Raw genomic sequence first — 115,343 nt, forward strand, 5'->3', positions numbered from 1 at the left:
GCCGGGCCGTTGCCTTGCGATCCTGGCGACATGACGCACTCCTTTGCCGGCGCAGGGCCTAGCGCGACCTGCGTGGGTGACCATGAGTGTAGACGCGGCCGGTCGAGACTGCTGGCGTCACGCCATTCCATTGTGGGAGCGGGCTTGCTCGCGAAAGCGTCAGGTCAGGCGATCAAGACCTTGAATGTACCGCCGCCTTCGTGAGCAAGCCCACTCCCACCTGGGGCTGCGTCGGTTTCAGGAGAGGATCAACGCGGTGGATAGTTGGCCAGGATCCGCGCGACGGTCTCGCGAATGGCATTGCTGCGGTCGGCCGGATTCGGGCGGTTGCTGAGGATTTGCTCATCGCTGCCGCGCCAGACCAGTTTGCCGTCCTTGCCATCAAGCAGGTCGATTTGAAGCGTTGCGACCTTGTAGGTGACGTTGCGCGTTTCGTTGTACATCGGCGCGCCCCAGTAGCCGTTCCAAGGGCCGCCCCAACCGCCGCCGTAATTAGTCGTAACTTGCTGCTGGCGATCCTCGACGATCAGGTAGGTCTGCACGTTCAGATCACCCTTGCCGCCACCAGCGACCGGGCGCAAACCGCGCTGATCGAGTTGATCGGACACCGCTTGGCGGATGCGCTGTTCGGTCAGGTCACTTTTGATGCGCGGGTCATCGGGGCGATATTGCAGGGCCGGGTCTTTCCAGCTCCAACTGCGATAGGCGGCAAAGTCACGGCTGGCGTCGAAGTCGTGATTGATCTCGTTGGCAGCGCAGGCACTGAGCAGCGCGGTAAAAGCGAGTAGAGCAAGACGGCGGAACATGATTTTTCTCCGGGTGAAGGCATGAACCTGCTGACACGACGTCAGCTGGGAGGATACGCCGCCATGGCTTTTTCCACAGCCTCGCGAATCGCATCGGCGCGTTCGATCTGATTGCCCTGGGTGCCGGTCTCAGCGCTGGCGCTCCACACCGGCTGACCGTTGCCGGCATCGAACAGATCGACCCGCACCACCACGACCTGTTCTTGATAGGTGCGCACGATCGGCACGGTGTTGTACATGCCGTAGCCGCGGCCATAACGATCATAGCCGCCGTATCCACCGTAGTAGCCGTAATCGTCGCGAACCTGGCGCAAACGGGTTTCCAGACGCAGGTCGGCGCTGACCAGCAGGTCGGCCGGGCGGTTGTCACGCATCGGCCGCAGGCCGCGCTGGTCAAGGGCATTGCTGACCGCCTCGGCCACCTGCGCCGAGTCGGCCCACGCCGTGCCCGGCGGTAATTGCCCGTTGCGCCAGGCCCAATTGCGGTAGCGTCCGTAATCACGCGGCGGTGCCGGGTAGGCGCTGCGGTCGAAGGTGGTGGCGGCTTGCGGCGGTGCCGGCGGCAACGGCCGTGACTGCGCCACGTAGGGGTTGTTGCCCTGGCAGGCGGCCAACCCCAGACACATCAGCAATAACCCGCATTGAGCTTTCATGGCGCGCTCCGCTCAGATTGGCCGGCAGATCCAGTGCAAATAGCGCCCAAGCCCGGCGAAGCCTGGGTGACGACGGTGCGCGAGTTCCATTTCCAGCAAGTCCGCCAGTTCGGCGCGGGCCTGGAATTCCACCGGCATGTAATCGTGAAATACCCGTACGCCGCTCTGACTTTCGACCTGCCACATACCGGCGAGTTGCGTCGCCAATTCCCGTGGGTCGAGAGGCTGCTGCGGGGTCAGGCTCTGCTTTTCGCCGGCCATGACATTCTTGCGCATCTTCTTGAAATGGCCCTTGAGCAGATTGCGGTAAATCAGCGCATCACGGTTGTAGAACGCCAGCGACAGCCAGCCGCCGGGGTTGGTCAACTGATGCAACACCGGCAGGATCGCGTGCGGCTCGGCGAGCCATTCCAGCACGGCGTGGCAGATCACCAGATCGTAGGGCTCGGTGAGCTGACCGGGCAGTTCCTGCCACGGCGCTTGAATGAACGTCGCAGTTTGCCCGGCGTCGGCAAAACGCTGGCGCGCACCTTCGAGCATCGGCTCGGCCGGCTCGGTGAAGGTAACGTCATGGCCGCGCTCGGCCAGCCATAGCGACATGTGCCCAAGGCCTCCGCCGATATCCAGCACGCGCAGCGGACGATCCGGCAAGGCCTCGCTCAGGTCAGCCTGCAACACCGCAAGGCGAATCGCGCCTTTGGCGCCACCGTAGATTTTTTCTGCGAAGCGCGTAGCCAACTGATCGAAATGACGGTCGCTCATCAGCTGAACCGCCGTTCGCTGTCGGCGAGCTTGGCGCGCACCACTTCATTCATGTCCAGGCCCAGCTCACTGCACAGCAGCAACAGATACAGGACGATATCGCCGACTTCCTGCCCGGCGTGGGCCAGTTTGTCCGCCGGCAACTGGCGCGACTGGTCTTCTGTCAGCCATTGGAAGATCTCCACCAGCTCGGCCATTTCCACGCTGGCGGCCATGGCGAGGTTTTTCGGGCTGTGAAATTGCCGCCAGTCATTGCGGTCGCGAATGGCGTGCAGGCGTTCGGTCAGTTCAACAAGGTTCATCGGGCTCTCCTGAAGGCGCATAGCTTCAGGGGGATGCGCGCTGATGGCAAGCAGCGCAGACGGTCTATTGTGCAAGCAAGTTCGCTGCCACAGGGACTGAGTAAACCTTCTATCATGCAGGGAACTCGGCCGCCCTCGGCGTGGCCCAAGGCTCAGCTCTTTCATCAGGGATGCACACATGCGTGTAGAAAGCTTTTTCGAATGGCTCGGCCAGGCACTCGGTTCGGTGATCCGCTTTATCGTCGACGGCCTCAGCGGTCTGTTCAATATGCTCAGCAACGCTGGCGGCAACTTTGTCGACGGCCTGGCGCAGACGTTGGGGATGGACACTTCGATCATCAGCATCATCGCGTTGATCGTAGGCCTGATGCTGTTGTGGTCGGCGATCCGGGCGTTCATGAACGCGTCGATCATTGCCGGGATCATCTGGTTGCTGCTGGGGTTGTGGTTGTTGAGCTGGATCATCCATTAACCCCCCCGCCACCCTGCTCGCGAATGGCCGGCACAGCCGAAATCTTCACGGCCGGTCAGTCTTCGCGAGCAGGCTCGCTCCCACATTGAAGGGCATGACTCGCTACAATCCCCGCTCCCCCAAGGAGCCTGCATGTCCTCTCTGATTACCGACTGGCGCGATCGCCCGACTCACCGCAAGGTCTGGGCACTTGCCGCGCCGATGATTCTTTCCAATATTTCCGTGCCGCTGGTGGCGCTGGTCGACAGCACGGTCATCGGTCACCTGCCGCATGCCCATCAACTCGGCGCGGTAGCGGTTGGCGCCAGTCTGTACACGTTTCTGGCCTGGGCGATGGGTTTTCTGCGCATGGGCACCACCGGCTTCGCCGCGCAGGCTGCCGGGCGCAGTGATGGTGCAGCATTGCGGCAGATTCTCTTGCAGGGCTTGCTGCTGGCGATGGGGGTGGGCGTCGTGCTCGGCTGGCTGGGCGTGCCGCTCAGCGGCGTTGCGCTGCATTTAATGCAGCCGTCAGCGGAACTGGATCAACTGACCCGGGAGTTTTTCCACACGCGTCTGTTCGGCCTGCCCGCAGCGCTGGCGACATATGCGCTGGTCGGCTGGTTCCTCGGCACGCAGAACGCGCGGGCGCCGCTGGCGATCCTGCTGAGCACCAATCTGATCAACATCGTCCTTAATCTGTGGTTTGTGATTGGCCTGGACTGGGGCGTGGTCGGCTCCGCGCGAGCTTCGGTGATCGCCGAATGGAGTGGCGCTCTGCTCGGCCTGTGGCTGACGCGCACGGCGTTGCGCGCCTATACGGGGCAGATCATTTGGTCCGCGCTGAGAGTCTGGCAGAGCTGGCGCCCGTTGCTGGCGGTCAACCGCGACATCTTCATCCGCAGCCTCGCTCTGCAATCGGTGTTCTTCCTGATCACCGTGCAAGGCGCGCGGCTCGGCGACGCAACTGTGGCGGCCAATGCGCTATTGCTCAACGGCCTCCTGCTGACGGCTCATGCACTCGATGGACTGGCCCACGCCGTTGAAGCCCTGTGCGGGCATGCCATCGGCGCGCGGGATCGCTTGGCGTTGCGTCGATCATTGGTGGTGGCCGGCGGCTGGTCGCTGATTGCCAGCCTCGGTTTCGTCGTGCTGTTTCTGCTGGCCGGGCATTTGTTCATCGAGATGCAGACCGACATCCAGAGCGTGCGCGATACGGCGTTCGTCTACCTGCCCTACCTCGCCGTGCTGCCACTGATTGCGGTGTGGAGTTATCTGCTCGACGGTCTGTTCATCGGCGCCACCCGCGCGCGGGAAATGCGCAACGGCATGCTGCTGACAGTGCTGTTGTTGCTGCCGTTCGCCTGGATGCTGCAGGATCTGGGCAACCACGGCCTGTGGATATCTTTCCTGCTGTTCATGGTCTTGCGCAGCGTGACCCTTGGCGCGCAAGCCCTGTGGCTGAAACGCAACGATGGCTGGTTCAACGGCAAGGCTCACTGACGAACACATTCAGCCCGCCGCGCCCCACTGCCGACGCAGATGGTCGAGCCGCTCTTGCTGGGTCAGACCGGCCGGCGGCAAAACCAGCACCGCGCGCGGATGCAGCAGGCGCAGCCACAGCCAGCCATCGAGCACAGCGCGATCACTGAAACCCAGCGCCAGACCTTTTTGCGCATGCACGGCGATGGTCTGGTAATCAACCCTCATGGATTGGCACCAGCGCCAGATGTGTTGCTCCAGCAGACAGGTTTGCAGGCGTTCGCGCTGGCGCCGGGTCAGGCTTTCCTCGAGGCCCAGCGGCTCGACGGGCAGCCCGGGGTTGCGCAGTTGCTGCCAGCCCTGACTGCCAATGGCGCGGTCGGCCCAGGTGCCGCCAAACCAGCGCAACTGGCGAATCGGTCCGAGCCAGCGACTCAGCTGCGCGGCGTCACAGGCATCGAAGAAATAGCTGGCGGTCTGGCGGTTGTAATAGCTGAGCAAGGCTCGATGATTCAAACCGAACGAGACGGTAAGCATGCGCTGCAAATGACCAATCAACTGCTGAGCGGTTATTTCGCAACTCAGCAACAGGCCGCGCCAGGTGTCCGGGTCGCGCAGACACAAGGCGGTCAATGCCGGACTCTCGCGCAAGTCGACGAGGACCGGGCCGTGCTCACTGACCGGCTGGAATTCGGTGCCGTCGAACAACCGGTGACGCGGCACGTCGGCAAACCCCTGGCGCAACGTCAGCAAGGCGCGTGACGCGTCCGGTGTATCGAGCAACAGCCATTGCGCCATCGGCTCTAGCGCCGCGCCGCTCATTTTGCGCTGCTCTGATCGAGCGCGGTCAGCAGCCGGCAACTGCACACGGACTCGGCGCAGTGGTTGAAGCTGCCCCCTCCCGGCATCAGGCACAGCAGCACTAACGGCTCGCCAGACTGCAACAGTTGCTGCAGCCCATCACTCACCAGCAACTCCGGCAGCGCTGACGGCTCATCATCTTCAACCGTACGCTCTGGCAACACTGCGCACTGGAGAACGCCGCTGACCACCGGCTGATCGGGATCGCCTTCAAGGAAACTCACCACGACCTCGACACCATCGGCCAGCACCGCCGCTGGCAAATCGCTCAGAGTTGGCGCGAGCGGCAGCCAGCAATGGCTTGGCGCTGCGCCCTCGCCCTGATAGAGCCAGTCGAATTGCACCGCTACTGGCCGCGAGCAATCAGGTTGCGTTTCATCGACGCAGACCACCCAGGCACGCTGCAGGCTGTGCATGCGCTGCTTGAGTGGCATCGCGGCGGGCGCACAGGCCGGCAGCCGCGCGGCCGCGAACAACCGGTTGCCATAGGGCGGCTCGAGAGACTGATCGGCTCGGTGCTCAATGCGGGTCAGCAACCAGGGGCGGTTGCATTCGATGAAAGGATGGCCCTCAAACGGCAACCACTGACCACTGCGCAGGGCGGGCAGATCGCTGCGCCCTTCGGCATTCGGCCCTTGCTGGTTGGCCATTGCGTCTTCGTGCAGTTGCCACTGACGTACGGCTGGCGTGACGTAACGATCATCGTGCTCGCCCTGATATAGCGCGACGTCTGCCTGCGGCAACCGCGTCGGATCATCGCCGAACACCACACAATGCCGGTCACAGTGATGCTCGAAGTGGTAGTGGATGTGCGCCTGTGCGCAAAGGCGCTGGAGCAATTGCAGATCGGACTCGCGGTACTGGGTGCAGAAGGTACGGGCCGGGTAGTCGCTGTGCAGGGCGAAACGTCGTTGCAGGCCGACGATGCCATGTTCGCGCAGAACCTGGTCGATGATCTGCGGCACCGAACGGCCGCTGAAAATGCGCTGGCTCAAACGCAGGTCGAGGCAGTCGAGCCTGGGCCCGAGACGCACCCGACTCAAGCGCAAGCCATGGCTGTACTCATGCTGGACCAGGCTGTGCAATTGCCCGTGCACACCCTGGCCGGGCGGGCCGAAGCACAGGAACGCAGAACGGTGCAGCAGGCCGGCGAGATCCAGATGCGGATCGTCGATCAACACATCGATCTCGAAGGCAAAGGGTTCGCTGAGCGCTTCCCTACCGGTAAAGGCGAGGACTTCGAAGGGGTCGGACAGGCCCGCTACATCGAGACGAAACGACGGCTCGTTGACTGGATCGAACATGGGCGGATCTCTACAGGAGGGGCGGCCGGGGATTCTCGCCGAGAGGCATGGCCGAGTAGAGAGGCGAAGTACAACTTAGGAAATGACCTACGCGAAAAGCAGACCAGATGAGTTTGCTGACTGTGATAGCACAGGTTTTCGGGAAAAAATCAGGAGACATCCCACCGGGTTGTCCGAATTTTCCACAGCTTGCGGAAAAAAATCGGACAACCCGGCCGGAACGCTATCGGGCCTCAGGAAGACAGATAGGAGGAACGGGTCAGGCCCAGACGCAAGGCATCGAGGAACTGCGTGCGCTCACTGGCGCTGATGCGCGCACTGGCGCACTTGTCGCGGTAGTGAGTCATCAGTTCTTCGGGCGAAAGATGCACATAACGCAGCATGTCTTCGATGGTGTCGTGGGTCTCGATACCGGCGTGGTACACGCTGCCATCGGCGTTCTGATAGATGTTCACCGAATCGGTGTCACCGAACAGGTTGTGCATGTCGCCGAGGATTTCCTGATAGGCGCCAACCAGGAACACGCCCAGCAAGTAATCTTCGCCTTCGTTCAAAGCGTGCACCGGCAGACTGGTTTCGATGCTCTGCTCGTCGACGTACTGATTGATCTTGCCGTCGGAATCGCAGGTCAGATCCTGCAGCACCGCGCGGCGCAGCGGTTCTTCATCGAGACGGTGCAGCGGGATGATCGGCAATACCTGATCGATCGCCCAGGTGTCCGGCAGGCTCTGGAATACCGAGAAGTTGCAAATGTACTTGTCGGCCAGCTTGTCGTTGAGTTCGTCGAGCACCTGGCGGTGCGAACGCTGACGCGCTTTCAAAGAGTTGTGCAGGCGACGGCACACGGCAAAGTAGCACTGCTCGGCCAGGGCTTTTTCCGCCAGGGTCAGCTTGCCATCGGCGTACTGGGCGGCCACGTCGCTCATGTAGTGCGTGGCGCGCCAGTAGGTTTCGGTGACCATTTCAATGTCGGTCGGGCCGAGCAGATCGACCAGCCACTGCACGGTTTCCGGCAGGCTTTCCTTGTTCTCGATCAGCGGGATCTCGTCGTTGTGTTTCTCGACGTCGGTGACCTGCACCACCAGCATGGCGTGGTGCGCGGTCAGCGAACGGCCGCTTTCGGAAAAGATGTGCGGATGCGGCAGGCTCTGCGCGTCGCAGAATTCCTTGAGCATGCCGACCACAACGCCGGCGTAATCGTCCATGTCGTAGTTGATCGAACTGGCGTTGCGCGAGTGGGTGCCGTCGTAGTCGACACCGAGGCCACCGCCGACGTCGATGTGATCGACCGGCAGACCGAGGTTGCGCAATTCGCCGTAGTAACGGATCGCTTCCTTGAAGCCGTGCTGGTAATCAGCGAGGTTGGCGATCTGCGAACCCATGTGGAAGTGCAGCAGGCGAATACCTTGGTCCAGCCCGGCGCCACGGAAGCGCTCGACCACCGACAGCAGTTGCGCCGCCGACAGGCCAAACTTGGACTTCTCGCCACCGGTATCCGCCCATTTCGACGAGGCCAGCGACGACAGGCGTACGCGCAGACCCACCTGCGGCTTGACCTTCAGTGAGGCGGCTTCTTCGATCACCAGGCCGACTTCGGACTCTTTCTCGATGACGATGAACACGTTGTGGCCGAGCTTCTGGCCCATCAGCGCGAGGCGGATGAACTCGCGATCCTTGTAACCGTTGCAGACGATGGTGCCGCCCTTCGGCGCCAGCGCCAGCACCGCGAGCAGCTCAGGCTTGGAGCCGGCTTCCAGACCGATGGAGACGTTCTGGGTGGCGATGATGTTCTCGATCACCGCCTCCTGCTGGTTGACCTTGATCGGGTACAGCGCGGTGTACTTGCTCTGGTATTCCAGGCGTTCGATGTTGGAATCGAAAGCGCCGGTCAACTGACGGACACGGTCTTGCAGGATGTCGGGGAACCGCACCAGCAACGGCAAGGACAAACCGCTCTTGCGCAATTGGTCGACTTGTTCGAACAGATCGATAGGCGAGCTGCTCGGGCCGTTCGGACGTACTTCGACGCGACCGGCTTCATTGATCGCGAAATACCCGGCCCCCCAATGGCGAATCCCGTAAACGCTGCGGCTGTCCGCAACTGTCCATTGGCTGCCATCGTCTTTACGTGTGCGTCGTACGGACATCGAAGTCCCCTATAAAGAAGTCAGAGTGCGTCGCCTGACGTTCAGGCCGGCGCAGTCTAAAGAATGAAAATGACGGTTCGTCAGTGCGGCGGTAGACCGCACTGACTGCGTGGAGTTTAGAAACCGGTCATGAACAGGCTCTGTGAAAACCATGGCGACGACGCCGGATCCGAGAACACTCGAAGCCGGATCAAGCCGCCGGAGGGTTTCACAGAGGCTGCTAGCCGCCGGACTTCTTCGCTTTGAAACCGTGCTTGATCAGCTCTGCCAAGAGTAGCTCGACGTGATCGCCCTGGATTTCGATGATGCCGTCCTTCAGCGCCCCGCCGGTGCCACAACGTTTCTTCAACGTCGTGGCCAGCTCCTTGAGCGCGTCTTCGGCCAGGGGCACGCCGGTGATGGTGGTCACCGTCTTGCCGCCACGGCCCTTGCTTTCGCGACGCACGCGGGCTATGCCGTCACCGGCCGGGATCACGGTTTGTTTGCAGATACAGGCGTCCACCGGCTTGCTGCATTCCGGGCAATGACGACCTGCGTCGGTGGAAAATACCAGGCCGCCCAGGGCGGCGAAGGATGCGGCTTTCTTGGCCACCGGCAATCCTCTCGGGAGGACAAAGACTGATCGCAACCTTGGGCAAGGTCAGCGACCGCGAAGCCCCACTCAGGCAGGGGCAGCGCTACTGCATCGGAAAACTTTGAACGCTGGACTGAATCCGTAGGAGCTGACGAGTGCAACGAGGCTGCGATCTTTTGATCTTGTTTTTTAAAAGATCAGGATCAAGAGATCGCAGCCTCGTTGCACTCGTCAGCTCCTACAAAATCTGCAGGCCAACCTCAAGCTATCCGGTGCAGCTTGAAAAGGTCGCGCAGTGTAACGACAAAAATCGCGATTGCTAAGTGCCAATCGGCGCCAATTCATGTGTTCTTGGCGACGTCGGTTTGTTGTGCCTTGAGATAGCGCTGCAACGCAGCCAGAGAGTCCGGGCAATAAGGCTTTTCGCTGATTTCCCGCATGACCTGTTCGATGGGGATGAATCGCGCTTCGAGGACTTCTTCCGGCTGCAATTTCAGCGGCCCGTCCCACACGGCGGAAAACGCCGAACACCACAGACGGTTGCCGGTGTCTTCGAAGTAGAAGTGATCGTGAGCGGTGAGTTCGACGCCGCTGACGCCCAGCTCTTCCGCAAGCTCGCGCGCCGCCGACTCGGCGTAGCTTTCATCAGCCTGAACCATGCCGCCTGCGGCAACATCCCAGTAACCGGGGTAAATCGCCTTGCTCAACGTGCGTCGGTGCACGCACAGCTCACCGGCGGAATTGAACAGCATGATGTAGGTGCCACGGCCGATCAGCCCGCGCTCACGCAAATCGGAACGCACCAGAGCACCGAGCAGGTTGTCCTGCTCGTCGACCCAGGCAATCTGTTCGGCGTCCGAGGCGGCGCGATGGGCCGCCTCTCTGGTTGATTGGCTCACGTATCAGCCCTGATTGAGCAGTTGACGCAAGTCGATCACGGCAGCGTTGGCCCGGGAAATGTAGTTGGCCATGACCAGCGAGTGATTGGCCAACACGCCGAAGCCGCTGCCATTGAGGATCATCGGGCTCCACACCGGCTCTTGCGAAGCCTCCAGTTCACGGATGATCTGACGCACGCTAACGGTGGCGTTCTTCTTCGCCAGCACATCGGCGAAGTCGACTTCGATGGCACGCAGCAGATGCGACAGTGCCCAGGCCTGACCGCGTGCTTCGTAGAACACGTTATCGATCTGCATCCATGGGGTTTCCACGACTTCTTCGTCAACCTGCGGTACTTCACCAACGGCCGGGACTTCGGTTTTCAGCGCAGTGTTGAGCTTGACCCGACCGACACTGGCCGACAGGCGTTGCGACAGGGAACCGAGACGGGTACCGACATCACCCAGCCAGTTGTTGAGGTTGTCGGCGCGGGCATAGAACAGCGCGTTTTTCTGGTTCGGATCAGACAAGCGCGACTGATAGCGGCTCAGAGAGTTGATCCCTTCCTGATATTCCGACTCGCTGGACGGCAGCACCCAGCTCTTGTTGTCGAAGTTGAAGCGCGGTTCGGCTTTGGCCAGATCGGCGTCTTCGGCCGATTGCGATTGCGAACGGGCAAAATCCTTGCGCAGGGCACGGGTCAGATCGCGCACCTGCACCAGCACGCCGTATTCCCAGCTCGGCGTGTTGTCCATCCACAGGCCCGGCGGGAAACGATCGTTGGAAATATAACCGCCCGGCTTGTTGAGCAATGTGCCGGCAACGGTCTTCAGGGTTTCAACCGTGGTGTAGCCGACCACCATTTGCTTGCCTTCTCTTTCGGCAGCGACCTGAGCGTTTTGTGCCACTGGAAACAGTTCCGGTTCCTGGCTCCAGTACCAGCCCAGCGCAATGGTGACCAGTAGATACAGACCGATCACTGTGGCCAGCGCCCGGCTGAACAGCAGCCCGCCGACATAGCTGCGGGTGGCCGACTTGGGCTCGGCGGCACGTTCAGGCGCGCTGCCCGCGCGGTTTTTCCAGTCCAGCATGGCGATATCCTTTCAATCACTTGGGTTCATCGGTTCGACCACAACCATACAACAACGTGCCAACGCCTAGCACCCGCCGCTAACGATAAGCCGCAAATCGTGCGGGCCAATGCCGCTTCGCGACACGCTAGGGGATTCCCTGATATCAGTGGCACGGGCAGCGCAGTGAAACCCAGCTGAGCGCGTTTCGGTCAGCCTTCGACAACCGCCGAAGGATCCGGACCTGCTCTGCAAGGCAATCGCCCGGATTATGGGCGCTACACCGACCCGCCAATGCCAGACAAAACCACCCGGTCAGAAACTGAATCGTGTCGTCCAGCAGATTATTGACGTACGACACTCGTCTAAGGGAAAAGAGGTGCTAGCATAGAGCCACCAGTCGATCTCAGCATGCACCCTCACTAGTAGTCAGGATATGACCGAGCCAGAAGACCCCAGCCGTGAGCGTCTCAAGCACCACTTTGCCCAGCGGGTAATTCATCAGGCACGTCAGATTCTTGAGATATGGCAGCGCCTGCAACGCAGTGAGTGGTCCACCGTCGATCTCGCCGAACTGAGCGAGGCAAATCTGCGCCTGCTGCGTTTTGCCGAGCGCTTCGAACAGCCGGAACACACCCAGCTGGCGCACCACATCAGCCAGTCTCTGCAAGCAGTGGACGCCAACCGTGGCCGTCTCAGCAGCGGCCTGATCACTGACCTCAATCGCTTGATGCAACGCCTGTCGCGCACCGGTCTGCGTCACGGCGATCAGCTCGACCAGACCTTCCTGCCACCGTTGCGCAAGCCGATCTATGTGATGTTGCAGGATCACGACCGCGCCGAACGGCTGGCCAAGCAGCTGGAATTTTTCGGTTTGAGCGCGCAGGCACTGGACAGCGTGGCGGCGTTTCGCTCCTCGATGGTCGAGCGTTTGCCAGCGGCGATTGTCATGGACGTGGATTTCAGTGGCCCCGGTATCGGCCTGAAGCTCGCCGCCGAAGCTCAGGTCGGGCTCGAAGAACCGCTGCCATTGCTGTTTTTCAGCCTGCACGAAACCGATACCCCGACCCGTCTCGCCGCCGTGCGCGCCGGCGGCCAGGAATTTCTCACCGGCACCCTCGAAGCTTCGAGTCTGCTGGAAAAAATCGAAGTGCTGACCTGTGTCGCCCAGTACGAGCCTTATAAAGTGCTGATCATCGACGACTCACGCGCCCAGGCCTTGCACACCGAGCGCCTGCTCAACAGCGCCGGCATTGTCACCCGCACCTTGATCGAGCCGATCCAGGCGATGGCCGAACTGGCGGACTTCCAGCCGGACCTGATCATCCTCGATATGTATATGCCGGCCTGCACCGGCACCGAACTGGCCAAGGTCATTCGCCACAACGACCGCTACGTCAGCGTACCGATCATTTACCTGTCGGCCGAAGACGACCTGGACAAGCAGCTCGACGCCATGAGTGAAGGCGGCGATGACTTCCTGACCAAGCCGATCAAGCCACGTCATCTGATCACCACCGTGCGCAACCGCGCCGCACGGGCGCGCAATCTGAAGGCGCGAATGGTCCGTGACAGCCTTACCGGCCTGTACAACCACACGCACATTCTGCAGCTGCTCGAAGACTGCTCGTTCCGCGCCCGGCGCGAAAACAAGCCGCTGAGCTTTGCCATGCTCGACATCGATCACTTCAAACGGGTCAACGACAGCCACGGCCACCCGATGGGCGACCGGGTGATCAAGAGCCTGGCGCTCTTTCTCAAGCAGCGTTTGCGCAAGACCGATTTCATCGGCCGTTACGGCGGCGAAGAGTTCGCCATCGTCATGCCCGACACCGATATCGACGCGGCGCATAAAGTCCTCGACGAAATTCGTCAGCGTTTTGCCGAGATTCACTATCCGGCGCAGCCGCAGGACCTGTGGTGCACGTTCAGCGCCGGCGTGGTGGAAATGTGCGATGACTCCGACAGCCTGATGATGGCCAGCCAGGCCGATGAGGCGCTGTACCGTGCCAAGGGTGCCGGACGCAATCGGGTGCAGACCGCAAGGCACTCAAAGCAAAGTGCCACTTTTTCATCGGAATCCACCGATTCGGTCATAACCCTGTAATGGAACCGCAATAAATTCAGGCGCTTACCATTTCTGCCGTTGGTAGCCGTCATGCGCCTGAAGTTGCTCACCAATCTCAACACTCTGCTGCTGGTCGCCGTCTGCGTGGCCCTTGGCGCCACGCTATGGTGGTCGCAAAAAGCTCTCGAACGCCCCTATCTTTTGATGGAGCGTTATCTGGGGCTGTCGCAACAATTTCAGAATGAAGTGGCGCGCAACGTCGAGGATTACCTTGCCAGCGGTGACGCGCTGCGCCTGAGCAACGCCACTCAGGCAATCGAAAGCGTGCACAAGCAACTCAGTGAATTGCCTGCGACGCTGGCCGACACCGCGCGGCCAAGCCTGTCGAGCCTCGATGAGTTCAGCAAAACCGACCTGCTCGCCGCCGGCAAACTGGCTGGCGATCCGCAAGCTCTGCTGTTGCAGGCCGAACGCGAACTCAGCGCCAGCCTTGATCAGCTCAGCACCTACGCGAACGGCAACCCGGCGTATCTGGTGCCACTGCTCGCCGCGTCGCAGCATCTGGGGAAATTGTCGCTGGCACGCGACAAACTGGTCAGCAGCGGGCGCAGCGAACTGGCCGCCGATGTCGAGCGAGAAGTGAGCAACATGCGCGCTCAGGCCGAGGCCATCGATGCCCTGCCTTTGCTCGGCGTGGTCGCGAGCAATGAATCGAGCAGCGACGATTTCGCCGCGCTGATGGGCATCGAAACCACCGACAAAGCCGCCGCCGAGGATGCCGGTGTCGGCCTCAAACGCGAACTCAACAGCTTGCTCGGCCGCTATCCCGCAGAACTGGCGCGCACTCGCGAACAGATCCGCAAACGCGCCGATCTCAGCGCCGCCACGCACGAAAAAATCGCCAGCGTGCAACACGCCATCGCCAGCCTCGAACCCGTGGTGCGCGCGCAACACGGGCAGATTCAAAGCGAGGTGCGCCTGATGCAAGGCGTGATGATCGGCCTGATCCTGCTGATCGCCCTGCTGATCGACACCTTGCAGCGGCGCCTGGCCCGCACGCTGACCAACCTCGCCCCGGCGCTGTCGACCTGGGCCGAGGGGGATTTCAGTCGCGATATCCAACTGGGCAAGACCAACCGCGAACTGCACGACATCGAAGCCTCGCTCAATCGCTTGCGCGCCTATCTGGTGGCTCTGGTGGGCACGATTCGCGGCAACGCCGAGCAAGTCGCGGGGAGCAGCCGCACCCTCGCTGAACTGAGCAATGACCTGCACAGCGGTGCCGAACATCAGGCCGGCGATACCGCGCTGATCCGTGACTCGCTGGGCGAACTGGAGGCGACCATCCAGCAAGTGGCCGGCGATGCCCGCCAGGCTGCCGACGCCAGCCGTCATGCCGGCCTGGCCGTCGAGCACGGCCAGACGGTGATCGGACAGAGCCTGACGGGACTGCATGCGTTGGTCGGCGAAGTTCAGGGCAACGCGCAGATGATCGAGCATCTCGCTGAGGAGTCGGCCACCATCGGCGGCGTGCTGACGGTGATTCGCTCGATCGCCGACCAGACCAACCTGCTCGCCCTGAACGCGGCAATTGAAGCGGCGCGCGCCGGGGAAATGGGTCGCGGGTTTGCTGTGGTCGCCGAGGAAGTGCGCTCGCTGGCACAGCGCACAGCCGGGGCCACGGCGGAAATCCAGACGCTGATCGCCGGTCTGCAGAGCGCCGCGCGGCAATCGGTCGAAGGCATGCGCGCGCAGGTCGAACACGCCGAAGCCACGGCCGATCAGGCGCAAGCGGCCGACGGTGCATTGGACAAAATCGTTGGCGCAATTCAGACCATCGCCGACACCGCCGTGCGCATCGCCGATGTCACCGCGCAGCAAAGTGACGCGGTCAGCGAGATCCGCGATCACAGCGAGCGTATTCATCAATTGGGTGGGGATAACCTGCTGCGCATCGGCCAAGGGCGTGAACAGGGCGAGAACTTGCTGGTATTGGGCGGACAACTGCATACAGCCGTTCAGGCCTTTCGCGTCTGATAAACCGCCTTCGCGAGCGAGCTCGCTCCCACGGGGCACGCATTCCAAGGTGGGAGCGAGCTTGCTCGCGAAGGCGCCAGCCCAGGCGCCACAAATGACCAGATCAAAGCGCTTGGTCACATATTTCGCGCAAACATCGGCCATCGTGCTGGCTATTGCATGGAACTGGACAGTCACAAAGGCTTTGCGGCATAGTCGCCGGGTTCTGACGACTGCTCATTGATAACAAGGACAATGCAGATGGCAACGCTACTGGTGCTGCACGGCCCCAATCTGAACCTGCTCGGCACCCGGGAACCGGGGACCTACGGGTCGACGACCCTGGCGCAGATCAATCAGGATCTGGAGCGGCGCGCCCGCGAAGCCGGCCATCATCTGCTGCATCTGCAAAGCAACGCCGAGTACGAATTGATCGATCGCATCCACGCTGCGCGCGGTGAAGGGGTGGATTTCATTCTGATCAATCCGGCGGCTTTTACGCACACAAGTGTCGCATTACGTGACGCGCTGCTGGGAGTGAGCATCCCATTCATCGAAGTGCACTTGTCCAACGTGCACAAGCGCGAACCTTTCCGCCATCACTCCTACTTCTCCGATGTAGCGGTAGGAGTGATCTGCGGCCTTGGCGCCAGCGGTTACCGACTGGCCCTGGAGGCCGCACTAGAGCAGCTTGAACACCAAGCTATACGCCCCTGACCGACCCTTGGGAGTTGATGATTCATGGATATCCGTAAAGTTAAGAAACTGATCGAATTGCTGGAAGAATCCGGCATCGACGAGCTCGAGATCAAGGAAGGCGAAGAGTCCGTACGCATCAGCCGCCACAGCAAGACCCCGGCGCAGCAGTATTACGCGCCAGCCCCGATGCAGGCTCCGGCCGCTGCCCCTGCTGCCGCGCCAGTCGCTGCCGCTGCGCCGGCTGCCGCTGCTGCACCTGCGCTGAACGGCACCGTTGCCCGTTCGCCGATGGTCGGCACTTTCTACCGTAAATCTTCGCCAACTTCGCCGGCCTTCGTTGAAGTCGGCCAGACCGTGAAGAAAGGCGACACCCTGTGCATCGTCGAAGCCATGAAGATGATGAACCACATCGAAGCTGAAACCAGCGGTGTGATCGAATCCATCCTCGTCGAAGACGGCCAGCCGGTTGAGTACGACCAACCGCTGTTCACCATCGTTTGAACCGCGGAGAGCCTTTGATGACTGCGAAGTTGGAAAAAGTTCTGATCGCTAACCGCGGTGAGATCGCCCTGCGGATTCTGCGTGCCTGCAAAGAGATGGGCATCAAGACCGTCGCCGTTTACTCCAAGGCCGACAAAGAGCTGATGCACCTGGGTCTGGCAGACGAATCCGTCTGCATTGGCCCGGCGTCCGCCTCTCAGTCTTACCTGCACATCCCGGCCATCATCGCTGCCGCTGAAGTGACCGGCGCTACCGCCATTCACCCAGGCTACGGTTTCCTCGCGGAAAACGCAGATTTTGCCGAGCAGGTCGAGAACTCCGGCTTCGCCTTCATCGGCCCGAAAGCCGACACCATTCGCCTGATGGGCGACAAGGTATCGGCCAAGCACGCGATGATCGAAGCAGGTGTACCGACCGTTCCAGGTTCCGACGGCCCACTGCCGGAAGACGAAGAAACGGCGCTGCGCATCGGTCGCGAAGTCGGCTACCCGGTGATCATCAAGGCCGCCGGTGGCGGTGGTGGTCGCGGCATGCGTGTGGTGCACAAGGAAGAAGACCTGATCGCCTCGGCGAAACTGACCCGCTCCGAAGCAGGCGCGGCGTTCGGCAACCCGATGGTGTATCTGGAAAAATTCCTCACCAACCCGCGCCACGTCGAAGTGCAGGTACTGTCCGACGGCCAGGGCCAGGCGATCCACTTGGGCGACCGCGACTGCTCGCTGCAGCGTCGTCACCAGAAGGTTCTCGAAGAAGCACCGGCACCGGGCATCGACGAGAAGGCGCGCCAGGAGGTATTGGCTCGCTGCGTCAAGGCCTGCATCGACATCGGCTACCGTGGCGCCGGTACTTTCGAGTTCCTCTACGAGAACGGCCGTTTCTACTTCATCGAAATGAACACCCGTGTTCAGGTGGAGCACCCGGTTTCGGAGATGGTCACCGGTATCGACATCGTCAAGGAGATGCTCAGCATCGCCGCTGGCAACAAGCTGTCGTTCACTCAGGATGACGTAGTTATCCGCGGTCACTCGCTGGAATGCCGGATCAACGCTGAAGATCCGAAGACCTTCATGCCGAGCCCGGGCACCGTCAAGCATTTCCACGCCCCAGGCGGCAACGGCGTTCGCGTCGATTCGCACCTGTACAGCGGTTATGCCGTGCCACCGAACTACGACTCGCTGATCGGCAAGCTGATCACCTACGGCGCAACCCGCGACGAAGCCATGGCCCGCATGCGCAATGCCCTGGACGAAATCGTGGTCGACGGGATCAAGACCAACATCCCGCTGCACCGTGATCTGGTTCGTGACGAAGGCTTCTGCAAAGGGGGCGTGAACATTCACTACCTCGAGCACAAGCTGGCCAAACAGTCGTAAGACTGAAGCGGCGCAAAAAACCCGATCCTCGCGATCGGGTTTTTTTATGCCCGGAACAAACCCGTCAATTCAGTGCCACCAACGATAAAGCCTGCCCTTGAATCAATTCAGGGGTGGCCAGGCGCCCGCCCTGATCGACTACAGCGCCAGAGGCATCTTGCTGCAGCGGCTTTTGACGAAACCGGTCCATGAATACCTTCGCGCGTTTCGATACCGGATCGGTGGCATACCCCGCTCGCTGCAAAACCGGCGTATACAAACGCTCAACCTGACTGGCGGAGGTCTTGAACACGGTCGAAACACCGCTGTTCAGATTCAATGAAACAGCATAGTTGTTACCCAGACAGGAAGAGTAAGACCAGTAATCCCAGGTCGGCCGCAACCCCTGCTGGCGCAACACGTCCCTCACTGATCCGCCGATATCTGCTCCCGTCAGCCAGTCACCACCGACCAGAGTGGCACGAATATCCTTGGCCGAGCCCCCCAGGCGTGTCATCACGTCCTTGACGCTCCGTTCAATCAAGGCGCGAATGTTGTGATCGAAGTGAATAACCGCACCGACCTTCGTCGCCGGGTTGTACATCGAGGCGATGACACAGGTCTGCGCGTTCAATGAGAACAGATAATTGTCCCTCGACCCGGCGACGAACCTCGCGATGACGGCCTCCCCTTGCATTGCGCCCCGATTGAGTGCTGGCTCGACACGTCCGGGAAACGCGCTACGCAGATTGTCCACATGGCCAAGGTTGCGCACCTGATCGTTGCCGCCGCGCAGGCCGACCCGGTCATGCGTCCACCTACCGCTCTCGGTCAGACGTACGGGGCGCTGATAAATAGCTGCAGGACGCCGAGCATCGATAAGGCTGAGTCCGCCGAAATGTGGGTTTTCCCTGACCTGGAAATACTTGCCTCTGCTACGGATGTAGTAGGTCGGTTGAGGCTGCGCAGCATTGGGCGGACTGCGCCATGTGCCGAAAAAGACGCCTTCTTCAGTGACCCGTTGCAAATTATCCGGCGTGTGGCTGACGGCCTGCCGGGCATGAAAACGCACCTCGCGAACGGCCGGCAGCGCTTCCTTGCGAACCGCAGCCACGGTATTCAAGCGCTCGGTGAGCAATGAGACCGGCCGCGTTGTGTACTTCAGATTTCTGACCGTACGCCCGAGCCACTTGACCGTACTACCCGCGCCAACCGTGGCAAACAGCGCGCCCCACGAAGCCTCAAGCCAGTGGCCGAGCGCGCCCTCGACATCGCCTTCCAGATGCGCCGCGACGGCTTGCCCGGCACTGACGGCAATGAACACGACGTCCAGCAGCAGGGCAAAGGGTGGAAACACCATGCAAAACGGCGCGGCTGCGAACATCAGGCCTTTGACCACTTGCCGCTCGATCATCTCTGCGCGACTGGTGGTGATGTCCTCCACGTCCGTGACGGTGCGCTCGATGTAAGCGTTGAACTCGCTGCGGGCATCGCTGACTCGCTGCGCTTCGTACAGCGAATCGACCCGTTGTTTTTTTGCCGCGATCGCATATAGCGCACGCGACACCGTGTTGCGCGCAATAACCGGCGTGCGCGCCAGCAAATAATCATGCAACGCGCCGGCAATGTCGCCATACAGGGACTGATAGGGGCGCAGTATCAGATCATCGGGAGCATCTGGCGTGTACAGCCACCAGGACGGTTCGGGATCGAAACAGGTGAAAACGTAGACCCCGAGCACAACGTGGTTGCGCACGGTAAATTGGAAAACGCCATCACGGCTGACCACGCTGGCGCCCGGCAAATGCGTACCAGGCACTGGCGGCTGACTCAACAGCGAGACCTGACGGAGCAGCGCCGAATACACCGCGTCGCTCAACCGCGCCTGACTTCTGGCCACCCGCAAATCACGATCCATTTTCGACAACAGCACGTTGCGGTAGGCGAACCGACGCGACTCGCAGATTTCATCGCGCGAGTCCAGATATTTGCCACGGATCTCTTTCGCATACTTTTCACCCAGCCAGGCCCCGCGCATGTATCGCGCCAGATCCGCACTGCGGACCCGACCCAAATCCTGGCCGACTGAGGAGCGCACACCTCTTTTAGGATGCTCGATGCCAGCGTTGTCATCGTAGCCGTAGATCGCCAGGTCGAGCAGACTGGCTGTCTGCTGATTCCTGCGATCGGCAACACCGGGGCTGTAATCGATCAACACGGTTGCCGGGTCGACCGGCTCGAAGACATTCTTGCTGCGCAGGTACGGCGCAATCGCTGCGGCAACCGTGCGCCTGGCGAAGTCGACAAACACTTCAAAACCGCCGAGCAACTCGTTGAAGACCTGCTGATGGACAGCCAGCTCCTGATTCAGGCCGCTGAGGCGTTGGCGCGCTTGCGAGGTCTGCGTTGAGTACCAGCGCAGTGAGTTGTCCTCTTGGATTTGCTGCAGGTTTTTTGCCAGGCCCATTTTTACGGCCGCTTCGACGCATTCAGCGAACAACATGGACGCACGCCGGATATCACTGCTCATGCCCCAAAGCCCAGGGTCAGCAGCCACCGCAACAAGATACTCACGAGCTTGACGATAGGCCGCCGGGGAAAGCTGCTGCAAAAGATATTCGCGACCGGACTCGCTCTGCGTCCAGCCCCAGACCTCTCCGGCCAATGCTGCCAGTGAAGGCAGGCGCACCCACTCCTGGCCGTCTGGCTTGTTTGGCGCGTACAGCAGCAGATCGCTCACCACTGGCGCATTCCCTTCCCGGTAAAACACCAAAAAGTCGGCACACTGCATGCCGTTGGGTAGCGCCAGTGCGGCGACTCGCAAGGAGCGCTCCAGGGCCTCCCCCGCCCACATCGATTCGAGACGATCATGGTCGTCCACCATCAGATGCCCTGCGCAGCGCGCAATAAAGGCACTTTGCTTGAGCCGCGCGACAAACCAGTCGAAAGAGGCTTTCTGTACGTCATCGCGCTCGTATTGTCTGGCGAGGTCTCGCAGGTAATCCGCCGGATAGTCCTGCTCTGCCAGCATACTGGCAACGAACGTCGGCTGCAGTGGCTGGTTGCGTTTCGCAGGGCCACTGGTCACGTCCAGCACCGTAGCAAAATCCTGCCCGATCGGCCCCGCCGCGAGCGATTCGCTCAGGCTACGGCTCTGCGTCGACTCGCCAACAGCCGAGCGCCATTTCAAGCGCACATCGATACGGTCCGGTTCTACCTCCATGTCGAGCTTGAGCTGGATGTAGTCAATGGCCTGTTGCCGGGCATACGCACGCAGCGATCCGTAGCCTTCCAGCAGATCATAAAGCGCCGCCTGCGCCAGTGATGTTTGTTGCTGATACCCGCGCAGCCTGGCACGGTCCGGCTCGCTCAGCACCCTGAGCCAATGCGGCAATTGCGCGTAGGACTGCGCTTGGAGCCTTTTTTTTTCCGCGCCCGTTGCCAGCGCGGTCAACCGATAGCGTCGAGCGCCGCGTTTCTGAAGCTTTTCGATCTGCCTGCGCAATCGATCCGGCGTCAGTCCCGCGAGACGGTCAGGGTGGAACAGCGCGTCGATGTCGCTGATGTAGCGCTGCAATTTGCGCAAGACCAACTGATCGAACGCGACCTCTTCCCCTTTGGTTTCCCAATGTTTTCGCAGGTAGTTTTTGTATTGATCAACGAAGTGCCGGGAAACGCTATCCACGGTCTGGATAACCGCTTCACGGTGGCTGGCAGGCAGTCCGCGATCGGCACCACCCGGCCAGCGATACGGAGCGTCACGGATCACCAGGTACATCAACGGCTTGCCGTCGATGATTTTTTGCACAATCGCATCAAGCAGAGCTTGCACAAATCCCGGGTCGATATTGCCGTGCGGGCAATGATCGCGCAGCTCGGTCAAGGCGAAATCTTCCATGGCCTCCAGCAAGGTCAGCTGACTGCTCAGACGCTTGTCGATCAGCACCTGCCAACGTGTGATCCGCAGCAGAATCTCCTGGGCCGTTCCTGTGGACGCAGCAGCTTCCAGTGGTTTTTCTTCTACAATCCCTTGTTCACCCACCATATCGCCCAGCCCGTTAATGCGTATAAATGAGCTTTCACTCTAGGGGTCGCCAACCGCACCCAGGCGATACATATGTATATCGCGCCAGCGAATGTGTAACAGCAAAGCGTCGTGTCCACTTTGCCCGCGACCTGGCGTAAACTGCGCGCTTTTGCAGCTTCGGGCTGCCCCACAGATTTACAAAGGTGCCCGCCATGCCTTGGCTGCAAGTCCGTCTCGCCATCACCCCGGAACAAGCCGAAACCTACGAGGACGCATTCCTCGAAGTCGGCGCCGTGTCGGTGACTTTCATGGACGCCGAAGACCAGCCGATCTTCGAACCGGAACTCAACACCACGCCCCTGTGGTCGCACACCCACTTGCTGGCCTTGTTTGAGGGCGGTACGCAACCGGAACCGGTCCTGGCCCATCTGGAATTGCTGACCGGCAGTCCGTTGCCGGAACACCACAGCGAAGTCATCGAAGACCAGGACTGGGAACGCAGCTGGATGGACGGTTTCGAGCCGATGCGTTTCGGCCAGCGCCTGTGGATCGTGCCGAGCTGGCACGCCGCTCCCGAGCCTGACGCGGTGAACCTGCTTTTGGATCCGGGTCTGGCATTCGGTACCGGCACCCACCCGACCACCGCACTGTGCCTGGAGTGGCTCGACGGACAGGATCTGAAGGAATGTCACGTGCTCGATTTCGGCTGCGGCTCGGGGATTCTGGCCATTGCCGCCCTGCTGCTCGGCGCTAAAGAAGCCGTGGGCACCGACATCGACGTGCAGGCGCTGGAAGCCTCGCGCGACAATGCCGGGCGCAACAGCATTGCCGACGAGTTGTTCCCACTGTATCTGCCCGAGGATCTGCCGCAGGTTCAGGCCGACGTGCTGGTTGCCAATATTCTCGCCGGCCCGCTGGTGTCGCTGGCGCCGCAATTGTCCAGCCTGGTCAAGTCCGGTGGACGTCTGGCGCTGTCGGGCATCCTCGCCGAGCAGGGCGAAGAAGTCGCCGCCGCTTATGCGCAGGACTTCGACCTCGACCCGATTGCCAATCGCGATGGCTGGGTGCGCATCACCGGGCGTCGGCGCTAAAATGACCGCTTGCCTGAACCGGATCGCCGCATGACTGACAGTTTCGTCACCCAGTGCCCGCATTGCCAGACCAGTTTCCGCGTCAACCATGCGCAATTGAGCGTGGCGCGCGGGGTTGTTCGTTGCGGCTCCTGCCTGCAAGTGTTCAATGCGGCCAAACAGCTGCTCGAGCAACATGCCGGCAAGGACGCGGTGACTCCGCTCGCGGCTGCGCCTGAAGAGCCATTGCCTGTCATCAGCCATGCGCCAGCCCTTGATGCAACGCCCGGCCCGCGTGCCATCAGCCAAAAGCAGTGGAATGCGTCGGAGCTGGATCTGGACAGCCTCGATCTGGACGAAGAACTCGCCCGCCTCGAACAACGGGAAATCCAGCCGGTCGCCGACTTCGGGCGGGCTCGCGAAGAATCCTTGAGCGCTCGGCGCGACAGCGCCGAAGCCGACGAAGCCGACGAAGCGACATGGCCCGACAGCCTGTTCAGCGAGCCTGCCGATGAACGCAGCGCCGCGCCGGATGCCGAGCCGGATATCGAGGGCGTCGAAACCCTCGAACCCGAGCGCACCGAACCTTCGTTGTCGCTGGAACCGGTGGATCTGGACGACGAGCCGCCGATCCCGCAACTGCGTCTGCACGATCCGATCGACCCCACCGCCCGCCGTGAACGGCTGTCGGCCAGCGACGTTGGCGATGACGACGATCTGCCGTTGATCACCTCGCCACGCAAGAAACGCGAGCGGGCCGAGCCCGGCGTGCGCGCCGAGGTCCTGCAGGATCTGACCGACGACCCGCTGCAACTGGACTGGCAGCAACGGCGCTCGCCGTGGGGTCGGCGCCTGCTCTGGCTGCTGCTGGTGGTGTTGGCCGCCGCCGGCCTTGCCGCTCAGTACGTCGCCTATCACTTCGAGGAACTGGCGCGACAGGATCAATACCGGCCGTGGTTCCAGCAGATCTGCCCGCAGATTGGCTGCACCGTGCCGTCCAAAGTCGATATCGGCAAAATCAAGAGCAGCAACCTGGTGGTGCGCAGCCATCCTGAATTCAGCGGGGCGCTGGTGGTCGATGCGATCATTTACAACCGCGCGACCTTTTCCCAGCCGTTTCCGTTGCTGGAGCTGCGTTTTGCCGACCTCAACGGTCATCTGATCGCCAGTCGTCGCTTCAAGCCCGGCGAGTACCTGAGCGGCGATCTTGAGGGGCTGGTGGAAATGCCGCCGCAGACCCCGATCCACATCGCCCTGGATATTCTCGATCCGGGGCCGAAAGCGGTGAATTACAGCCTGAACTTCCATTCGCCGGAATGAACCGCTTCAGCGTTTCCTGATTGACGGCATTTTTCTGACTGATCTCGGCCAACCAAACCGTTGGCGATAACAGAATAACTGTTCAGATTTTGTTCAATTCAGCCTTTAACCAGTCATCGAGAGCGGGTATCATGCCCACCCTTTTTCGAACTCTCATGATCCGGCCCCACTTCAGGGAAGTCCTATGTCGGCGGTACGCATCGGCCCATATACATTGCAGAACGGTTTGATTCTCGCCCCGATGGCGGGCGTCACCGACCAGCCCTTTCGTCAGTTGTGCAAGCGTCTGGGCGCAGGGCTTGTAGTCTCTGAAATGGTCACCAGCGACATGAGCCTGTGGAATACCCGCAAGTCGCGCATGCGCATGATCCACGAAGGCGATCCCGAGCCGCGCTCGGTGCAGATCGCCGGTGGCGACGCGCAGATGCTGGCCGATGCGGCACGGGCCAACGTCGAACTGGGCGCACAGATTATCGATATCAACATGGGCTGTCCGGCGAAGAAGGTCTGCAACAAGGCCGCCGGCTCCGCGTTGCTGAAAGACGAAACACTGGTGACCGAGATCCTGCAGGCCGTAGTGGCCGCAGTTGATGTGCCGGTCACCCTGAAGATCCGCACCGGTTGGGATCGCGAGAACAAGAATGGCCTGAACGTGGCGAAGATCGCCGAACAGGCCGGGATTACCGCGCTGGCCGTACATGGCCGCACGCGTGCCGATCTGTACACAGGCGAAGCCGAGTACGACACGATTGCCGCGATCAAGCAGGCCGTGTCGATTCCGGTGTTTGCCAATGGCGATATCGATTCGCCGGAAAAGGCCCGATACGTGCTTGACGCGACCGGTGCCGATGGCCTGCTGATTGGCCGTGCCGCTCAAGGGCGGCCATGGATTTTTCGCGAGATCGAACATTTCCTGCGCACCGGCGAGAAATTGCCTGCGCCGGAACTGAGCGAAGTGGAACGCATCCTGCTGGAGCATCTGGCTGCCCTTCACGCCTTCTATGGCGACGTGATGGGCGTGCGCATTGCCCGCAAGCATGTGGGCTGGTATCTCGCAACCTTGCCGGGCGCCAGGGAGTTTCGCGCCCGTTTCAATCGTTTGGATGGTACGGAAACACAATGCGCCGACGTTCGGGAGTTCTTCGCCGAGCGTTACAAGAGCCTGACAGGGGACGAAAAAGGGGTGGCCGCATGACGATGATGACCGAGACTTTAGTGAGTGGAACAACACCCGTGAGCGACAACGTGAATTTGAAACAGCACCTCAACACGCCGAGCGAAGAAGGCCAGACCCTTCGCGGGAGTGTCGAGAAGGCGCTGCACAATTATTTCGCCCACCTTGAGGGCGCGTCCGTCACGGATGTGTACAACCTGGTGCTGTCCGAAGTCGAGGCGCCCCTGCTCGAAAGCGTGATGAATTACGTCAAGGGCAACCAGACCAAGGCCAGTGAGCTGCTGGGACTGAACCGCGGCACGCTGCGCAAGAAACTCAAGCAGTACGATCTGCTGTAAGCATTCAATCAAACCAGAAAGGCGCCCGCGTAAAAAACGGTCGCCTTTTTTGCTGACTTCCTTTGCTTTTGATGGAAACTGAGATGACCGACCAGACTACCCGCCTGCCGATCCGCCGCGCCTTGATCAGCGTTTCCGACAAGACCGGGATCCTCGAATTCGCCAAAGAGCTTGAAGCTCTGGGCGTCGAGATCCTCTCCACCGGCGGAACGTTCAAGCTGCTGCGTGACAACGGCGTTGCCGCAGTGGAAGTCGCGGATTACACCGGTTTCGCCGAGATGATGGACGGTCGGGTAAAAACCCTGCACCCGAAAATCCACGGTGGCATCCTCGGTCGTCGCGGTACTGACGATGCAATCATGAACGAGCATGGCATCAAGCCGATCGATCTGGTGGCAGTCAACCTCTACCCGTTCGAAGCGACCATCAACAAGCCAGGCTGCGACTTGCCGACCGCTATCGAGAACATCGACATCGGTGGGCCGACCATGGTCCGTTCGGCAGCGAAAAACCATAAAGACGTAGCGATCGTGGTGAATGCCAGCGATTACGCCAACGTCCTGGAAAACCTCAAGGCCGGCGGCCTGACCTACGCTCAGCGTTTCGACCTGATGCTCAAGGCCTTCGAACACACCGCCGCCTACGACGGCATGATCGCCAACTACATGGGCACCGTTAACCAGGCCGCTGAGACCCTCTCGACTTCCGGCCGCAGCGAATTCCCGCGCACCTTCAACAGCCAGTTCATCAAGGCCCAGGAAATGCGCTACGGCGAGAACCCGCACCAGAGCGCGGCTTTTTACGTTGAAGCCAAGCCTGCCGAAGTCGGCATCGCCACCGCGACCCAGCTGCAAGGCAAAGAACTGTCGTACAACAACGTTGCCGACACCGATGCTGCGCTGGAATGCGTGAAAAGCTTCGTCAAGCCAGCCTGTGTGATCGTCAAGCATGCCAACCCGTGCGGCGTCGCCGTCAGCCCGGACGCTGAAGGCGGTATTCACCAGGCCTACGAACTGGCCTATGCCACCGACACTGAATCGGCGTTCGGCGGCATCATTGCCTTCAACCGCGAGCTGGATGCCGAGACCGCCAAGGCGATCGTCGAGCGTCAGTTCGTTGAAGTGATCATCGCCCCATCGGTCAGCGAAGAAGCCCGCGCCATCGTCGCGGCCAAAGCCAACGTACGCCTGCTGGCCTGCGGCGAGTGGTCGGCTGACCGCGCTGCTGCCTGGGATTACAAGCGCGTGAACGGCGGTTTGCTGGTGCAGAGCCGCGATATCGGCATGATCAGCGCCGATGACCTGAAAGTGGTGACCAAACGCGCACCGACCGAACAGGAAATCCACGACCTGATCTTCGCCTGGAAAGTCGCCAAATACGTCAAATCCAACGCCATCGTCTACGCCAAAAACCGTCAGACCATCGGTGTCGGCGCCGGCCAGATGAGCCGCGTCAACTCGGCACGCATCGCCGCGATCAAGGCTGAGCAGGCGGGCTTGCAGGTGGCCGGTTCGGTCATGGCCTCCGATGCATTTTTCCCGTTCCGCGACGGCCTGGACAATGCGGCCAAGGTCGGCATCACTGCGGTGATCCAGCCAGGCGGTTCGATGCGTGATGCTGAAGTGATTGCTGCTGCCGATGAGGCCGGTATCGCGATGGTGTTCACAGGAATGCGCCACTTCCGTCACTGATCCCGCGCCCCCGGATGCAGGCTCTGTGTAGGAGCTGACGAGTGAAACGAGGCTGCGATCTTTTGATCTTGTGTTTAAAAGGCAAGATCAAAAGATCGCCGCCTTCGGCAGCTCCTACAGGGTCCGAGCACAGAGGTTTGTTAGCGTCCCACAGAATTTTGAGGTTTTTGAAATGAATGTTTTGATCATTGGCAGCGGTGGCCGTGAACACGCCCTGGCCTGGAAAGTGGCTCAGGATCCGCGTGTGCAGAAGGTTTTCGTCGCGCCGGGCAACGCCGGTACGGCAATTGAAGCCAAGTGCGAGAACGTCGCCATCGACGTACTGGCCCTAGAGCAACTGGCCGACTTCGCCGAGAAAAACGTTTCCCTGACCATCGTCGGCCCGGAAGTGCCACTGGTTGCGGGCGTGGTCGATCTGTTCCGCGCCCGTGGCCTGGACTGCTTCGGCCCGACCGCCGGTGCTGCGCAGCTCGAAGGCTCAAAAGCGTTCACCAAGGATTTCCTCGCCCGCCACAAGATTCCGACCGCCGACTACCAGAACTTCACCGAGATCGAGCCGGCTCTGGCTTATCTGCGTGAAAAAGGCGCGCCGATCGTGATCAAGGCCGATGGCCTGGCTGCCGGTAAAGGTGTGATCGTCGCCATGACCCTGGCCGAAGCCGAAGACGCCGTGCGCGACATGCTCGCCGGCAATTCGTTTGGCGACGCCGGTTCGCGCGTGGTTATCGAGGAATTCCTCGACGGTGAAGAAGCTTCGTTCATCGTCATGGTCGACGGCAAGAACGTCCTGCCGATGGCCACCAGCCAGGACCACAAACGCGTCGGCGACGGCGACAGCGGCCCGAACACCGGCGGCATGGGGGCTTACTCTCCTGCCCCGGTGGTCACCGCCGACGTGCACCAGCGCGTGATGGATCAGGTGATCTGGCCGACCGTGCGTGGCATGGCCGATGAAGGCAACGTCTACACCGGGTTCCTCTATGCCGGTCTGATGATCGACAAGGCCGGTAACCCGAAGGTCATCGAGTTCAACTGCCGCTTCGGCGACCCGGAAACCCAACCGGTGATGCTGCGTCTGCAATCGAGCCTGGTGTTGCTGGTCGAAGCCGCACTGGCGCAAGCGCTGGACAAGGTTGAAGCGCAGTGGGACTCGCGTCCGAGCGTTGGCATCGTTCTGGCCGCTGGCGGCTACCCGGGCGACTACGCTAAAGGCGCAGCGATCAATGGCCTGGACGCAGCAGCAGGTCTGGAAGGCAAAGTCTTCCACGCCGGCACCGCATTGAAGGACGGTCAGGTGGTCACTGCCGGTGGTCGCGTGCTTTGCGCCACAGCCATGGGCGCCACCGTCGGTGAAGCCCAGCAGCAAGCCTACAAACTTGCCGCTGCCATCGACTGGGATGGCTGCTTCTACCGCAAGGACATTGGCTACCGCGCCATTGCCCGTGAGCGCGGCGAAACCCAGGAATAAGCGATCCATCAAGCCCGGCGCGGATGCCATCCTCGCCGGGCTGTTCGGTCGCCGCGCATCGTTATATTCTGGCATCAACCTACGAAGGGATTTCGCCGTGCGCTGGCTCAGGATCGCCATAAGCTTCACCGTCACGCTGATGACCTTGCTCTGCATGCTCCCGGCCCAGGCCGCGCAAGGCAGTGGCTGGTCGGTATTGCTTGACGATCAGGGCATCCTGCAACTGAGCGACATCCGCTCCCCTCGCTACACCAATCAATTCAGCCCCACCGAGCTTGACCGCCTGACGGCAGCCGAACCCGAGGGTGCCCTGTGGCTGCGCTTCAAACTGGCGCCGGGCAAGCACGAACAAGTGCTGCGCATCTTTGCCCCCGATCTGTCACAGCTCAATCTTTACGTGCTCGACGGCGACCGGCTGATCGAGCAACGCAACACCGGCAACGACCGGCCCCAGGCAGAACATCCCTTGCCGAGCAGCGATTTCATGCTGCCCCTGCCCCAGGCCGACAAGCCGCTGGACGTCTACGTGCGCATGGTCTCCGACCATCAGCTGCGCCCGCACATCACTCTGCAAGCAGCCGTGGAAGGCGCAGCCGATCAGAAGCAGACGCTGATCTTCGGCCTGCTGTTCGGCTGTCTCGCCATGCTCCTGCTGCACAATCTGGTGCGCTACGCCTACTCGCGCTCGCGCAGCAGCCTTTGGCTGGCGATCTGTGAGGGCCTGCTCGGGCTGAGCCTGTTCCTGCTGCTCAACCTCGCCGGTCCCTGGCTGCCGAACTGGCATGCGGTGCAGACGCCGGGCGCCTATCTGGCGTTGCTGATGACCGCCCCCGCCGGACTGATGTACGCCCTGCGCTTTTTCGCGCCACTCGGCCAGCATCCACTGAACAAACTGCTGTGGGGCGACATCATATTGATCGTTACGTGCAGCCTCCTGCTGCTGTTCGTCAACACTTTGCCGCTGAACATCATCACTTATGCACTGGTGGCGCTGGCCGGCCTGAGCATGTTGCTGGTGGGCTTCTATCACTGGCAGAAGGGCTATCGCCCGGCGCGGCTGTTCGTCGCCGCCATGGTGATATTCAACATCGGCACGCTGGTCATCCTGCCGGCGCTGCTGGGTCTTACACTGGTCACACCGCAAGGCCTGATCATCACGCTGATGGTGTTCATCTGCATCAGCGGCCTGCTGATGAGCATCGCCCTGGGCGAGCGACAGCGAAGCATCACCGAAAGCCGCTTCAGCATCAGCCGCGACCTGGCGGCAAGCAATGCCGAGATCAACGCCAAAGCCGAATTCCTCGCCAAGATCAGCCACGAAATCCGCACCCCCATGAACGGCGTACTGGGCATGACCGAGCTGCTGCTGGGCACGCCGCTGTCGGTCAAGCAGCGTGATTACGTGCAGACCATCCACAGCGCCGGCAACGAACTGCTGACGCTGATCAACGAGATCCTCGATATCTCCAAGCTCGAATCCGGGCAGATCGAACTCGATGACGTGCAGTTCGACCTCAACGCGCTGATCGACGATTGCCTGAGCATCTACCGGGCCAAGGCCGAGCAACAGAACGTCGAGCTGATCAGTTTCATCCAGCCACAAGTGCCACGGGTGATCAGCGGCGATCCGACGCGCCTGCGCCAGACCTTGCTGAGTCTGTTGGAAAACGCCCTGAAGAAAACCGAGGAAGGCGAAGTGTTGATTGTCGTCGCCCTCGACGAGCGCAGCAGCAAACCGCGCCTGCGCATCGCCGTGCAGGACAGCGGCGTGCCGATGGAGGCGGAAGAACGCGAGGCGCTGATGCACGCGGAATTGCACAGCAAGCACTTCCTCTCGGCCAATCGCCTCGGCGGTAATCTCGGTCTGGTGATTGCGCGGCAACTGATCCGTCTGATGCAGGGCGAATTCGGCATCAAGAGCGGCGCCACTCAGGGCAGCACCTTGTGGCTGACCCTGCCGCTGGACCCGGACCGCCTCGAGCATCCGACGTCCGACCTCGACAGCCCGCTGCAAGGCGCGCGGGTACTGGTGGTCGATGACAATGACACGTGTCGCAAAGTGCTGGTGCAGCAGTGCAGCGCCTGGGGCCTGAATGTCAGCGCCGTGCCGTCGGGCAAGGAAGCGCTGGCGCTGCTGCGCACCAAGGCGCACCTGCGAGATTACTTCGACGTGGTGCTGCTCGACCAGAACATGCCCGGCATGACCGGCATGCAACTGGCAGCCAAGATCAAGGAAGACCCGAGCCTCAATCACGACATTCTGCTGATCATGCTCACCGGCATCAGCAACGCGCCAAGCAAGATCATTGCGCGTAACTCGGGGATCAAACGGATCCTGGCCAAACCCGTTGCCGGTTATACGCTCAAGACTACCCTCGCCGACGAACTCAATCAGCGCAACAAGGGCCAGGTGGTGTACCAGCCGCAAGTGCTCACGGCGGCTACGGCAGCCAAAGTGCCGAGCGACTTCCGCATCCTCGTCGCCGAAGACAACACGATCTCGACCAAAGTCATCCGCGGCATGCTCGGCAAGCTCAACTTGCAGCCGGACACCGCGAGCAACGGCGAAGAAGCGCTGCAAGCGATGAAAGCCCAGCGTTACGACCTGGTGCTGATGGACTGCGAAATGCCGATCCTCGATGGCTTCTCCGCGACGCAACAACTACGCGCCTGGGAAGTCAGCAACCAGCGCATCCGTACGCCGATCGTGGCGCTCACCGCCCACATCCTTGCCGAACACAAGGAACGCGCCCGCCAGGCGGGGATGGATGGGCACATGTCCAAACCGGTCGAGCTGTCGCAGTTGCGCGAGTTGATCGAGCACTGGGTCGCGCAGCGCGATCAGCAGAACCGGGCGACGACCCAGCCGTCGTAAACCGACAGAGGCGGCAGTGCCTGATAGACTCCCCCCGACTCCATCGCCAGTGAGCTTGCATCATGCTCCATGTGTTATTCAGCGTTTACCTGAAGATGCTGGTGCTCTACAGCCCGTTCTTCGTGTTGTCCTGCTTTATCAGCCTGACCCGTGGCTATTCGCGCAAGGAGCGGCAACGCCTGGCGTGGAAGGTCGCTCTCGCGACGCTGATTTCCAGTGTTTTGCTCTATTTGTTCGGGCGGGTGATTTTCGATGTGTTCGGCATCACTGTGGATGCGTTCCGCATCGGCGCCGGCAGCGTGCTGTTCATCTCGGCGCTGGGCATGGCCCAGGGTAAACCGGCAGTGCAGGCCGACAATGTGCAGCAGGACGTGACCATCGTCCCGCTGACAGTCGGCCCCGGCACCATCGGTGCCTTGCTGGTAATGGGCGTCAGCCAACCGCACTGGGACGACAAGCTCACCGCGATCATGAGTATCGCACTGGCCAGTTTCACCGTCGGCGTGGTGCTTTATCTATCGAACCGCATCGAGCGGATTCTCGGCGATCAGGGCTTGCAGATCGTCAGCCGCTTGATGGGGCTGTTTGTTTGCGCGCTGGCGGCGCAGATCATCTTTACCGGCGTGAAAGGTTATCTGGTGTCTTGAGCGCTTGCAGCCGTCCGCACAAGACTCAATAAAACGCCGCGAACGGCAACGTTCGCGGCGTTTTGGTGCAGGCTCAACCCGTCAAGGCAATTGTTCAGCCACGGCCGCCAGCGTGGCGATGGCGTCGCTGTCCTGTGCAACATCAAACCCCAGCAACCATTGCTCCAGCGCCACCACATACTGGCGACCCGACACGCTGATCGCCAGCTCGCAGGCGCTCTGCTCCCGGACGTTGCGCACGATCAGACTGCGACCGCTGTCCGGATCGGTGAGCACCAGCTCGTCATCGACCCGCGACATCAACCAATGCCCACACTCCCCCACATCGAGCACGAGCAAGCCTGGCTCCGCGGTTTCGCTGACTGTCGGACGCCGCACATCGACGACAATGCAATCCAGACGCTGCCAGCTAGCGGCCGAAATCCGATAGCCCTCCGTGTGCGAACCAAAGCTGAGGATCAACGTGTCCACGCCGTCGACTATCAACGGCAGGACCTCGGTGAGGTCATCGCTCACCCGCAGCGTCATGACCTGCGCATCGCGCTGGGCATGGCTGCCCGGCAACCAGACGCCATCAGTCGTTCCGGCACTGAAGAGCAATACGTCAATTGGGTCGAGCAGTAGCGGATTGTCTGCGTCACGCGTTCCGAGGAGCGTCGCCCACTGGCCATCGTCCCGCGCAGACACATCGAACAGCCGATTCAGCGCCGGCACGTAATATTGGTAACGCTTGCCGGTATTTTCGACGGGCAGGAAGGCGGCATGGGCTTGTCCGTCCAGCAGTTGCTTCAAACGCTCGCACAATTGTGCGGGCGTTTCGCCGAGGCGCCAGGACCAGCGATTCTCCGTGCCGACGATCCGCGCCGGCTGTTGATCCTGCAGTAGCAGCGTCACGCCTTCGCGGGTGCGCCCGAGCAGGCCGTCGCCCTGCGGCAGAACTTCGCCGAATGTCCACGATGACCAGACCGGCTCGGCCTGTGGCAAAGCCTGGCGATGCTGTACGACGTCGCTGTTGCCGAACGCTGCGCGAACCTCGTCGAAGGGCACCAGCGCTTGCCGCCAGATTGTTCCGACGTCGGTATTCAGCAGCCAGACGGCTTGCCGATCCGGCGTCAGACCCAGGAATGCCAGCTCGCGGTTGCCAGGCGTTTGCGCCAGTACCAGCTTTTCGTCCACGCACCACGCGGCCAGAAAGGGCTGGCGTGCCTGGGCGCGCAAGCCGATGATCGCAAATGCTGCGCTGTTGTATTGCCTGGCCAGCGCAGGCAGTGCGGCCAGCCAGTCGGGGTGTTGTTGCAGCCAGCGCTGGCTGAGGCCGACGAACTGCAGCACGTCCCTGTCTATCTCGGACAACCCGTTATCCTCACGGGCACCCAGGTCGATCTCGAACAGTCGACCATCGCTCAACGTGGCGAGATAGCTGTCACCGATGCGTCTGACGTCAACCACATCGCGCGCCAGCGCTTGCTGCATGAAAACATTGTCACGCAGTTCGATGCCATGGCTGAGCATCTGGCTTTGCTTGCTGTAGAACAACAGCGCTATGGCCGGATCAGCGGATCGTGGCATGAGCAACACTCGGTCCACGTCACTGTGCGGGTCGGCGCGCAAATAGCGGCCGTTTTCCGTCCCTATCCAGGCTCGCTCCAGCAGTTGATCGAAAGAGTAAGCCTGGGCATGAATATACGGTGCGTAGCGCCAGGTGCTGATGGTCGGGGTCATGCCGGGGGTTTCGTCGGCATAGGCGCGAAGCGGTTTCTGGCGATGACGGAAAAACGCGATCCGGCTGCCCTTTTCAGGTTTGAGGGGAGAGTTTTCCAACCCGTGCGACCAGAGTGTGATGTCAGTCAGCGTCACATCCTTGTCAGACAGGTGAAATTCCAGCGTGGTCCGCACGTTGAGGTTTTTTCGCTCAATCAACTGCTGCGAGACGCGCAGAGTGCCGTCTGCGAGTTGCGCAAAAGCGCTGATTTTCGTGCCGGGTTCCAGACTCAGCAAACGATAGCGCTGCACGACCAGCCCGCTGAGCACATTGACGCGCCAGACGGTGGCGTGATCGGGATGATAGAACCACGCTTCATCTGCAGTGGCGGCGCCCAGCAACAAGCCGTCGTTGACCTCGCCCGGCAGGTTGCGCGCGTATAACAGGCGTCTGCGCGGGCCATCATAAAAAGCCGTGGTCCTCAGCGGGCGGCTGGCCGGACTGAACGGCACGTTGAATCGCTCAAGCCTCAGATAGCCGACGGCAAGACGCTGGTCCTCACCGAGTTTGCGCAGTCGCGCAAGAACATCGCGCCAATGGTGGGTATCGCCAAGCGTGACGGACACCAGACGCAATGCGTTGTGCTGCCAGTCCAGCTCGTACACTTCTCCCCCGGCCAGTTCGATCAGCCCCTCGAAAGCCGACAGCACGATGCCGTCAATCGTCAATTGGCGCCCCGCCAGATGTATCCGTGGGCCGTCGTCATCCGCAATCACTGCATCAGCAAAGCTGACCTGCTCGAGATTGACCCAGGGCGCATGCACCAGCCATTTGCCAAAGCCGTTGAATGTCAACTTGCGCAAACCGGGTGTCAGGCGCAACTGACAGTGTCCGGGGGTGGCGGTGATTTCATAGGACAGTTTTTGCTGCCATTCCACCGGCAACCTCGGCACCGCCAGCTGACGAACCTGCTCATTGAGTTGTACGCGGATCGTGGTCGGTTTATAGACCGGGTGCAGCTTGTAGAGAATGTGTTTGAGCGACGGCGTGCTGTGCAGATAAAAACGCCGGTTGCCTTGCTCGTCATATTCGAGCTTGTCCGCCAGGCTGTTGCGCAATTGCGGATAACGGGTATGGATGCGCTTATCCAGTTGCGTCGCCAGCGTATCGCCCAGGGCGGTGAAGGGATGAAACGCTGCGTACCAGTGCGGGTCGGCATGTTCACTGGAACTGCGCGGCTCAACTTGCTCGCCCGCTAACGGCTCATAGACATAGCCGGCGCCCCCCAGTTGATATTCGTAACCGTAATAGCAAAGCGGCGTGCAGGGCAGCACCACGGTATGCAGCGCAGCATCGTCGCGGATATCCAGCGTTGCGCTCTCGGCCAGACCGAAGGCCTGGCGAATGTTCAGCGCACGATGGATCTGCTTTGGATCATCGTTGTATTGCGGCAGCTCCAGCGGGCCGCCGCCCCACGGGTAAAACCGCTGGCTGTCGAAAATAACCTGCCGGTCTTGCAGATCAAGCTGTGTAATGACGGCTTCGGGTGGAAACTGCAGCGTCCCGTCGGCAAAGGTAAAAGCGCCTGGCCGGTAAGCGTTGTGAATGGCCCGCAAATGATTGCCGACCGCCGTAGCCTTGTCGGCGATCTGCCCCAGATTGCTGGCAATGGCGGTGGCACCGATGCCGATACCGAGCAACGGCACGGACAGAATGGCCGCCGCCGCGCCGACCGTTCCACCGACGGCCAGCGCGGCGATGTCCAGCCCCAACGCCGCCACATTGAACGCCAGCGATGTGGAAAAACGTGAGCGCTGCTCGTGGTTCTGCGCCAGTGAAAGGTTATAGATGTCGAAGCCGATGTTGACCAGCGAGAACGCAAAGCCGACACCGACGGCTGCCGGCCCGAGCGCGCGACCAGCCAGTGACGGCTGACGCAACAGCAACGCTTGCTCACTGGCGGCCACCTGCCGCACCAGGTTGATCACCTGAGCGGTATCGCTGACCACGCCGAAACCCAGTTGGGCATAACTGACGTAGACCTGCACTTGCAGAGCGATCGACAGAGCCGGCAACTGATCCCCCGCCTGGTAATCGCGCTGACGCATCTCAGTGACCAGAGTCTGGATCGCAAAAGCAAAACTCAAGCGACTGCCGCCGTCAGACTCGGCCGAGACTGCGGGTTTTGCCGCTTTGACCAACTGCTGCACATGCTCTTTGAGCTTGTTGAATCGCGGGTCGATTGTGCTGACCGTTCGCGCCTCACGCGGGTTTTGCGCATCGACCAGAGTCAGCGAAAAAGCGCCGTCCGCCTGCGGCTTGAGGGTGTCGAGCAACGGCAGATATTCGCGCCCGAGCGAGTGTTCACTGCGCAATTGCTGCGTGGCCTCGCCAAATGCCTGCGCCCAGTACCGAGCATCCATTTGCGCCAGGCTTGTGCCCATGCGCGCGTTTTCGCTGAGCGAGCGCTGGCGCGCCAGCGCTTGTCTGGCCCAGACCGAGGCACGGCGCGAATCGCTCGAAGGCGAGTGTAAAAAGCTGTCCACGCGCAACCCCGCCGACAGTTTGCGCGCGGCGATCGCATCAGTGTTCAGTTCGATGACGTTAAATTGCGCACCCGCCATATCGCCCAGACCGTAAAGCCTGGCCAGTGCGCTATCGCCTGCGCTTAGATAACGCTCTACGCCGAGCTTGACCAGGGCGGCTTCGGCGAACCCATAGATGGCAAAGTTCGGATCGTAGAAACGGTAGACGAACCGGCCGTCCACCTGCACCTTGGCCATCAGCAACGCGTGATCGCCGGTGTCGAGCAACAGGACGGTAGAGGCCGTTTTCATCTCCAGCGTCTGCATCAGCGTGTCCAGACTCTGCAAACCCAGAGGCTTGCCGATGGAGCTGGTCGGCACAGCCCGCAATTCGTCCAGCGCACTGAGCAACGCCCGTGAACTGGTGTGTTCGGAATTGATGTTCGCCATAGCGACATGCCCGACCAGCGTGCGCTCGGCCGACTCGCCGGCGACCACCGCAGCGCCCATCAACAGCGCCAGCGGATAACACCGTCGCCCTGGGTCGCTGTTCGTCTGCATCAGCAAATCCTGCGAAAGCTGCCGGGCCGAGGTCGCGCCCGCGCTGATGAACATCTCCCGCACCTGCGCACTGCGCTGAATGATCCGAGTGCGGTATTCGCGCTGCGCGGTGCGCTTGATCAGCCCGATGCGTTCCCGCCACTGTCGCACCGTCAGCGCTTCGAAGAGCGCCTGGACCTTGAGTTCACGCGCCGTCAGCACAGGATGCGCCTCACCCCGCGCCAGCGCCGTCTCGGATTCGGGGCGCTGGTGAATGGCTTTTTCGACAGCGTCAAACCGCGCGAAAGTGCCGTCGCCATCGGTTGCCACGGCAAGCTCACGTACGGTTTGCCAGACACCCGCAAAGCCCACATCGTCGAGACTGCCTGCACCGAAAATCCCACCGAGCATGACCCGCTGCAGCGGGCTGAGTTGCTGCAACGGCAGCGCGTCATGAGCAATACGAGTGAACAGTTCGTTGAGGTTGTCGGACGTCTCGGCGCCATGGGAAACGGGCAGGTCGCTCAGCGGTTGCGCAGCAATCAACTGCCGCGTGTCGAAGCCGATGGCAACAGCATCGGTGAAGGTGATTTCACCGCTGAGTTTTTCGCGCATGGCCCGGACAAAGGGCTCGCCCAGGTCATCTATCCATCGCTGCAGGACCGAAGTCAGTAAAACCGGTTTACCGCCCAACACCGGCCAGCCCTGCTTGAATGTCAGCGTCTGTTGCGGTTTGAGCAGATCCGCCAGCTGACCGGTATAACGCGACTTGAGTTTGCCGCTGCGCCATTTTTCCTGCTCATTGGCCAGCCACTGCGCCTCATCGTCATTGACGGTCCAGCCGGAAATCATTTCCTCCTCAGTCTGGACGTTATAACCCTCGGCCAGTTTCAAGTGTTGCTGAACCTTGAACACGTCCTGCGCGAACAGGTGTGTCTCGACGTAATTTTTTACTCCGGTCACCGCCGCGCCGGGTCCGGTCAACGCAATGGTGCCGCGCGCTCCGACGCGAATGCCATCACGGTAATAATTCAAAATGGCCTCGCTCAAACTGCCGATAAAATCCTGCTGTGTTCGCGTCAGTTGCCCCCCTTCGATTTTCTCGTTCATCACGTTTTCGATGACATCGAGTAATCGCTCGGTCTGTGACCAATCCACCGACGAGGCCATTACCGAGTGTTCAACGGCTTGAAGGCAGTCGTAGTTGAACCGGATCAACTGCATGACCGCGAGCGTCATTTCACTGTGAGGCTGGGCCAGCATGTACGCGTTCATTTCCCGGTCCAGTTGCGTACCCATGCGCAGACCATGGGCCGGGCTGCGGTCTTCACGCGGTGCGACGAATATCTGCTTCACTCCGGGCTTGCTGCGGGCAAACGCCAGCAGCGCATCCAGATCGGCAGCGGGCAAGGTATCGGTGCGATCGGCGTAGCGCTGGCGATCGCGACCTGGCAGCAATGTTTCATCATGATTAAGCAAGAGTTGCAACAGGCCCAAGCGTTGCGCGTCATCAAAATTGCTTATATCGACGCCACCGGGTTTTTCAGCCAACGGTGGCAAGTAATCCATGTCGCTGTAACGCCCACCCTCCAGGTATTGCGCCTGCAAGCGCACAACATCACTGGCGGCGGCGAAGTTGCCACGCATCGCCACTTCCCGCTGATAGACATCGGCCAGAAAATGGCCGTGAAACTCTCGGCGAACATCGCGCAACTGCAAGTCGCTGCCAGCCATTTGTTGATGGGTCTGCAAACAATGTTGTCGAAAGTTTTCCAGTGTCGCCCGGTCTTTACCGTAAGCGCGCACCATCAATTCAATCCGGGCCTGATCGGCCTTGCCTTGCCATTGTGGTTGTTGCAGAAATTCGAACATCTCGCGCTTCAAGACTCGCGCACGATCTTCGATCATCTTTGCCAGCGCACCGGGACTGCTAATGGAGTCGCCGCCAGCCTCCATCGCATCCACTCGCGCGCTGTCAGTGATGACCCGATTCATTTCGAAAGCCAGCAAGGCATCGCTGTCATACCAGAGATTGAACTGGTAGCCCTCGGCGGCCAGGACCTGGCGCCAGACATTCATGTAATCACGCTGGATAGCGCCGACCTGGCTGCCGCCCACCCAGACAAAGTGCATTATTGCTGGCACTGGCGCAGCTACGTCACTGAACATGCTCACCGTTGCCGCCAGGCGTGCCGCGTAATCGCGCAGCCTGGTTTCGATTCGATCGATTGCTGCCGGCATGGGTGCAGTCTTGCGATTGGCCAAGCGCTCGAAGTTGTCCAGGAAAAGCGTTACGACTCGCAGCTTTTCAGTCAAATCCGATGCCGTGCCTGCACTCTCGTAAAGCGCGATCAACTCGGAATATTCGCCGGTAGTGGAAAACTCTTTCAAGGCGCGTTTCAGCGCTGAATAATCTTGCGCAGAAATAAAACTTGATTCGCCGACATACTGCTCCATGACACTCATAAAGACTTCATCCCTGATTCATCAAAGTAAACCTGGACGAAGTTATGCCGCCGATGCAGCGAGTTCAAAAAACACAAAACTCAAATAATTTCCCGGGAAACATTACATAACAGTCACATCGCTCATGCGCACGATCCGGCAACATATAAGTTGCTGACAAATGATCCGTGAAACAGCCAAAGCGGCGTTCCTGACGCAAGCATCGGCCGGTGACAAAGGGGAAAATCCGAGAGCGAACTTTATCGGGATGTCACGCCGAGGCGAGTTGCTTACAACTTGCCTCGGCGTGCAAATCAGGAAAGCGGCTTTTCGCCGTACCAACGCGGTGTGTAAACCCACTCACCACCGCTGGTGCGAGGGAACGTGCAAGTGGTAGAGGAGCCGATCAGCACCATCGTGCGCATGTCGACCTGATCCGCAGTCAACCCGCCGAGGGTGGTCGTGCGCAACGACTGGCCCGGACGCCCGATGTCGCGCCCCAGCACGACCGGTGTTTGCGGCGCGCGGTGCTGCGCAACGATCTCCAGCGCCCTGCCCAACTGCCACGGACGCGCACGGGAGATCGGGTTGTAGAACGCCAGGGCCAGATCCGCCTCGGCGGCCAGATCCAGACGTTTCTCGATGATCGCCCATGGCTTGAGGTTGTCCGAAAGCGACATCACGCAGAAGTCGTGGCCCAGCGGCGCACCGGCCTGAGCGGCGGTGGCCAGCGAGGCGGAGACGCCGGGCAGGATTTGCAGATCGACGCTGTGCCACGCCGGATCGTCCGATTCGTGCAAGGCTTCCAGCACCGCAGCGGCCATGGCGAACACGCCCGGATCACCAGATGAGACCACGATCACCGAACGCCCCTCGGCGGCGAGCCGGAAGGCGTGCCGGGCGCGCTGCATTTCTTCGCGGTTGTCGGTGCAGTGCTGCACCTGATCGTCGCGAAACGGACCGGCCATGCGCACGTACGTTTCGTAACCGAGCACATCGGTGGCGCGCGCCAGTTCGGCTTTCACCGCGGGCACCATCAGTTCGGCGGCACCGGGGCCGAGGCCGATAACCGCGAGACGACCGCGTGGCCGGCCGATCTGCGCGACCTCCAGCGGTTGCTCGGCAATCGCCACCGCAAGATTTTCAACGCTGACCACGTTCGCGCCTGGCACTGCAGCGCGGACCAATGCCTGCAGATCGCTTTGCCCCGCCACGAAGCGCAATGGCACGCCCAATTCAAGCGCAGCCTGGCGCAAATTCGTCGAGGCCATATCAGTGTCGGCGGCCACAAGGCAGGCCAGTGCCGGTACGGCGACGTTGGCCGCCTGCAACGCATGGCGAACGACGTCTGGCAGATCAGTCACATCAGCGCTCACCGCCACCGCCACACTGCGCGGGTAAATCAGCAATTCATCAGCGCTGGCCATACGCTGCGCACTGCTCACATGAATCGAACGCACAGCCTGCGGATCCTGCGGCAACTGCGCCTGCTCAAGCCACGGCGCCGCGCCTTCGATGCGCACGCTGTGCCCGGCGAGCAGATCAGAGACGAAGCGCTTGCCCGATTCCAGATCCGCCAGTGCATAGCCGCTCGGTGGGTTGAGCAGGCAGGTGCCAAAGCGCAATTCGCCGCTGGTGGTGATTGCCGGCACGACTTGCAGCGCCGCCGCGATCTCCCGGGCCATGACGTTGACTCCGCCGAGGCCGCCCAGCAGCGGCACCACCGCGCTGCCGTCTTCGGCCACTGCGAGCACGGCCGGTTCGGCGCCTTTCTCCAGCAACAGCGGTGCCAGGGTGCGAATGACAATCCCGGCCGCGCACAGGGCAATGATCGGCGTGTCCTGTTGATACAGGGCGCGCAGGGTCGCGCCGAATTCCTGATACAGGCAGTCGGCGCCTTCGACGCGTCCGGCAAGGCCATGGATCTGCGCCGTCGGATAGACCTGCTGAATGCGCCGCGCCGTGGCCAGGCTACCCTGGCCGAGGATGACGATGGCGGGAGTCGAATGCGTCATCAACCTTGCCACCGTTCGCCCGGGACGATGATCAGCGAGAAGTACGGCGAGGACATCGGTTCGACCTGATCCATCGGCACGATCTTCTGATTGGCCATGGTCGCCCGTTCGACGTACAGCGCGCGTTCGGCGAGGCCGAGCTCTTCCAGCACCTGACGCACCTTGGGAAAGTTGCGTCCCAGTTTCATGATCACCGCCGCGTCGGCATCGGCCAGACGCCGTTTCAGTTCTTCGTGGGGAAGCACGCCGGAAAGTACCGACAGGCTCTGATTGCGATACACCAGCGGCGCGCCAAGCACCGAGGCGCCGCCAAGCATCGAGCACACGCCGGGCACGACTTCGGCCTCGTATCGGCTGGCGAGTCGGTCATGCAGATACATGTAGGAGCCGTAGAAGAACGGGTCACCTTCGCAGATCACCGCCACGTCGCGGCCGGCGTCCAGATGCTCGGCGACCGCCACAGCGGCTTCGTCGTAGAAATCACTGATGACCTGTTCATACGACAGCGGCGCCGGCAACGCCTCGGTGGTCACCGGATAGACCAGCGGCAGCAGTTTCTGCGCCTCGACCAGATGCGCCTCGATGATGCCAAACGCATTGCCCTTCTTGCCCTTGGCCACGAAGTACGCGACCACCGGCGATTCGCGCAGCAGGCGCAAGGCTTTGACGGTGATCAGTTCCGGATCACCGGGGCCGACACCGAGGCCGATCAGACGTCCCTGGGCGTGCATCATTCGATCTCCGTGGCGAGGGCATTGACGGCGGCGGCGGCCATGGCGCTGCCGCCCAGGCGGCCCTGCATGATCACGAACGGCACGCCACGGCTGTCGGCAGCCAGCGCCGCTTTCGATTCTGCGGCGCCAACGAAGCCGACCGGGAAACCGAGGATCAACGCCGGTTTCGGCGCGCCGGCGTCGAGCATTTCCAGCAGATAAAACAGTGCGGTCGGCGCATTGCCAATCACTACGACACTGCCTTCAAGGTGCGGGCGCCACAGCTCCAGCGCGGCGGCCGAGCGGGTGTTGCCCAGCTCGCGTGCAAGCTCCGGCACGCTGTCGTCGCGCAAAGTGCAGATCACTTGATTGTTGGCCGGCAGACGGGTGCGGGTTACGCCTTCGGAGACCATGCGCGCGTCGCAGAGAATCGGCGCGCCAGCGGCCAGTGCATCGCGCCCGGCCTTGCCCGCGCCTTCGGAGAATTGCAGACCGTCGACAGCCTCGACCATGCCGCAGGCGTGGATCACCCGCACGGCGAGTTTTTCCAGGTCGGCGGGAATGCGCGCCAGATTGGCCTCGCGGCGAATGATCGCGAAGGAGTTGCGATAGATCTCCTGACCGTCGCGGATGTAATCAAGCATCAAGGGGGCTCCGGGAGCGGGCGTCGAGCAAAGTCGCGGCCGCTTCAATAGTAAGGTTGCAGGCGTGCAGCGTGCCGAAACCGGGTTGTGCTGCATCGCGAAAATAGAGGTCGTAATGACCTTGGGCAACGGCCAGCAGCGTCGCTGGCGCGCAGTGAGCGGCGGCGCACGAGCGCGAGCAACCCGACAGGTGCACGCTCTGTCCTGCCGACAGCAGAGGTGCCAGTTGCCGGGCATCCTGCTTGGTATCAGCCAGGCCTTTGCCACAGCCATCGGAGCCGGTGCAGGCGATCAGGCGTGCCAGCGGTTCGGCTTGGCTGGTCAACAGGCCCAACGCTCGCAACTGCTCAAGCACTGGGTCGGTATCAACGGCGTTCACGTTCGGCAGCAGCAGGCTTTGCCACGGGGTGAAGCGCAGGCTGCTGTCGCCAAACTGGCGCGCCAGTTGCGCTGCGCCGCGCAGCATTGACGGAGCGAGTCGCCCGAGTGGCGGCACCGCGCCCACGTAGCAGCGACCCGTCGTGTTTTGCCGGTGGACGCCGATGTGCAGCGCCTCAGCCTCAGGCGAACGCTGCCAGTCGCTGATTGCTCTGACCGACACGCGCTCGCGCAACTGTTCGAGGAATGCGAGCCTCGGCAATTCTCCGAGCAGGTGGCGCATGCGCGTCTGCTCTGGCCGGGCCATGTCGAGGAACAATTGGAGCACCGCCACCACCAGCGCGTGAGCGTTTTGCACGGTCACGGCACCGAGCGGCCGATCCGTCGGGCAACCGGCCAGACCGAATGCCCAGAGGGTTTGGCCATCACGCTCGCACGCCGCCAGCCACAGATCATGTGGATGCTCCAGCATCGCCAGCGCTTCACCGCCATCGAGCTGCACGGCGAATTTGGCGCTCAGCTCATGGAAGCGCGAATGGCTTTGCAAGGTGTCGAGGATTTGCTCGGCGAGGCCGCGCGTGTCGATGCGCATCTGCCGGTCAATGCCGGCGGCCGGGCTGAGCATCAGATTGCGCACATCGTCGCCAGCAGCGTTTTTAGGCCCAAGGCCAGCGGTGAGCAAGCGCTCGATCAGCGCCGCCGATTGCACACCGATTCCACGAATCTGCAGATTGCCGCGATTGGTCGCTTCGATCGCGCCACTGGCGAACTGCTCGGCGGCAGCGGCCACTGCATCGGCCTGATCAGCACTGATCGAACCGCCAGCGAGCTTGATCCGACAGATACCGCCGTCCAGCGCCTGGACGATACGCAGCAACCCCGGGCAGGCCGAGGGGCGTAAGGCGGTGGACATCGGGCGTTCGTTCAAGGGGCTGACCGGTTGCGTGGCAGAAGCGCTTCGCGGGCGAAGGCGCGGTATTATGCCTGCTTTGTCCGGCGGCATGAAAAGTCTGCCCGTCGGAACGGCACGTTTAGAGGAATATAGATGTCACCCTGGCTGACGATCGTGGGAATTGGTGAGGACGGCTTCAAGGGCCTGGGCAAGAACGCCCGGCGTGCTCTGATGGGCGCTTCGCGGATCGTCGGCGGCCAGCGGCAACTGGATTTGCTACCGCCGTGCATCAACGGCGAGCGGCAATTGTGGCCGAGTCCGTTTTCTCTCGCGCCCGTGCTGGCGTCGCCGGGCGTGCCGGTCTGCGTGCTGGCCAGCGGCGATCCGATGTTCTATGGCGTCGGTGCCAGTCTGGCGCGTCAAGTGCCGAGCGCCGAGATGTCGATCATTCCCGCGCCTTCGTCGTGCGCACTGGCGGCGGCGCGCTTGGGCTGGCCGTTGCAGGAGGTGACGATTGTGTCGCTGGTGGCGCGGCCGCTGGCGGCGCTCAATGCGCACCTGTTCAGCGGCATGCGGTTATTGCTGCTGAGCAATGACCGCAGCAGCCCGGCAGCCGTTGCGCAACTGCTGCGCGAACGTGGTTTCGGCGCCAGTCGCATGACTGTTCTCGAGCATCTGGGTGGCGACGCCGAACGGCGTATCGCCGGCCGCGCCAGTGAATGGGACGACACTGCGGTTGCCGACCTTAATGTCATCGCTATCGAGTGCCTGGCCGAATCCGGCGTTACCGGTCTGTCGCGTCTGGCCGGGCTGCCCGACTCGGCGTTCCGCCACGACGGCCAACTGACCAAACGCGACGTACGCGCAATCACCCTCGCCCGCCTCGCGCCGACGCCCGGCGAACTGCTCTGGGACGTCGGCGCCGGCAGCGGTTCGATCGGTATCGAGTGGATGCGCGCCCATCCGAGTTGCCGCGCCATCGCGGTTGAGGCTGACGAGGGTCGTCAGCGATTGATCGAACACAACCGCGATGCGCTGGGCGTGCCTGGCCTGCAACTTATCCGTGGCAGGGCACCGCAAGCGCTCGATAGCCTCGAACGCCCGGACGCGATTTTCATCGGCGGTGGCGTGACCCGAGAAGGCGTGTTCGAAACCTGCTGGCAACAGCTCAAACCCGGTGGCCGTCTGGTCGCCAACGCGGTGACGCTGCAAAGCGAACTGACGCTGATGAACTGGCGCGAGCGCTACGGCGGCGAGCTGACGCGTATCCACGTCGCCCAGGCGCAGCCGCTCGGCGAGTTCGACACTTGGCGTCAGGCCTTGCCGATCACCCTGCTCGATCTGGTCAAACCCCTCGATGCGTGACGAAACCGCCGAACAACCCGCGCCCCTGCGCAGCGGCCTGACGACCGGCAGCTGCGCCACCGCCACCAGCCTCGCCGCCGCGCGCCTGTTGCTCAGCGGCACGTCGGCCGATGCGGTGCAGATTGTCTTGCCCAAAGGCAAACAGGTGCAGATGCGTCTGGAGTTCTGCCGACTGAATGCGCACGGCGCCGAAGCCGGCACGATCAAGGACGCCGGCGACGATCCCGACGTGACCCACGGCGCTCTGCTTTATTCGCAGGTGCGGCTGCTGGCAGAGCCGGGCGTGCACTTCATGGCCGGTGCCGGCGTCGGCACCGTGACCCGCCCTGGGCTGGTGCTGCCGGTGGGCGAACCGGCGATCAACCCGGTGCCGCGCCAAATGATCAGCGATCACCTGAGCCTGCTCGCCGCGGAGACCGGCTATGGCGGCGGGTTTGAGGTCACGGTGAATGTCGAACGCGGCGCAGAACTGGCGCTGAAAACCATGAATCCACGCTTGGGCATTCTTGGCGGTTTGTCGATCCTCGGCACCAGCGGCATCGTCCGACCGTTTTCCTGCGCGGCCTACATCGCTTCGATTCATCAGGGCATCGACGTGGCGAAAACCAACGGTTACCTGCACATCGCCGCGTGCACTGGCAACGCCAGCGAAGACACCATGCGCCGGGTCTACAACCTGCCGGAGATCGCCCTGATCGAAATGGGCGACTTCGTCGGTGCGGTGCTCAAGCATCTGCGCAAAGTACCTGTGGATAAACTCAGCCTGTGCGGCGGTTTCGGCAAGATCAGCAAACTCGCCGCCGGCCACATGGACCTGCATTCGCGGCATTCGAGCATCGACTTGCCGCAACTGGCCGACTGGGCGGCGGCGATCGGCGCAGACACCACGTTGCAGCAAGGCATTCGTGCGGCCAACACCAGTCAACAGGCGCTGGCCATGGCGGCTGCGGCAGGGATTGCGCTCGGTGACGAAGTTTGCCGGCATGCGCTGAGTTTTGCGCGCAGCGTGGTTCCGGCGCAGGTGCAGGTCGAGGTGTTTGCGATCGATCGTCAAGGCGGCATTGTCGGACATGCCGGAGGTTTTGCATGAAGCGGATTCTGCTGCTCGGTGGCGTGACTGAAGCGCTGGCGATCGCCCGCACGCTGGGGCCGCAACATATTTACAGCCTCGCCGGGGTTGGCCGGGTGCCGACAGATCTGACCTGTCAGGTACGCGTCGGTGGTTACGGTGGCGCTGAAGGTCTGGCGCAATTCATTCATGACCAAGGCATCGATCTGCTGCTCGACGCTACGCATCCGTATGCCGCGCAAATCAGCCGGAACGCCGCGACTGCCGCGCAACTGACCGGTATTCCCTGCTGGGCCTTGCGCCGCCCGGCGTGGCAGCCACAGCCCGGCGATGACTGGCGCGAAGTGGGCGACTGGGCCACGCTGATCAGCGCGCTCAAACCCTTCCGCCGGCCGCTGTTCACGCTTGGCCGCGAACCGCTGCAGCATCTGCATGAAATTCCTGAGAACCAGTTCTGGACCCTGCGCGCCCTCGACATCTATCCCGGCAACGCGCGCTGCGAAGTGATCGGCGCACGCGGCCCCTTTCTGCTCGTGGATGAACGAGCGCTGTTCGAGCGCCGGCACATCGACGTGCTGATCAGCAAGAACAGCGGCAGCTCCGCCACCGAGCCGAAGCTGGAAGTGGCGCGTGAGCGCGGCGTACCGGTGCTGGTGTTGCAGCGACCGGAGTTGCCGGGGGTTGATCGGGAGTTTGGCTCGGTGTCTGAAGTCCTCTCTGCCCTCTCGAACCTCAGCCCAACCTGAAGCCAGGAAAATTCAGGAATACCTTCGCGGGCAAGCCCGCTCCCACAGGGAGGCGGGGTGTAGCTGATATCTGTACGCAGCCACAAACCTGTGGGAGCGGGCTTGCCCGCGAAGGCGTCAGATCTGGCGCTGCAAATCCTGTTGGCTACACTCTTTCCAACTGCGCACTGCGACACCAAACCGCACAACGCTTTTTTACTTATTGGCCCTGATCAGGCTAAATAGCCCGCGCCTGATCGCCCACTCCAACGGATCTGTCCCATGAACCTACACCGGCTAGCATTTGCCTGGATCGCCTGCTTTGCAGTGCTGTTCAACATGCTCGCCATGCCGATGAGCGGGGCGATGGCGCAAGCGGCCAGTTCGCCGGCCGAGCAATTGCTCTGGAGCAGTTTTTGCACCGGCAGCGGCATGAAGATGGTGGCGATCGACATTGGCGCCAGCGATCAAAAGGCCCCGCAAAACGACAGCCATTCGAACATGCAGCATTGCTGGTGTTGCTCGGGCTCGGCGCCGCTGGTGGCGCTGCCGGGGCATTCGCCGCAGTTGTATTTCGCGCGCTTTGAGAGCAATCGCAGCGTCGCGCCCGCCTCACTGCAAACACCAACACCGCGCCAGCAATGGCCAAGTCTCAATCCCCGTGCCTCGCCTCTGGTCTGATTTGTTCGCGCAATAACCCGCGTTTCAAATCGTTCTGGAGAACTGCCATGTTGAACAAACTCATCGTCGTCGCTGCGCTGCTGCTGCCGGCGTGCTTTGCCCATGCCCACGAATACAAGGCCGGTACGCTGGAAATCGCCCATCCGTGGTCACAGGAGCTACCGCCGAATGCGCCGACCGTCGCCGCTTATTTCATCATTCACAACACCGGCAAGACCGACGATCGCCTGCTCAGCGTCGACTCGCCCATCGCCTCTGAAGCGCAGCTGCACGAGCACGTGATGCAGGGCGATCTGATGAAGATGCAGCAAGTGCCGAGCGTGGCGATTCCGGCGGGTGGCAACGTGACCTTCGCGCCGATGGCCTACCACGTCATGTTGCTCAATCCGAACGATCGGAGCCTGCTCAGCGATGGCAAACGCTTCCCGATGACCCTGCACTTCGAAAAGGCTGGCGACGTCACCGTCGAAGTCGCCGTGCAGAAAAAACCGCCGGAAACCACGCAGACGCACGCTCACGCTCAGTAAGCCATCCGGCAGACCTCGCCCATGCGCTCGCCGAGCAGCAGGCCCTCCCGGCAACGCAGTCAGACTGAACACCTGACCTGCGGCAGCTGGATCGCCCTGTTCGCCATGTTGATGATCTTCATCGGCCCACTGATCTCTCAGTCGATGCCGATGGATCAGCACGCCTCGACGTCGATGCCGATGAGCATGGACATGTCGATGGGCATGCCTGGCATGGATCACGGCAGCCATGACGCCAAGCCGTCCGCCGAACACTGCCCACCGCAATCCTCGCACCATGCGCTGTGGGAAAAGTGCGGTTATTGCAACCTGCTGTTCAATTGCCCGGCGCTGACCGGCAGCGGCGATTTCGTCGCCTTCAACATCCCGCCACCCAACACCTTCACCCCGCTCTCCCCGCGTTTGGGCCATGCCCGCCGTCCATTCTTCCCCGGGGCCCGCACCCGCGCCCCGCCCATCGCCACGTAAACAAGCACCTCTGATTGCACACGGTTGAGAAGACAGCTCCAGGCTGCCGGCCGTGGTGTTTACGACTGTTCGATGGAAATTGTCATGTCCAGGTTTACTGCTGTCCCCTGCGCGGAATCTGCCCGCGCGCACTTTGCCCCGAATGAATCGCGGATTCGTTGCAGGCACGCTATTGCCATCTTTTGCGGCGTACTGCTGACACCGCTGGCGCTGGCCGACGAGCACGCAGGCCAAGAAAATCAACTGAGCCCGACGGTAATCACTGCCGTCGCTCCAATTTCGCCGCTGACTATCGTCACCAATCCTAAAGACCCGCGCCAGCCAGTGCCGGCCAGTGACGGTGGCGATTATCTGAAGACCATTCCCGGCTTCGCGCTGGTGCGCAATGGCGGCACCAACGGCGATCCGGTGCTGCGTGGGATGTTCGGCTCGCGCCTGAATATCCTCACCAACGGCAGCATGATGCTCGGCGCCTGCCCCGGGCGGATGGATGCGCCGACCTCGTACATTTCCCCGCAAACCTACGATCAGCTCACGGTGATCAAAGGCCCGCAAACCGTGCTCTGGGGCCCGGGTGCATCGGCGGGCACGGTGCTGTTCGACCGCGAGCCGGAAAGCTTCGGCGAACTCGGCACGCGTGTTAACGCGAGCATTCTGGCCGGCTCCCACGGCCGCTTCGACAAGGTGGTCGACGCCGCTGCCGGCGGTCCGTCGGGTTACGTGCGGGTGATCGGCAACACCGCGCATTCCGACGATTATCGCGACGGCAACAATGACATCGTCGCCTCGCGCTACGACAAGTGGAACGGTGACATCGCGCTGGGCTGGACGCCGGACGCCGACACCCTGATCGAACTCACCGCCGGCAAGGGTGATGGCGAGGCGCGTTATGCCGGGCGCGGCATGGACGGCTCGCAGTTTCTGCGTGAAAGCCTTGGCCTGCGCCTGGAAAAATCCAATATCAGCGAGGTGCTGGAAAAACTCGAGGCGCAGGTCTACTACAACTACGCCGACCATGTGATGGACAACTACACCCTGCGCACGCCATCCGGCACCGGCATGATGGCGGGGCCAATGGCGTCGAATGTCGACCGCCGCACCCTCGGCGCGCGGATCAAGGCGACCTGGCGTTGGGCCGAGATCCAGCTGATCACCGGCCTCGACGCGCAAACCGATGAGCACCGCCAGCGCAGTGCGATGGGTGTCGATACTTACAAGGATCTGCCGTACAGCAAGGATGCCGATTTCCACAATTACGGCGTGTTCAGCGAAATGACCTGGTACGCCGCCGAGCGTGATCGCTTGATCACTGGCGCACGGGTGGATCGCGCCTCGGCCAGGGATTATCGGCAAACCACCGGGTCAGGGATGATGTCGCGGCCCAACCCGACCGCCGACGCCACCCGCGCCGACACATTGCCCAGCGGCTTCATCCGTTACGAGCATGACCTCGCCGACAGCCCGACCACGCTCTATGCAGGCCTCGGCCATGCGCAGCGCTTCCCGGATTACTGGGAACTGTTTTCGCCGAACGCCGGCCCGGCGGGTTCGGTCAACGCTTTCGATTCGATCAAGCCGGAAAAAACCACTCAGCTGGATTTCGGCGCGAATTACAAAAGCGCCGACCTCGAGGCCTGGGCTTCGGGCTATGTCGGCGTGGTGCGCGATTACATCCTCTTCGACTACACGCCAGCAATGATGGGCATGAACACCTCGCGCGCCGAGAACATCGACGCGCGGATCATGGGTGGCGAGTTCGGTGCGGCCTACAACCTCACCGACAACTGGAAAGCCGATGCGACCCTGGCGTACGCCTGGGGCAAGAACAGCAGCGACGGCAAGGCCCTGCCGCAAATGCCGCCGCTGGATGCGCGCTTTGGCGTGACCTACAGCCAGGACAACTGGAGCGCCGGCGCACTCTGGCGCGTAGTCGCCGCCCAACACCGTATCGACGCGAACAAGGGCAACGTGGTCGGCAAGGACTACGACCAGAGTTCGGGCTTCGGTGTGTTTTCGCTCAACGGCGCGTACCGGATCAACAAGCACTGGAAGGTCAGCAGCGGCGTCGACAACCTGTTTGGCAAAGCCTACGCCGAGCACTTGAACCTGGCCGGCAACGCCGGGTTCGGTTACCCGGCCAGTGACCCACAGGCAATTAATGAACCGGGGCGCACGCTCTGGACCAAAGTGGATATGAGTTTCTGACAAGAAAAGTCAAAAGATCGCAGGCTGCGCCAGCTCCTACATGGGATTGCGTACGACCTGGAGGCGCTGGCGAAGGCTGCGATCTTTTGATCTTGAAAAATGATTCGCTCAGCGGAGCACACGTGATGCAAAAGACTCAACCGAATTTCTACAACCTGGCCTGGCGTTGGCATTTTTACGCGGGCCTGTTCGTCGCCCCGTTCATGGTGATGCTGGCCCTGACCGGGATCATCTATCTGTTCAAACCGCAGCTCGATGCGCTGATGTACAGCAGCCTGCTTGAGGTACCTGCCGGCCATCACACGGTGCCGGCCGATGACCTGCTGCAACGGGTGAAAACCGCGTACCCGCAAGGCCAGGTCACCCAGTACCTGCCGCCGGTGAATGCCGAGCGCAGCGCACAATTCGTGGTAAAAAACGCTGGCCACGAACTCAACGTGTTCGTCGATCCGTACCACGGCGACATCCTCGGCGAGCAGGATGCCAAGCAGAATCTGCAAGCCATCGCCCGCGCCATTCACGGCGAATTGATGATCGGCACCGTCGGCGATCGGCTGATCGAAATGGCTGCTGGCTGGGGCGTGGTGCTGGTGGTGTCAGGGTTGTTCCTGTGGTGGCCGCGCGGTCAGGCTGCAGGCATTTTGTGGCCGCGGCTGAATGCGCGCGGCCGTGTGCTGTGGCGTGATCTGCATGCGGTCACCGGCTTCTGGGGCGCGACGTTGCTGCTGGTGATGCTGCTGAGCGGGATGACCTGGACCGGTTTCTGGGGCAAACAATACGCGGCGGTATGGAACGTGTTCCCAGCCGCGATGTGGAACAACGTGCCGACTTCCGACGTTGAAGCGCGCAGCCTCAACAGCGCCACCCGCCAGACCGTGCCATGGGCGATGGAAAACACGCCGATGCCAATGTCCGGCGACCACGCCGAACACATGGCCCACGGCAACGCCCACGCTGGCCCCGCTGCACCCGCCATCAGCCTGCAGGATGTGCAGAACATCGCCAGCGAGCGGCAAGTCGAACCGGGCTACAGCATAACCCTGCCGACCACCGCCACCGGCGTGTTCACCATCGCCGTGTCCGCCGACGACCCGCGCAACGACGCCACCCTGCACGTCGATCAGTACACTGGCAAAGTCCTCGCCGATGTGCGCTTCGAACACTACGGCGGCGTCGCACGCGCCACGGAAATCGGCGTGATGCTGCACGAAGGCAAGATGTTCGGCACCTTCAACCAGATCGTCGTGCTGCTGATCTGCCTGATGATCCTGCTCAGCGCCGTCAGTGGCGTGGTGATCTGGTGGAAGCGTCGGCCCGAAGGCAAATTCGGCGTACCGCCGCTGCGCCATGACCTGCCGAAGTGGAAAACCGGCGTGGCGATCATGCTGGTGCTGGCAGTGATATTCCCACTGGTGGGTGCATCGCTGGTAGTGGTGTGGTTGCTTGATCGGTTCGTGCTGCCGAGAGTCGCCCGTAACACCGCAGAGCTACCTCGCTGAGGGGATTGGCGCGGGCGGCTTCAATCGCCCGCGCCAGTTGTTTTGCTGGATTACAAATCGTCACGCCACTTGACCGTAGCCGGGCTCGGAGATTGCTGGCGGCGGGTTCGCCATGCGCTGCCCATTCGTCCCGACTGGCGCCAGTAGTAACCTGCGATCAAGACTCTGAATTCCCGCGCTCGACCACGGAGGGATGCGATTGTTTTTTGGCATCCAGTGGAAACAACTGTTTGGCATCCCATGCCGCCAGACCGGTCGGGCGTGAATGGGTCGCGACAGGTCCGGATAGAGTTTGCGAAAGACATCGTGACGAGGCGGATGGTTATGAATGTTCGCAGCGAACGTGTAGCCCTTGGGCGGCAACAGCGATCCCGACGCGTCGAGCTCGACAAGGGTGCTCAGGTCGAAACTGCTGACGCCGCCCGGCACGGGCGCGGTCGCGGCGAACTTTCCGTCCGGGCGTAGCAGAATCACACTGCCATGCTCCCTGTCCGAGCCGAGCGGGATCCGGCTGTGAACCCAATAAGCGGCGTCCTCTTAGGTGAGAAAAGCGGTACTGAGGGTTGGAAGTCGTTTTTTAGCGGGACTCGCCGCACGGCCAGACCGGCCTGACACATCACTCATAAAATATCCTGTTGGAAAATCGGGATAACGATCGAATGAGTCTGTGCCCGCAATACCTGCGAATGGCGGTACATGAATATCGTTTCCGTGTCCGCATCCGGACGCCCACCACGCCCCAATCTGGCGCACCTCGGCGCACCATCGCCCGCAACCCGTCCCCTCGTGGTGCACGCGTTCAGCCGGCGACCGCTCTGACACGACATTTTCCTGCCTGATCGCGACCGGGCACAGCCCTTGCAAAACACCTTCAGTCGTCCGCATCTGCCAATCAAAAAAAATCGAATGTTCATGGAGATCGCACAATGAAGCGTCGCAGTTTGATCAAGGCTTTCACACTCACGGCATCCATCGCCGCGATGGGCATGACCTGGACTGTCCAGGCGGCCGAGACCATCAAGGTCGGGATTCTGCATTCATTGTCCGGGACCATGGCGATCTCCGAAACGTCGCTCAAGGACATGGCCCTGATGACCATCGACGAGATCAACGCCAAGGGCGGTGTGAACGGCAAGATGCTCGAGCCGGTGGTGGTCGACCCGGCGTCGAACTGGCCGCTGTTCGCCGAGAAGGGTCGGCAGTTGCTGACTCAGGACAAGGTCGCCGTGGTGTTCGGCTGCTGGACGTCGGTGTCGCGTAAATCGGTGCTGCCGGTGTTCGAAGAACTCAATGGCCTGCTGTTCTACCCGGTGCAATACGAAGGCGAAGAGATGTCGCCGAACGTCTTCTACACCGGCGCAGCGCCGAACCAGCAGGCGATTCCGGCGGTGGAATATCTGATGAGCGAAGAAGGCGGCAGCGCCAAGCGCTACTTCCTGCTCGGTACCGACTACGTCTACCCGCGCACCACCAACAAGATCCTGCGCGCGTTCCTGCATTCCAAAGGTGTGGCCGACAAGGACATCGAAGAGGTCTACACGCCGTTCGGTCACAGCGACTATCAAACCATCGTCGCCAACATCAAAAAATTCTCCGCCGGCGGCAAGACTGCGGTCATTTCGACCGTCAACGGCGACTCCAACGTGCCGTTCTATAAAGAGCTGGCCAACCAGGGTCTGAAGGCCACCGACGTGCCGGTTGTAGCGTTCTCGGTCGGTGAAGAAGAGCTGCGCGGCATCGACACCAAGCCGCTGGTGGGCAACCTTGCGGCGTGGAACTATTTCGAGTCGGTTGAAAACCCTGCGAACAAGAAATTTGTCGCTGACTGGAAAGCCTACGCGAAGAAACACAACCTGCCGGGCGCCGATAAAGCGGTGACCAACGACCCGATGGAAGCGACCTACGTCGGCATTCACATCTGGGCGCAGGCGGCCGAGAAAGCCAAATCCACTGACGTCGACAAGGTCCGCGAAGCGCTGGCCGGGCAGACCTTCGCCGCGCCATCGGGCTATACCTTGACCATGGACAAGACCAACCATCACCTGCACAAGCCAGTGATGATTGGCGAAATCCAGAGCGACGGGCAGTTCAACGTCGTGTGGCAAACCGAAGGCCCGATCCGCGCACAACCGTGGAGCCCGTTCATTCAGGGCAACGACAAGAAGCCCGATTATGCGGTGAAGAGCAACTGAGTAACCGGATGTCAGTCTTGCGCCTGGCGTGAGGCCGACACTATCCCCCTGTGGGAGCGGGCTTGCTCGCGAAAGCGGACTCACATTCGACATGTCAGTCGACTGACACATTGCTTTCGCGAGCAAGCTCGCTCCCACAATGTCCGCGTCAAGGCGACTGACCATGCCCACTGCCCTTTACCGATTTATCTGCGCCATCGCACTGTTGCTGCCAATCCTGGCCCACGCCGGCGACGCCGAAGACTTCGTCGCGGCCAATGCGATGCAACAGGCCAAACTGCTGGAAGCCTGGGCCGCGCAGCCGGATCCGGCGCGTATCGAACTGCTCAACGCCCTGCAACAAGGCGCGCTGAGCATCGACGGCCAGGCCAAGACCCTGCGCCTGAACAATCGCCTGCGGGGTCTGATCGACACCGCGATGGCCAGCCATCAATTGCTCGCCGCTGACGCCAAAATCCGTCTGAGCGCCGCGCAGCAATTGCAGAAAAGCGCGAAACCCGCGCAGCTGAAATTCCTCGACCAGCAACTCGCTGGCGAGAAAGATGAAACCGTCCACGCCGCCCTGAGCCTGGCGCTGGCCAATCTGCAACTGGTCGACGCCGATCCGGCCGTGCGTCTTGCCGCCGTGCGCCTGCTCGGCGAAACCGGCGATCCGCTGGCGCGCACACGTCTGGAAGGCCTGCTCGAACCGGGAGTAGAAAGCGATGCCGGCGTGCGCACCGCCGCTGAAACCAGCCTCGCTCAGGTCAAACGCAAACTGCTGATCGGCGAAGTCCTCGGCCAGGCCTTCAGCGGCATGTCCCTCGGCTCGATTCTGCTGCTCGCGGCGCTCGGTCTGGCGATCACCTTCGGCTTGCTCGGGGTGATCAACATGGCGCACGGCGAGATGCTGATGCTCGGTGCCTACTCGACCTACGTGGTGCAGTTGATGTTCCAGCGTTACGCACCGCAAGCGATCGAATTCTATCCGCTGATTGCGCTGCCGGTGGCGTTTTTCGTCACGGCGGCGATCGGCATGGCCCTGGAGCGCACGGTGATTCGTCACCTCTACGGCCGCCCGCTGGAAACCCTGCTCGCGACCTGGGGCATCAGCCTGATGCTCATCCAACTGGTGCGTCTGGTGTTCGGTGCGCAGAACGTTGAAGTGGCCAACCCGGCCTGGCTGTCGGGCGGCATTCAAGTGCTGCCGAACCTGGTGCTGCCGTACAACCGCATCGTGATCATCGCGTTCGCACTGTTCGTGGTGGTGCTGACCTGGCTGCTGCTGAACAAGACACGCCTGGGCCTGAACGTGCGCGCCGTCACCCAGAACCGCAACATGGCCGCTTGCTGCGGCGTGCCGACCGGGCGCGTCGACATGCTCGCCTTCGGTCTCGGCTCCGGCATTGCCGGCCTCGGTGGTGTGGCGCTGAGCCAGATCGGCAACGTCGGTCCCGACCTCGGCCAGAGCTACATCATCGACTCGTTTCTGGTGGTGGTGCTCGGCGGCGTCGGGCAGCTCGCCGGTAGCGTGCTCGCGGCGTTTGGCTTAGGCATCGCCAACAAGATTCTCGAACCGCAGATCGGTGCGGTGCTCGGCAAGATCCTCATCCTCGCGCTGATCATTCTGTTCATTCAGAAACGTCCGCAAGGCCTCTTCGCACTGAAAGGACGGGTGATCGACTGATGAACCAGCCTCTGTTAGTCACGGCCACACAAAAGGCCGGGCCAAAAGCCACGCTCGCGGTCGGCGCGGTGGTTCTCGCCCTGCTGGTCGCCCTGCCACTGCTGTCGTTGTTGCCGGCGGAAAATGCACTGTCGGTCTCGGCGTACACCCTGACGCTGGTCGGCAAAATCCTCTGCTACGCCATCGTCGCCCTGGCGCTGGATCTGGTCTGGGGTTACGCCGGGTTGCTGTCGCTGGGCCACGGTCTGTTCTTTGCCATCGGCGGTTATGCGATGGGCATGTACCTGATGCGTCAGGCTGCGGGCGATGGCTTGCCGGCATTCATGACCTTCCTGTCGTGGAGCGAATTGCCGTGGTACTGGACCGGCACCAGCAGCTTCCTCTGGGCCATGTGTCTGGTGGTGCTGGCACCGGGTCTGCTGGCGCTGGTGTTCGGTTTCTTCGCCTTCCGCTCGCGGATCAAGGGTGTGTATTTCTCGATCATGACCCAGGCCCTGACCTTCGCCGGCATGCTGTTGTTCTTCCGCAACGAGACCGGGTTTGGCGGCAACAATGGCTTCACCAATTTCCGCACGATTCTCGGCTTCGGCATCACCGAACCGGGCACTCGTGCGGTGCTGTTTCTGGCCACCGTGTTGCTGCTGGTGGCGAGTCTGTTCATCGGCTGGCGTCTGGCGCAAAGCAAGTTCGGCCGTGTGCTGACAGCGCTGCGCGATGCGGAAAACCGTTTGATGTTCTGCGGCTACGACCCGCGCGGTTTCAAGCTGTTCGTCTGGGTGTTGAGCGCGGTGTTGTGCGGTCTGGCCGGTGCGCTCTATGTGCCGCAGGTGGGCATCATCAACCCCAGCGAGATGTCGCCGACCAACTCCATCGAAGCGGCAGTATGGGTGGCCCTCGGCGGGCGTGGCACGCTGATCGGGCCGCTGCTCGGCGCCGGCGTGGTCAACGGCATGAAGAGCTGGTTCACCGTGGCCTTCCCCGAATACTGGCTGTTCTTCCTCGGCGCGCTGTTCATCGTCGTGACGCTGTACTTGCCCAAAGGCGTGATCGGTGTGCTGAAAAAACGAGGTGAACAATGAGAGTCACAGCGAGTGCTGAATTCATGCTGGAACCTGCGTTTTTCCCCGTGGAACCGAACAAGGACGAAGGCACCAGCCGCGACTCGATCGGCCTCGGCCAGCGCGTCGGCCCGGGGCTCGATACGCGTCACGGCACGATCCTGACCCTGGAAGACATCAGCGTCAGCTTCGACGGCTTCCGTGCGCTGAACAATCTCAACCTGTACATCGGCGTCGGCGAACTGCGCTGCATCATCGGCCCCAACGGCGCGGGCAAAACCACGTTGATGGACGTGATTACCGGCAAGACCCGGCCGAGCCACGGCAAGGCGTGGTTCGGTGAAACGCTGGATTTGACGCAGATGAGCGAAGTGCAGATCGCCCAGGCCGGGATCGGTCGCAAGTTTCAGAAACCGACGGTGTTCGAAGCCTTGAGTGTGTTCGAGAACCTGGAGCTGGCGCAGAAAACCGACAAGTCGGTGTGGGCCAGCTTGCGTGCGCGCTTGAGCGGCGAGCAGAAGGATCGCATCAGCGCAGTGCTGGAGACGATTCGCCTGACCCCCTCGGTCAATCGCCAGGCAGGCCTGTTGTCCCACGGCCAGAAGCAGTTCCTGGAGATCGGCATGTTGCTGATGCAGGACCCGCAACTGCTCTTGCTCGACGAACCGGTGGCGGGCATGACCGACGCCGAAACCGAATTCACGGCCGAGCTGTTCAAGTCGCTGGCGGGCAAGCATTCGCTGATGGTAGTCGAGCACGACATGGGCTTCGTCGGCTCGATTGCCGACCATGTCACCGTGTTGCATCAGGGCAGCGTTTTGGCCGAGGGCTCGCTGGAACAGGTGCAGGAAAACGAGCGGGTGATCGAGGTCTACCTCGGCCGCTGAATTGCAAACACATTTCGAATGTGGGAGCGGGCTTGCTCGCGAATGCGCAGTGTCATTCAACGTTGATGGCGACTGATCCAACGCATTCGCGAGCAAGCCCGCTCCCACAGGGAGATTTGGGGAGAGTTGAACATGCTGCGAGTCGACAAACTGCATCAGTACTACGGCGGTAGCCACATCCTGCGCGGCCTGAGCTTTGACGTGAAGGTCGGCGAAGTGACCTGCCTGCTCGGCCGTAACGGCGTGGGCAAGACCACCCTGCTCAAATGCCTGATGGGCCTGCTGCCGGCCAAGGAAGGTGCGGTGAACTGGGAAGGCAAACCGATCACCACGTTCAAACCGCATCAGCGTGTGCATGCCGGTATCGCCTACGTGCCGCAGGGCCGTGAGATCTTCGGGCGCCTGACGGTAGAAGAAAATCTGCTGATGGGCCTGTCACGCTTTCCAGGCTCAGAAGCCAAAGAAGTTCCAGGTTTCATCTACGAACTGTTCCCGGTGCTGCTACAAATGAAGCAGCGCCGTGGCGGCGATCTGTCCGGTGGTCAGCAACAGCAACTGGCGATCGGCCGCGCATTGGCCAGCCGCCCGCGCCTGCTGATTCTTGATGAGCCGACCGAAGGCATTCAACCGTCGGTGATCAAGGAAATCGGCGCGGTGATCAAGCAGCTCGCGGCGCGCGGTGACATGGCGATTCTGCTGGTCGAGCAGTTCTACGATTTCGCCGCCGAACTGGCCGATCAATACCTGGTGATGTCGCGGGGCGAGATCGTCCAGCAGGGTCGCGGTGAAAATATGGAGGCCGAGGGTGTACGCGGGCTGGTCACGATCTAACGCGCCGGTCTAATCTGTAGCTTCCTAACGATAATCACACACCATGAATTCACTTGCCTCACCTGCCCTGTTTACCCCGAGCTGGCACGCCGAGCTGGAGCTGGCCTACGCGCGCTTCGGTGATTGCACACGGCCGACCCTGCGCCGGCACCTCGGCCCATTGCGCGTGCAAAAGCACCTGTACGCCGAAGGCCCGGAAGTCTGCCAGCACATCATCGTCCATCCGCCGGGCGGGATTGCCGGCGGTGATCGCCTAGACATCAGCGCCCGCGTCGAAGCCAACGCCTGGGCGCAGATCACCAGCCCCGGCGCCGCCAAGTGGTATCGCGCCGGCGGCCCGGCTTATCAGCAACTCGATCTGCAGGTAGCCGCCGGGGCGACGCTGGAATGGCTGCCGCAGGAAACCATCGTCTACAGCGCCGCGCAGGCTGAACTGAGCACAACCATTGACCTTGAAGGCGATGCGCGGCTGCTCTACTGGGATGTCGTGGCGCTGGGAAGGCCCGCCAGTGGCGAGCGTTTCGACCTTGGGCATTTTCAGGCGCACCTGGATATCCGCCGCGACGGCCGCTTGCTCTGGCATGAGCGCCAGCGCATCGTCGGCAACGATGGTTTGCTCGACTCGCCCATCGGACTGGATGGCAATCCGGTGTTTGCGACGCTGTTGGTCACCGGTGAAATTGATGCCGCGCTGCTGGAGCAATGCCGCTCGCTGGGCCACGCAGTACGTGGGGATCTGACGCAGTTGCCGGGGTTGCTGGTGGCTCGGTGTCTGGCCAGTGAGGCGTTGCTCGCCCGTGCCTGGCTGATTGATTTATGGCGATTGCTGCGCCCGGTGCTGCTGGACCGCGAAGCCCAGCCACCCCGAATCTGGAACACCTGAAATGCTATCCCCTGTAGGAGCTGCCGCAGGCTGCGATCTTTTGATTTTGTTTTTAAAGATCAAGATCAAAAGATCGCAGCCTGCGACAGCTCCTACAGGGTGTACGACATCATTTTTAACTGCCGATACTGGATTCCCACAATGGACCTGACCCCCCGCGAAAAAGACAAGCTGCTGATCTTCACCGCCGGCCTCGTCGCCGAGCGGCGGCTGGCCCGTGGCGTGAAACTCAACTACCCGGAAGCCATGGCCTACATTTCCGCCGCGCTGCTCGAAGGCGCGCGTGACGGCCAGACCGTCGCCGAGCTGATGCACTACGGCACCACCCTGCTCAGCCGCGAACAAGTGATGGAAGGCATCGCGGAGATGATCCCGGAAATTCAGGTCGAGGCGACGTTCCCCGACGGCACCAAACTGGTCACCGTTCACCAGCCGATCGTCTGAGGCCGCGCCATGACTTACGCGATTCGCGATGCAACCCCGGCCGATCTGCCGGCGATCCGCGACATTTACAACGATGCCGTGCTCAACACCACGGCGATCTGGAACGAGCAAGCCGTCGACCTCGGCAACCGCGAAGCGTGGTTCGACGCGCGGCAGTTGCAGGCCTATCCGATTCTGGTGATCGTCGACAGCCAGAACGCGGTGCTGGGTTACGCCTCGTTTGGCGACTGGCGGCCGTTCGACGGCTTCCGTCACACCGTCGAACACTCGGTGTACGTGCGCAGCGATCAGCGCGGCAACGGGCTCGGCCCGCAACTGATGAGCGCGTTGATCGACCGCGCCCGCACCTGCGGCAAGCACGTCATGGTCGCCGCCATCGAAAGCGGCAACGCCGCCTCGATTCGTCTGCACCAGCGCGCCGGTTTCAGCATCACCGGGCAGATGCCGCAAGTGGGCACCAAGTTCGGCCGTTGGCTCGATCTGACCTTCATGCAGTTGACCCTCAATCCTGGCGCGCAGCCGCCGGACGCCCACAAGGAATGATGTCGATGAACGCCGCCCAATTGCGCCGTGTCAACGCTGAGAGTTTTGCCCACTATCGTCAGGGCCTGATTGATCTGCTGCTCGACGCCGTCGGCTACGGCGCCAGCGTCGGCTTCATGGCTGACCTCGATGCGGCGCAGGCACGCATTTATTTCGACGAGGTACAGAACAACGTCAACCAGGGCAGCACGCTGCTCTGGGTGGTGGTCAAGGACGAGCAAGTGCTGGCCAGTGTGCAATTGGGCCTGTGCCAAAAAGCCAACGGTCTGAACCGCGCCGAAGTGCAGAAACTGCTGGTGCGCGAACACGCCCGGCGCCGTGGCCTCGGCCAGCAACTGATGCAGGCGCTGGAGCTGGAGGCACCGAAACACAAGCGCGGCATGCTCTATCTCGACACCGAGGCCGGCTCGCCGGCGGAAGATTTCTACAAGGCGCTGGGCTACGTGCGCGCCGGCGAAATTCCCGATTACGCCTGCGACCCGAACGGCATCTACCGCCCGACCGCTCTCTATTACAAAGTCCTGCAAGGAGCCCAGCGATGATTCCTGGCCAATACCGGATCCAGCCCGGCGACATCGAACTCAACGTCGGCCGTCGCACCGTGAACCTGAAGGTCGCCAACAGCGGCGACCGGCCGATCCAGGTCGGTTCGCACTTCCATTTTTTCGAAACCAACGACGCGCTGACTTTTGATCGCGCGGCCAGTCGCGGCATGCGTCTGAACATTCCCGCCGGCACCGCTGTGCGCTTCGAGCCGGGCCAGAGCCGCGAAGTCGAGCTGGTCGATTACGCCGGGCATCGCCGGGTGTTCGGCTTTGCCGGACGCATCATGGGTGATCTCGACTGATCCGGGGCGCCCCAAAAAATCGCAGCCTTCGGCAGCTCCTGCAAATGTCACCCGGTCTCGAACCGATCACTGACTGTAGGAGCTGACGAGCGCAGCGAGGCTGCGATAGCGAGTAATGCGAGCGATTTCAAAACCAATTGAATCTCAAGGCGAATGAATGAAGATTTCCCGTCAAGCCTACGCCGACATGTTCGGCCCCACCGTCGGCGACAAGGTGCGCCTGGCCGACACCGAGCTGTGGATCGAGGTCGAAAAGGACTTCACCACCTACGGCGAGGAAGTGAAATTCGGCGGTGGCAAAGTCATCCGTGACGGCCAGGGCCAGAGCCAGTTGCTCGCCGCTGAAGTGGTCGACACGCTGATCACCAACGCGCTGATCATCGACCACTGGGGCATCGTCAAAGCCGACGTCGGCCTCAAGGACGGGCGCATCGCCGCGATCGGCAAGGCCGGTAATCCCGACGTGCAGCCGAACGTGACCATCGCCATCGGCGCCGGCACCGAAGTGATTGCCGGCGAAGGCATGATTCTCACCGCTGGCGGCATCGACACGCATATCCACTTCATCTGCCCGCAGCAGATCGAAGAAGCGTTGATGAGCGGCATCACCACCATGATCGGCGGCGGCACGGGACCGGCCACCGGCACCAACGCCACCACTTGCACTTCAGGCCCGTGGCACCTGGCGCGCATGCTGCAGGCCGCCGACGCCTTCCCGATGAACATCGGCCTCACCGGCAAAGGCAACGCCAGCCTGCCGGAACCGTTGATCGAACAGGTCAAGGCCGGCGCCATCGGTCTGAAGTTGCACGAAGATTGGGGCACCACCCCGGCCAGCATCGACAACTGCCTGAACGTTGCCGACCAGTTCGACGTGCAGGTGGCGATCCACACCGACACCCTCAACGAATCCGGATTCGTCGAAACCACGCTCGGCGCGTTCAAGGGCCGCACCATTCACACCTATCACACTGAAGGTGCCGGCGGCGGCCACGCGCCCGATATCATCAAGGCCTGCGGCTTTCCGAATGTTCTGCCGAGTTCGACCAACCCGACCCGGCCGTTCACCCGCAACACCATCGACGAACACCTCGACATGCTGATGGTCTGCCACCATCTCGACCCAAGCATTGCTGAAGATGTCGCCTTCGCCGAAAGCCGCATTCGCCGGGAAACGATTGCCGCCGAAGACATTCTTCATGACCTCGGTGCGTTCTCGATGATCAGCTCCGACAGCCAGGCCATGGGGCGCGTCGGCGAAGTCATCACGCGCACCTGGCAGACCGCCGACAAAATGAAAAAGCAGCGCGGCCCGCTGCCACAGGACGGCGCAGGCAACGACAACTTCCGCGCCAAACGCTACATCGCCAAGTACACCATCAACCCCGCGATCACCCATGGCATCAGCCATGAAGTCGGCTCGGTCGAAGTCGGCAAATGGGCCGATCTGGTGCTGTGGCGTCCGGCGTTTTTTGGCGTGAAGCCGACGCTGATTCTCAAGGGTGGGGCGATTGCCGCGAGCCTGATGGGTGACGCCAACGCCTCGATTCCCACCCCGCAGCCAGTGCATTACCGTCCGATGTTCGCCAGTTACGGCGGCTCGCTGCCTGCCACCAGCCTGACCTTTATCAGTCAGGCGGCGCAGGAGGCCGGGTTGGCGGAAGCGCTGGGATTGAAGAAGAAGATCGCCGTGGTCAAAGGCTGCCGTGACGTGCAGAAAACCGACCTGATCCACAACGATTATCTGCCGAACATCGACGTCGACCCGCAGACCTATCAGGTCAAGGCCGACGGTGTATTGCTGTGGTGCGAGCCGGCGGAAACCCTGCCGATGGCGCAGCGCTACTTTCTCTTCTGACGGCTGGTGCGCTGCCGGCTACAGACGCTCAGGCCCGTCTCCGGCAGCGCTGCCTGATCAATCAGGAAACGCCCACGACATCTGCTGCTCGTTGTAGTTGTAATCCAGCCGCAGCTCGGTGCCTGCCGGGATATCCTGCGACGCGAACACCGTATTGAGGATAAAGTCGCGGGTCACCTGTTTATCGCCCACCCATTGCTGCGCCTCGATATCGAAAGGCACCGCCACAACGTTGTAGCCATCCGGCGCCTGACGAATCGGCTTGCCCGCTTCGTTATATTCGAAATTGGAGTTGATCCTGGAAATGATGTTGTCGCCCAGTATAGCCAGCGGGTCGGGCAGCATCTGGCCCGGACCATATTGCAGGCGCATCCCGGCGAGCATGCTGAACGTTTGTTCATAAGGCCGAACAAACCTTGCAGGCGTGATGACACCACCGTAAACGCCGATTGCCTCGCCCTTGGCAATTCGCCGGTTGGCTACCACCATCGACTGGCCGATCAACGCCTTTTCACCCGGGACTTTTACATCGGCCTCGGTGAATACCCGCCATTGCAGTTTCTGCTCATAGAGCAGCGCGACATCTTCGTGACCTTCGAACTTGATGTAGGGCTTGATCTGTTCAGACGTGAAAAGCTCACCATCTGCCAGACGCACCCTGGTTTCCAGCTTGCGAATGCGGATGGGTCTGCCGGCAACGTCACGTAACGGATATTTGCCGTTGTTGGCGCGGTTGTAAGTGCCCAGTTGGTTACCGAGAAACGAATAACGCGTTTCGCTGCGCATGAGGCTCAGCTCTGGCGCAGTGTACGGTTTGATCGGCATCGATTCGGAGGCCAGATAGAACTGCTCCGACGCGCCATCGTCATTGCGCGGCAGCTCCTCCAGGGCCATTTCGTATTCATCGTCACTGCGTCGTGGTGAGCGGCGACTCTTGCGTGGCATGACCGTATGAGGCGCGGAAACCGCAAAATCCTCCAGCCGATACCAATGATTGCTCACCGGATCATGCGCCAGCACTGGCCCCGAAGGTTGCATTTCGCTTGCCAGCCGGGCCCGATGCAACCCGGTTTGCGCATCGACGGCAAGCAACACCGTGCCGCCACCCTGAACATCGGCATAGTGTCGGCCCTTGAACGTACGAATGCCGTGCGCATCGGCATCAGGCAAGACGACCGACGGATGAATCAGGTACTGCTGCAGGGCGGGGACGTCGGCGCTGGCGGCTTGGGCGGAAGCGGACGTCGATGCATGCACTTGCACCCTTGGGGTCGCAGCCGTGTGCGAAGAGTCGACCGTGCTGCCGGCCGAATCAGGCGCATCGCCCGCAATCCTGCGGCTGACGGGGTCGGGCGTGAAGCGCGGGGTTTCCGGTCCGGGAGGGATCGAATCAACAGGCGTACGTGAGTGCTGAGGCCCATCGACACGGGGCGTGCCTGGCGTTGGTGGTTTGGGTTTGACTGGCATGTGTACATTTCCTTGTAAGAACTGCGCAGCGCCACGGTGAGAGTGGCGCTACGTCAATCGGCGTCCATTGCCGATCCTCAGCGCAAACTAGCAGACCGCTCAGCCGGTTCAAACCAGAGAAACATGTGCAAACAATAACCGTGAATGGCGACGCTACTCGACCAGCAACCGCCCCAGACGCTGGCGCAACATACGGTTTTCCGCGCGCAGCTCATGGACTTCTTCGAGCAGATCCAGCGCCAGGGCGACGCCTTCCCATTCCAGCTCCAGCTCGCGCCGCAGCTTGGCGGCGCGTTTGGCCAGGGCGAGTTCATAATCCGTGAAGCGCCAATCGCGCGGCTGCCCGCCCTGAGGTTCGAGGATGCCGTGCTCGACGATCTCGATCACGTAGACGTCCGGCAAATCGGCCGCCTCACAGAATTCTGCCAGGTCCAGTTGAACGATCAGGGGGCTGCTCATGTCGGGCTACTCCTTCGTCGGGTTCAGAAGTTCTCTCGCGGGTTGAACGCGGCTTTTTTCGCCAGTTCCTGCCACAACGCTTTGACCTCATCGTCGGACGCTTTCGGCATCACGGCCTTGAGCTGCACGAACAGATAACCGCGCTCACCGGCCTTGTTCAGCAGGCCATGGCCCTTGGCGCGCATGCGCTGGCCGTTCTGGCTGCCGGCCGGCACCTTGAGGTTGATCTTGCCGGTCAGGGTCGGCACGGCCACTTCAGCGCCCAGCGCCAGTTCCCAGGGTGCCAGTGGCAAGGTGATGATCAGGTTTTCGCCTTCAACATCGAATTTCGGGTGCGGCGCAAAACGAATGGTCAGGTACAGATCGCCATTCGCTCCGCCGCCGATACCCGGTGCGCCCTGGCCCTTGAGGCGAATCCGCTCGCCATCGGTCACCCCGGCCGGAATTTTCACGTTCAGGCTCTTGCTGGTGTTGCTCACGTGCTGGCCGTGCGCGTTGTATTGCGGCACCTGGAAGGTGACTTTCTTCGATTCGTTCGACAGGGTTTCTTCGAGGAAGACCGGCAGTTCCATTTCCACGTCTTGCCCTCGGCGTCCGCGTGATTGGCGGCTCTCGGCGCCACCGAAACCGGGGCCGCGATTGCCGAAGATCGAACTGAAGAAGTCCGAGAAGTCGCCCGTGTCGGCACCGCCGCCGAAACCGCCACGGCTTTGCCAGCCCGGTGGGCCCTGGAACGGCTGACCGTGCTGGCCGTAACGGCGCAGTTCGTCGTATTCGGCGCGCTTGTCGGCACTTTTCAGTGCTTCATAGGCTTCCGAGGCGTCCTTGAACTTGGCCTCGGCGTCTTTTTCCTTGCTGACATCGGGGTGGTATTTGCGCGCCAGCTTGCGATAGGCCGCCTTGATGGTCTTGTCGTCGGCTGTCGGCTCCACGCCGAGTATCTTGTAATAGTCTTTGAAGTCCATTGAAGGATCACCATCCGTTATCGATTTCGCGCCGAGACCAGCGTGCGCCCGATTGGCGCGTGCCGGGTTGACCGATCTCAAGGTTGTGACCGGGTGGCGCCGCAGAAGTTTATCGGCAGTGGACGGCGGTTCTGTTGAACGCCGATGTATCTGCCGGCCCATGCCAGCAAGTTTGGGGCGAACCGCGAGGTTTCAAGGTAACCGGGACGCGAAATAGCAGATGACCGGCCTTCGAATCTGCCGCGCACTGACATACACTGCGCGGCCGTTTTTTTGACCGGAACCGAAAGACATGAAAGACGCCTCTCCAGCCCGTGCCTGCGGCATCGACTTCGGCACGTCCAACTCCACCGTCGGCTGGCTGCGCCCCGGCATGGACACCATGATTGCGCTGGAAGACGACAAGATCACCCTGCCGTCGGTGGTCTTCTTCAACATCGAGGAACGTCGCCCGGTCTACGGACGTCTGGCGCTGCACGAGTATCTGGAAGGCTACGAAGGCCGACTGATGCGCTCGCTCAAGAGTTTGCTCGGTTCCAAGCTGATCAAGCACGACACCAGCGTCCTCGGCACGGCGATGCCGTTCAAGGACCTGCTCGGGCTGTTCATCGGCCAGCTCAAGAGCCGCGCCGAAGCCGCCGCCGGTCGGGAATTCGAGCACGTGGTGCTGGGTCGCCCGGTGTTTTTCGTCGATGACGATCCGCTCGCCGACCAGGAGGCCGAAGACACACTCGTGGAAGTGGCGCACAAAATCGGTTTCAAGGACGTGTCGTTCCAGTATGAGCCGATCGCGGCGGCCTTCGACTACGAGTCGACCATCGAGAAAGAAGAGCTGGTGCTGATCGTCGACATCGGCGGTGGTACCTCCGACTTCTCGCTGGTGCGTCTGTCGCCCGAGCGGCGCGGTGTCGATAACCGTCACGACGATATTCTGGCCACTGGCGGCGTGCACATCGGCGGGACCGACTTCGACAAACAGCTCAGCCTGCAAGGCCTGATGCCCCTGTTCGGCTACGGCAGCCGGATGAAGAGCGGCGCCTACATGCCGACCAGCCACCACATGAACCTGGCAACCTGGCACACGATCAACTCGGTGTACTCGCAGAAGTCCACCCTGGCGCTGGGCAGCATGCGCTATGACATCGAAGACACCGGCGGCATCGACCGGCTGTTCAAGCTGATCGAACAGCGCGCAGGGCACTGGCTGGCGATGGAAGTGGAAGAAACCAAGATCCAGCTGACCCACGCCGACAGCCGCCACGTGCCGCTGGACCGCATCGAAGCCGGGCTGAGCGTCGAGCTGAGCCGCGCGTTGTTCGAATCGGCGATCGAAGCACTGCTGGAGCGCGTGCGCGGCAGCGTTACACAGTTGTTGACTGATGCTGGGGTGGCGGTCGATCAGGTCGACACGGTGTTTTTCACGGGTGGTTCCAGCGGCATCCCGGCCCTGCGCAACAGCGTCTCGGCGATGCTGCCGAACGCGCGGCATGTCGAGGGGAATATATTTGGCAGCATCGGCAGCGGCCTGGCGATTGAAGCCATGAAGCGCTATGGCGCCATGAACTGATCCAAATCAGCAGCGCGCCCTTCGCGAGCAAGCCCGCTCTTGCATTCGATCGCATTCCTTGAGTTGAAATGCAATCCGGTGTGGGAGCGGGCTCGCTCGCGAACGCGCCCGATCAGGCAACACAGACCCATCGGTTAGACCATCCCGCCCAGCTTCAACTCACTCTTCAGATAAGCGTAATAAATCGGCCCCGCCACCACCCCCGGCAGGCCGAACGCGGCTTCGAACACCAGCATCGCCAAGAGCAACTCCCACGACTTGGCACTGATCTGCCCACCAACGATGCGCGCGTTGAGAAAGTATTCGAGCTTGTGGATAACGATCAGGTAGCCCAGCGCGGCGATCGCCACCCAGATCGACAGCGACAGGCCGACGATGGTGATCAGCGTGTTCGACATCAGGTTGCCGATCACTGGCAGCAGGCCGAGCAGGAAGGTCAGCACGATCAGGGTTTTGGTCAGCGGCAGCTTGATGCCGAACATCGGCAGGATCACCGCGAGGAAGATTCCGGTGAACACGGTGTTGAGCAGGGAAATCTTGATCTGCGCGAAAACGATATTGCGAAACGCCTGCACCAGCAGATGCAAACGGTCGAACAAAGCGGCGGCCAGCGGCTTGCGCTTGGTCACGTCAGGGATGCGCTGCAGGGCGATGATCGCGCCCAGGACCATGCCGATCAGCAGGGTGACGAACATGTGCGCAGCGTCCTTGCCGACCAGTTGCAGGTCGGCCAGGTGTTTGCTCGCCCACTCACCGATCGCCACGCGAAATTCAGCGGCACTGGCCGGCAGATAGGCGTCGATGAACGGCGGCAACTGCCCTCGCGCGCGATCGACTACGCCCATGAATTTGTCGAGGGAGGCGCCGGGGTTTTCTGCTTCGTGCAACAGGAAACTGATGGCTCCGGCGAAAATCAGCGCCAGCACGCTCACGACCAGCGTGCCGAGCAGCGCCACCGCCAACCAGCGCGCACGCCGTCCTTCGATCAGCCGTTGCAGTTGCGGGGTAAGCATGTTGACCAGCTCGAACACCAGCAACCCGGCCAGCAGGCTCGGCAACAGGCGTAGCGGCAGCACCAGCAGCAAACCGCCAAAAATGATGATGCAACTGACCCAGAACACAACATGACGCTGAGAAAACGTTGGCATACAGCCTCAAAACGAACGGCGTGAAAGGATGGGCAGTCTGCCAGCGATCCGGTGCCGAAGCGAGCGCAGACCCTGGGTCGTCGTCGCGCCGCAAAGATCGCAGCCTGCGGCAGCGCCTACAGAATCACAATCTGATGGAGGAGCTGCCGAAGGCTGCGATCTTTTGATCTTATTTCTTCTTCAGGCAATCGCTCATGAATGCCTTGCGCGCATCGCCGGTCAGCGCTTTGGTTTTCGCATCGGCATTGCAGGTGGTCATCTTCTGCTGTTGCGGCGTCAGCACCTTGCCATCGTTGGCCGCAGGCGCCGCTTTCAGGCAGGTGCTCATGAAAGCCTTGCGCTCGTCGCCCTTCAGACTTTTGGCAGTCGCATCGGCATTGCAAGTGGTCATCTTGTTCTGTTGCGCCGTGGCGGCGAAACCCTGGGAACACAGGAGCAGCCCGATCATCAACAACGGCACACGCAACATCTTCATGGAGTTTTCTCCTTGTTGCCGCACCGATGGATGCGGCCTCTGTCGCAGTGTAGTCAAAGCTTGTTACACCTTCCTGCCCTGAAGGTGGCTGCGCCGGTATTGCTCCGGCGTGCATCCGGCTTGACGGGCAAACATGGCGATGAACGCCGAGCCGCTGCTGTAGCCGAGGTCGAAAGCGATTTCCTGCACCGAGCGCGACGTCTCCAGCGCTTCGATCGCCGCCAGATAACGCAAGCGCTGGCGCCATTCACCAAAGCTCATGCCCAGCTCACGAACGAACTGGCGCGCCAACGTCCGCTCGCTGACATGCACTTGAGCGGCCCAATGCGCCAAGGATTGGTTGTTGCCGGGCTCGGCCTGCAAGGCTTCAAGAATCGTCAGCAGGCCGGGACTGCTTGCATACGGCAGATAACATTCCTGCACCGGCGCCTGTTGCAGTTGATCGACCAGTATCTGAGCCAGACGCCGATCGGCCTCGTGCTCGGGAATCTTTACATCGCGGGCGGCGAAGTCCTTGAGAATCGCTTTGAGAATGTCGCTGATCGCCAGTGTGCAGGCGCGCGTCGGCAGCCGCGTGCAGACGTCGGAATCAAGGCATACCGCGCGGTAGTTGACCGGCTGATGGCTGTAGAAACTGTGCTCGACCTCGGGTGGCACCCACACCGCGTATTGCGGCGGCGACATGAAGCGGCTGCCCTCGACATCCATGTGCAGCACGCCATGGGCCGCATATTCGAGCGTGCCCCACGGGTGTCGGTGCGGCGCGGCAAATTCGTGGGCAGTGAAATCGGCGTAGCGGAAGTACACCGCCGAGGGCAGTTGGCTGAAATCGAGCAGATCGATGTGTTTGCTGTTCATGCTGTCCGAATGCAGAGGCGGGTTGTCCGTTTTGCAGTATAGGCCTGCATCCAGACAAGGGATAATCGCGCTTCATCAACGTACTGGTTTTGTCTCATGCAATACGCGTTTCCCCTGCTGGCGATTTTCATCTGGGCCGGCAACACCGTGATCAACAAACTGGCGGTCGGAGCGATTTTTCCGGCCGAGATCGGCTTCTATCGCTGGCTGCTCGCCGGCGTGCTGTTCACTCCATTCATGCTCAGGAAAGTCATCGCGCACTGGCCGCAGATTCGGCCAAATCTTCGGCGGATTTTCATTCTCGGTGTGCTCGGCATGGCGGTGTATCAGAGCCTCGCCTATTTCGCTGCAACACTGACCACCGCGACCAACATGGGCATCATCCTGTCGTTGATGCCATTGATGTCGCTGGCGATGGCGATCATCAGCCTCGGCCAGCGCCTGACCGCTGGTGCCTTGGTCGGCGCAGTACTGTCGTTTGCCGGCGTGCTGGTGGTGGTGTCGTCCGGCAGCCTCGGTGCGCTGCTGCAACATGGGGTCAATCTGGGCGATGCGATGATGCTGATCGCGACGCTGGCCTACGCGGTCTACAGCACGCTGTTGAAAAAGTGGCAGCTGCGTTTGCCGCCGCTGGTGTTGCTGTATTTGCAGGTGCTGGTGGCGATTGTGGTGTTGTTTCCGCTGTTTGCGGTTTCGCCGAAGACCGGGCTGAACCTGCATAACGTGCCGCTGGTGCTGTACGCGTGCCTACTGGCTTCAATGGTCGCACCGCTGGCGTGGATGCAAGCAGTGCAGCGGCTGGGACCGAGTCGGACGACGTTGTTTTTCAACCTGCTGCCACTGATTACCGCGTTGATTGCGGCAGTGGTGTTGAAGGAGCGGTTGGCGATGTATCACCTGGTGGGCGGGTTGTTGACCTTGGGTGGGGTAGTTTTGTCGGAGCGCTGGACCACGGTGCTGGGCCGCCGGATCAGCGTCGCCTGATTGAAAAAGATCGTGCTTTCATACACCAGCTGCCGCCAGCCGCGCCGCATGCTCGACAAACAACCGCACCGGATCCGCGCCCTTGCCCACCAGCCCCAGCGACTGATTGACGATGTCGAAATGATCCAGCGGATAGTCATCACCGATCACCGTGCCCAGATGCGAGCTATAACGGCCGACCATGCCATCGCACTGCCCTCGCTCGCGGACGAAGGTTCTGGCGAACAACCGACAACTGCGATTCGTCCCGTCGACAAGATTACCGCCCCGATCGGTCTTGCCCGGTTGCAGCGTCCCCGACCAGGAGTAGTAACGCACACCGTTGACCTCTTCCGGCCCCTGCCCACCCCAGGTTTGCGGCAGCCCCTGCGGATAACGCTGATTGAACAAGGCGGCGCCCGCCGTGGTCAGCGATTGGTGGGAGGCGTGGATATCCACCGGCAGTTTCGGCCCGCGATACCCGGTGTCGAGCAATGCCATGAGCCAGCCGATCAGGCGCAGCGACGCTTCGAGCAAGCGACCCTTGGCGCTGTTGGCGGGATAGTGCTTTTCCAGATAATCGGCCAGTTCAGAGCCATGATTCGGCCCGGCCACCGAGGTCACCGAGGCGACCAGATCCGGACGCTTCGCCGCCGCATACCGTGCGGTCAGCGCGCCCTGGCTATGACCGAGCAGGTTGACTTTTTGCGCCCCGGTCTCGCGCAGGACTTCCTCGATCCGCGCCAGCAACTGCTCACCGCGCACCTCGGTGGAGTTGAGCGGCGAGACCTGCACCGCAATCACCGTCGCACCACCACGGCGCAAGGCCTTGATGATGCCGAACCAATACGGGTAAAGCACCAGCCGGACAAAGCCGAGCATGCCTGGCACCAGCACCAGTGGATAACGTGTCGACATGGGTTACATCCTTGTGCGCGGTGAGTGAACACTTGATCTGCAAGACGCCCGCCAAGCATCCACCATGACGGTGACAACTCAACAATCAGCCTGCTTCAAGTATCGCTCCCGGCCACGGTGGCGCGGCAAATCGCATAAAACTTTCGCTTCGCTCAAGACTCACACCCTGGGTAGCGACCGCGTCTTCAGAACGTGGCGCTTATCGGATTAGCCTCCAGGAGAATGAAATGAGTGACCTGCATTTGTCTGATGTTCAAACCCTGCGTGAACGTGCGCGGCAACACGTGGAAAACGGCGCGGTCACCGAGGGCTACAACGCGAACCGTGAAGAAATACTGCGCTTGCTCAACGAGTCGCTGGCCACCGAGCTGGTGTGCACCTTGCGCTACAAGCGCCACTACTTCATGGCCAACGGCCTGAAAGCCAATGTCGCCGCCGATGAATTCCTCGAACACGCCAATCAGGAAGCCGAGCATGCTGATCGCCTCGCCGAACGCATCGTGCAACTGGGCGGCGAGCCGGAGTTCAATCCCGACCTGCTGAGCAAGCTGTCCCACGCGCAGTACGTGGCCGGCAATTCGCTCAAGGAAATGGTGTACGAAGACCTGGTGGCCGAGCGCATCGCCATCGACAGCTACCGCGAAATCATCCAGTACATCGGTGACAAGGACCCGACCACCCGCCGCATCTTCGAAGACATCCTCGCCCAGGAAGAAGAGCACGCCGACGATATGGCGGACATCCTCAACGACCTGTAACCCTTAAAAGCAAAAGATCGCAGCCTTCGGCAGCTCCCACAGTTGGAATGCATTCCCCTGTAGGAGCTGCCGAAGGCTGCGATCTTTGGCTCTGCCCTGCTTACTTGCTGGGTTTGACGGTCACCGGTGCCTTGCCTTGCTTCATCTGCTCAAGCAACGGGGCACACTGATTCGGCTCGCCACCGCTAGGCGCGACCAGCGCCAGCAGTCCCGCCGCCGGTGCGGCAATCACGCCCAATGCAACCATCCCCGCGCCGCGCAGCATCAGCGGCACCGCTTTGACACCGGCATCCGGCTTGATGAACTTGCCGCGCACATACAGCGGCGAGCGCAGGGAGATCAAACGCCAGCCCTTGGATTCTGGAGTGACGGTCAAATCGAGTTGCTCGGTGGCCATGTTCGCCGTGCCATCGATGTAGATGATCGCGTTCTCGGTATCGAAGACAAACAGCCGCGTGGTGGCCAGACCGGTCTTGATGTCGAAGTCCGCCGCCGCGCAGTTGATCTTCACTTCCTTGTCGCCAAAGATCTTGCCGACCACGTAGTTACCGACATTGAGCCCGGCCAGTTCCATCAGCTCACGGCTGATCGCACCGTCGTTGATCAACATCTTCAGATTACCGTTGGCGCCGCCGAGCAGCTTCGCCACGGAGTTGCCCCGCCCGCTGATATCGGCATCACCGTTGAGCTCACCGAAACTGGTTTTCATCGGCTCGAAGGTCGGGAACAGCTCTTTGAGTTTGAATTTGCGTGCGGTCAAGCGCGCCCGGCCTTCCAGCGGCTCGGTGCGGCCATTGAGGCGGATCTGCGCATCCAGCGTGCCGCCAGCGACGCCAAAGCGCAGCGGCTCGAGGCTGAGCTCGCCGTCGTTGAGTTTCAGGTGGGTATAGAGGTCGTTGAACGGCAGCTTCTCGCTGTGGACGATGCGCTTGCCGGTGAACTCGACATCCGCGTCCATGGCCCGCCAGCGATCGGTTTTGAACTCTTCGACCGGCAGGACCTTGTCCGTTGGCTGCTTGCTCGCGCCGCCACGAGCCTTTTGCTCGGTGTTGGAATCAGCCCCGATCAACGGTGCAAGGTCGGCGAACAGCAGTTGATTGGAGAGCAACGCACCCGTGAGTTTCGGCCGTGGCTGGCTGGCCACGTAGGTCAGGTCGCCGTGGATGTCGCTGTCGCCGATCTTGCCGTTGAATTTTTCATAAGTGAATTTCGCCCCGGCCTCGTCATGCAGCTTGGCGATCAGGTGGCCGTCAGTGGAATACGGCGGTGTGTCCGGCAGGGTCACGCCGGTCAGCGGGTAAAGATTGCCGAGACTGTCGCCGGCAAGCTTCAAGCGCAGATCGAGAGCGCCGAGATTCAGCGGGTCAGTCAGGGTGCCGGCCAGTTCGATACGGGTGTCGCCGATCTTCGCCTGGGCCTGCAACGGGAACGGCTTGCTCGCGTCCTGCAATGCGAGCAACCCGCCGATCTTGCCCTGCCCGGTGAGGTTCTGCGCGTGGTACTGGCCTTTGACCTTAAGTGCAAAGGCGTAATCCTGTGGGGCGCCGCCCTTGTCCTGGGCAGTTTTCGCCGCTTTGTCGCCGACGATTTCGCTGAATGGAATCGGCTTGCCGAGCGGGTCGATCAGCACGTCGAGATTGGTTTTCAGGGTCTGATCGTCGAGGGTCACATGGCCCTTGTCGAAACCGATGGCGCCGATGTCGACCACCCAGTTCGACGGTTCGGCGTTCGGGTCTTTGGGATCGAACTTGAACGTCCAGTTGGCGCGGCCATCGGCCAGACGTTGCAGCTCAGCGTTCGGCTCGGTCAGGTCGATGCGCGGAATCACTACGCGCTGCGCCAGCAGGGCCAGTGGCGAAATGCGCAGCTCGACGCGCTTGAGCGTGACCATTTGCGGTTGTTTCGACCAGTCCGGGTTGCCCAGGCTCAAGTCCTCGGCGACCACGTGCGGCCACGGCACCCAGGCGCGCCAGCCGCCTTCTTCCGGCTCGCGCCGCCAGATCACCGCGAGGTTGCCATTGATGGCAAACACCCGATGCAGCTCTTCCGAGACTTTGGCATTGATGGTCGGTTTGATCCGGTTCCAGTCAAAAAACACGATGATCAGAATCAAGGCTGCCAGCAGCAGCGCAAGGATGGCGAAGGTCCAGCTGAAGATTTTTCCAGTGCGCGTCATGCACAAAGCTCCTGATCACGACCGCACGCCGATTACCCGACGCACAGCTGAAACGGCAGACCGAAGCGGCCCCTGTGCAGTCTGTGACTGGCGAAAGGCCCGCAGGTTTAATCGAAAGGCAGTTTAAGCCATAAAAAGCCCGGCAAACCTGACCGGCCGGTCGAGCAGTGTTACCGCGACCCGCACTTTTGCGAGGCGCGAGTGAGTCGAAAATACCCACGACGGTGCAAAACCGTCGCCCGCAAAGGCGCGGGCTAGAGCCTTCGCACGGAACAATCAATTCTGTTGATTATTACCATTGCGTTTATGAACTTTTATATCGACTTATCGAGAGTAGCATTGCCTTCGCACCCACTTTATCGCCCTCCCAAGGAGCCACCATCATGAAACGTCAATTACTGCTCAGCCTTACCCTGTCGATGCTAGCCAGCACTGCTTTCGCTCTGCCCGCTGCCGATCAGGCGACTCCACAAGTCAAAGACAGCCACTCGGTGTTCAGCCAGACGCTCGCTGAAGACGGCTACGACAAAACTCCACAAGGCCAGACCCTGGCTGAAGACGGCTACGACAAAACTCCACAAGGCCAGACCCTGGCTGAAGATGGCTATGACAAAACCCCACAAGGCCAGACCCTGGCTGAAAACGGCCGCAACCGTCTCGAAGAAAAAGGCCTGGTAGAAGACGGCTACGACAAGACCCCACAAGGTCAAGCCCTCGCCGAAGGTGGCGGTGACCGTGTCATCGAACGCAACAGCGCTGTGAGCTGAGCCCATGACGGCCCGGCAAAAAAGCCCAATCGGCGGATTGGGCTTTTGACTTTTCAACTTCTGTAAACCCTCCCTGCACGACTCCCCGTTCGACGCCGACAAAGCCGATTTGCTAGAGTGCGGCGCTTGTCCTGCCGAAGAACACACCTTGCGATGCTGCCCCGCGCCGAACAGAAACAACAGACCCGCAATGCCCTGATGGACGCTGCCCGCCACCTGATGGAAAGCGGCCGAGGATTCGGCAGCCTGAGCCTGCGCGAAGTGAGCAAGACCGCCGGCATCGTGCCCACCGGTTTCTACCGTCACTTCGCCGATATGGACGCGTTGGGGCTGGTGCTGGTCAGCGAAGTCGGCCAGACCTTCCGCGAGACCATTCGCCTGGTGCGTCACAACGAATTCGTCATGGGCGGCATCATCGACGCTTCGGTGCGCATCTTCCTTGATGTGGTCAACGCCAACCGCTCGCAATTTTTGTTTCTCGCCCGCGAACAGTACGGCGGCTCACTGCCGGTACGTCAGGCGATCGGGCGCCTGCGCGAAAACATCAGCGCCGACCTCGCTGCAGACCTGGCGCTGATGCCCAAGCTGCAACATCTGGACATCGCCGGTCTGAGCGTGATGGCCGACCTGATCGTCAAATCAGTATTCGCCACCCTGCCAGACATCATCGACCCGCCGGCCGAAGCCCTGCCAGAGCATCTGACCCCGCAAGCGAAGATCACCCAGCAATTGCGCTTCATCTTCATCGGCCTCAAGCATTGGCAGGGCCTGGGCAGTACCGAGTAGTCCCTTCTCCACCATTGACACCCAAGCCTCCAACTGTGGGGCGGGCTTGCTCGCGAAGGCGTCATGCCAGTCACCTTGATTAATCAACTGACCCACTGCCTTCGCGAGCGAGCCCGCTCCCACAAGGGTCATGCGTCGCAGCCTCGCTTTGGTGCATGACAAATCCTTCATGCACCAAAACCTTCCAGAATCCCCGCACCTGTTGAAAGATCAGCCACGCGCCGTCAGCCATTTCCTACAGATGGGCCGGTTGGCGCGACGCTTGCTCTAGCCCATTCAACGTTCATTGCTGGAAGCTTTCCGATGCTGGTGATTCATCGCAGAATCGACCCTCAACCCGTCTGGGCCGCCGAGTTGCACCTGACCTTCGAAGCGCGCAGCAAAAGCCGTTTGCGCTGTTTCAGTGCCGAAGGCGAAGACGTCGGGTTGTTTTTGGAGCGCGGCCAGCCACCGCTGTATGACGGCGAATGTTTGCAGGCCGAAGACGGCCGTGTCGTGCGCGTCTACGCCCGTCCCGAACAACTGCTGCATGTCACGTGCGCCAATGCGTTCGAACTGACGCGCGCGGCTTATCACCTCGGCAACCGCCATGTCGCCCTGCAAGTTGGCGATGGCTGGCTGCGCCTGCTCGACGATTACGTACTCAAGGCCATGCTCGAACAGCTCGGCGCCCAGGTCGAGGCTATCGAAGCGCCGTTCCAGCCGGAACACGGCGCATATGGGGGCGGCCACCATCATTCCCGCCACGGCGACGAAGACTTCAACTACGCGCCAAAACTTCACCAGTTCGGCGTGCGCCTGTGAATCCGGCCTGGGCGCTGCTGCGTCTGGCCAGTCCGCAATTGCCGATTGGTGGCTACAGCTATTCCCAGGGTCTGGAAATGGCGGTGGATAACGGCCGGGTCCACACCCCTGACGCCGCCCGCCGCTGGATCAGCGATCAACTGCTGCTCAATCTCGCCCGCTTCGAAGCGCCGCTGTTGTTGGCGCATTGCCAAGCCGCAGCAGATGAAAACTGGGCCGAACTAGGGCAGCTCTGCGAGAGCCATCGCGCCAGCCGCGAAACCCGCGAGCTGCATCTGGAGAGCCGGCAGATGGGTTACTCCTTGCAGCAGCTGCTGAACGGTCTGCCGGAACTCGATGCGCCCGCCCGCGACTTTCTTGACCAGACCGCAGAACCGCACCTGGCCTTGTGCTGGGCACTGGCAGCACGCGCCTGGGGCATCAGCCCACAGGACGCGCTTGCCGCGTGGCTGTGGAGCTGGCTGGAAAACCAGCTCGCCGTGTTGATGAAAACCCTGCCGTTGGGCCAGCAAGCGGCCCAGCGTCTGACCAGCGAACTGCTGCCGCTGCTGCAACAGGCGCAGCACGACGCAAGCCGAATCAATCCCGAACACATCGGCAGTGCCGCTTTTGGTCTGTCCCTGGCGTGCATGGCCCATGAACGCCAGTACAGCCGCCTCTTCCGCTCTTAGGCCTGTTTATTTTTGGAGACTGAAATGGATACACAACCTCTGCGCGTCGGCATCGGCGGCCCGGTCGGTTCCGGCAAGACCGCGTTGACCCTGGCCCTGTGCCTGGCCCTGCGCGAGCGCTACAACCTCGCCGTGGTCACCAACGATATCTACACCCGCGAAGACGCCGATTTCCTGGTGCGCAACGAAGCCCTCGCGCCGGAGCGCATCATCGGCGTGGAAACCGGCGGCTGCCCGCACACGGCGATCCGCGAAGACGCCTCGATCAACCTTGAAGCGGTCGATCAATTGAACCGGCGCTTTGCGGGCCTGGATCTGATTCTGGTCGAATCCGGTGGCGACAACCTCTCAGCGACCTTCAGCCCGGAGCTGTCCGACCTGACCATCTACGTGATCGACGTTTCCGCCGGCGACAAGCTGCCGCGCAAGGGCGGCCCGGGGATCTGCAAGTCCGACCTGCTGGTGATCAACAAGATCGACCTCGCACCGCTGGTGGGCGCCTCGCTGGAAATGATGGACAGCGACACCAAACGCATGCGCAACGGCAAGCCGTTCGTGTTCAGCAACCAGAAAACCGGTCAGGGCCTTGAGCAAATCATCGCCTTCATCGAACGTCAGGGCCTGCTGACCGCTGCCTGATTCACTTATCAACAAGGAAGCTTATCCATGACACTCAAACGCATTCTTGGCGCCGTGGCGCTGCTGCTGACACCGGCACTGGCCTTCGCTCACCCGGGGCATGGCGACAGCGGCCTCGTCGCGGGTATCAGCCACCCGATCGGCGGTCTCGACCATTTGCTGGCAATGCTCGCCGTCGGCTTGTGGGCGGCGCAGCAACAAGGCGCGGCGCGTTGGGCGCTGCCGTGCACGTTTGTCGGCACCATGCTGCTGGGCGGTTTGCTCGGTTTTGAAGGGCTTGAGTTGCCGGCGCTGGAAAGCGGGATTGCCGCTTCGGTATTGGCGCTGGGCCTGGCGGTAGCCCTGGCGGTGCGTCCGCCGCTGGTGATGGCGGTGGCAGCGACGGCACTGTTTGCGCTGTTCCACGGCGTGGCGCATGGCTTGGAACTGCCAGAGATGAGCAGTCCTTGGGCGTATGCGGCCGGGTTTGTCGCGGCGACAGCTGTTTTGCATGCGCTCGGTTATGGCGTGGTCCGCGTGTTGCCGCAGGCAGCGGCGCCATTGGTGCGACTGGCTGGGGCTGCATCGGCGGCGACTGGGGTGTGGTTGTTGGCGGGCTGATTGGTTATCGCCTGAACTGTCCCCTTCGCGAGCAAGCCCGCTCCCACACTGGATTTGTGGCGAGCACAAAACCTGCGGGAGCGGGCTTGCTCGCGAAAGCGGCCCATCAGACACCCGGCCTCTAAAGGCTGCCTCTCTGCTACCATGTCGCGCAATCGCCCCAGCCCGTGACGACCTCCGCCCATGCCCCACGCTTCCCGCTCCACCGCCCTGCCCGAATTGACCGCCCTGTTTGGCCAAGTGCAGCAGCACTTCCTCGACGTGATCGTGCCGCTGTGGCAAGGCCCGGGCTGGAACGCCGACATGGCGTTACCGTATGAGGCGCTGGACGCCGCGCATCAACCGCTGCCAGCACAACGTTATCGGGCGATGGCCTGCGCACGGCAGCTGTATGTGTTCTCCAGCCTGATCGGGGTTGTGGATAACGCCGAAGTCCGTGCGGCGGCGCTGTTTCGTTCTCTACAACGGCATTTCCATGATGCCGAGCACGGCGGCTGGTTCTACAGCATTGATGCGCAAGGCAAGCCGCTGGACCAGCGCAAGGATCTCTACACCCACGCCTTCATCCTGTTCGCCTGCGCGCATTACTGGGGCAAGTCTCGCGACTCGCTAGCGGAATCGACATTGAACGCCGCGCTGGAAATCATCGGCCGCCGTTTCGCCACCGGTGACGGCTTGTACGAAGCCTGCCTGGAGCGCGACTGGCTCACCCTGCAGACCGGCCCACTGCAAAACCCGTTGATGCATCTGGCCGAAGCCTTCCTCGCCACTCTCGCCGTACGCGAAGATGCGCACACGCAACAAGCCCTGCTTGAGTTATGCACAGCCATGCACAAGCAATTCGTCGATCCGCAATACGGCGTGTTGATGGAAAAGCCGCTGGGCGCTGTGGATAACTGGTATGAGCCGGGGCATCAGTTTGAATGGTATTTCCTGCTCGAATCGTCGCCGCTGTTACGCGATTCGAAACTGCACCGGGCGTTGGATCGGGCATTCGTCTTTACCGAACAATATGGCGTGCTCGAATCTTGCGGCGCCGTACGGGCGATGCTTGATCTGGAAGGTAACGGAAGGCCAAGGGATTCGACGCAGCGGATCTGGGCTCAGGCCGAATACCTGCGCGCGCTGACACTGCGCCCGGAAAGTGAAGCGGCAGTGCTGCGCCAGTTGCAGGCGTTGCAGCAGCGGTTTCTGCATGCCGGGGGTTGGCATGAGTGCCGCGATGAAAACGGCGAAGTCAGTCGCAAGGACATGCCTTCGACCACGCCTTATCATTTGGCGACTTGTTACAGCGGTCTAGCTGAATATCTGCGCTGACTTACAGATCGCTTTTGCGAGCAAGCTCGCCCCCACCTTGATTGTGCTGTTCACCGATAGTGTGTCCGGCGCACTTTCATTGTGGGAGCGAGCCTGCTCGCGAATGGCTTCAGCGCGGTCTCAGGCCTTGTTGCGCTCGATGGCAAACCCGGCCCAGGTCTGGCTTACCGGCATCAGCTCCAGGCTGTTGATGTTGATGTGCGCCGGGGTGTTCATCACCCAGAAAATCGTCTCGGCGATGTCCTGCGGCTGGATCGGCTCGGCGCCGGCGTAGGTCGCGTTGTAGCGCTCCTGATCGCCGGCGAAACGCACCAGCGAGAACTCGCTTTCGCACAGGCCGGGTTCGATGTTGCTTACTCGCACGCCGGTGCCCTGCAGGTCGCAACGCAGGTTCAGCGAGAACTGTTTGACGAACGCCTTGGTCGCGCCATACACGTGGCTGCCCGGGTACGGGTAGTTGCCGGCGATAGAGCCGAGGTTGACGATGCCGGCGCCACGGCCGTGGGCGATCAACCGTGGCAGCAGGAGGCGGGTGGCGTACATCAGGCCTTTGACATTGGTGTCGACCATGGTGTCCCAGTCATCCAGATCGCACTTCGGCGCCGGGTCGACGCCGAGCGCCAGGCCGGCGTTGTTGATCAGGCCACGGAGTTTGGCGAAGGACGGCGGCAGGTTGGCGATTGCCTCCTCCATCGCCTTGCGATCACGCACATCGAGGACAAGGCCGTGCACTTCAGTCTGCTTCGACAGTTCCGCGCACAGGGCATTGAGGCGTTCTTCACGACGGCCGGTCAGCACCAGTTTCCAGCCAGCTTCGGCAAAACGACGGGCACAGGCTTCACCAAAACCGGACGTAGCGCCGGTGATAAACAGGGTGTTGGACATCGTGTTCTCCTTGCTTCGGCTGCCACGGCAGCCCTTGGAATAGAAAATCAGCAGGCAGCATGCCCGCCCTCGCATTCTCGAGCAACCATTGCCCCATGCAGGGGGCCGAAGGCTGCGCCTACATGGGACGAGTTTCAGATCAAAATTTGATCAACGGCCGCTATCCCTTGCCAGGCGTGGCCTGTAGCCATGTGCACGCATGTTATCCACAGTCTGCTCCACAGTTTTCGGGGGCAAGTACAAAGGCGCAAAGCCGCGCCACACAAGGCGTTGCGGGCGAAATGGAAAGTTTTTTTGCTTGACCCTGAGACGATGGATGTGCGGGACAGGGCATTTTGCACGACGGACGGTGCCACCGGGTGATTGCGCGAGGCCAGCAACTACGGCCCTCAGCGAAGTCTTTCCAGAGTTTAGTCACAGACTTATCCACAGGCCTAGTCACAGGAAATGGCTGTCGCCCCGGTTGCCAAAAAAAGGTTGACAACGACGTCTGCCGCTCCTGTGAAAAAGCCTGATCAAAAAACAATCACAGCCTTGAAGGCCACGTTTTATATGGCCTGCAGCCATATACACCCACGTTATTCACAGCCGGTTCCACAGTAACCGGGGACAAGTCAAAACTGTGGAAAAACAGCCATTTGCAGCGTCTATATGTCGCGCTTTGACAGCTTGGTGAATTTGTTTTCCACAATTGCGAGGCCCCGCGCAGATCAACTGTGGGGGCGGGCTTGCTCGCGAAAGCGGTGGGCCAATTGACACGGTGTTTTCTGACACGCTGGCTTCGCGAGCAAGCCCGCTCCCACAGGGATTTGTGGAGGATCTGGAAAAGAAAAGCCCCGGGACTCTCGTCGCCAGGGCTGTGTACAACCGCGAGAAAATCAGTGCCCGCCCAGATAGGCGTTACGTACCTCCTCATTCACCAACAACTCTTTACCTGTGCCGGATAGACGGATTTCGCCGTTGACCATCACATACGCGCGATCCGACAGCTTGAGCGCATGGTTGGCATTCTGCTCGACCAAAAAAATCGTCATCCCGGTTTTCGCCAGTTCACGCAGGGTGGCGAAAATCTGCTTCACCACGATCGGCGCCAGCCCCAGGCTTGGTTCATCGAGTAGCAACAGCTTCGGCCGACTCATCAGCGCACGGGCGATGGCGAGCATCTGCTGTTCACCGCCAGACATGGTCATCGCCCGCTGATTGCGCCGCTCTTCAAGCCGTGGAAACAGCTCGAACATGCGCTGCATGTCCTCTTTGGCGTACTTGTCGCCAATCGGGATGGTGCCCATCAGCAGGTTTTCCTCGACGGTCATGTCGGGGAATACCCGCCGCCCTTCCGGCGACTGCGCAATGCCGTTGGAGGCAATGTAGTGGGATGACTTGTGCGTGATGTCGACACCTTGATAAAGGATCTGCCCGCCCGCCGCTCTCGGCTGGCCGAAGATCGACATCAGCAAGGTCGACTTGCCCGCGCCGTTGGAGCCGATGAGGCTGACGGTCTCGCCTTCGTTGATCTGCAGTGAAACACCTTTGAGGGCCTGGATCGGGCCGTAGAACACGTCCAGATTGCGCAGTTCGAGGATCGGTTGGCTCATACCAGCTCCTCTTCGTCGGCGCCCAGGTAGGCTGCGATCACTTTCGGGTCGTTGCGGATCGCTTCCGGCCCGCCCTCGGCGATGACAATGCCGTGGTCGAGAACCACGATGTGATCGGAAATGCTCATGACCATGCCCATGTCGTGTTCGATCAGCACCACGGTCAGATCGTGCTCGTCGCGCAGCAGCCGGATCATCGCGCTGAGCGCTTCGGTTTCCTGAGGGTTGAGGCCAGCGGCCGGTTCGTCGAGGCAGATGATCTGCGGCCGCGTGCACATCGCCCGAGCGATCTCCAGACGCCGTTGCTGGCCGTAGGACAATTCGCCAGCGAGACGGTTGGCGCAGTCGACCAGATCAACCACTTCCAGCCAGTAGAACGCGCAATCGAGCGCGTCGCTTTCGGCCTTGCGATAGCCCTTGGTGTTAAGGATGCCGGCGAGCATGTTGCGGTTGACCCACATGTGCTGCGCCACCAGCAGGTTTTCCAGCACCGACATTTCCTTGAACAGACGAATGTTCTGGAACGTCCGGGCAAGACCTGCACGGTTCACCAGGTGAGTACCGCCAAACATTTTGTAGTAAAGGCGGCTCAGGAAGGATTTCGGCGAAACGAAATCGGCTGGTTTGAACGACTCGCCCAGCAGTTGAATGACGTTGGTCTGCTGGCCGCGCACATTGAGTTCGATCTTGCCGCCCGAGGCCTTGTAGAACCCGGTCAGGCAATTGAACACCGTGGTCTTGCCGGCGCCGTTGGGGCCGATCAGGGCAAAGATCGAATTGCGTTTGACCTTCAGGCTGACATCGCTCAGCGCCTTGATGCCACCGAAATGCATCATCAGTTTTTCAACAGAGAGTACGACTTCACTCATGGCGCAGTCCTCTCGTAGTGAATGGCCCCTTTGCGTGGTTTGACTCCGGTGCGACTGATGCGAATCAGCCCGCGCGGTCGCCAGATCATCATCAACACCATCAGGATGCCGAACAGCAGCACGCGGTATTCAGCGAAGCCGCGCAGCAGTTCCGGAGCGACGGTGAGCACGAACGCGGCGATGACCACGCCGATGGTCGAGCCCATACCGCCGAGTACGACGATGGCCAGAATCAGCGCCGATTCGAAGAAGGTGAATGAAGTGGGGTTGACGAAGCCTTGATAGGTGGCGAAGAACACCCCGGCCAGACCCGCCGTCGACGCACCGATGGTGAACGCCGAGAGCTTGACCAGCACATGGTTGAGGCCCATCGAGCGGCAGGCGATTTCATCTTCACGCAGGGCTTCCCAGGCGCGACCGACCGGCATTTTCACCAGCCGATGCTTGACGTAAAGCACCGCCAGCACCACGAGGAACAACACCGCGTAGATGAAGTAATACTTCACGTCCGGGTTGTAGGTCAGGCCGAAGAACTCGTGAAACGGCACCCCGCCATCCTTCGCGCGCTTGCCGAACTCCAGACCGAAGAAGGTTGGCAGTGGTGCCGGCATGCCGTTCGGGCCGCCAGTCAGCGACAGCCAGTTGTTCAGCACCAGACGAATGATTTCACCGAAGCCCAGGGTCACGATCGCCAGATAGTCACCGTGCAGACGCAGCACGGGAAAACCGAGAATGCAGCCGGCCAGGCCTGCGGTGATTGCCGCCAGCGGCAGCACGGTCCAGAAACCCAGACCGAGATATTGGTAACCCAGCGCCAGACCGTAGGCACCAATGGCGTAAAACGCCACGTAACCGAGATCGAGCAGACCGGCCAGTCCGACCACGATGTTCAGCCCCAGCCCCAGCAGCACGTAGATCAAACCGAGGATGACCACCCCGAGCAGGTAGGAGTTGGAGACGAACGGCACGATGATCGCCAGTACAATAATCAGCGGAATGATCCAGCGCAGCCGCGATTTGTAATCTGCCGGCAGCACGTGCACGCCTGAACCGCTGCTCTCGAACCCGTCGAGAATCTTCAGGCCCTTGGGCGTTTGCAGGAACAGGCTGAGCGCAAAGCGTCCGGCCATGACGATGGCAATGATCCACGCCACGCGGGTGGCTTCGAGGTTGAAGCTGTAGCCGTCGAGGACCACACCGACAATCGGCCCGAATACGATCAGCGCAATCAGGCCGGCAAGAATCGCCTCGACCAGACTTTTTTTGATATCGATGGATTTTTCAGTGGTTGTTGAAGACATCGCTTACACCTTCGACACAAGAGGACGGCCCAACAGACCTTGCGGTCGGAAGACCAGAACAAGTACGAGCAGCGAAAAGCTGAACACGTCTTTGTAGTCGGAGTTGACCAGGCCGGAGAACAGCGACTCGGAGATGCCGAGGATGATCCCGCCGAGCATCGCGCCGGGCAATGAACCGATCCCGCCGAGTACCGCTGCGGTAAACGCCTTGATGCCGATGATGAAGCCGGCATAGAAGTCGAACGTGCCGTAGTTCATGGTAATCAGCACGCCAGCGAGTGCTGCCATGGCTGCACCGATAATGAACACGTAGGAAATCACCCGGTCGGTGTTGATCCCCAGAATCGAGGCCATCTTGCGGTCTTGCTGGGTGGCGCGGCACATGCGGCCGAGCTTGGTGTATTTGATGACGTAGGTCAGCAGCCCCATGCCGACAAACGCGGCAATCAGAATGAAGACTTTGGTGTAGGTCAATTGCACGAAGCCGGTGCCGACTTCGACACGCCAGGCACCGGTCAGCAGCGTAGGCACGCCCTGTTGTTTGGCGCCTTGGGCGATCTGTGCGTAGTTCTGCAGAATCAGCGAAATACCGATGGCGCTGATCAGCGGCGCCAGGCGGGTCGAGTTACGCAGGGGTTTGTAGGCGACACGCTCGATGACCCAGCCATACACCGCAGTGACGACGATGGTGAAGATGAGCGTGCCAAGCATCAGCAGCGGGAAGGATTCGATACCGAAGTAAGCCAGCAGAGCCAGACTGATTGCCGCCAGGTAAGCGGAAATCATGTAAACCTCGCCGTGGGCGAAGTTGATCATGCCGATGATGCCATAGACCATTGTGTAGCCGATGGCGATCAGGCCATAGACCGACCCGAGGGTCAGGCCATTGACCAGTTGCTGCAGGAAAATACCATCCATAACGCAATCTCACGCAGTGAGAACCTGCGCGCCAATGGCGCGCGGTTCTTCTAGGAAAAATACAGATGTACGTCGGAGCAATGTCGGAGCGCGACCGATGTGTTCACCACCACCCACTGTGGGAGCGGGCCTGCTCCCACAGGGATTTATGGTGATCAGTTGATCGCTTCAGCCCTTACTTCTGCTTTTCCAGCTGGTGGTATTTGCCGTCCTTGTCCCACTGGTAAACCACGTAGTCGGAGACTTTCAGGTCGCCTTTGGCGTCCCAGGTCTTCTCGCCCATCACGGTTTTCACCGGGTTGGCCTTCAGCCACTTGGCAGCGGCTTCGCCGTCGTTTTTCTTCGCGCCGTTGAACGCTGCCGCCAGGGTCTGAACCGAGGCGTAGGCGTACAGGGTGTAGCCCTCAGGCTCCGTGCCGGCCTTGCGGAACGCGTCCACTACGGTCTTGCTTTCCGGCAACAGGCGCGGGTCGGCGCCGAAGGTCATCAGCACGCCATCGGTGAATTGCGGGCCACCTGCGGTGGTCACCAGTTCGTCGGTAACGATGCCGTCATCGGACATGAACTTGACGTCTTTCAGACCTTGTTCACGCAGCTGACGCACCAGCGGACCGGCTTCCGGGTGCAGGCCGCCGAAATAGACGACATCGGCGCCGGCGCCACGGATCTTGGTGACGATGGTGCTGAAATCTTTCTCGCCACGGGTCAGGCCTTCGTACAGCACAGGCTTGACGCCGCGTTTTTCCAGCTGAGCCTTGGTGGCATCTGCCAGGCCCTGGCCGTAGGTGTCCTTGTCGTGCAGCACGACAACCTTCTTGCCCTTGAGCATGTCGACGATGTAGTCGCCAGCAACGATGCCCTGCTGGTCGTCACGTCCGCACATACGGAACATGGCGCTCAGGCCGCGTTCGGTAACTTGCGGGTTGGTCGAGCCCGGGGTGATCGCGATGATCCCGGCTTCGTCGTAGATTTCCGAGGCTGGAATGGTCGAAGAGGAGCAGAAGTGGCCAACCACGCCGGCGACTTTCTGGTTGGTGAGGTCCTTGGCGACCGTCACCGCCTGCTTCGGCTCGCACGCGTCATCGCCTTTGACCAGGACGATTTTTTCCCCATTGACACCGCCCGCCGCGTTGATCGCGTCGGCCGCCGCCTGTGCACCCTTCATGTACTGCTCACCAAATGCCGCGTTGGCACCGGTCATCGGACCCGCTACACCGATCTTGATATCAGCTTGAGCAAACGCAGAAACACCCAGCGCAGTAGCCACTGCGAGGGCAAGAAAGCCTTTCTTGTAAAACGTCTGGGACATGAGGTGGTGCTCCAAGGTTTTTTTAGTTGGCACTGCGACTTCACTTCACTCAAAGCTCAGAGCAAGGCCCGTGCCATCGGTTTTTTATTCTTCAAAAAGTCGCTGCATTGTTGTTATTTCGACTGTTTCGTTCCCATTTTCATTGGGCGTGCAACCGTCTAAACCGCGGAAGGTGAAACCGTATATTTATTCAGGCGCAACCCGCACGCGCCATCATTGCAACCGCAGCGGCAAAGTACGTGCAACCAGCCTGTAACAGCGCGCGTCACCGAACTGCACACTGCTGGTGCGGGACTGCTACAACCCGCACCATTACAGGCTAGTCGCTGGATGCAAAAGCGCCGCTTCCGGCAACAAATTTCAACACTCAAATGACGATGCGCAAGCACTGGCCCGCGTGATACAGCGAGAAACCGGCCTCATACAGGCAACTGCGCAAGCCGACGCCCGCCAGGGGCTGCATCGGTGCGAAAGGAATCGGCAGTGCCTGCGGATCGCCGTTGCACAGGTAATCGGCGAAGGCCTTGCCGACCACAGTGCCAGTGGTCACGCCGCGTCCGTTGTAGCCGGTGACTGCTAACAGACCCGGCGCCGGTTCGAACAGGCGCATCAAGTGATCCGGCGTGAACGCAATGCGCCCGGTCCAGGTGCATTCCCACTCGACCGGCTTCAGATTGGGGAAATAATGCTGCTGCACCCGGTCGGCCCAGGCCTTGAGAAACCAGGTCGGTTTCTGATTGCCATTGCCGAGGCTGCCGAGTAGCAACCGCCCTTCCTTGTCGCGGCGGATGCTGCTCAGCACCTGACGGGTGTCCCACGAGCCCTGCCCGCCCGGAAGAATTGCCTGCGCAGCGTCCTCAGTGAGCGGCACCGAGGCGACCTGATAGTAATAGCCTGGAAAGAAATTGCGCTTGAGTTCGGTCCAGTCGCCTTCGGTGTAGGCATTGGAGGCGATGACCACTTGCTCGGCCAGCACCGAACCCTGTGCGGTCTGCACCGACCACTTCGGCCCGACGCGTTCGAGGCGCGTCACCGGCGAATGATCGAACATCTGCCCACCGAGCCCGCGCACGGCATTGGCCAGCCCGGTCACATACGCCATCGGGTTGAGCGTGCCGGCACGGCGGTCAAGCAACGCGGCGGCGATTTTCTGCGTGCCGGTGGCTTGCTCGCAGGCCTTGCCTGTCAGCAGTTCGACCGGCGCGCCACGGCGCTTCCACTGCTGCTCGCGACTGCGCAGGTCGGCCTCGCCCTTGGCGTTATGCGCCATGTGCAAAGTGCCTTCGCGGCGCAACTGGCAATCGATGTTGTATTTGTCCACAAGGCTGAACACCAGCGCTGGCGCTGCGCCGAGCATGCGGTTGAGCTGACTGCCGACCGCCTCACCAAAGCCAGCCTCGATCTCGTCCGGAGGAATCCACAGGCCGGCATTGACCAGCCCGACGTTGCGCCCGGAACCTCCGTGCCCTGCGCGATGAGCCTCCAGCACGCAGACGTTTTTGCCTTTTTCCAGCAAATGCAGCGCCGCCGACAACCCGGTGAACCCGGCGCCGATCACGCAGACATCGACCTTGACCTCACCCTTGAGCGCCGAATTCTCCGGCCGTTGTGGCGTGAGCTTTTCCCACAGACATTCTTCGCGTAACGGCATTGCCAGACTCCAACTGAAACCCAACAAACACTGGCTACCCTGTGGGAGCGGTCTTGCTCGCGAAAGCGGTATATCAGCCAATATCCATACCGGCTGACACACCGCATTCGCGAGCAAGCTCGCTCCCACAAAGGCGATCTCGACCTGTCAGTCGAATGTGATGCCCTGCGCCAACGGCAATTCCAGCGAGTAGTTGACGGTATTGGTCTGCCGGCGCATGTAAGCTCGCCACGCGTCGGAGCCGGACTCACGGCCGCCGCCGGTCTCTTTTTCGCCACCGAAGGCGCCGCCGATTTCCGCACCGCTCGGGCCGATGTTGACGTTGGCGATGCCGCAGTCGCTGCCGACAGCCGACATGAACCGCTCAGCCTCACGCACATCGGTGGTGAAGATGCACGACGACAGTCCTTGCGGCACGGCGTTGTTCAAGCGCAGCGCTTGCTCGAAATCGCTGTAGCCAACCACGTAAAGAATCGGCGCGAAGGTTTCGCTGCAAACCACGTCGCTCTGTTCGGGCATTTCGACGATGGCCGGCGACACGTAGTAGGCGTTGGGGAACTGATCTTCAAGTTGGCGCTGACCGCCGAACACCCGACCGCCTTCGCTGAGCGCCTGCTCCAGCGCGTCCTGCATGTTTTCGAAGCTGTGCTTGTCGATCAGCGGCCCGACCAGATTGCCTTGCAGCGGATGGCCGATGCGTACTTTCGAATAGGCAGCCTTCAGGCGGGTGACGATTTCTTCCTTGACCGATTCATGGGCAATCAAACGACGCAAGGTCGTGCAGCGTTGCCCGGCGGTGCCAACGGCGCTGAACAGAATCGCGCGCACCGCCATGTCCAGATCGGCGCTCGGGCCAAGGATCATCGCGTTGTTACCGCCCAGTTCAAGGATGCTGCGGGCAAAACGCGCGGCGACTTTCGGCGCCACTTCGCGGCCCATGCGCGTGCTGCCGGTGGCGCTGATCAGCGCAACACGCGGATCATCGACCAGCGCTTCGCCGGCATCGCGACCGCCGATCACCACTTGGCACAGGCTCGCCGGGGCATCACTGAAATTCTTCACTACGCGATCAAACAGCGCCTGACAGGCCAGCGCGGTCAGCGGGGTTTTCTCCGAAGGTTTCCACACCACCGGGTTGCCGCAGACCAGCGCCAGCGTGGTGTTCCACGCCCACACCGCGACCGGGAAGTTGAACGCGCTGATCACCCCGACCACGCCAAGCGGATGCCAGGTTTCGCGCATGTGGTGGCCCGGGCGCTCGGAGGCGATGGTCAAACCGTACAACTGGCGCGACAGGCCCACGGCGAAGTCGCAGATGTCGATCATCTCCTGCACTTCACCCAGACCTTCCTGAGTGATCTTGCCGGCCTCCCACGACACCAGCTCGCCAAGGTCGGCCTTGTACTCGCGCAACACTTCGCCGAACTGGCGCACCAGCTCACCGCGACGCGGCGCCGGCACCTTGCGCCAGTGCTCGAATGCATGATCTGCGCGACTGATGTGCTGCTCGACTTCGGCCGCGCCTTCCCAGTTCACCGAGGCAATTTCGCTGCCATCGATGGGCGAATGCACCGGCACTTTGCCGTTCTGGTACAGGGCCGGGTTGACTCCCAGACGATCAAGCAATGCGGCAACCATCGGTCTCTCCTCAAGCAAAAACAGAATGTGTGCGGCCATGCTTGGCAGGGCCGGGCAGGCCTTTAGTTGTAGCGTCACCAGAGCGATGCAACAAACGACCTTTACGCCAGATATCATTCCGTTTATTCATGCTGCGTACAGAAAGACAAGAAAAAGGACTGGCCATGCTGAACAAACGCCACTTGCCCTCGATCACCGCGTTGCAATGCTTCGAGGCGGTGACCCGGCACTTGAGTTTTACCCGCGCCGCCGAAGAGCTGAACCTGACCCAGAGTGCGGTAAGCAAACAGGTCGCGCAGCTTGAAGAACTGTTGCAGCACTTGTTGTTCCGCCGCGTGCGCCGCCGCTTGCAGATGACACCGGCCGGCGATTTGTATCTGGTCGAAGTCAGAAAAATCCTCAGCCAAGTGGAGATGTCGACGCATTACCTGCGCTCCTACGGCGGAGAGACCGAAGTCCTGCGCGTCTCCACCCCTTCGACCTTCGGCGCGCGCTGGCTGGTGCCACGTCTGAAAGGCTGGCGCCTGCGTCACCCGTCGATTCATCTTGATTTGTGCAATGAGCAGGAAGCGGATGATCTGCTGCAGGGGCGCAGCGATCTGGCCTTCTATTTCGGCCAGGCCTCACGCCCGGGCACGGAATGCCTGAAATTGTTCGGCGAAGAACTGGTGCCGGTCTGCGCCCCGGCCAGCCTGCCCGACGCGCCATTGACTGACCCGACGCAACTGACCGATCTGGTGCTGCTGCAGAATGCCTCGCGACCGCAGGCCTGGCACGATTGGTTCGACAGTCAGGGCTACCACACCGAACACAGCTATCACGGGCCGCGTTTCGAAACCTTTTATATGTGCATCCGCGCCGCCCAGGTCGGCTGTGGCGTGGCGCTGCTGCCACGGTTTCTGGTGGAAGAGGAATTGGCCGAGGGCAAGCTGGTCATTCCCTGGCAGCATGCGATGCCCAGCAGCGATGCCTATTACCTCGCTTACCCGGAGCACGCGGCGGAAGTGCCAAAGGTGCGCGATTTTGTTAAGTGGATGCTCGAACAAATCGACAATCCCCTGTAGGGGCTGTCGAGTGCAACGAGGCTGCGATCTGTTGATCTTCAAAATCAACAGCCTCGCTCCATTGGGATTTTTAACTGAGGTTATCCGGCGATAACAAACAGGCCCTCGACAATCCGGGATTGGGCCAGGCGCGCGCGCAAATCATCATCAATGGCGCGATCATCAGGCTTATACAAACGAACACGGCGGTACGCGTCGACGTGATTGATTTCCTGCCCCAGATATTCCCATACGACCCTTGAGCACGCGGGAGCGCGATGATCCGCAGCAGAAACACCCATCTTCAACCCATTGAGCCGCGTTATGCAGCTTTTGAAGCTTGGAATAAGAATGGTCTGGCATATTTCGTTGGAGGTCAGCGATTCATAATCGATAAAAAACAAGCGATCCCGAAGGTGATAGGCGATGCCCAGATATTGATACCGTTCAAAGTCCTCTGCAGTGCCAGAGATCTGTAAGCGCTCGTTTCGCTCATATACGATGTCATCGCCCTCCGCTCGCACATGTACCAGCGAGCACAGAATGGAGCCAGGTTCAGTCATTGCGTGATAGTACTCGTAGTAATAACCAATATGCGCTCTTAATTCCGGTGAAGATTGCTGACGCAGATGTTCATGCATCAATTGTGGCGCGCCCCTTTCACTTGGCGTGTGACGCTGACCTGCTTTGACGCCTGTCAGGGCGATGAACTGCTCTGTAGGTTGAATAATTTCAGACTCTTCGACTCCAAAAAATTCGCAGATGCGCTTTAGGTTAAAAGGCGTTGGAATGCTTTTTCCACACAGGTATTTATTGAATTGCCCACGATTGATGCGAACTTTCCTACAAACCTCCGCGACAGATCTGTAATGGCTACATAGCAACCTCAAGTTCGCCGAAAGAAAATCAGACATTCAATAACCCAACAAAGACCAGAAAGGCGCAACCATAGCAGCAACTCGCATCACATTTAAGCAACTTGCGAAATTGCATCGAATCAAATATGGCGGGATATTACGCCGTCCGAAGGAATTCAGGACTGACGACACCATTGATTTGCCAGCACTCTATATAGCAAGGAGCTTTGAATGCTTGATGTCATCAACGATTTTCTTTCGAGCAGGGTGTTAATACCTTTTGTTCTCGGATTAGGAGCGTATTTCACGATCCGATCAGGATTTGTTCAACTACGATACTTTCCTCATATGTTCGGCGTCTTACGGGGTAGCTGGCGCGCAAACGGTCAGCATTTGAGTTCACTCCAGGCGCTGACACTCAGCCTTGCCGGGCGCGTGGGTACCGGAAACATCGTCGGGGTCGGAATTGCAGTAGGTTTGGGTGGGCCAGGCGCTGTGTTCTGGATGTGGATGACTGCGCTTTTGGGCATGTCGAGCAGCTTCTTCGAATGCACGCTAGGCCAGCTCTACAAACGCAGCGATGGCAACGGCCTCTATCGAGGGGGCCCGTCCTGGTACATTCAGTATGGTCTGAACAAGCGCTGGCTCGGGTTGATCGTAGCCATGCTGATGCTGGTGACATTCGGATTTGCCATCAATGGTCTCGAATCCCATGCAGTATCGCACTCCCTGAAAGACGCATTCGGCTTGCCGCCCTTGTGGTCGAGCCTCGCGCTTTCCCTGATGCTGGGCATCGTATTCATCGGTGGTATCACGCGTATTGCAGCAGTCGCCGACCTGTTGGTTCCTCTGAAGGTTCTCGCCTATATCGGCGTGACGGCGTACGTACTGGTGCTGCAGTTTGAACAAGTACCGACAATGCTGATGACCATTATCAGAAGCGCATTCGGTCTGGATCAAGCGTTCGGCGGCTTGATCGGCAGCGCGATTATCATGGGCGTCCGACGAGGCGTCTTTTCCAACGAAGCCGGACTGGGCAGCGCCCCAAATGTCGCGTCGGTAGCGAAGGTGAGTCATCCGATTGCACAAGGTGCGGTCCAGGCATTGAGCGTTTTCATCGACACGTTTGTAGTCTGCACCTGCACCGCACTGATGATCTTGTTGTCCGGCATCTACAGTCCGGGATTTGAAGGCGACGCAATTGCCCTGGCCCAGAACTCGTTGGCCGCCGTGGTCGGGGACTGGGGACGGTCGTTTATAAGTATCGTGCTGGCATTGTTCGTATTCACGGCGATGCTCTACAACTACTACCTCGGAGAAAACAGCTTACGGTTCATGTTTGGTGAGACGAAGAAAATGCTGATCATCTATCGGCTCGTGGTATTAGTCATGGTGTTCTGGGGGGGCAATGAGGATTTATCCACAGTTCTGGCTTTTGCCGATATCACCATGACTTTACTGGCGCTCGTAAATTTGATGGCGATGGCGCTTCTTTTCAAAATATGCCTGCGTCTCTTGAATGATTATGAAGTTCAACGTCGCAGTGGAATCAAGACACCCGTTTTTGATTCGAAACTGTTTCTCGAGCTAGACCTTGACCCAATTGCATGGCCACCGGTGCCAGCGCCCAAAACATAACGAAACGTAGCAACCCGGCTCTCTACCGAGAGCCGGCGGGCAACCCGTCCACGCTTACAAGTTAGAGTTTCAGTTATAAGAGAACAGTAATAACTGCGCGACACACCAGCACACTCGAGCAGTAAAACCAGAAAAAATGAACTTCTCAATTTCCTTCATCAGCAACACTCGTGGAACTTATGAATGACTCGCTTCTACCCACTGAAAGCAAACGCAACCAACATCCCCACCTTTTTCATAGACTCATATGCCGCACGTGATCGGTTATTCGAAGACGCCTGTTTCAGAATCCGCGCTGCCACGAGCCTTCTTGAAGCGTTCACGTCCATCACTATCAAAGGCACCAACGACTCCGACTTTTATCAACTCATACTTCCTGCCTATTTGTTGCTCCAGGACGGTGTGGATACGTTGGAACAGATTTCGTTCAAGGGAGACGACCTGCATGCCTAAGATAACAACCGATGAAATGATCAGAGCAGCGATGTTCAAGGCAGTGGAAACAAATTTGATACCGAGGCATTCGTTACTCGCCGAGTATTTGAAAAGCTGGAAGTGCATCGAGCAAGTACTTCATGCCGCGCTTGAGGTGCAACCGAAAATGAGCAATTTCTGCGGTTTGAGGTGTATCGCCTCAGAGGATCTGTCACCTGAAAGCAAAAAAGCGCTGGCAATCCCCACCGCTGATATGCGCCACTAGCGCCATCGATATGGACCGCGCCAGGCGCGGCGCAACTGGAGACCCGTTTATGAGCGAGAGTGTGTTTGCCGATCGCATCGTGCAGAACCTGCTCGACACCGACTTCTACAAGCTGACGATGATGCAGGCGGTGCTGCACAACTACCCCAACGTCGAAGTCGAATGGGAGTTCCGCTGCCGCAACGCCGAGGATCTGCGCCCGTATCTGGCCGAAATCCGTCATCAGATCGAGCGCCTTGCCGAGCTGAGTCTGAGCCCTGATCAATTGAGTTTTCTCGAGCGCATCACGTTCCTCAAACCGGATTTCCTGCGTTTCCTCGGCCTGTTTCGCTTCAACCTGCGCTACCTGCACACCGGTATCGAGAACGGCGAATTGTTCATCCGCCTGCGCGGGCCATGGCTGCACGTAATCCTTTACGAAGTGCCGCTGCTGGCGATCGTCAGCGAAGTGCGCAATCGCTATCGCTACCGGGAGACCTCGCTGGAGCAGGCGCGCGAACAGCTCTATCGCAAGTTCGACTGGCTCACCGCCAACGCCTCTGCCGATGAACTGGCGCAACTGCAGGTCGCTGATTTCGGCACGCGCCGGCGCTTTTCCTTTGGCGTGCAGGCGGAAGTGGTCAACGTGCTCAAGCATGATTTCCCCGGGCGCTTCGTCGGTACCAGCAACGTGCATCTGTCCCGCGAGCTGGACATGAAACCGCTGGGCACCATGGCCCACGAATGGATCATGGCTCACCAGCAACTCGGCCCACGACTGATCGACAGCCAGATCGCCGCGCTCGACTGCTGGGTCCGCGAGTACCGCGGCCTGCTTGGCATCGCCCTCACCGACTGCATCACCACCGACGCATTCCTTGGCGATTTCGATCTGTTCTTCGCCAAGCTCTTCGACGGCCTGCGCCATGACTCGGGGGACCCGGTGGAGTGGGGTGAAAAGTGCATCGCGCACTATCACAAGCTCGGCATCGACCCGATGAGCAAGACCCTGGTGTTTTCCGACAGTCTGACCCTGCCAAAATCGTTGGAGATTTTCCGCGCGCTGCACGGTCGCATCAATGTGAGCTTCGGCATCGGTACCAACCTCACCTGTGATATCCCGGGTGTCGAGCCGATGAGCATCGTGCTTAAAATGACCGCCTGCAACGGCCAGCCGGTGGCGAAGATCTCCGACGAGCCCGGCAAGACCCACTGCAAAGATCCGAATTTCGTCGCCTATTTGCGACATGTGTTTCAGGTTCCTGCCGAATCCAGTCTATCTAGCAAGGAGTGAATTCATGCAAGCCGTACAGCGTGAGATTGCTGAGCAGCTCAAGGTGCAACCACCGTTCGCCGACGATCAGGCCCTGCAGGCGGAAATCGCCCGGCGCCTGCGTTTCATCCAGGATTGTCTGGTCAATTCCGGGCTCAAGGCCCTGGTGCTGGGCATCAGCGGCGGCGTCGACTCACTGACCGCAGGCCTCTTGGCCCAGCGTGCAGTACGTGAACTGCGCGAAAAAACCGGCGATGACCGCTACAAATTCATCGCCGTGCGCCTGCCGTATGAAACCCAGTTTGACGAGCATGACGCCAAGGCCTCGCTCGACTGCATTGCCCCTGACGAAATCCACACCGTGAACATCGGCCCGGCGGTCAAGGCGCTGGCTGCTCAGGTCTCGGCGTTCGAAGGCAAACCGGCAGCGTCGGTGGACTTCGTGCTGGGCAATACCAAGGCGCGCATGCGCATGGTTGCGCAGTACACGATTGCCGGGGTGGCTGGCGGTCTGGTGATCGGCACCGACCACGCGGCAGAAGCGGTGATGGGCTTCTTCACCAAATTCGGTGACGGCGCCTGCGACCTCGCCCCGCTCAGCGGCCTGGTGAAAAATCAGGTGCGCGCCATTGCCCGCAGCTTTGGCGCGCCGGAGTCTTTGGTCGAGAAAGTGCCGACAGCCGACCTCGAAGACCTGTCGCCGGGCAAGCCGGACGAAGCTGCGCATGGCGTGACCTATGCCGAGATCGATGCGTTTCTGCACGGTGAAACCGTGCGGGACGAGGCGGCGAAGATCATCGTCGATACGTACAACAAGACCCATCACAAGCGGGTCATGCCTTTCGCACCTTGAAGTATTGAGGAGCCTGTAGGAGCTGACGAGTGCAACGAGGCTGCGATCTTCTGATCTTGAATCTTGCTTTGAAGATCAAGATCAGAAGATCGCAGCCTTCGGCAGCTCCAACACAAAAAAAGCGTCCCGGAGGACGCTTTTTTTATGCCTGAATCACTTGACGACGATAGTGCCTTTCATCATCGAGATGTGGCCCGGGAACGAGCAGAAGAAGCCGTAGCCACCGTCAGCCACCTTGGCCACGTCGAAGGTCACCGAATCGGTTTCCTTGGCGCCGATGATCTTGGTGTGCGCCACAATGCGCGCGTCGCCATCCTTCAGGTAGTTCTTGTCGATACCGGCTGCCAGACCGTCGGTAGCGATCGGCTGCATGTCAGTTTCTTTGCTGATCACCAGGTTGTGGCCCATGACGTTTTTCGGCAGGTTGCCGGAGTGGGTCAGTTCGACGGTGAAGGTTTTGCAGCTTTTGTCGATCACGATTTCCTTGGTGTTGAAGGACATCTGATCGGTGGAATCTACGGTGGTTTTGCACTCGGCAGCCATCAATTGGCTGCTGGCCAGCGCCAGCAGGGATACCGCAACAACTTTGGAAAACATGGTGAATCTCCAAGGCAGGGTTAACAAAAACACTAGTGGTGGAAAGACTGCCTGAAATCTTCGCAAGTTCCTATGACTTGTGTCAAAAATTGTATACAACTTTCAGGCTATGACACTCATCGACACAATCTAACGGCCATTGCGTTCGGCCAGCCCTATGATCGGCGCATCTACTGAAACGGAGTGCCTGTCATGTTCTTCAACGGTCTGTTGTGCAGTTTGCTTGCCGCCTACGCCTGTGGCGCCAGCGGTACATTTGAATCGCCCGAACGCGAAGTCTAATCCTTGGAGCGCGGCGTGCCAGCCGTTACCCTGTGCGACTGATCGATTCAGGAGTAACGCATGTCGCTGAAATCCGTTTGTGTGTTTTGCGGTGCCAACGCCGGTACCGTGCCGGCTTATACCGAAGCCGCCGTGGCCCTTGGCCGGGCTCTGGCAAAGCGCAAGTTGACGCTGGTCTACGGCGGTGGCGCCGTCGGTTTGATGGGCATTGTCGCTGACGCAGCACTGGCCGCTGGCGGCGAAGTGATCGGCATCATCCCGCAAAGCCTGATGGACAAGGAGATCGGCCATAAAAGCCTGACACGCCTGGAAGTGGTCGACGGCATGCATGCGCGCAAGGCGCGGATGGCCGAACTCAGCGATGCCTTCATCGCCCTGCCCGGCGGCCTCGGCACGCTGGAAGAGTTGTTCGAAGTCTGGACCTGGGGCCAGCTCGGTTACCACGGCAAGCCTTTGGGGCTGCTGGAAGTGAACGGTTTCTACAGCAAACTCACGGACTTTCTCGATCATATCGTCGGCGAAGGCTTCGTTCGCGCGCCACACCGTGACATGCTGCAAGTGAGCGAATCGCCAGATTCCCTGCTCGACGCCCTCGATCAGTGGCAGCCGACCGTCACGCCCAAGTGGGTCGACCAAAAACCCGGTTAACCCCCCGGCACCGATACAGGGCAGAATACGCGCCGCTCAACCTCACCTTCGACCCAAGAGGATCGCCCATGGCCAAACCCAATTACTCCTTCGCCAAACGTCAACGAGACCTGGCAAAGGAACAGAAGAAAGAGGAAAAGCTTCAGCGCAAGAAGCAAACCGCTGAAGAAGCGGCACTGAACCCTGACGGGGAAGTGGCGACCGATGATGATGTTGATGCACCCGATATAACCGATGCACCGAAAGATCAGACGCCCGACGCCTGAGCCCCACCGGGTTTGATGATCGAATCAGACCCTGCGGATTTGTGACGGGGCTGGCGGTTTTGCTGCCGGCCCTCACAGCCCTGCTTTCCCTGCCACACCAAAATCCCTGTGGGAGCGAGCCTGCTCGCGAAAGCGGTGTATCTGTTACAAATCTATTGGCTGACCTGACGCTTTCGCGAGCAGGCTCGCTCCCACATCTGAAAACTCATCAATTCTGAGGCATCACCGTAACCCGCACCTCCGGGTCATGGTTACCGCCACCGAGAATCACCCCCCGCAGCGGCGACACATCGGAGAAATCCCTTCCCCACGCCAGCGTGATGTGTTCCAGCGCCGGCCGCACGTTGTTGGTCGGATCGAAATCCACCCAACCCAGTACCGGGCAGAACACCGATACCCACGCATGCGAGGCGTCGGCGCCAATCAGGCGTGGCTGCCCCGGCGGTGGTTGGGTCAGCAGGTAGCCGCTGACATAACGCGCCGCCAGACCACGCGAGCGCACACAGGCCAGCATCAGATGCGCGAAGTCCTGACAGACCCCACGCCGGCGCTCCAGCACCTCCACCAGCGGCGTCGCCACCTGGGTGGCTTCGGCATCGAAGGTGAACTCGCTGAATATCTTCTGCATCAGCGCCTGCACGCCGAGCAGCAACGGTTGCCCCGGCGGAAAACAGCTTTGCGAGAAGTCGACGAAGCTGCGCTTCAAATGCACATAAGGCGACTGGAACCGGTAGCGGCAGGCTTCGAGCAAGTCGTCGGACAACGGCTGGCTGCTGTAGGTCAGCGCATCGCGGGTCTGCTCCCACGGCGGCGACTGACTGAAATCCAGCGCCGGCCGCACCAGCACCTCAACCGCCAGCCGGGCGTTGACCTGCAATTGGTCATGGGGCCGCTCAAAGGCCAAGCGCGTCAGCGGATTGCCGAACACGTCCAATTCATCGCGGCGCATCGTCGGCTCGGGGCTGATCAGCAATTGCTGCTCGGTGCAGCGCTGCCAGCTGCATTCGCGCGGCCACAGGTGCGCCAGTTGCTGGGCGAGGGACACCGGGCTGTCGTAGTGATAACAGGTGTCGTGAAAGATCTGGTACTGAGCGCTCATCACACGGACACCGTTCGCTGGCTGACATCATCGACATGGGCGAAATGGCGCAGCGCCAGACGATCCGATACCTGGCCGCTGGCTTCGGCGATTTCCTGCAACAGATCAGCCAGACCCTCCAGCGCGGCACGTACGCTGGATTTGCCGAACAAGGGGTTTTCCAGGCAACCGAGATCGAACCGCGAGAGGCGCTCGACCAATTGCGGCAGCCCGGTCTCGCGAGGCACGGCGAAATCCTCGTTCAGGCGTTTCAAGGTACGGGTGACCAGTTTCAGCTGAAACAGCACCGCGTGGGGGTTCTGCTCATCCAGCAGCAGCAAATCAAGCACCGGAATCAATTGCGCCACCGCCAGATACCGCGAGCGATAAGTAATGCTGCTGTTACCCAGTTCCAGCAGCCACTCCAGCCCCGCCTGATCGAACGCGCCCGCGCCGCGCAGAAACGCCGCCAGACTGCTGCTGAGAAATTGCAGGCGTTCGATGCGGCGGCCGATCATCAGAAACCGCCAGCCTTCATCGCGGGTCATGTCATCCAGCGCAAACCCCGACAGCGCCGCCAGCGACATCACCAGACGGTTGAGGAAATCCAGCAGTTCGGCGAAGTCCGGTTCATCGACTTCCAGCTCCAGCGCTTCGCGCTGCAACTCGACCAGCGCTTGCCAGTTCTCCCGGGACAGCTTGCCGCGCACTTGCGAGGCGGCCCATTGCAGGCGCTGCAAATTGGAACGCAGGCTGAACGACCAATCTTCGCCCAGCAGCGCAGCAAGCAAGCGTTCCGGCAGTTCACCCTCATCCGGCAGCAACGCCAGACGTTCGCCCAAATCAACCGCTGCCTGCAACGCCTGCGGATCATCGCCGTCGACGTAGCGCGTGAGCATGATGCGCAGCAGCCGCGCGCTGTCGTCACAGCGCTCGCAGTAGCGGCCAAACCAGAACAGGTTTTCCACTACGCGCGACGGCAGATACGGATCGCGCCGCACCAGATCGTGCACGCCGACATTGCGCTGTGCCTTCCATTGCTCGCCGCTCGGCGCACGGTCGCCGAGCACCCAGGTGTCCTTGCTTGCGCCGCCGCGCTGCATCGACACCACCTCGGCATCGGCGTCGGCCGCCACCCGGGTCAGACCTCCCGGCAGCACGCGGTAGCCGTCGTGGCTGGCGACTGCATACATGCGCATGCCAATCGCGCGGGGTTGCAGATGACCGTCCTCGGCTTGCCAGACCGGCGCCTGCGACAGCTGCGCGAGTTCTTGCGCGACATAGGCATAAGGCCGCGCCTGCATGCGCTGCGCCAACTCGAGACGCTGGCCTTCACTCAAGTCACGCCCGAATACCGGGGCGAAGCTCTGCGACGGGAACGCCGGTTTGATCAACAGCTGCCCAAGTTTCTCCAGCGCTTGCGCCAGCACCGGCGCCTCGCCGCACCACCAGGTAGCGATCGACGGCAGAATCAGTTCTTCGCCGAACAGGTATTGATTGATCTTCGGCAGAAACCCCAGCAGCCCCGGCGATTCCAGCACGCCGCTGCCCAGCGCATTGGCCACCAGTACCCGCCCCTGACGCACCGCCTCAAGCAGACCGGGCACGCCGAGCGCCGAATCGGTACGCAGTTCCAGCGGGTCGCAGAAATCATCGTCGAGGCGGCGCATGATCGCGTGCACCCGGCGCAGGCCGCTGAGGGTTTTCAGGTACACCGTGGCATTGCGCACAGTCAGATCGCCGCCCTCGACCAGCGGATAGCCGAGCTGACGAGCCAGATACAGATGTTCGAAATAACTTTCGTTGAACCGGCCCGGGGTCAGTAGCACCACCAGCGGTGCGTCATCGCCCTGCGGTGCCTGACGGGCCAAAGTTTCCTGCAACGTGCGGAAGAATCCAGCCAGATGCTGGACCTTCAGATCGCGGTACAGATCGGGGAAAGCGCGAGAGACGATGGTGCGGTTTTCCAGGGCATAGCCGGCACCGGATGGCGCCTGAGTGCGATCGGCAGTGACCCACCAGCGGCCGTCCGGCGCGCGCGCCAGATCTACGGCATACAAATGCAAAAAAGCTGACTCGGGTGGAGCAATGCCCTGACAGGGCCAGAGGAAATTGTTGTGCCCGAATACCAGCTCCGCCGGTAGCAGGCCCTCGCGGATCAGCCGTTGCGGACCGTACAGATCCGCCAGCACTGCATTGAGCAAGCGCGCACGCTGAGCGATGCCGGCGGACAATTGCTGCCATTCATCTGCCGCGATGACATGGGGCAGCAGATCCAGCTCCCACGGCCGATCAGCGCCCTTGGGATCGGCATAGACGTTGTAGGTGACGCCGTTTTCCTGAATCTGCCGCGCAAGCAGGGCCTGGCGCTGCACCAGTTGCGCGGGGCTGCTGCGCTGCAACTGATCGAACAGCCGCTGCCAATGCGCACGCACTGCGCCGCTGCCGTCGAGCAGTTCGTGATAGGTGTCCGCGTTAAGCGGGTAGCGGTCTAGCAGGTCAGGCATGGAAAGCTCGGCAGACAGCGGGGAACGGTCAGACTAACGCAGCCACGTGACACGCGGATATACGAAAATCCACGTATCGCATAGGCTCTAGAAACGCCGCAGATCGAGGGTCATCGGCAGCTCGTCATTGATTTCGACATTCGGTATCGCAAGTTTCCCCGCCGTGTGCCCCAGGCGGAAAAACCGCGCCATGCGCCGACTCTCCGCTTCGTTGGCGTTGACCGGCAAGGTCTCGTAATTGCGCCCGCCGGGATGGGCGACGTGATACTGGCACCCACCCAGCGAACGCCCCATCCAGGTATCGAGCAGGTCGAACACCAGTGGCGCGTGCACCGCGATGGTCGGATGCAGACAGTTGGCCGGTTGCCAGGCTCGAAAGCGCACCCCGGCGACAAACTCACCCACCCGCCCGGTCGGGTGCAACGGCACCGCGACGCCATTGCAGGTCAGCAGATAGCGCTGTGGCGGCAGGCCGTTGAGCCTGACCTGCAAGCGCTCCAGCGATGAATCGACGTAGCGCACCGTGCCGCCCGCCGAGCCCTCCTCGCCCAGCACATGCCAAGGCTCGAGCGCCTGACGCAGTTCCAGCTCGATGCCATTGACGGCGTAGTCGCCGACCTTGGGAAAACGAAATTCCAGATGTGCGGCAAACCACTCCGCACGCAATGGATAGCCGGCGTTGTTGAGTTCGACGATAACGTCGGCGAAATCCTGCTCGATAAAATGCGGCAACAGGAACCGGTCATGCAACTCGGTGCCCCAGCGAGCCAGTTTCGTCGGCGCGTAAGGCTCGCGCCAGAACCGCGCGACCAGCGCCCGCAGCAACAACTGTTGCGCCAGACTCATGCGTGCATGGGGCGGCATCTCGAATGCGCGCAGTTCCAGCAAGCCGAGACGCCCGGTGGCGCCGTCCGGTGAATACAGTTTGTCGATGCAGAATTCGGCGCGATGGGTATTGCCGGTGACGTCGATCAGCAGATTGCGCAACAGCCGATCGACCAGCCACGGCGCACATTCCTCGCCCGGTTCCGGCATCTGCGCAAAGGCGATTTCCAGTTCGTACAAGGCGTCATTGCGCGCCTCGTCAACCCGTGGTGCCTGGGAGGTCGGGCCAATGAACAGCCCGGAAAACAGGTACGACAACGAAGGATGGTTATGCCAGTAACTGATCAGGCTGCGCAGCAGATCCGGCCGCCGCAAAAACGGCGAGTCCGCCGGCGTCGCGCCGCCGAGAACGAAATGGTTGCCGCCGCCGGTGCCGGTGTGGCGCCCGTCGATCATGAACTTCTCGGTGGTCAGGCGGGTTTGCCGCGCCTGTTCGTAGAGAAACTCGGTGCGCTCGACCAACTCGTCCCAAGTCGCCGATGGCTGCACGTTGACCTCGATCACGCCCGGGTCCGGAGTGACACGGAAATTGCTCAGGCGCGGATCACTCGGCGGTTCATAGCCTTCCAGCAACACCGGGCAATGCAGTTCTTCAGCGGTGGCCTCAATGGCCGAGACCAGCTCCAGATAATCCTCGACCCGCTCCAGCGGCGGCATGAACAGATACAGCCGCCCTTCGCGGGCCTCGGCGCAGAAGGCGGTACGGGTCAGCCAGTCAGCGGACTCATCGATTTTCGGCACGCGCTCATCCAGCGCAGCCGGTTCGCCGTGCACACCGAGCTGCGCGGCATCCGGCAGCTCGGCAAAGTCCTGATTCGGATCGTTGGGATGGATGAACGGATATTGCGCCGCTTTTACCCACGGCTGCGACGCCAGTGGCAAGCGATAACCCAGCGGTGAGTCCCCCGGCACCAAGCGACAGTGCTCGTCACGCAGATACCAACGCCCGCTCTGCCATTGATCGCCCTTGGCCGTGCGCGCCAGTGGCAGCACCTGGCCGACCACCTTGTTCAGGCCCTGACTGAAAACCTTGCGCAATCGCGCACGCTCCAGCGGCTCTTCCAGACGCGAATCTTCGGCGCTGACATTGCCGGGCAGCGCGCCCTCGCGCCAGAGGTAATAGAGCTGATCCTCGTAAGCCGGGAAGACGAAGCGCGCAGGCAACTTGAGGCGCTCGGCAACACTGGCCAGAAAGCGTCCGGCCAGCTCACCGTCGGCGCCGTAGTCCTGCTGTTCATCGGCGATCAACGCGTCGTTGTGCCAGATCGGCTGACCGTCGCGGCGCCAATAACAATTGAGCGACCAGCGCGGCAACTGCTCGCCGGGGTACCACTTGCCCTGGCCGAAATGCACCAGCCCCTGCGGTGCGTATTGCTTGCGCATGCGCTGGAACAATTCGGCGGACAGTCGACGTTTGTCCGGACCCAGCGCGGCGGTGTTCCATTCGGTACCGTCCGGGTCATCGATGGAGACGAAGGTCGGTTCGCCGCCCATGGTCAGGCGCACATCGCCTTCGAGCAGATCGGCATCGATCTGCCGGCCCAGCGCCTGGATCGCCCGCCACTGGTCATCGGTGTAGGGCTTGGTGACACGTGGCGCTTCCCAGATTCGCTCGACCGACATTTCGTGGCTGAACTGTGTCTCGCAAGGTTCGACCAGACCACTGATCGGCGCTGCCGAGGACGGGTCGGGACTGCACGCCAACGGAATATGCCCTTCCCCGGCGAACAACCCCGACGTGGCATCCAGGCCGATCCAGCCGGCACCCGGCAGATACACCTCGCACCAGGCATGCAGGTCGGTGAAGTCGACGTCGGTGCCGGACGGGCCGTCGAGGCTTTTTACGTCGGCGCTCAGTTGAATCAGGTAGCCGGAAACAAACCGCGCCGCCAGACCGAGATTGCGCAACAGCTGCACCAGCAACCATGCCGAATCGCGGCAGGAACCGGAGGCGTGCTGCAGCGTGTGCTCCGGGGTCTGCACGCCCGGCTCCATGCGAATCAGGTAACCGATGTCTTCGCTGAGACGCTGATTGAGCGCCACCAGAAAATCCACCGCCGGCAACGGCGTGCGGTCGATGCTGTCCAGGTAAGCCTTGAACGTAGGCGTCAGTGGCAGGGTTTCGAGGTACGGCGCCAGCTCCTTGCGCTCATCGGCGGCGTAGCTGAACGGGATTTTTTCGGCGTACGGTTCGAGGAAGAAATCGAACGGATTGAACACCGCCATTTCCGCCACCAGATCGACTTCGATGCGCAGTTCTGCGGTTTTCTCGGGGAACACCAGACGGGCCAGGTAGTTGCCCTGCGGGTCCTGCTGCCAGTTGATGAAATGCTGCTCGGGCGAGACTTTCAGCGCATAGGACAAAATCCGCGTGCGACTGTGGGGCGCCGGGCGCAGGCGGACGATCTGCGGGCCGAGTTCGACAGCGCGGTCGTAGCGATAATGCGTGACGTGATGCAATGCGACATGAATCGACACGGCGTGCCTCCTGCGAGCCTGGGCGTAGAGGAAAGCGCGCAAGACTTATGCCATGCACAGGCTTGCGCGCTTTCGCGAAATGCTCAAGGCAGTACAGCACCAAAACCGGGCGACGCGAGGAAATGCTTGGGCGAGTTTGCTTCTATTTGTGGCAGGCAGGTGGTGATGGCTGCCTGTACCGGCCCCTTCGCGAGCAAGCCCGCTCCCACATTTGAATGCTTTCCTCTGTGGGAGCGGGCTTGCTCGCGAAGAGGCCAGTGGCAACAACTCATTTCCTGAGGCCTGAAATGCAAAACGCCAACCCGAAGGTTGGCGTTCTGTTCAGCTCAAGCGCTGTTTAGCGCGGCACGACCGGCTTGCGTGTCGGCTTCGGTCCTTTGCCTTTGGCCGCATCCTTGCGTTCTTTGGCCGCCTGCTGGTTGCGGGCGAACGCCGCAGCCTTGGCCTGTTCACGCTTGTCCCACGGATTACCGCCATCACTTGCACGCGGCGGCAGGCCGGTGTGCTGGGTGAGGATCTTGGTGGTCTTCTCTTTGCCTTCCTTCGCCACTTTATGGCTGCCGGCCGGCGTCGAGTTCTTGCGACGGGCGCTCTGGTAGCTGTCGGTCGCTGGCTGATGCGCCGGGATCAGTTGATCCTTGCCCGGCCCGATCAGATCGCCACGGCCCATGCGGATCAATGCTTCGCGCAGCATCGGCCAGCCTTTCGGGTCGTGATAACGCAAGAACGCCTTGTGCAGGCGGCGCTGATCCTCGCTCTTGACGATGGTCACGCCGTCGCTCTTGTACGTCACTTTGCGCAGCGGGTTCTTGCCCGAGTGGTACATCGCGGTGGCAGTGGCCATCGGCGACGGGTAGAACGCCTGCACCTGGTCGGCGCGGAAGCCGTTGCCCTTGAGCCACAGCGCCAGGTTCATCATGTCTTCGTCGGTGGTGCCCGGGTGCGCGGCGATGAAGTACGGAATCAGGTACTGCTCCTTGCCCGCTTCCTTGGTGTACTTCTCGAACATGCGCTTGAACTTGTCATAGCTGCCGATGCCCGGTTTCATCATCTGGTTGAGCGGACCTTCCTCGGTATGCTCCGGGGCGATTTTCAAGTAGCCGCCAACGTGGTGGGTCACCAGCTCCTTGACGTACTCCGGCGACTCCACGGCGAGGTCGTAGCGCAGGCCGGAAGCGATCAGAATCTTCTTCACACCCGGCAAGGCACGGGCGCTGCGGTACAGCTGAATCAACGACGAATGGTCGGTGTTCAGGTTCGGGCAGATACCGGGGAAAACGCAGGAAGGCTTGCGGCACGCGGATTCGATTTCCGGGCTCTTGCAGGCGATGCGGTACATGTTCGCGGTTGGCCCGCCGAGGTCGGAGATGACGCCGGTGAAGCCTGGAACCTTGTCGCGGATCTCTTCGATTTCGCGAATGATCGATTCTTCGGAACGGTTCTGGATGATCCGGCCTTCGTGCTCGGTGATCGAGCAGAAGGTGCAGCCGCCGAAGCAGCCACGCATGATGTTCACCGAGAAACGGATCATGTCGTAGGCGGGGATTTTCTCCTTGCCGTACGCCGGGTGCGGAACACGCGCGTAAGGCATGCCGAACACGTAGTCCATTTCTTCAGTGGTCATCGGAATCGGCGGCGGGTTGAACCAGACGTCGATCTCGCCGTGCTTCTGCACCAGCGCGCGGGCGTTGCCCGGGTTGGTTTCCAGGTGCAGCACGCGGTTGGCGTGGGCGTACAGAACCGGGTCGTTGCGGACTTTTTCCATCGAAGGCAGGCGGATAACGGTCTTGTCGCGGGTCATGCGCGGGCTGGCCAGGATCTGCACGACCTTGGCTTCCTGCGGATCTTCAACCGGGCCTTTCTCTTGATCGATGGCGCAGGCCTGAGTGTCCTGGGTGTTGACGTACGGGTTGATGATCTTGTCGACCTTGCCCGGCCGATCAATGCGTGTGGAGTCGACTTCGTACCAGCCCTGCGGCGTGTCGCGACGGATGAACGCGGTGCCGCGCACATCGGTGATGTCTTCGATCTTGTGGCCCCAGGACAGGCGCTGGGCAACTTCGACAATCGCACGCTCGGCGTTGCCGTACAGCAGAATGTCGGCGCTGGCGTCGATCAGGATCGAGTTGCGCACGCGATCCTGCCAGTAGTCGTAGTGAGCGATGCGGCGCAACGAGGCTTCGATGCCGCCGAGCACGATCGGCACGTGCTTGTAGGCTTCCTTGCAACGCTGGCTATAAACCAGGCTCGCGCGATCCGGACGCTTGCCGGCCATGCCGCCGGGCGTGTAAGCGTCGTCGGAACGGATTTTCTTGTCTGCGGTGTAGCGGTTGATCATCGAGTCCATGTTGCCCGCCGCGACGCCGAAGAACAGGTTCGGCTCGCCAAGCTTCATGAAGTCGTCTTTGGACTGCCAGTTCGGTTGCGCAATGATCCCGACGCGAAAGCCTTGCGACTCCAGCAGCCGGCCGATGATTGCCATGCCGAACGACGGGTGATCGACGTAGGCATCACCGGTCACGATGATGATGTCGCACGAATCCCAGCCAAGCTGATCCATCTCCTCCCTGCTCATCGGCAGGAATGGCGCTGGCCCGAAACATTCGGCCCAATATTTTGGATAGTCAAATAACGGCTTGGCTGCTTGCATGTCGACGACCGGTGTTGAAGTGAAAAATCGCGGGCGCGGAATATAGCACAAATTTTGACCAATTCCGACGACAGTGGTCGGTTTCTCCCGGAAGCCGCACCACGGGTCAGTAAAGCATTTCTCGCCCTCGCCGTTTGCACCTGACACACCCGGCAGCGCAACACGCTGCCTGCATGACCACGTCCGCTGGCAGGAAGCCAAACGACAACCCTTCCCGGCCTCTGCCGGGAACTCATAATCAAGGATGGAAAACATGCCCACTAAAACAGCCACACGAGGCACCGTTTCGGTCGATGTCCACACGCGTCCGAACTCATCGTCACAAGGGCCGGCGCCTCACCCCAACGGCACATTGCGATCTACCTCTGGTACGCAGAATCAATCGGGGCAGCCAGGCAGAAGCATGGCCGACAGTGATCTCGACGCAATACGCCCGGCTCCTGCCCCTGCTCCCGCCATCAAGCTGCAGCCTGCAACACCACCGATCGAACACCCGACGCCCGCGCAGCAACCGATCGACTACTACCGCGTAACGGCTTCTGCAGCGCTGCCAGCCGTGGATGCGTCGGGATTGCGCACGCACAAGGGCCGTCGCTATGCCGACCTGGCCGACGGCGGCATTGTTCTGGTCGGGCTGGACACTGAAAGCGGACTGCTGCGCGCCGGTCTGACCAGCGAGCGGGTTGCTTCCGGCCCGGTATTGTTGCGCGATGCCGACAGCGGGCTATGGCATGCCATCGATAACGGCGAAGTGCTCGGCCTGCCGTTGACCGAAGCCAGCCTGCGCGACTGGCGCGCCGATCTGGATTTCAGCACGAGCGAACCGGACAGCGACGGCCTGTTTCAGCACGACGGCAAACGCTACGTGGTCATCCACAGCCACGCCTATCAAGCGCTGCTTGATACACAGGCGTCGACGCCCGGGCAAAAGGTCTGGCGCATCGTCCACAGCGAGGACCCGGTGGCAACGGACAGCGAAAACGTTTACCAGGCCAGCCGCAGCGGCGAATCCCGCGCCATCACACGCAATGCGCAAAACGCCTGGGTGCTGGTTTCTCCGGGCCTGACCGGGGGCATGCGCCGCCGCGAACTGGCCCAGGCCAACCTGGCGATACTGTTGCAACGCTATGCGCCCATCGCTGCCGCCCATCAGGAACTGGTCGACTCCGCTACCCGCTTCGACAGTCTCTGGACTGAGGCACGTGCGCAGGCGCACGACAGCGAAAGGAAAACCGCTGCCCTGATCGCCGTTGAAGTCCATCTGCTCAAGCACATCAAAAAGCAGACGGATTTCGTCCAGTCGATCGTCGACAACAAGGACTGGATAATTCATCTGAAAGCCGGTGGGGCGTACAAGGAAGAACTGCACACATTCCGCCTGGATCGCGTGCGTTATCTGAATCGGCTCATGGCCGTCATGGACTTGCGTGTGGCTCCGGGGTTCACGACGCTGAGTGCGGACAACTGTAAAAAGATGATTACGCACCTGAACAAGAAACTGAAATTGATCGAAGATCGTCAGGGCGTGATGGAGCAAGTCAGGAAAGCCTCTCCCGGAGCGGCACCGATACTTGTCGAACTCGGCCAGGAAGTGCCCTCGGCCGAGCGCATCAACTTCAACAAACTGATCCTTTACGTTCACCTGTTTGCAGATGCGCCAGCGCACCCACCCAACACAACGATGCCCTCGCTGGCGTCCATCGATCTGGTCACCGGCGACCTGCAGAACGTCCCGGAACGCTCGCACCCCTTGGCGCTGATGCTGACCCTTGACCAGCTGCGGAGCGATAGAAGCCGATTTGAATCGCAGCGTTCCACAGACGGCAGCAAAGCCGAATACGCGCGCGAAATCATCGCATTGATCGATCCGATCGAAACGCGCATCGAGACCCGGCTAAACGAGCTTTACGCCACCTTCGACCGCACTACCGAGCTGCCAAGCCTGGACCAGGACATCGATTTCAGTTTTCTGCCGCCACAGCCAAGCGACAGCGAGACAACCCCGCCGCCGCTCACTCGAAAAGTGTTCCGCATCCGTCGCCACGGCACCTCCAGAATTTTGGTTGGCGATACCGAAACCGCAGCGGACGGCAGCATCGTCATCAAGGTCGCCCACCCGTTGCAGCCCAATGGCCCGGCCGAGCGCTATGAGCAGCGCCACGGCGAGTGGCTGCCGGTGCGCCCGCCACTTGGCCGCACTCCGAAACCGCAGTTGATCACGGAGGCCAACCGCCTGTTGGCCGACGTCGAATCACTCAGCGCCGAGGCCAGAATCCGGGAAGCGCAAAAAGACAATCCAACAAATATTATCGAAGACCTGGGTAAACCCAGCGACAAGCTCAAGGAACACGCGAGGCAGCTGCAGAACCTCGAAAAAGCTGACGAAGATACTGAGGTCAAAAGCTTGATCGAGCGCCTGCAAAACGCCGCCGAAACCTTGTCCTCACAAGGGCATGGTGTACTGGTGCGCATGTACAAGAACAAAGAGGTGCTGGACATCATGCGCATGAACTGGCTGATCGATCACACTGAGCTCAACGTGCGCAAAACCGTTGATCGCAAACAGCTCGGCAAAGGCAAGGGCAAGTCGTTCCTCGACGTCTACTCGATCCGCGATCGCACGGACGATACGCCGCTGTGGGAAGCGCACTTTCACTACGACCGGCACGACAGCGCGCCCCTGAACTTCAATGACGACGGCGGCCACCTGAAAACCCTGGAGCAGAGCAGGCGCGGCATTGAATCCCAGCGCCGCGACGAGCGGGCTGGCCGGCCCCACGTTGGCATTTGGCGCAAGACCTTTGACGGCAACACCGCGAGCAGGATTTTTGCCCTCGCCAGCAACGCCGCCACGGCGACCCGCTGATACAACCAGACCGGCAGTGACGCCGAACCGACCCGCAACTGCCCGCCTTCGGGCGTTGCCGGCGAATACACAAGGAAGTTATTCATGCCAATCAAACCGCCAGTCAAAGGCAATACCTCCACAAGCGCTACCGTTCGCCCGGCCCCGACGCCGGATGTGACTACACCGCGTTCCGATACAACACTGCGACCGGGCCTTGAAAGCCTTGGCCTGCCGTCACGCGCCCATCAACCCGCAGGCGACGCCGACCCCGATGCGATCACTCCGGTGCCCACCGTTACCGTGCATCCATCGACAGCGCCGAACGAAACACCGCGCACTGTCGATTTACCGCTGGAGCATTACCGGGTCACGGCCGCTGCCGGTTTGCCGGCAGTCAACGCCGATGGCTTGCGCATATTCAAAGGGCGCCAATACGCGGACGTGGTCGACATCGGGATTGTGCAGGTCGGCAAGGATGCTGAGACCGATCTGTTCCGGGCCAGACTGCCCAGCGAATCGAAACCTTCCGGCCCGGTTCTGCTGCGCGATCCGGACAGCGGGATGTGGCATCCGCTGGAGGATTTTGAGCCAGTCACCTTCGCGCTCAGCGATACCCGGCTGGCAGCATTTCGCACAACGCTTGCGTTCAGCCACCTCGAACCCGGCAGCGACGGGCTCCACCGCTTCGATGACAAACTCTATGCGCTGATCGAAAACCATGCCTATCAAGTGCTGCACGACCCGGACGCCTCGACGCCAGTGGCCAGCGTGATGCGCATCGTGCGCAGCGGTGACCCCGTCGCCAGCGACAGCGCCAACCGTTACGTCGCGACGCGTCCCGGCCGTTCGGAACCGATTGTGTTCGATGCCATCCATGGCTGGGTTGGCATCACCGTGGCTGGCGCTGGTGGAATGATGCGCGGCGACGGCGTCAACGTGCCGGCGCGTTCGAGCATGCGCGAGCGGCTGTCGCAGACCCTGAACCGGTTGCGAAGCCCGCAATCACGGGCGCGAAAACTGTTTCCGGATCACACCGACGTAGAAATCGGCCGTTACATCGAGTCCTTGGGCAATGACGTTTCTGGCGGACTGACCCAGCGCGAGAGCGCTTACAAATCCCTCAAGACCGAGCTTGATGCCTGGCTGCGGCAGTCCGCCAACGCAGCGCCGCCGGGCACTTCGCCAGTCCATGCGCAGCAGATCGCGCAAAGCCTCAAGCGCTGCTGGCGCCACCAGACCGGCGCCATTCTGTGGCTCGAGGCCGCCAACGGCACGCTGCCGGCGCTGCAAGCGGACTTCAGCCATGTCCGGCACCTGACGCTACAATCAGTCGACTGGTCAGATGCCGCGAGCACTTTGCTCGGCAACTTTTCCGGCCTGGAAAGTCTGCATCTCAGCCGCTCGACACTGGAAAGGCTGCCTGCCGCGCTTGCGCAGATGGTTAACCTGAAAAGCCTCAATCTGAGTGCGAACCGTATCGCACTCAACGAAGAGTCAACTGCGCAACTAAGCGCACTGGGCAAGCTCAAGGAGTTGGACCTGTCCGGCAACCCATTGGGCGACTCGCCGGACTTTTCCGCTATGACTCAACTGAAGACGCTGAACCTGAGCGACGCGCAGCTGGATCAGTGGCCAGCGGGCCTGCACAGCCAGACCCGGCTGACACATCTGGACTTGCGCAACAACCGTTTGAGCGCAGTGCCGGAGGCGAACCTCAATCCGCCAGCGGATCAGTTTGAGGCGCTCGCCCGTATCAACAGTGTCACCCTGCTCGAAGGCAATCCGTTCCCGCCAGGCTACTGGACGAAACTCGAAGCCTTCTGGCAGCGGGTGGCGATCGAACAGCCAGAGCTGGGCGACAGCGCCGTAACCGATGCTTTCCGACTCCCCAGTGATATGCCGGAAACCCCCGACGTGAAGCGGGTCTATCCGGACAAGAATGCTCAGCAGTTGCGCGCCTTTCTTCTCGCCCTGAACGACGAAGGCAAAGCGCAACTGGCGCGGCGAGTCGCAGCGCTGGACTCGCTGGAATCCCAGCTTGAGGCCTACGTCGACGGCGGCCAGCCCGGTTCTTCCGCGGCAGACACACCGGACAGAATCCAGGCGCGCCGTGTCGCTGACCTCATCAAAGCCTGCTGGCTGAATTCGAGGGACACGCTGAGGCTGCCCTTGACCAACGCGTCACTGCCGCCGCTCAGCGCCGACTTCAGTCATGTCAAAACGCTGCTTATCAACGCCGCCACGTGGACGAGCAATGCCGATGCTTTTCTGTCCGCATTCCCCGGCCTCGAGCGTTTGGTCATCAACCACTGCGGGCTGGAAAGTCTGCCCGCACCCATCGCAGCCATGTATGGTCTGATTGACCTGAATTTGGCCAGCAATCGCCTGCAATTGACTGAGGAGAGCGCAGCCATACTCAGTGCCAGAAGCGAGCTTGAGGTGATCGACCTGAGCAATAATCCGGCCCTCGGTTCGACGCCTGACTTCAGCGGGATGTCCAGACTGAGGCAAGTACTGCTCAGCAGCACGGGCATCGAGCAGTGGCCGAGTGGACTGCAGAACAAGACCGATTTGACCAGTCTGGATCTGAGCAACAACCGCTTGCAGCAGGTGCCGTCAACCGTCCTCGATCCGCCTGCGGAACAATTATCAACGATCGCCCGGATCAACGCCGCGACGCAACTCACTGGCAACCGTTTTCCCGCTGGTTATGGCAAAAAGTTTGATGACTTCTGGAAACGCGTCAGCGAAATCGCTCCCGATCTGCTGCACAACCTCCACTTCGATAGCGGCAACTCCCTTGCGCAGCGTTATCGGCGGCTGTTTCCGCACAAGAACATGAAGCAGTGCAGAGAATACTTGTGGAGCCTTGACGCGGGTGCCGCGCCGATCAAAGTCCGCAGCCTGGAACGGGAAATCAAGGCACTGAAACGTCAACTCGACGATTGGGTTTTTTCCGGCGGGGGCAATCTGGGCGGGTACATTCGCGCCGACCAATTGGCGCTCAACGCACAGACCCGCGCTGACCGGGTGACCGCCAGCAACAGGATCATCAGTTGCTGGCGACAGGAAACAGCGCAACAACACGCCAATGACGGAACCCCCATCGGTCTGGAGC

94 protein-coding genes (2 of these 94 running past the window's edge) are annotated in these 115,343 nt (G+C 61.0%); 54 read left to right on the forward strand and 40 right to left on the reverse strand.

Going from position 1 to position 115,343, the window contains the following annotated elements:
- The 5 genes from ACP7D9_RS24320 to ACP7D9_RS24340 all read right to left on the reverse strand — a co-directional run.
- On the reverse strand, nucleotides 1-32 hold the start of the coding sequence (locus ACP7D9_RS24320) for a pilus assembly protein TadG-related protein (RefSeq protein WP_426159835.1). Its footprint begins 1,966 nt before the window's first position; the window shows 32 of its 1,998 coding nt (coding positions 1-32); its start codon is at nucleotides 30-32; the stop codon falls past the left edge of the window.
- Between the two features lie 216 nt (nucleotides 33-248).
- Nucleotides 249-806, reverse strand: a complete 558-nt coding sequence (locus ACP7D9_RS24325; protein WP_101158292.1) for a DUF4136 domain-containing protein — start codon at nucleotides 804-806, stop codon at nucleotides 249-251.
- Between the two features lie 41 nt (nucleotides 807-847).
- The gene (locus ACP7D9_RS24330; RefSeq protein ID WP_426159836.1) at nucleotides 848-1,459 is read right to left on the reverse strand and encodes a DUF4136 domain-containing protein; all 612 of its coding nucleotides are present in this window, start codon (nucleotides 1,457-1,459) and stop codon (nucleotides 848-850) included.
- 12 nt (nucleotides 1,460-1,471) lie between these two features.
- Nucleotides 1,472-2,221 (reverse strand): methyltransferase, encoded by a 750-nt coding sequence (locus tag ACP7D9_RS24335; RefSeq protein ID WP_101158296.1) that lies wholly within the window; start codon nucleotides 2,219-2,221, stop codon nucleotides 1,472-1,474.
- The gene (locus tag ACP7D9_RS24340) at nucleotides 2,221-2,523 is read right to left on the reverse strand and encodes a MazG-like family protein (protein ID WP_016771852.1); all 303 of its coding nucleotides are present in this window, start codon (nucleotides 2,521-2,523) and stop codon (nucleotides 2,221-2,223) included. The genes ACP7D9_RS24335 and ACP7D9_RS24340 overlap by 1 nt, the downstream gene beginning before the upstream one ends.
- Nucleotides 2,524-2,701: 178 nt before the next feature.
- Between ACP7D9_RS24340 and ACP7D9_RS24345 the strand changes: the two genes are divergently transcribed.
- Both ACP7D9_RS24345 and ACP7D9_RS24350 read left to right on the forward strand, forming a co-directional pair.
- The gene (locus ACP7D9_RS24345) at nucleotides 2,702-2,995 is read left to right on the forward strand and encodes a hypothetical protein (RefSeq protein WP_039757018.1); all 294 of its coding nucleotides are present in this window, start codon (nucleotides 2,702-2,704) and stop codon (nucleotides 2,993-2,995) included.
- Between the two features lie 132 nt (nucleotides 2,996-3,127).
- Nucleotides 3,128-4,477 carry an MATE family efflux transporter gene (locus ACP7D9_RS24350; protein ID WP_426159837.1) on the forward strand — a complete coding sequence of 450 codons (1,350 nt, stop codon included), beginning with the start codon at nucleotides 3,128-3,130 and terminating at the stop codon, nucleotides 4,475-4,477.
- A 9-nt stretch (nucleotides 4,478-4,486) separates the two neighbouring features.
- On the opposite strand, the gene ACP7D9_RS24355 is transcribed toward ACP7D9_RS24350, so the two are convergent.
- From ACP7D9_RS24355 to ACP7D9_RS24380, 6 genes are all read right to left on the reverse strand, one after another.
- Entirely contained in the window at nucleotides 4,487-5,278 is a 792-nt protein-coding gene (locus ACP7D9_RS24355; RefSeq protein WP_426159838.1) for a DUF4123 domain-containing protein, read from the reverse strand.
- Entirely contained in the window at nucleotides 5,275-6,621 is a 1,347-nt protein-coding gene (locus tag ACP7D9_RS24360; protein WP_426159839.1) for a type VI secretion system Vgr family protein, read from the reverse strand. The genes ACP7D9_RS24355 and ACP7D9_RS24360 overlap by 4 nt, the downstream gene beginning before the upstream one ends.
- Nucleotides 6,622-6,854: 233 nt before the next feature.
- Nucleotides 6,855-8,768, reverse strand: coding sequence for an arginine decarboxylase (gene speA / locus ACP7D9_RS24365; protein ID WP_016771856.1), 1,914 nt, complete (start codon nucleotides 8,766-8,768; stop codon nucleotides 6,855-6,857).
- 220 nt (nucleotides 8,769-8,988) lie between these two features.
- Complete coding sequence (locus ACP7D9_RS24370; protein ID WP_007914613.1) at nucleotides 8,989-9,360, reverse strand: translation initiation factor Sui1; 372 nt, start codon at nucleotides 9,358-9,360, stop codon at nucleotides 8,989-8,991.
- A 323-nt stretch (nucleotides 9,361-9,683) separates the two neighbouring features.
- On the reverse strand, nucleotides 9,684-10,241 hold the full coding sequence (locus tag ACP7D9_RS24375) for an NUDIX hydrolase (RefSeq protein WP_426159840.1): 558 nt from the start codon (nucleotides 10,239-10,241) through the stop codon (nucleotides 9,684-9,686).
- 3 nt (nucleotides 10,242-10,244) lie between these two features.
- Entirely contained in the window at nucleotides 10,245-11,312 is a 1,068-nt protein-coding gene (locus ACP7D9_RS24380; protein WP_426159841.1) for a DUF2333 family protein, read from the reverse strand.
- A gap of 415 nt (nucleotides 11,313-11,727) precedes the next feature.
- On the opposite strand from ACP7D9_RS24380, the gene gcbA reads away from it, so the two are divergent.
- From gcbA to accC, 5 genes are all read left to right on the forward strand, one after another.
- Nucleotides 11,728-13,398 (forward strand): diguanylate cyclase GcbA, encoded by a 1,671-nt coding sequence (gene gcbA / locus ACP7D9_RS24385; RefSeq protein WP_312997369.1) that lies wholly within the window; start codon nucleotides 11,728-11,730, stop codon nucleotides 13,396-13,398.
- A gap of 954 nt (nucleotides 13,399-14,352) precedes the next feature.
- On the forward strand, nucleotides 14,353-15,396 hold the full coding sequence (locus tag ACP7D9_RS24390) for a methyl-accepting chemotaxis protein (RefSeq protein WP_426159925.1): 1,044 nt from the start codon (nucleotides 14,353-14,355) through the stop codon (nucleotides 15,394-15,396).
- Nucleotides 15,397-15,636: 240 nt separating this feature from the next.
- Nucleotides 15,637-16,092, forward strand: a complete 456-nt coding sequence (gene aroQ, locus ACP7D9_RS24395; protein ID WP_016771861.1) for a type II 3-dehydroquinate dehydratase — start codon at nucleotides 15,637-15,639, stop codon at nucleotides 16,090-16,092.
- Nucleotides 16,093-16,116: 24 nt separating this feature from the next.
- Nucleotides 16,117-16,575, forward strand: a complete 459-nt coding sequence (gene accB, locus ACP7D9_RS24400) for an acetyl-CoA carboxylase biotin carboxyl carrier protein (protein ID WP_016771862.1) — start codon at nucleotides 16,117-16,119, stop codon at nucleotides 16,573-16,575.
- Between the two features lie 17 nt (nucleotides 16,576-16,592).
- Nucleotides 16,593-17,948: an acetyl-CoA carboxylase biotin carboxylase subunit gene (gene accC / locus ACP7D9_RS24405; RefSeq protein WP_426159842.1), complete on the forward strand. Its 1,356-nt coding sequence runs from the start codon at nucleotides 16,593-16,595 to the stop codon at nucleotides 17,946-17,948.
- A gap of 64 nt (nucleotides 17,949-18,012) precedes the next feature.
- On the opposite strand, the gene ACP7D9_RS24410 is transcribed toward accC, so the two are convergent.
- The gene (locus ACP7D9_RS24410; protein WP_426159843.1) at nucleotides 18,013-21,972 is read right to left on the reverse strand and encodes a type III effector 1; all 3,960 of its coding nucleotides are present in this window, start codon (nucleotides 21,970-21,972) and stop codon (nucleotides 18,013-18,015) included.
- A gap of 194 nt (nucleotides 21,973-22,166) precedes the next feature.
- Between ACP7D9_RS24410 and prmA the strand changes: the two genes are divergently transcribed.
- From prmA to ACP7D9_RS24450, 8 genes are all read left to right on the forward strand, one after another.
- Nucleotides 22,167-23,045 carry a 50S ribosomal protein L11 methyltransferase gene (gene prmA / locus ACP7D9_RS24415; RefSeq protein ID WP_426159844.1) on the forward strand — a complete coding sequence of 293 codons (879 nt, stop codon included), beginning with the start codon at nucleotides 22,167-22,169 and terminating at the stop codon, nucleotides 23,043-23,045.
- A 30-nt stretch (nucleotides 23,046-23,075) separates the two neighbouring features.
- A complete protein-coding gene (locus ACP7D9_RS24420; protein ID WP_426159845.1) occupies nucleotides 23,076-24,344 on the forward strand; it encodes a DUF3426 domain-containing protein in 1,269 nt (422 codons plus the stop codon).
- A 184-nt stretch (nucleotides 24,345-24,528) separates the two neighbouring features.
- Entirely contained in the window at nucleotides 24,529-25,539 is a 1,011-nt protein-coding gene (gene dusB / locus ACP7D9_RS24425) for a tRNA dihydrouridine synthase DusB (RefSeq protein WP_426159846.1), read from the forward strand.
- On the forward strand, nucleotides 25,536-25,856 hold the full coding sequence (fis, locus tag ACP7D9_RS24430; RefSeq protein WP_002555375.1) for a DNA-binding transcriptional regulator Fis: 321 nt from the start codon (nucleotides 25,536-25,538) through the stop codon (nucleotides 25,854-25,856). Before dusB ends, fis begins: the two co-directional genes overlap by 4 nt.
- A gap of 83 nt (nucleotides 25,857-25,939) precedes the next feature.
- Nucleotides 25,940-27,547, forward strand: coding sequence for a bifunctional phosphoribosylaminoimidazolecarboxamide formyltransferase/IMP cyclohydrolase (purH, locus tag ACP7D9_RS24435; RefSeq protein WP_426159847.1), 1,608 nt, complete (start codon nucleotides 25,940-25,942; stop codon nucleotides 27,545-27,547).
- A 172-nt stretch (nucleotides 27,548-27,719) separates the two neighbouring features.
- Entirely contained in the window at nucleotides 27,720-29,015 is a 1,296-nt protein-coding gene (gene purD, locus ACP7D9_RS24440; protein ID WP_101158321.1) for a phosphoribosylamine--glycine ligase, read from the forward strand.
- 97 nt (nucleotides 29,016-29,112) lie between these two features.
- Nucleotides 29,113-31,890 (forward strand): response regulator, encoded by a 2,778-nt coding sequence (locus ACP7D9_RS24445; protein WP_426159848.1) that lies wholly within the window; start codon nucleotides 29,113-29,115, stop codon nucleotides 31,888-31,890.
- A 62-nt stretch (nucleotides 31,891-31,952) separates the two neighbouring features.
- Nucleotides 31,953-32,537 (forward strand): MarC family protein, encoded by a 585-nt coding sequence (locus ACP7D9_RS24450; protein ID WP_426159849.1) that lies wholly within the window; start codon nucleotides 31,953-31,955, stop codon nucleotides 32,535-32,537.
- Nucleotides 32,538-32,618: 81 nt separating this feature from the next.
- Here ACP7D9_RS24450 and ACP7D9_RS24455 read toward each other — a convergent pair whose 3' ends face one another.
- The 5 genes from ACP7D9_RS24455 to cobG all read right to left on the reverse strand — a co-directional run bounded on the left by ACP7D9_RS24455 (nucleotide 32,619) and on the right by cobG (nucleotide 44,412).
- Complete coding sequence (locus ACP7D9_RS24455) at nucleotides 32,619-39,770, reverse strand: TcdA/TcdB pore-forming domain-containing protein (protein ID WP_426159850.1); 7,152 nt, start codon at nucleotides 39,768-39,770, stop codon at nucleotides 32,619-32,621.
- A 293-nt stretch (nucleotides 39,771-40,063) separates the two neighbouring features.
- The gene (cobJ, locus tag ACP7D9_RS24460) at nucleotides 40,064-41,764 is read right to left on the reverse strand and encodes a precorrin-3B C(17)-methyltransferase (protein ID WP_426159851.1); all 1,701 of its coding nucleotides are present in this window, start codon (nucleotides 41,762-41,764) and stop codon (nucleotides 40,064-40,066) included.
- Nucleotides 41,764-42,498: a precorrin-2 C(20)-methyltransferase gene (locus ACP7D9_RS24465; RefSeq protein WP_409519638.1), complete on the reverse strand. Its 735-nt coding sequence runs from the start codon at nucleotides 42,496-42,498 to the stop codon at nucleotides 41,764-41,766. Before ACP7D9_RS24465 ends, cobJ begins: the two co-directional genes overlap by 1 nt.
- Nucleotides 42,495-43,121, reverse strand: a complete 627-nt coding sequence (locus ACP7D9_RS24470; protein ID WP_076565519.1) for a precorrin-8X methylmutase — start codon at nucleotides 43,119-43,121, stop codon at nucleotides 42,495-42,497. Before ACP7D9_RS24470 ends, ACP7D9_RS24465 begins: the two co-directional genes overlap by 4 nt.
- On the reverse strand, nucleotides 43,114-44,412 hold the full coding sequence (gene cobG, locus ACP7D9_RS24475; RefSeq protein ID WP_426159852.1) for a precorrin-3B synthase: 1,299 nt from the start codon (nucleotides 44,410-44,412) through the stop codon (nucleotides 43,114-43,116). The genes ACP7D9_RS24470 and cobG overlap by 8 nt, the downstream gene beginning before the upstream one ends.
- A 132-nt stretch (nucleotides 44,413-44,544) precedes the next feature.
- On the opposite strand from cobG, the gene cbiE reads away from it, so the two are divergent.
- The 8 genes from cbiE (at nucleotide 44,545) to ACP7D9_RS24515 (ending at nucleotide 52,930) form a co-directional block, all read left to right on the forward strand.
- Nucleotides 44,545-45,756, forward strand: coding sequence for a precorrin-6y C5,15-methyltransferase (decarboxylating) subunit CbiE (gene cbiE / locus ACP7D9_RS24480; protein WP_426159853.1), 1,212 nt, complete (start codon nucleotides 44,545-44,547; stop codon nucleotides 45,754-45,756).
- Entirely contained in the window at nucleotides 45,749-46,846 is a 1,098-nt protein-coding gene (locus ACP7D9_RS24485; protein WP_426159854.1) for a cobalt-precorrin-5B (C(1))-methyltransferase, read from the forward strand. Before cbiE ends, ACP7D9_RS24485 begins: the two co-directional genes overlap by 8 nt.
- The gene (locus tag ACP7D9_RS24490) at nucleotides 46,843-47,571 is read left to right on the forward strand and encodes a cobalt-precorrin-6A reductase (protein WP_426159855.1); all 729 of its coding nucleotides are present in this window, start codon (nucleotides 46,843-46,845) and stop codon (nucleotides 47,569-47,571) included. Before ACP7D9_RS24485 ends, ACP7D9_RS24490 begins: the two co-directional genes overlap by 4 nt.
- A gap of 261 nt (nucleotides 47,572-47,832) precedes the next feature.
- Entirely contained in the window at nucleotides 47,833-48,231 is a 399-nt protein-coding gene (locus ACP7D9_RS24495; RefSeq protein WP_426159856.1) for a DUF2946 domain-containing protein, read from the forward strand.
- A gap of 47 nt (nucleotides 48,232-48,278) precedes the next feature.
- A complete protein-coding gene (locus ACP7D9_RS24500; protein WP_426159857.1) occupies nucleotides 48,279-48,758 on the forward strand; it encodes a copper chaperone PCu(A)C in 480 nt (159 codons plus the stop codon).
- Nucleotides 48,759-48,779: 21 nt separating this feature from the next.
- Nucleotides 48,780-49,226, forward strand: a complete 447-nt coding sequence (locus ACP7D9_RS24505; RefSeq protein ID WP_426159858.1) for a DUF2946 domain-containing protein — start codon at nucleotides 48,780-48,782, stop codon at nucleotides 49,224-49,226.
- A gap of 84 nt (nucleotides 49,227-49,310) precedes the next feature.
- Nucleotides 49,311-51,431: a TonB-dependent copper receptor gene (locus ACP7D9_RS24510; RefSeq protein ID WP_426159859.1), complete on the forward strand. Its 2,121-nt coding sequence runs from the start codon at nucleotides 49,311-49,313 to the stop codon at nucleotides 51,429-51,431.
- 125 nt (nucleotides 51,432-51,556) lie between these two features.
- Nucleotides 51,557-52,930 carry a PepSY-associated TM helix domain-containing protein gene (locus ACP7D9_RS24515; RefSeq protein ID WP_426159860.1) on the forward strand — a complete coding sequence of 458 codons (1,374 nt, stop codon included), beginning with the start codon at nucleotides 51,557-51,559 and terminating at the stop codon, nucleotides 52,928-52,930.
- Between the two features lie 60 nt (nucleotides 52,931-52,990).
- Here ACP7D9_RS24515 and ACP7D9_RS24520 read toward each other — a convergent pair whose 3' ends face one another.
- Nucleotides 52,991-53,404 (reverse strand): hypothetical protein, encoded by a 414-nt coding sequence (locus ACP7D9_RS24520; protein ID WP_426159861.1) that lies wholly within the window; start codon nucleotides 53,402-53,404, stop codon nucleotides 52,991-52,993.
- Nucleotides 53,405-53,856: 452 nt separating this feature from the next.
- Between ACP7D9_RS24520 and urtA the strand changes: the two genes are divergently transcribed.
- From urtA to ureC, 11 genes are all read left to right on the forward strand, one after another.
- Nucleotides 53,857-55,122, forward strand: a complete 1,266-nt coding sequence (urtA, locus tag ACP7D9_RS24525) for an urea ABC transporter substrate-binding protein (RefSeq protein ID WP_426159862.1) — start codon at nucleotides 53,857-53,859, stop codon at nucleotides 55,120-55,122.
- A gap of 163 nt (nucleotides 55,123-55,285) precedes the next feature.
- Nucleotides 55,286-56,788: an urea ABC transporter permease subunit UrtB gene (gene urtB / locus ACP7D9_RS24530; protein WP_426159863.1), complete on the forward strand. Its 1,503-nt coding sequence runs from the start codon at nucleotides 55,286-55,288 to the stop codon at nucleotides 56,786-56,788.
- Nucleotides 56,788-57,867, forward strand: a complete 1,080-nt coding sequence (gene urtC / locus ACP7D9_RS24535) for an urea ABC transporter permease subunit UrtC (protein ID WP_426159864.1) — start codon at nucleotides 56,788-56,790, stop codon at nucleotides 57,865-57,867. The genes urtB and urtC overlap by 1 nt, the downstream gene beginning before the upstream one ends.
- A complete protein-coding gene (gene urtD, locus ACP7D9_RS24540) occupies nucleotides 57,864-58,733 on the forward strand; it encodes an urea ABC transporter ATP-binding protein UrtD (RefSeq protein WP_426159865.1) in 870 nt (289 codons plus the stop codon). Before urtC ends, urtD begins: the two co-directional genes overlap by 4 nt.
- Nucleotides 58,734-58,865: 132 nt before the next feature.
- A complete protein-coding gene (gene urtE, locus ACP7D9_RS24545; RefSeq protein ID WP_426159866.1) occupies nucleotides 58,866-59,564 on the forward strand; it encodes an urea ABC transporter ATP-binding subunit UrtE in 699 nt (232 codons plus the stop codon).
- Nucleotides 59,565-59,607: 43 nt separating this feature from the next.
- A complete protein-coding gene (locus tag ACP7D9_RS24550) occupies nucleotides 59,608-60,447 on the forward strand; it encodes an urease accessory protein UreD (RefSeq protein ID WP_426159867.1) in 840 nt (279 codons plus the stop codon).
- Between the two features lie 141 nt (nucleotides 60,448-60,588).
- Nucleotides 60,589-60,891: an urease subunit gamma gene (gene ureA, locus ACP7D9_RS24555; RefSeq protein ID WP_042608931.1), complete on the forward strand. Its 303-nt coding sequence runs from the start codon at nucleotides 60,589-60,591 to the stop codon at nucleotides 60,889-60,891.
- 9 nt (nucleotides 60,892-60,900) lie between these two features.
- Nucleotides 60,901-61,434 carry a GNAT family N-acetyltransferase gene (locus tag ACP7D9_RS24560; protein WP_426159868.1) on the forward strand — a complete coding sequence of 178 codons (534 nt, stop codon included), beginning with the start codon at nucleotides 60,901-60,903 and terminating at the stop codon, nucleotides 61,432-61,434.
- Nucleotides 61,435-61,439: 5 nt separating this feature from the next.
- Nucleotides 61,440-61,976 (forward strand): GNAT family N-acetyltransferase, encoded by a 537-nt coding sequence (locus ACP7D9_RS24565; protein WP_426159869.1) that lies wholly within the window; start codon nucleotides 61,440-61,442, stop codon nucleotides 61,974-61,976.
- Nucleotides 61,973-62,281, forward strand: coding sequence for an urease subunit beta (locus tag ACP7D9_RS24570; protein WP_312997462.1), 309 nt, complete (start codon nucleotides 61,973-61,975; stop codon nucleotides 62,279-62,281). Before ACP7D9_RS24565 ends, ACP7D9_RS24570 begins: the two co-directional genes overlap by 4 nt.
- Nucleotides 62,282-62,438: 157 nt before the next feature.
- Entirely contained in the window at nucleotides 62,439-64,139 is a 1,701-nt protein-coding gene (ureC, locus tag ACP7D9_RS24575) for an urease subunit alpha (RefSeq protein WP_426159870.1), read from the forward strand.
- A 57-nt stretch (nucleotides 64,140-64,196) separates the two neighbouring features.
- On the opposite strand, the gene ACP7D9_RS24580 is transcribed toward ureC, so the two are convergent.
- From ACP7D9_RS24580 to ACP7D9_RS24590, 3 genes are all read right to left on the reverse strand, one after another.
- Nucleotides 64,197-65,606 carry a hypothetical protein gene (locus tag ACP7D9_RS24580; RefSeq protein ID WP_426159871.1) on the reverse strand — a complete coding sequence of 470 codons (1,410 nt, stop codon included), beginning with the start codon at nucleotides 65,604-65,606 and terminating at the stop codon, nucleotides 64,197-64,199.
- Nucleotides 65,607-65,759: 153 nt separating this feature from the next.
- Nucleotides 65,760-66,065: a chaperone modulator CbpM gene (locus ACP7D9_RS24585; protein ID WP_101158348.1), complete on the reverse strand. Its 306-nt coding sequence runs from the start codon at nucleotides 66,063-66,065 to the stop codon at nucleotides 65,760-65,762.
- A gap of 23 nt (nucleotides 66,066-66,088) precedes the next feature.
- Nucleotides 66,089-67,030, reverse strand: a complete 942-nt coding sequence (locus ACP7D9_RS24590) for a DnaJ C-terminal domain-containing protein (protein ID WP_426159872.1) — start codon at nucleotides 67,028-67,030, stop codon at nucleotides 66,089-66,091.
- Nucleotides 67,031-67,322: 292 nt separating this feature from the next.
- Here ACP7D9_RS24590 and ACP7D9_RS24595 point away from each other — a divergent pair, with 292 nt between their 5' ends.
- Complete coding sequence (locus ACP7D9_RS24595) at nucleotides 67,323-68,597, forward strand: Hsp70 family protein (protein WP_426159873.1); 1,275 nt, start codon at nucleotides 67,323-67,325, stop codon at nucleotides 68,595-68,597.
- Between the two features lie 134 nt (nucleotides 68,598-68,731).
- Here ACP7D9_RS24595 and ACP7D9_RS24600 read toward each other — a convergent pair whose 3' ends face one another.
- The 3 genes from ACP7D9_RS24600 to ACP7D9_RS24610 form a co-directional block, all read right to left on the reverse strand.
- Nucleotides 68,732-69,745 (reverse strand): AI-2E family transporter, encoded by a 1,014-nt coding sequence (locus ACP7D9_RS24600; protein ID WP_101158351.1) that lies wholly within the window; start codon nucleotides 69,743-69,745, stop codon nucleotides 68,732-68,734.
- Between the two features lie 169 nt (nucleotides 69,746-69,914).
- Nucleotides 69,915-70,220, reverse strand: a complete 306-nt coding sequence (locus ACP7D9_RS24605; RefSeq protein WP_039756973.1) for a PsiF family protein — start codon at nucleotides 70,218-70,220, stop codon at nucleotides 69,915-69,917.
- A 63-nt stretch (nucleotides 70,221-70,283) separates the two neighbouring features.
- Nucleotides 70,284-71,078: an AraC family transcriptional regulator gene (locus tag ACP7D9_RS24610; RefSeq protein WP_426159874.1), complete on the reverse strand. Its 795-nt coding sequence runs from the start codon at nucleotides 71,076-71,078 to the stop codon at nucleotides 70,284-70,286.
- Between the two features lie 96 nt (nucleotides 71,079-71,174).
- On the opposite strand from ACP7D9_RS24610, the gene ACP7D9_RS24615 reads away from it, so the two are divergent.
- Nucleotides 71,175-72,062, forward strand: a complete 888-nt coding sequence (locus tag ACP7D9_RS24615; protein WP_426159875.1) for a DMT family transporter — start codon at nucleotides 71,175-71,177, stop codon at nucleotides 72,060-72,062.
- An 18-nt stretch (nucleotides 72,063-72,080) separates the two neighbouring features.
- Here the strand turns inward: ACP7D9_RS24615 and ACP7D9_RS24620 are convergent, their stop codons facing one another.
- On the reverse strand, nucleotides 72,081-72,959 hold the full coding sequence (locus ACP7D9_RS24620; RefSeq protein ID WP_426159876.1) for an esterase/lipase family protein: 879 nt from the start codon (nucleotides 72,957-72,959) through the stop codon (nucleotides 72,081-72,083).
- Between the two features lie 227 nt (nucleotides 72,960-73,186).
- Between ACP7D9_RS24620 and ACP7D9_RS24625 the strand changes: the two genes are divergently transcribed.
- Nucleotides 73,187-73,717, forward strand: coding sequence for a ferritin-like domain-containing protein (locus ACP7D9_RS24625; protein WP_039756965.1), 531 nt, complete (start codon nucleotides 73,187-73,189; stop codon nucleotides 73,715-73,717).
- A 100-nt stretch (nucleotides 73,718-73,817) separates the two neighbouring features.
- On the opposite strand, the gene ACP7D9_RS24630 is transcribed toward ACP7D9_RS24625, so the two are convergent.
- Nucleotides 73,818-75,893 (reverse strand): AsmA family protein, encoded by a 2,076-nt coding sequence (locus tag ACP7D9_RS24630; RefSeq protein ID WP_426159877.1) that lies wholly within the window; start codon nucleotides 75,891-75,893, stop codon nucleotides 73,818-73,820.
- A 383-nt stretch (nucleotides 75,894-76,276) separates the two neighbouring features.
- On the opposite strand from ACP7D9_RS24630, the gene ACP7D9_RS24635 reads away from it, so the two are divergent.
- From ACP7D9_RS24635 to ACP7D9_RS24665, 7 genes are all read left to right on the forward strand, one after another.
- Nucleotides 76,277-76,660, forward strand: a complete 384-nt coding sequence (locus ACP7D9_RS24635; RefSeq protein WP_041480705.1) for a hypothetical protein — start codon at nucleotides 76,277-76,279, stop codon at nucleotides 76,658-76,660.
- A gap of 153 nt (nucleotides 76,661-76,813) precedes the next feature.
- The gene (locus ACP7D9_RS24640; protein ID WP_101158356.1) at nucleotides 76,814-77,446 is read left to right on the forward strand and encodes a TetR family transcriptional regulator; all 633 of its coding nucleotides are present in this window, start codon (nucleotides 76,814-76,816) and stop codon (nucleotides 77,444-77,446) included.
- A gap of 303 nt (nucleotides 77,447-77,749) precedes the next feature.
- Nucleotides 77,750-78,250 (forward strand): urease accessory protein UreE, encoded by a 501-nt coding sequence (gene ureE, locus ACP7D9_RS24645; protein WP_101157682.1) that lies wholly within the window; start codon nucleotides 77,750-77,752, stop codon nucleotides 78,248-78,250.
- Nucleotides 78,247-78,921: an urease accessory protein UreF gene (locus ACP7D9_RS24650; protein WP_426159878.1), complete on the forward strand. Its 675-nt coding sequence runs from the start codon at nucleotides 78,247-78,249 to the stop codon at nucleotides 78,919-78,921. Before ureE ends, ACP7D9_RS24650 begins: the two co-directional genes overlap by 4 nt.
- Nucleotides 78,922-78,945: 24 nt before the next feature.
- Nucleotides 78,946-79,560: an urease accessory protein UreG gene (gene ureG, locus ACP7D9_RS24655; RefSeq protein WP_101157686.1), complete on the forward strand. Its 615-nt coding sequence runs from the start codon at nucleotides 78,946-78,948 to the stop codon at nucleotides 79,558-79,560.
- A 27-nt stretch (nucleotides 79,561-79,587) separates the two neighbouring features.
- Entirely contained in the window at nucleotides 79,588-80,160 is a 573-nt protein-coding gene (locus ACP7D9_RS24660) for a HupE/UreJ family protein (RefSeq protein ID WP_041480708.1), read from the forward strand.
- A 183-nt stretch (nucleotides 80,161-80,343) separates the two neighbouring features.
- A complete protein-coding gene (locus ACP7D9_RS24665; protein WP_426159879.1) occupies nucleotides 80,344-81,477 on the forward strand; it encodes an AGE family epimerase/isomerase in 1,134 nt (377 codons plus the stop codon).
- 120 nt (nucleotides 81,478-81,597) lie between these two features.
- Here ACP7D9_RS24665 and ACP7D9_RS24670 read toward each other — a convergent pair whose 3' ends face one another.
- From ACP7D9_RS24670 to ACP7D9_RS24705, 8 genes are all read right to left on the reverse strand, one after another.
- Nucleotides 81,598-82,362: an SDR family oxidoreductase gene (locus ACP7D9_RS24670; RefSeq protein WP_186547595.1), complete on the reverse strand. Its 765-nt coding sequence runs from the start codon at nucleotides 82,360-82,362 to the stop codon at nucleotides 81,598-81,600.
- An 878-nt stretch (nucleotides 82,363-83,240) separates the two neighbouring features.
- Nucleotides 83,241-83,957 carry an ABC transporter ATP-binding protein gene (locus tag ACP7D9_RS24675; RefSeq protein WP_397479226.1) on the reverse strand — a complete coding sequence of 239 codons (717 nt, stop codon included), beginning with the start codon at nucleotides 83,955-83,957 and terminating at the stop codon, nucleotides 83,241-83,243.
- Nucleotides 83,954-84,826, reverse strand: coding sequence for an ABC transporter ATP-binding protein (locus ACP7D9_RS24680; protein ID WP_426159880.1), 873 nt, complete (start codon nucleotides 84,824-84,826; stop codon nucleotides 83,954-83,956). The genes ACP7D9_RS24675 and ACP7D9_RS24680 overlap by 4 nt, the downstream gene beginning before the upstream one ends.
- Nucleotides 84,823-86,127 carry a high-affinity branched-chain amino acid ABC transporter permease LivM gene (livM, locus tag ACP7D9_RS24685; protein ID WP_312997510.1) on the reverse strand — a complete coding sequence of 435 codons (1,305 nt, stop codon included), beginning with the start codon at nucleotides 86,125-86,127 and terminating at the stop codon, nucleotides 84,823-84,825. Before livM ends, ACP7D9_RS24680 begins: the two co-directional genes overlap by 4 nt.
- A 3-nt stretch (nucleotides 86,128-86,130) precedes the next feature.
- Nucleotides 86,131-87,045 carry an ABC transporter permease subunit gene (locus ACP7D9_RS24690; RefSeq protein WP_016771918.1) on the reverse strand — a complete coding sequence of 305 codons (915 nt, stop codon included), beginning with the start codon at nucleotides 87,043-87,045 and terminating at the stop codon, nucleotides 86,131-86,133.
- Nucleotides 87,046-87,220: 175 nt separating this feature from the next.
- Nucleotides 87,221-88,354, reverse strand: coding sequence for an ABC transporter substrate-binding protein (locus ACP7D9_RS24695; protein ID WP_101157699.1), 1,134 nt, complete (start codon nucleotides 88,352-88,354; stop codon nucleotides 87,221-87,223).
- Between the two features lie 367 nt (nucleotides 88,355-88,721).
- Nucleotides 88,722-90,005: an NAD(P)/FAD-dependent oxidoreductase gene (locus tag ACP7D9_RS24700; protein ID WP_426159881.1), complete on the reverse strand. Its 1,284-nt coding sequence runs from the start codon at nucleotides 90,003-90,005 to the stop codon at nucleotides 88,722-88,724.
- A 147-nt stretch (nucleotides 90,006-90,152) separates the two neighbouring features.
- A complete protein-coding gene (locus ACP7D9_RS24705; RefSeq protein WP_397479228.1) occupies nucleotides 90,153-91,643 on the reverse strand; it encodes an L-piperidine-6-carboxylate dehydrogenase in 1,491 nt (496 codons plus the stop codon).
- Nucleotides 91,644-91,807: 164 nt separating this feature from the next.
- On the opposite strand from ACP7D9_RS24705, the gene ACP7D9_RS24710 reads away from it, so the two are divergent.
- Nucleotides 91,808-92,707 (forward strand): LysR family transcriptional regulator, encoded by a 900-nt coding sequence (locus tag ACP7D9_RS24710; RefSeq protein WP_426159882.1) that lies wholly within the window; start codon nucleotides 91,808-91,810, stop codon nucleotides 92,705-92,707.
- An 80-nt stretch (nucleotides 92,708-92,787) separates the two neighbouring features.
- Here the strand turns inward: ACP7D9_RS24710 and ACP7D9_RS24715 are convergent, their stop codons facing one another.
- Nucleotides 92,788-93,600, reverse strand: a complete 813-nt coding sequence (locus ACP7D9_RS24715) for a helix-turn-helix domain-containing protein (RefSeq protein ID WP_426159883.1) — start codon at nucleotides 93,598-93,600, stop codon at nucleotides 92,788-92,790.
- 174 nt (nucleotides 93,601-93,774) lie between these two features.
- Between ACP7D9_RS24715 and ACP7D9_RS24720 the strand changes: the two genes are divergently transcribed.
- From ACP7D9_RS24720 to nadE, 5 genes are all read left to right on the forward strand, one after another.
- Nucleotides 93,775-95,181: an alanine/glycine:cation symporter family protein gene (locus ACP7D9_RS24720; RefSeq protein ID WP_426159884.1), complete on the forward strand. Its 1,407-nt coding sequence runs from the start codon at nucleotides 93,775-93,777 to the stop codon at nucleotides 95,179-95,181.
- Between the two features lie 183 nt (nucleotides 95,182-95,364).
- The gene (locus tag ACP7D9_RS24725) at nucleotides 95,365-95,634 is read left to right on the forward strand and encodes a hypothetical protein (RefSeq protein WP_426159885.1); all 270 of its coding nucleotides are present in this window, start codon (nucleotides 95,365-95,367) and stop codon (nucleotides 95,632-95,634) included.
- Nucleotides 95,627-95,881 carry a hypothetical protein gene (locus ACP7D9_RS24730; RefSeq protein WP_426159886.1) on the forward strand — a complete coding sequence of 85 codons (255 nt, stop codon included), beginning with the start codon at nucleotides 95,627-95,629 and terminating at the stop codon, nucleotides 95,879-95,881. The genes ACP7D9_RS24725 and ACP7D9_RS24730 overlap by 8 nt, the downstream gene beginning before the upstream one ends.
- A 49-nt stretch (nucleotides 95,882-95,930) precedes the next feature.
- Nucleotides 95,931-97,154 carry a nicotinate phosphoribosyltransferase gene (gene pncB, locus ACP7D9_RS24735; protein WP_312997525.1) on the forward strand — a complete coding sequence of 408 codons (1,224 nt, stop codon included), beginning with the start codon at nucleotides 95,931-95,933 and terminating at the stop codon, nucleotides 97,152-97,154.
- 4 nt (nucleotides 97,155-97,158) lie between these two features.
- Nucleotides 97,159-97,986: an ammonia-dependent NAD(+) synthetase gene (nadE, locus tag ACP7D9_RS24740; protein WP_101157714.1), complete on the forward strand. Its 828-nt coding sequence runs from the start codon at nucleotides 97,159-97,161 to the stop codon at nucleotides 97,984-97,986.
- Between the two features lie 153 nt (nucleotides 97,987-98,139).
- On the opposite strand, the gene azu is transcribed toward nadE, so the two are convergent.
- On the reverse strand, nucleotides 98,140-98,583 hold the full coding sequence (gene azu, locus ACP7D9_RS24745; protein WP_426159887.1) for an azurin: 444 nt from the start codon (nucleotides 98,581-98,583) through the stop codon (nucleotides 98,140-98,142).
- 342 nt (nucleotides 98,584-98,925) lie between these two features.
- Between azu and ACP7D9_RS24750 the strand changes: the two genes are divergently transcribed.
- Both ACP7D9_RS24750 and ACP7D9_RS24755 read left to right on the forward strand, forming a co-directional pair.
- On the forward strand, nucleotides 98,926-99,513 hold the full coding sequence (locus ACP7D9_RS24750; protein ID WP_101157718.1) for a TIGR00730 family Rossman fold protein: 588 nt from the start codon (nucleotides 98,926-98,928) through the stop codon (nucleotides 99,511-99,513).
- 68 nt (nucleotides 99,514-99,581) lie between these two features.
- Nucleotides 99,582-99,779 (forward strand): hypothetical protein, encoded by a 198-nt coding sequence (locus tag ACP7D9_RS24755; protein ID WP_426159888.1) that lies wholly within the window; start codon nucleotides 99,582-99,584, stop codon nucleotides 99,777-99,779.
- A 208-nt stretch (nucleotides 99,780-99,987) separates the two neighbouring features.
- Here the strand turns inward: ACP7D9_RS24755 and ACP7D9_RS24760 are convergent, their stop codons facing one another.
- From ACP7D9_RS24760 to ACP7D9_RS24775, 4 genes are all read right to left on the reverse strand, one after another.
- The gene (locus ACP7D9_RS24760; protein WP_312997535.1) at nucleotides 99,988-100,878 is read right to left on the reverse strand and encodes a transglutaminase family protein; all 891 of its coding nucleotides are present in this window, start codon (nucleotides 100,876-100,878) and stop codon (nucleotides 99,988-99,990) included.
- Nucleotides 100,878-103,364: a circularly permuted type 2 ATP-grasp protein gene (locus ACP7D9_RS24765; protein WP_312997537.1), complete on the reverse strand. Its 2,487-nt coding sequence runs from the start codon at nucleotides 103,362-103,364 to the stop codon at nucleotides 100,878-100,880. The genes ACP7D9_RS24760 and ACP7D9_RS24765 overlap by 1 nt, the downstream gene beginning before the upstream one ends.
- 87 nt (nucleotides 103,365-103,451) lie before the next feature.
- Nucleotides 103,452-106,727 carry a DUF2126 domain-containing protein gene (locus ACP7D9_RS24770; protein ID WP_426159889.1) on the reverse strand — a complete coding sequence of 1,092 codons (3,276 nt, stop codon included), beginning with the start codon at nucleotides 106,725-106,727 and terminating at the stop codon, nucleotides 103,452-103,454.
- Nucleotides 106,728-107,064: 337 nt separating this feature from the next.
- On the reverse strand, nucleotides 107,065-109,377 hold the full coding sequence (locus tag ACP7D9_RS24775) for a YgiQ family radical SAM protein (RefSeq protein WP_426159890.1): 2,313 nt from the start codon (nucleotides 109,375-109,377) through the stop codon (nucleotides 107,065-107,067).
- A gap of 403 nt (nucleotides 109,378-109,780) precedes the next feature.
- On the opposite strand from ACP7D9_RS24775, the gene ACP7D9_RS24780 reads away from it, so the two are divergent.
- Nucleotides 109,781-112,243: a hypothetical protein gene (locus tag ACP7D9_RS24780; protein ID WP_426159891.1), complete on the forward strand. Its 2,463-nt coding sequence runs from the start codon at nucleotides 109,781-109,783 to the stop codon at nucleotides 112,241-112,243.
- Between the two features lie 84 nt (nucleotides 112,244-112,327).
- Nucleotides 112,328-115,343: the 5' portion of an NEL-type E3 ubiquitin ligase domain-containing protein gene (locus ACP7D9_RS24785; protein ID WP_426159892.1), read on the forward strand. 1,625 nt of this gene lie beyond the right edge of the window; the window shows 3,016 of its 4,641 coding nt (coding positions 1-3,016); its start codon is at nucleotides 112,328-112,330; its stop codon lies beyond the right edge, outside the window.

This window comes from Pseudomonas sp. TSRC2-2 (genome assembly GCF_049897785.1).
Taxonomy (GTDB): Bacteria; Pseudomonadota; Gammaproteobacteria; order Pseudomonadales; family Pseudomonadaceae; genus Aquipseudomonas.

Bases quoted from the DNA above. Each gene is read 5' to 3' on its own strand.
- ACP7D9_RS24325 (WP_101158292.1), bottom strand. From the start codon at position 806: ATGTTCCGCCGTCTTGCTCTACTCGCTTTTACCGCGCTGCTCAGTGCC.
- ACP7D9_RS24330 (WP_426159836.1), bottom strand. From the start codon at position 1,459: ATGAAAGCTCAATGCGGGTTATTGCTGATGTGTCTGGGGTTGGCCGCC.
- ACP7D9_RS24335 (WP_101158296.1), bottom strand. From the start codon at position 2,221: ATGAGCGACCGTCATTTCGATCAGTTGGCTACGCGCTTCGCAGAAAAA.
- ACP7D9_RS24340 (WP_016771852.1), bottom strand. From the start codon at position 2,523: ATGAACCTTGTTGAACTGACCGAACGCCTGCACGCCATTCGCGACCGC.
- ACP7D9_RS24345 (WP_039757018.1), top strand. From the start codon at position 2,702: ATGCGTGTAGAAAGCTTTTTCGAATGGCTCGGCCAGGCACTCGGTTCG.
- ACP7D9_RS24350 (WP_426159837.1), top strand. From the start codon at position 3,128: ATGTCCTCTCTGATTACCGACTGGCGCGATCGCCCGACTCACCGCAAG.
- ACP7D9_RS24355 (WP_426159838.1), bottom strand. From the start codon at position 5,278: ATGAGCGGCGCGGCGCTAGAGCCGATGGCGCAATGGCTGTTGCTCGAT.
- ACP7D9_RS24360 (WP_426159839.1), bottom strand. From the start codon at position 6,621: ATGTTCGATCCAGTCAACGAGCCGTCGTTTCGTCTCGATGTAGCGGGC.
- speA (WP_016771856.1), bottom strand. From the start codon at position 8,768: ATGTCCGTACGACGCACACGTAAAGACGATGGCAGCCAATGGACAGTT.
- ACP7D9_RS24380 (WP_426159841.1), bottom strand. From the start codon at position 11,312: ATGCTGGACTGGAAAAACCGCGCGGGCAGCGCGCCTGAACGTGCCGCC.
- gcbA (WP_312997369.1), top strand. From the start codon at position 11,728: ATGACCGAGCCAGAAGACCCCAGCCGTGAGCGTCTCAAGCACCACTTT.
- ACP7D9_RS24390 (WP_426159925.1), top strand. From the start codon at position 14,353: ATGATCGGCCTGATCCTGCTGATCGCCCTGCTGATCGACACCTTGCAG.
- aroQ (WP_016771861.1), top strand. From the start codon at position 15,637: ATGGCAACGCTACTGGTGCTGCACGGCCCCAATCTGAACCTGCTCGGC.
- accB (WP_016771862.1), top strand. From the start codon at position 16,117: ATGGATATCCGTAAAGTTAAGAAACTGATCGAATTGCTGGAAGAATCC.
- accC (WP_426159842.1), top strand. From the start codon at position 16,593: ATGACTGCGAAGTTGGAAAAAGTTCTGATCGCTAACCGCGGTGAGATC.
- ACP7D9_RS24410 (WP_426159843.1), bottom strand. From the start codon at position 21,972: ATGGTGGGTGAACAAGGGATTGTAGAAGAAAAACCACTGGAAGCTGCT.
- prmA (WP_426159844.1), top strand. From the start codon at position 22,167: ATGCCTTGGCTGCAAGTCCGTCTCGCCATCACCCCGGAACAAGCCGAA.
- ACP7D9_RS24420 (WP_426159845.1), top strand. From the start codon at position 23,076: ATGACTGACAGTTTCGTCACCCAGTGCCCGCATTGCCAGACCAGTTTC.
- dusB (WP_426159846.1), top strand. From the start codon at position 24,529: ATGTCGGCGGTACGCATCGGCCCATATACATTGCAGAACGGTTTGATT.
- fis (WP_002555375.1), top strand. From the start codon at position 25,536: ATGACGATGATGACCGAGACTTTAGTGAGTGGAACAACACCCGTGAGC.
- purH (WP_426159847.1), top strand. From the start codon at position 25,940: ATGACCGACCAGACTACCCGCCTGCCGATCCGCCGCGCCTTGATCAGC.
- purD (WP_101158321.1), top strand. From the start codon at position 27,720: ATGAATGTTTTGATCATTGGCAGCGGTGGCCGTGAACACGCCCTGGCC.
- ACP7D9_RS24450 (WP_426159849.1), top strand. From the start codon at position 31,953: ATGCTCCATGTGTTATTCAGCGTTTACCTGAAGATGCTGGTGCTCTAC.
- ACP7D9_RS24455 (WP_426159850.1), bottom strand. From the start codon at position 39,770: ATGAGTGTCATGGAGCAGTATGTCGGCGAATCAAGTTTTATTTCTGCG.
- cobJ (WP_426159851.1), bottom strand. From the start codon at position 41,764: ATGACGCATTCGACTCCCGCCATCGTCATCCTCGGCCAGGGTAGCCTG.
- ACP7D9_RS24465 (WP_409519638.1), bottom strand. From the start codon at position 42,498: ATGATGCACGCCCAGGGACGTCTGATCGGCCTCGGTGTCGGCCCCGGT.
- ACP7D9_RS24470 (WP_076565519.1), bottom strand. From the start codon at position 43,121: ATGCTTGATTACATCCGCGACGGTCAGGAGATCTATCGCAACTCCTTC.
- cobG (WP_426159852.1), bottom strand. From the start codon at position 44,412: ATGTCCACCGCCTTACGCCCCTCGGCCTGCCCGGGGTTGCTGCGTATC.
- cbiE (WP_426159853.1), top strand. From the start codon at position 44,545: ATGTCACCCTGGCTGACGATCGTGGGAATTGGTGAGGACGGCTTCAAG.
- ACP7D9_RS24485 (WP_426159854.1), top strand. From the start codon at position 45,749: ATGCGTGACGAAACCGCCGAACAACCCGCGCCCCTGCGCAGCGGCCTG.
- ACP7D9_RS24490 (WP_426159855.1), top strand. From the start codon at position 46,843: ATGAAGCGGATTCTGCTGCTCGGTGGCGTGACTGAAGCGCTGGCGATC.
- ACP7D9_RS24495 (WP_426159856.1), top strand. From the start codon at position 47,833: ATGAACCTACACCGGCTAGCATTTGCCTGGATCGCCTGCTTTGCAGTG.
- ACP7D9_RS24500 (WP_426159857.1), top strand. From the start codon at position 48,279: ATGTTGAACAAACTCATCGTCGTCGCTGCGCTGCTGCTGCCGGCGTGC.
- ACP7D9_RS24505 (WP_426159858.1), top strand. From the start codon at position 48,780: ATGCGCTCGCCGAGCAGCAGGCCCTCCCGGCAACGCAGTCAGACTGAA.
- ACP7D9_RS24510 (WP_426159859.1), top strand. From the start codon at position 49,311: ATGTCCAGGTTTACTGCTGTCCCCTGCGCGGAATCTGCCCGCGCGCAC.
- ACP7D9_RS24515 (WP_426159860.1), top strand. From the start codon at position 51,557: ATGCAAAAGACTCAACCGAATTTCTACAACCTGGCCTGGCGTTGGCAT.
- urtA (WP_426159862.1), top strand. From the start codon at position 53,857: ATGAAGCGTCGCAGTTTGATCAAGGCTTTCACACTCACGGCATCCATC.
- urtB (WP_426159863.1), top strand. From the start codon at position 55,286: ATGCCCACTGCCCTTTACCGATTTATCTGCGCCATCGCACTGTTGCTG.
- urtC (WP_426159864.1), top strand. From the start codon at position 56,788: ATGAACCAGCCTCTGTTAGTCACGGCCACACAAAAGGCCGGGCCAAAA.
- urtD (WP_426159865.1), top strand. From the start codon at position 57,864: ATGAGAGTCACAGCGAGTGCTGAATTCATGCTGGAACCTGCGTTTTTC.
- urtE (WP_426159866.1), top strand. From the start codon at position 58,866: ATGCTGCGAGTCGACAAACTGCATCAGTACTACGGCGGTAGCCACATC.
- ACP7D9_RS24550 (WP_426159867.1), top strand. From the start codon at position 59,608: ATGAATTCACTTGCCTCACCTGCCCTGTTTACCCCGAGCTGGCACGCC.
- ureA (WP_042608931.1), top strand. From the start codon at position 60,589: ATGGACCTGACCCCCCGCGAAAAAGACAAGCTGCTGATCTTCACCGCC.
- ACP7D9_RS24560 (WP_426159868.1), top strand. From the start codon at position 60,901: ATGACTTACGCGATTCGCGATGCAACCCCGGCCGATCTGCCGGCGATC.
- ACP7D9_RS24565 (WP_426159869.1), top strand. From the start codon at position 61,440: ATGAACGCCGCCCAATTGCGCCGTGTCAACGCTGAGAGTTTTGCCCAC.
- ACP7D9_RS24570 (WP_312997462.1), top strand. From the start codon at position 61,973: ATGATTCCTGGCCAATACCGGATCCAGCCCGGCGACATCGAACTCAAC.
- ureC (WP_426159870.1), top strand. From the start codon at position 62,439: ATGAAGATTTCCCGTCAAGCCTACGCCGACATGTTCGGCCCCACCGTC.
- ACP7D9_RS24580 (WP_426159871.1), bottom strand. From the start codon at position 65,606: ATGCCAGTCAAACCCAAACCACCAACGCCAGGCACGCCCCGTGTCGAT.
- ACP7D9_RS24585 (WP_101158348.1), bottom strand. From the start codon at position 66,065: ATGAGCAGCCCCCTGATCGTTCAACTGGACCTGGCAGAATTCTGTGAG.
- ACP7D9_RS24590 (WP_426159872.1), bottom strand. From the start codon at position 67,030: ATGGACTTCAAAGACTATTACAAGATACTCGGCGTGGAGCCGACAGCC.
- ACP7D9_RS24595 (WP_426159873.1), top strand. From the start codon at position 67,323: ATGAAAGACGCCTCTCCAGCCCGTGCCTGCGGCATCGACTTCGGCACG.
- ACP7D9_RS24600 (WP_101158351.1), bottom strand. From the start codon at position 69,745: ATGCCAACGTTTTCTCAGCGTCATGTTGTGTTCTGGGTCAGTTGCATC.
- ACP7D9_RS24605 (WP_039756973.1), bottom strand. From the start codon at position 70,220: ATGAAGATGTTGCGTGTGCCGTTGTTGATGATCGGGCTGCTCCTGTGT.
- ACP7D9_RS24610 (WP_426159874.1), bottom strand. From the start codon at position 71,078: ATGAACAGCAAACACATCGATCTGCTCGATTTCAGCCAACTGCCCTCG.
- ACP7D9_RS24615 (WP_426159875.1), top strand. From the start codon at position 71,175: ATGCAATACGCGTTTCCCCTGCTGGCGATTTTCATCTGGGCCGGCAAC.
- ACP7D9_RS24620 (WP_426159876.1), bottom strand. From the start codon at position 72,959: ATGTCGACACGTTATCCACTGGTGCTGGTGCCAGGCATGCTCGGCTTT.
- ACP7D9_RS24625 (WP_039756965.1), top strand. From the start codon at position 73,187: ATGAGTGACCTGCATTTGTCTGATGTTCAAACCCTGCGTGAACGTGCG.
- ACP7D9_RS24630 (WP_426159877.1), bottom strand. From the start codon at position 75,893: ATGACGCGCACTGGAAAAATCTTCAGCTGGACCTTCGCCATCCTTGCG.
- ACP7D9_RS24635 (WP_041480705.1), top strand. From the start codon at position 76,277: ATGAAACGTCAATTACTGCTCAGCCTTACCCTGTCGATGCTAGCCAGC.
- ACP7D9_RS24640 (WP_101158356.1), top strand. From the start codon at position 76,814: ATGCTGCCCCGCGCCGAACAGAAACAACAGACCCGCAATGCCCTGATG.
- ureE (WP_101157682.1), top strand. From the start codon at position 77,750: ATGCTGGTGATTCATCGCAGAATCGACCCTCAACCCGTCTGGGCCGCC.
- ureG (WP_101157686.1), top strand. From the start codon at position 78,946: ATGGATACACAACCTCTGCGCGTCGGCATCGGCGGCCCGGTCGGTTCC.
- ACP7D9_RS24660 (WP_041480708.1), top strand. From the start codon at position 79,588: ATGACACTCAAACGCATTCTTGGCGCCGTGGCGCTGCTGCTGACACCG.
- ACP7D9_RS24665 (WP_426159879.1), top strand. From the start codon at position 80,344: ATGCCCCACGCTTCCCGCTCCACCGCCCTGCCCGAATTGACCGCCCTG.
- ACP7D9_RS24670 (WP_186547595.1), bottom strand. From the start codon at position 82,362: ATGTCCAACACCCTGTTTATCACCGGCGCTACGTCCGGTTTTGGTGAA.
- ACP7D9_RS24675 (WP_397479226.1), bottom strand. From the start codon at position 83,957: ATGAGCCAACCGATCCTCGAACTGCGCAATCTGGACGTGTTCTACGGC.
- ACP7D9_RS24680 (WP_426159880.1), bottom strand. From the start codon at position 84,826: ATGAGTGAAGTCGTACTCTCTGTTGAAAAACTGATGATGCATTTCGGT.
- livM (WP_312997510.1), bottom strand. From the start codon at position 86,127: ATGTCTTCAACAACCACTGAAAAATCCATCGATATCAAAAAAAGTCTG.
- ACP7D9_RS24690 (WP_016771918.1), bottom strand. From the start codon at position 87,045: ATGGATGGTATTTTCCTGCAGCAACTGGTCAATGGCCTGACCCTCGGG.
- ACP7D9_RS24695 (WP_101157699.1), bottom strand. From the start codon at position 88,354: ATGTCCCAGACGTTTTACAAGAAAGGCTTTCTTGCCCTCGCAGTGGCT.
- ACP7D9_RS24700 (WP_426159881.1), bottom strand. From the start codon at position 90,005: ATGCCGTTACGCGAAGAATGTCTGTGGGAAAAGCTCACGCCACAACGG.
- ACP7D9_RS24705 (WP_397479228.1), bottom strand. From the start codon at position 91,643: ATGGTTGCCGCATTGCTTGATCGTCTGGGAGTCAACCCGGCCCTGTAC.
- ACP7D9_RS24710 (WP_426159882.1), top strand. From the start codon at position 91,808: ATGCTGAACAAACGCCACTTGCCCTCGATCACCGCGTTGCAATGCTTC.
- ACP7D9_RS24715 (WP_426159883.1), bottom strand. From the start codon at position 93,600: ATGTCTGATTTTCTTTCGGCGAACTTGAGGTTGCTATGTAGCCATTAC.
- ACP7D9_RS24720 (WP_426159884.1), top strand. From the start codon at position 93,775: ATGCTTGATGTCATCAACGATTTTCTTTCGAGCAGGGTGTTAATACCT.
- ACP7D9_RS24725 (WP_426159885.1), top strand. From the start codon at position 95,365: ATGACTCGCTTCTACCCACTGAAAGCAAACGCAACCAACATCCCCACC.
- ACP7D9_RS24730 (WP_426159886.1), top strand. From the start codon at position 95,627: ATGCCTAAGATAACAACCGATGAAATGATCAGAGCAGCGATGTTCAAG.
- pncB (WP_312997525.1), top strand. From the start codon at position 95,931: ATGAGCGAGAGTGTGTTTGCCGATCGCATCGTGCAGAACCTGCTCGAC.
- nadE (WP_101157714.1), top strand. From the start codon at position 97,159: ATGCAAGCCGTACAGCGTGAGATTGCTGAGCAGCTCAAGGTGCAACCA.
- azu (WP_426159887.1), bottom strand. From the start codon at position 98,583: ATGTTTTCCAAAGTTGTTGCGGTATCCCTGCTGGCGCTGGCCAGCAGC.
- ACP7D9_RS24750 (WP_101157718.1), top strand. From the start codon at position 98,926: ATGTCGCTGAAATCCGTTTGTGTGTTTTGCGGTGCCAACGCCGGTACC.
- ACP7D9_RS24755 (WP_426159888.1), top strand. From the start codon at position 99,582: ATGGCCAAACCCAATTACTCCTTCGCCAAACGTCAACGAGACCTGGCA.
- ACP7D9_RS24760 (WP_312997535.1), bottom strand. From the start codon at position 100,878: ATGAGCGCTCAGTACCAGATCTTTCACGACACCTGTTATCACTACGAC.
- ACP7D9_RS24765 (WP_312997537.1), bottom strand. From the start codon at position 103,364: ATGCCTGACCTGCTAGACCGCTACCCGCTTAACGCGGACACCTATCAC.
- ACP7D9_RS24775 (WP_426159890.1), bottom strand. From the start codon at position 109,377: ATGCAAGCAGCCAAGCCGTTATTTGACTATCCAAAATATTGGGCCGAA.
- ACP7D9_RS24780 (WP_426159891.1), top strand. From the start codon at position 109,781: ATGGCCGACAGTGATCTCGACGCAATACGCCCGGCTCCTGCCCCTGCT.